The sequence below is a fragment of the Microbulbifer mixtoriginis (SeqCode) genome (genome assembly GCF_052467235.1).
In genome coordinates this window covers 1,804,913-1,920,255 of the sequence record NZ_CP174305.1, presented here as the reverse complement: position 1 = coordinate 1,920,255, position 115,343 = coordinate 1,804,913, and the positions used below count along the sequence as shown (strand labels likewise).

The window sequence follows — 115,343 nt, the reverse complement described above, 5'->3', positions numbered from 1 at the left end:
CGATTTTTCATGTGGCTGAATATGGTGAAAAAATTTGGCTGCTTAAACGCCGCACCGATTGGGTAAAGGTATTGACTGCGCACAATAAGACTGGCTGGGTACGAGTTGCGGATTTGCAAAACATTTATGGTGAGGAGGGTGAGCTGGTGCGGGTTTCCCTTCCCGATTTTAGAAATGTGCAAGCGGGTTTCTTTTATCTGGGCTTATCCTATGGCGATTTTGCCGGAGCTAATTCCTTGGCGACAAGAATCGGTTACCAATTTACCGCTAATTTAGCTACCGAATTGCGTGCTACTCAGGCAGTTGGTGAATTTTCGGATAGCCAGGTTTATCAAATGGCAATACTGCATCAGCCGTTCCCGCGTTGGCGATTATCCCCCTATTTTCTACTTGGTGCAGGTCTAAATATCACATCACCTAACGCAACCATTATTGCTACGGAAGATCGTCAGGACACAGTAATGCTGGCAGGCATAGGCATAAAAACGTATCTATCGCGCCGCTTTGCCATAAAAGCGGAATACACAAACCACTACCTGCTCACCTCGCGGGAAAATAATCAGGAGATAGTCGAGTGGAAACTTGGTTTCGACGTATATCTGTAGGCACTGCAACCCTATCCGCGCTGTTCAGTGCTCAGGCCTGTGTCGCCCAGCAAGGTGAAGACGTTATTGCAGATATTGTCGTTTCAGACTTGGAGCGTCGAGAGGTACGTGATGCACTGATCGACAGTGAAAATATTGAATTGGGCATCTTTGCCGGAGTCATCAATGTAGAAGACTTTGGATCTAATGCCCTCTATGGCACCTCTGTTTCCTACCATATTACTGAAGATATTTTTATGGAAGGCACCTATGCGCAAACTGAGCTGGGTGAGTCCAGCTTTGAGCGTTTAAGTGGTGCTGCTCCTCTGTTGACCGATGAGCAACGGGAACTCAGCTATTACAATTTTTCTCTGGGTTGGAATATTTTCCAAGGAGAGTACTTCATTTCAGATGATTGGGCATTCAATACGGATTTTTATCTGGTGAGTGGTGCCGGCAATACCTCTTTTGCAGATGAAGAGCATTTTACCTACAACTTCGGTGCTGGAGTGCGCTTGTTGGCCAATGATTGGTTGGCATTACGCTTCGATGTACGTGATCACGTATTTGAACATGAATTATTTGGGGAGGCACAATCCACTCATAATTTGTCTACCCAATTAGGTTTTACTGTGTTTTTCTAGTTTTTTTAAAAGAATAGTTAATAAGGATTTTTAATATGTTACGACTCGTTGCTGCTTTTATATTACTAATATCGTCGATAGGTATTAGTGCCGCAGAACCATCCCGAGATTTTACGCTGGCTTCTAACCAAGGCGCGAACCTGCGCCTGGCGGAGCAGCGCGGTGAAGTAATTATGCTGAATTTCTGGGCATCTTGGTGTGGGCCATGCCGTCAGGAAATGCCTTTACTAGATCAATTGCATGAGCGTTATTCCGCCGCTGGATTCCAGGTTTGGGGCGTAAACGTAGATGCACATCGATCTGATGCAGAGAAATTACTGGGAAAAATACCCGTGGACTTCCCCATCTTATTCGATAGCACCAGTGAGGTGAGCAAAATGTACGGTATTGATGCTATGCCGAGTACTGTTTTTATCGACAGAGATGGCAATGTTCGCCATATCCATAAAGGCTATCGAGATGGCGATGAGGCAGCTTATAAGAAAATCATTAAGGAATTAATCCGGGAGTAATAGAATGTTGCGCTACTTGTTGCCGCTGTTGGCGGTATCGCTATTCAGTGGCTGCACAGTAACGCCCTGGGTGGCTCCTTATGAGCGTCAATATCTGGCGGACCCGATTATGGGTTTTGAGAGAGATCCAGTCGCCGCCAGTTATATGAACCATGTTTATGAAGCCCGCGAAGCGGCCAGGGGAGCCGAAGGTGGTAGTGGAGGCGGATGTGGTTGTAACTAAGTTGTTACGTTATTTCTTTACAGTAGGGTTATTTTTGCCTACTTACGCTTTTGCTGCCGTGTTACCTGAGGAGCGAGCTGATAATCTGTACCATGCCTATAGTGGTGGAGGGGTGACCATTGATGGCCCTTCAGTGTTAATTCGTAAGAATATCGGCAACAATGTTTCCTTTTCCGCAAATTACTATGTAGATATGATTTCCGGGGCCTCTATTGATGTTGAGGCAACTGCAAGTGAATATACTGAACGGCGCGATCAGTACTCTCTCGGGGTGGATTATTTGGTGGATAAAACCACCATCAATTTAGGCTATACCAATAGCTCGGAGAGTGATTATGAGGCCCAAACAGTTGGCTTTGGCATTAGTCAAGGATTCTTTGGCGACCTAAGTACTATTGATCTGCGTGTCAGCTATGGTAGTGATGAAGTTTTTCGCAATGATGATGAGTATTTTTCTGATGAAGCCCAACACCGTCGCTATGGGGTGAGCTGGAATCAGATTCTTACACAAAAATTAATTGCTGAATTAAGCATAGAGACGGTTACCGATGAAGGTTATCTGAATAATCCTTATAGGACTGTACGTTTTCTTGATCCAACAGTTCCGCAGGGATTTAGTTATCAACCTGAGGACTATCCAAGGACCAGAAATAGTGATGCGGCAGCTATTAGATTAAAATATCGATTGCCTTACCGTGCATCAATAAAAGGTGAGTATCGCCGCTATGCGGATAGCTGGGGAATAACGGCGGATAATATCGAGTTTCGTTACACTCACCCGCTAGAAGAGCAGGATGAATGGATCCTTGAAGGTAAGATACGCTATTACCAGCAAACCAGTGCCGATTTTTATAGCGACTTGTTTCCCTATTCGAAAGCTACCAGTTTTCGAGCACGTGACAAAGAGTTGAGTAACTATACCACGCTAGCACTTGGTATAGGTGTATCTTATGAATTGCCACAACGCTGGTCCCTGCTTAATCGCAGGAATACTATAAACCTATATTGGGATCATATCCTGTTTGACTACGAGGATTTCCTCGATGTTACGGTGCATGGTGATAGTACGGCTATTACTCCGGGAAGTGAACCTGCCTATAGTTTCTCTGCGAATGTTATTCGTCTCTTCTGGACTGTGCGCATTTGATATTTTAAAACCCCCTCAATGGGAGAGTATGCTCCCCCATTGAGGATAGTGGTTGAATTTGGAAGAAAAGAGCCAATTACTGATCATCGGCTCGATGAATATCGTAATCCTTTATTACTGTGGCAATCCGTATCCGGTAGTGATCAAAGAAACTGACTCTACCCAATTTCTGAGCTTCCCGATGTTGGTTCTGGCACTTCCAGGATTGTACGGCTTGCTCGTCCCGCCAAAAAGAAAGTGAGAGAAAGTTGTCTGGGTTGTTGAGGCTCTGGAATCTCTCCACCGAGATAAATCCATTTATATTTTTGAGATACTTTCTCAGTTCCCGGGCCTTGGAAAAGTAGACTTCTTTGCTGTCATTTTTAGGTTTAACTTCAAAAATTACCGCGATCACCAGTTTATCCTCCCCTCAAGCGTATATAAGTAGATGGAACTGCTGTAAGGAATGAGCGCTTTTCCTCCAGGATAAATTGTTGATTTTGAGCAAATAGAAAATTGTCATGGCCACCTTCCGATGATTTCAGTCGTATTCTATATTTCTCATAGCTCGCCAGACTATCGAAACTAATCAGGCCAAATGCACGGTTATTGGTGCCTTCATAGGGTAGAAAATAGCCTATTAGCTCTCCTCCACATTCAGGGATAATTTTGCCCCAGTTCTCCGCATACTGTCTAAATTCATCGAGCTGATAGGGATTAATACGATACTCGATAAAACAGGTGATCGTCATAGGTTTTGCCTCTGTTTGGAATTCATTGCATTCTATGACACTAATTTTTTTATGCTTCGATCTACAACGAACTATCTGGTGTGTCTATGGAGCCTGATATATCTCTGGTGGCGGGTTTGATTGGTGATAAGACTCGCTCGAAAATGCTAATGGCACTGATGGGTGGCAAAGCCCTGACGGCAACTGAGTTGGCCTGTGAAGCTGATATCAGTGCTCAGACAGCGAGTACGCATTTATCCAAACTCACCGAAGGGGGTTTACTGGTGGTGCGTAAACAAGGGCGTCATAAGTATTTTCAATTGCGCGATTATGAGGTAGCAGAGTTACTAGAGAAACTACTCAATATCAGTAGTGCTCCGGTGCAAGGAAGTATTGATACTGGTCCTAAAGACCCCGATGTTAGGAAAGCTCGAATTTGTTACGATCACCTGGCAGGAAGTCTCGGCGTAGCCCTATACGACTCTCTAATGGCAGAAAGTGTCATCATCGAAGAGTTTCAGAGTACGAAATTGACTGAAAGCGGCAAGAAATTTTTCCGTAATCTAGGTGTTGATATTGGTGGATTGAAAAATACTCGGCGTCCATTATGCAAGTCTTGTCTAGACTGGAGTGAGAGACGCAATCATCTGGCTGGCACCCTGGGTCAATGGATATTAGAGGATGCATTTCGAAAAAAATGGGCACGAAGGAGGGTGGATTCTCGTGTGATTGATTTCTCGAGCCTTGGGCTTAAGAAATTCCTGCATAACTATCGAATATCATTTGATTGTTGAATCTTGGTGCAGGCGGTAAGTGGGTATATTAACCGCCTATTAAATGATAAATTTAATGCTATTTTGAATGGCGGCTCTTTAAGACCTTGTTTCATATATTGTTGGAGCTCTATTTTTTATTGGTGATGACCTCTAGCGAATATATATAAGTTAATTTACCTTATAGGTTATTCTTGTGAATAGAAGAGTACCCCAAAAAATCGCTTTTATTGGTTCCAGTTCTATCTATGGTCGAGGTGATACCGAGTTGGGCGGTTTTGTGCAAAGGATTCGTTTCCGCTTCGAACCTTTGAATCCCAAAAACCTAGTCTACGCCCTGGGAATATTTGGTGAAAATGTTGTATCGCTTACTCAGCGGGTATCATTGGAACTTTCTGTGAGAAGGCCACATTTAATAGGGCTTTACCCCGGTTTTAATGATATTTGTCGCATTGGTGGAGCAGAAGCACAGAATACGGTAACTCTAGATTTTTTTCGTCAAGCGATGTTAGAGCTACTGCAAGCATCTAATTCGATTGCCCCCAGCTTTGTAATGACAGGTATTCCTTTCGATGAGCAGAGAACAACGCCTTACCGTAACAGTGATAGTTATTTCTTTCGTAAAGATGCACAGCTTTATAGTCAGGTGGTTAGAGAAGTTGCCTTTAATGAGGGAGTCCCTGTGCTGGATTTTGAAAGTTTATGGTGCGCACTTGAGATTATTCCACTGCTTTCTGAGGATGGTCTCCATGCTAACCCGGCTGGGCATCAGTTACTTTGTGAGCAAACCTGGGATTTTATTTCGAGAAATTATTTATAGAATGCCTACTTTGATTAGATATGCGTTGAAGTTCTTTCAACGGTTTATATCTGATCGATATTTTTAATTTTTGTTGCGAAATTTCCATTGTCGCCTAAGAATGTTGAAGAAATTTGATAAAAGGAAGTATGAGGTGGATAGATGGGAAACAATAAAGTCACCAGTAATTTAGAATCGTTGAAAGCTCTATCTGAGGCAGCGCGGTGTGCTGAGGAGTATATTTCTGGTATTCGAGGACAAAGAGTCAGCCCATCATCTTTGGAGTTGGCTGAGTTGGAAAGATTAAACTCCTCCCTGCCTAACAAGGGACAGGATGCTCAGCAAGTGATTGCAGATCTCCATCATTACGCCTCCCCCGCCACTGTGGCGAGTACCGGTGGTCGCTTTTTTGGTTTGGTGGTTGGAGGTTCCACACCTGCGGCAATGGGGGCCTCTATTTTGAATGCGGCCTGGGACCAGGTAGCGGTACTCGAATCATCGGCACCATCGGCCATTTACTTGGAGCGAATAGCCGCCCAGTGGCTGCTGCAATTATTAGAGTTACCAGAAGAAAGTAGTGTTGGATTTACCACTGGTTCCTCTATGGCAAACATGGTGTGTTTGGCTGCAGCGCGCAACCGTCAATATGAGAGAATGGATATTGATTTGGCGAGAACGGGGCTCGCCGGAGCCCCACCACTGAGGATTGTCGTCTCTGCAGAATCACATGTCACAGTGCATAAAGCCCTTTCGATTCTCGGTATTGGCAAGAATCAATTGGTGGAGGCTCCTTGTGACAATCAGGGCCGTGTGCGAGTGGACACTTTTCCCGAGCTGGATGAAACCACCATCGTGTGCTTGCAGGCAGGTAACGTGAACTCTGGTCATTTCGACCCCTTTAAAGAAATTATCCCGATGGCCAGGGCGGCCGGGGCCTGGGTACATGTAGATGGCGCCTTTGGCTTGTGGGCGGCGGCATCACCCAAACAGCGGCACCTGACTGCGGGAGTGGCGTTAGCGGACTCCTGGGCGGTGGATGGGCACAAATGGCTAAATACACCCTACGACTGTGGTGTTGCTATCTGTAGTGAAGCCCAGATGGTACATCGTGTTATGACTACTCAGGCGCCATATTTACAGGCTGGGGTTCAGGTGCCACCGAAGGATATGGTTCCCGAATTTTCCCGCCGTGCCCGAGGTGTTGAGGTCTGGGCGGCAATTCAGGAGATGGGCAGCGAGGGGGTGGCCGCTCTGGTGGAGCGGTGCTGTGGATTTGCCCGTCAGTTTGCTGATGGACTGGCCAAATTAGGCTTTGAAATTCTCAATGAGGTAGTGCTGAATCAGGTAGTGGCCAGTATCAATGATGAATCCGCTTTGCAACAGATTGTGCGTATAGTGCAGGAGGAGGGTGTGTGTTGGTTTGGTACTACTGTGTGGCAGGGTAGAGTGGCGTTACGTCTCAGTGTCTCGTCCTGGGCAACTTCGGCAGAGGATATTGCTTTGTCACTGGATTCTATTCGTCGAGCAATGGAACAGGTGCTTGAGGCCAAGTGATTCTAATTCCCGCTTGGAGAGATCAACTTTTGGGCGTTGCCACTCTGTGCGGTGGCAATACTGACTAAGCGTTGTGCTCGTTTTCCCTAGAGGATTCAGAACTCCACTGCTGAATGCAGTCTATCCTTCTGGTTGGCCCATGAATTTTAAAGTGGGCTGAACTGAGAACATTGGCGCATGGAGCAGATGAGCGATTACCCAAGAGCACTGGAAATCACCTTCGATTCGGTGCGCAATGTTGGCTTGGCTGCAGCCTTGCTGGGGGCCGCAGCGGTGATTATTCAGGCTCCCTCTCTTGCATTTAATCTCAATTGGTTGGCCTATACCGAAGCGGCACTGCTGGCTGGCTTATCTGCAGTATTGCAGTTATTAAATCTTGGCGCCTGGTTTCTGTCTATGCGTCGCCTGGGCTATAACCGGTTTTGGCTTACCCTGGCCGGTGGCCTATTTATGATTTTATTGATGCACCTTTATGTGGCTGTTGCTTCGACCAGTCTTAAAGGACTGACTTTCACTTCGATGAATTGATGCTTTATCAGATCACACCGTTTTTATAGACAAGCAGCACGGGCCAGGGAGACCCTGTCGTGAGTATGACATTCTGGATTGTTTTAATACTTTTACTGATTTTTGTCTGGTTACTGGGGATCGCTTTTTTTAGCCCAAATCTGAACCGTAATGAATTGTCCAATTTTTCCTACAACCAGTTGGCTTTTGCCGATGGTTTCTCGGTGAATTATCGGGAAGTTGGCAGGGAGGGGCGTCCGTTGCTGTTGTGCTTTCACGGTGGTGGTGATTCCTTAGGGGGTTGGGGGGAGTGGGCAAAAGTTTTGGCTAGGGATTACCACCTGATATTGGTGGATCTCCCTGGCCATGGGCTCACAGATCCCTTGCCGGGGGGCACCTATACCCCCAAACACCTGGCGGATTTTATTGGGCGCTTCATTGAGGCAATGGGCTTAGAAAAGTTTGTGTTGGTTGGCCATTCCTTTGGAGGCAACGCAGTATTGCGGTACCTGATTGAACATCCCGATGCTGCAGAGGCTGCCATCTTGATTGCACCGGGTGGTTACCAATGTGGCAAGGGGTTGGAAATGCCTCCGGCTATGGCACGATTTGTACTTAGTCACTGGGGGCGACGCTTTGTCTCTCATCTGGGTAGCCGTGGGTTGCTTAGAAGAATGTTAAAAGCACGGTTTTTCTACAACCCAGCGGCGCTGCCTGAAAAAATGGTGGAACGTATCTACCTCCTCTCCCGTTATAAAAAAAACCGGGGAACAGTTCTTAATTTGGTGGCTAATGCCACTGTAAATTTTCAACCACTTAACGGTCTTGAAAATATCAAGACTCCCACTCTGTTTATTTGGGGTGCGGATGACCACATTATTCCCTTGGAGGTGGGTCGCTATTTTTCAGGTAAAATATCTGGCAGTCAATTGATAGCTTATGAAAATATTGGGCATATGGTTCATGTTGAAAATGCAAAAACCAGTGCCGATGATGCAATTAAATTTATCAAAGGATTGTAGTGATTTTTGCTAAAGTGAAAAACAACTAAAAGTTTAGTGGGTGCCTACCTGGAATTTATGTTTATTTTAATGGTAGATTAAATATTCATATGGATTGTTTACCTGCTGAAGTTCAGTTTTTGATAAGAATAAATAAAAAGTTAAAGGTGAAATATATTTGTGCTAGCTGCTGGCAATGTTGGAATTGGCGAAAGTTCTTCAGTTAATCCTATTAATTTTCCCCCATCGCAATATGGCCCAAGACTTGGATTGGCTCAGTAAAGTATTGGTGCTATGAAAGCTATGGATATGTTTAGGATAGTGAATTTTGTCATGCGGAGACACGTGGTTATTAGGCACCGCTTTGTCATGGGGGAATCCGCTATGCGGGCCGTACTGTGGCGGAAGGCGATAATATTGTTGTTTCTAGTAATCCTACCTATAACAATGGCGCACATGTTGTGGTGTGTAATTATTTTTCCTTGGTAGATAAAAGACACCGTATCCCATTAGTTAATGGTTTAAGCTGTGAAGATTTTAGAATCTGCCAGAATTATGCTGTTTGCTCTTGCGTTGACAATATGTGTACAGGGGGAAAGCCAAAGATTGGAATGTTTCAGAAAAAATAATTTTGTAGATCATTATGGCGATGGTTTGGATGGAGGTGTTGTACCTTGGATTGTTTATAACCCTTGGCGATCATCACTACAAGTGACTGAATTTAAATATAGTTTAGCTGACAACAAGGTAATTTACCCTGGATTTAATATATCAAGAATGGTGGTGTGCATCACTATAAGATATTTCGTGATGAGGATTTCCTGGCAGAACTCGCCATCTAAGTTACAATGATTTAGAAGCGAAATAATATAAACTGTCGCTATAGAATAATTGCTGTAGACCATGCTGGATAAGAGAGGCCTTCTGGTTGTCTGGATATGCTCCCTGAATAAATTGAGAAAGTACTTGCCTTAGGTTAAGTAAGTTAAAGGTAAATAAGTGCCAATTTTTTATGAGGTCTAAGCTTTCTTTATAATGTGAGTATGTATCATTTTTGTTTTCTTTTTGAAAGTGAAAGCTCTTTGAAACTTATATGATATCTGTTTGCCAAATGAGTTTATAAATTGAAGGGTTTAATTAAAAGCTAAAAGTTTTCTATCTATTTATATTTGGTTTTTTTAAAAGTGTGCATTTGATGAGTAAGATGTGTGGGTGGGATCTCTATTAAGTAGCGTTCTTTTTTCTCGTTCATGTTATTTATCTTTTTCTATTGTTCGTTAATTGGAAACAAAGTTAAGCCAATATTGAAACAATAATATCTAATAGATTTCACAGAATAGAGGGCCATCATTAATATAATCCGCCGGGATTTATACCAAGCACAACTATATTCACCGAGACTGATATGAGTGAGCTATTTAAGCTGATCACAGCTATTTCTTTATCCGCATTTCTGGTTGCCTGTGGAGGGGGCGGAGGCAGCTCTAATAGTGAGAAAGTTAATAATCCTGGGGTTATTGATAATAATGGCGGTGGGACCTCTGATCCTGATCCTGATCCTGATCCCGATCCCGATCCCGACCCTAGTCCCGATACTATTAGTGGCGGTGAAGGTAGCGTTAGCGAGGATAATGAGACTTCTACCTCTGGCAAGTTGATTGATAGCGTTGATGCCGAGCAAACTTTTGGAAAGCTTAATGAATGGGGAAAATACGGTCTGCTTGATGTTTCTCTTGATGGTACCTGGAGCTATACCCTGGATGCGGGCCTGGCTGACCCCTTAAGCGCTGATGAATTGGCAATTGATGAATTTATGGTTGGTGTTGGAATAGGTGATGACATCACATTAATTACTATTCAGGTGACAGGTGCGGATGATGCTTACACTTTTAGCCCCGAATCCCCTCTTGCTACTTTACTCGTGGGGAGCAGTGAAGAAGCCAAGGGTACTCTGAAAATCATAGATGTCGACAGCAATACCCCAGGATTTGTTGAGAGTAGCATTGCTGGGAATTATGGTGATTTTAGTATTACCGACGTCGGTGACTGGGAATATACCTTGAATGACACAGCGCAGAGTCTCAGTTCAGGGGGTGCGGTCACAGATACCGTCACTTTCACATTAACTGATGGTGCTGAAAAATCTGTTAATTTTTCTGTTGTTACTGTTGACCCTAATGGCAATGGATCCTTTGAGCTCTCATTGGAGCAAAAGCGCGTAATGCTGGATACCCACAATGAGTATCGCCAAAGGTGTGCTATGGGAGAAGCTGGAGAGGGTAACGGCCCAGAGAGTTCCGGTAATATGCAGACACTTTTCTGGGATGAGGCTTTGGCCAAGATGGCGAAGGAGAGAGCTTCTGCGTGTTATTTTGGACACTTTAATGAAGCGGAGGGAATTAGGCAATCTTTCGATAAAGTTAAAGATGAAGTCTCTTTTGTGTTGCCAGCAGGTAATATTGAAATTGGAGAGAATGTTTCAATCAATATTTTCAATCCGCCGGCATCGCAATATAGCGCTGAAACATGGGCTGGTTCAGTTGAATCCTGGTACGCTGAAAGTAATTCTTATGATTGGGATATGAAATTTTGTCATGATGAAACATGCGGACATTGGGCCCAGGTATGCCATGGAGAAACCCGCTATGTAGGCTGTGCTGTAGCGGAATGCGATAGTATTGTTGGTTCTAATAATCCTGCCTACAACGATGGCGCACATGTACTGGTCTGTAATTACTTTCCTTCGTTGAATAAAGGTGACATTCCCTTCACTGATGGATATGGATTTAAAACTTGCAGGACGTGTCTTAATTATGACCTTCCTTTCTGTGTAGACAATATGTGTACCGGAGGAATAGCCAAAAACTGGAATGCTTCTGAGAAGAAAAATAAGAATATTGATCAATGTACCGATGGCTTAGGTAGGGATATAGTACCCTGTACTTATGGTAACCATCCTCCGCCCGCTCAAGTTACGGGGTTCAAATATACGGTCTCTGATTGGCAGGTAAATTTGTCCTGGAATGAAACCATCAAGAATGGTGGTGTGCATCATTATAAGATCTTTCGTGGAGAGGAACTTATAGATAAAACACGTCAATTATCCTATAGGGATTCTGATGTGGAGCAGGATGCTACTTATCGATATAAAATCATTGCGGTAGACCATGCTGGTCAGGAAGGCTTGCCTACTTATTTGGATGTAAGTACTAATTCAAATTAGTGAAGAGTAAAAGTTAATATGATTTGAGGGCGGGGGAAGCCAATATATGGTGGAGTTCAAGCTCTCAATTCATAATTGCTTAAAAATTTTACTGGCCGAATATTACTTTTATATTTTTACTGTTGAGTGTTGACTGGTTATTGCATAAAAAATAATTTTAATGGGATATTCAAGTTGGATTTACCTACAGAATATTTTCAAGTGCTTTATCATTAGATGATGGCCAGCTTTACCTCCTAAAGCAAATCGAGGGAGTTTTCCTTAGATAAAAAAGGCCGCATAGCGGCCAGGTTTGGGGGGATAAAAGAGGTAGAATTATTTTATTTTAACCAAGTCGTAATCACCCAATGCGGGCACTGTCAGGTGAATTTTTGATTCCAGTCGGTCGATGGATTGCAGGGAAGCACATAGCTGCTCCGCAGTGTGTTCAATTTGCTCAGCGCGTTGTTCCAGTAGTTCTTCCGCTTCCTCGGTAACACGCTCCTCAATACTCTGACCGCCAGTGAAGGCTGCTTTGAGTGCGTGCCAGGCAATAGTTCCTGCGGCATCCTTGGCCAAGCGTTCGATGCGGGGCTCAAATTCTTCAGAAATCGTCTCGTCGATAAAGTTACCAATCTCAGTATCGCCGAGATAGTAGATTTCTCCCTCGCGATTGAGACGATCTTCGGTGCGCTGGATTAAATCTGCAGAGAACTGCTTAAGCTCTTGATTTTCTGGATGATCTGGCCCGGCCAGGGCGCTAATAGCAATAGATAAGCCATCCATAGCGATATCTACGGCCTCTAAAGTGACTAGCAAGGTATCACGGCCGGCTGCATGCAGTTTTTGGCGATATTCCTGTAACAGCTCTTGTTGTTGATCATCCAGGGTGATCATGTCTCCATTTACTATTAGCTGTGCAGGTGAGTGAAAAGACACCAATTGCTGCTTATCGCTATCCTCGTGTATTTCGAAAAAATCGGACCCCACTTTTACGGTGTAATCCAGGGTGGACTCACAGTTGTCAGTATCGATATGAATGGACTCAAGTGCCATAACTTGGCTGGCTCCACCCAGGCTGATTAGGGCTGATATCGCAAGTGGCTTCCACATATTTATATCTCTGTATTGTACCTTTCCCATTGAGACGAGGTAGGGGCTGTGAATAGATGCAGAGAATAGGAAAAAATTGCAGGTTATTTTTTATACAGATCGGGACTTCTCTAAGTGCTACCCTAGGCCGCGGTTCAATGCGGTGATGGTGCTGCAGGGTATTGGCTCTAAATAATTAAGAATTGGGGGATGGCAAATGTCATTCAGCAGGCAGTTGATGGCTCTGTGCTTAGTGTTGTTAAGCACAGTGGCTCGGTCTGGAGATATCGCCGAGTACACGGCGGATATGCGCAAGTACAGTGGTTATCACGATTTCTATTGGGATGAAAACAGCGGTCGGGTGCTGTTGCAGATTAATGAGTTTGAGCGTGAACTGCTGCTTCTCACCGGTCTGGCCCAGGGGCTTGGATCCAACCCTGTGGGTCTGGACCGCAATCAGATAGGCGAGAGCCGTTTGGTTAAGTTCCAACGTGTGGGTAACAGGGTGCTAATGCACCAAGTGAACGCCAACTATCGCGCTGAATCAGAAAACCTGGCAGAACGCCGCGCGGTGGAGGAGGCTTTTGCCTCTTCTGTGCTCTGGGGTTTTGAAACCTTGGCACAGGAGGGTGGCGTTGCCCTGGTGGACTTTACGCCTTTCCTGCTCAGCGATCAGCACGGTATTAGTGCTCGCTTGAAACAGGCGGAGCAAGGCAATTACTCTGTGGATAAGTCCAAGTCCGCAATCTACTTGCCCCGCACCAAAAATTTCCCCAAGAACAGTGAGTTTGAGGCTCAACTGACTTTTTCTGGTAGCAAGCCAGGTAAGTATTTGCGTGAAGTGGTGCCAACTCCCACCCTGGTTTCGCTGCGTCAGCATATCTCCCTAATAGAGCTTCCTGATAAACAGTACCAGCCGCGGGTATTTCACAGCCGCAGCGGTTATTTCCCCTTCACTTTCCGTGATTACGCTACGGCAATTGACCAGCCTCTGGATCAGCGCCTTATCTACCGGCACCGCCTGGAGAAAAAACCGGGTAGTGATGAAGTGGTTGAGCCTATTGTTTATTACGTAGACTCCGGTGTGCCGGAGCCTGTACGCAGCGCGTTGGTAGAGGGAGCCAGTTGGTGGAACCAGGCTTTTACTGCAGCCGGTTATAAGGACGCCTTCCGCGTGGAAATCTTGCCGGAAGGTGTAGATCCGCTGGATGTGCGTTACAACGTAATCAATTGGGTACACCGCTCCACCCGTGGTTGGTCCTATGGGTATTCTGTTTTTGACCCCCGTACCGGCGAGATTCTCAAGGGTAATGTAACTCTGGGCTCCCTGCGTGTACGCCAGGACTTTCTAATCGCCCAGGGGCTTTTGCAGCCCTATTCCGATATATCTGCTAATACTCAGGCCTTGCAGGCGATGGCGTTAGCTCGAATTCGTCAGCTGTCTGCTCACGAAGTGGGGCATACCCTGGGTCTTGCGCATAATTTTGCCGCGAGTGCCGTAGAGCGCGCTTCCGTGATGGATTATCCGGCGCCGCTGATTGCCCTGTTGGACACCGAGCTGGATTTCTCCGAGGCATATGCCACTGGTATTGGCGATTGGGATAAGTTAGCAATTCGTTATGGCTACGGAAACAGTGGGGAGGAACAGTCCTATCTGGATAACATCATCGAAGAAGCGGAGAAGCAAAAGCTACGCTTTATTTCTGACCCCGATTCCCGCGCGATAAACAATGCTCATGCAGCCTCCCATTTATGGGATAACGGCAGGGATCCCCTGGAAGAGTTCAGCCGTTTAACCGAGCTGCGCCGCCATGCTCTGGATAATTTCTCCCGCGCGGCAAATCCCAAATCCGCACCTCGCTCTGACCTGGAGGAGACCCTGGTGCCAGTTTACTACGGGCATCGTTATCAGGCCGAAGCCGTGGGCAAGTTGATTGGTGGGCTGGATTACGATTACTTATATAACGGCGCTGAGCAGAATAGCTACACGCTAGTACCGGCTGAGCGCCAACAGCAAGCCATTGATGCGCTAGTTGAAACTCTGTCGCCAGAATTTTTGGCATTGTCAGAACAGGTTCTTCAGCTAATTCCCCCCAAATCCTATGGTTATGAACGCACCAGGGAGAGTTTCCCCTCTCACACCGGTGTTGCCTTCGACGCAGTGGCTTTGGCCGAAGCAGCAGCGGGTCACACCCTGTCGATCCTGATGGACCCACAGCGGGCGGCACGTATGGATCAGCAGAATGCACGTAGTAGTGAAATTCCCGCATTCGATAGCCTATTAGAGAGGCTTACCACGGGAGCTCTAAATAATGAACACTATTCCGGTTTACACGCGTCAATTCACCAGCGTATCAACCATGTATACATCCAGAAGCTGATGCTGCTTGCTAGTGATCGCACTGCCGCTGAATCGATACGAGCCAAGGCACAATTACAGCTGGCCAAATTCCAATTGGCACTTGGGCAGAAAAAATTATTTGGTGAAGGTTCGCAGGGATACAATGCCCATTATTATTTCCAAGCCAAACGCATTGAATCTTTCATGCGCGGTGAACTTGAAGTAAAAGCCGGGGATATTAAAGCGATGCCACCGGGTTCACCAATCTGAGTCTTGTCGCGTTTGAGATTAAGCCTGAGATCACCCGGAATAATTGCCGGGTGATCCCAGGCAAGATCAGCTGCGAATGAACTGAGATTTTTTTATCCAGTGACTGCCGCGATACTTTCTCGTAGAGGCGGAATTGCGTTTTGCCCAGAAGAAATGGCGGTTAAACTGGAACTCTACTTCATAACCTTCTGCCAGGGCTGCCAATGGCATCGCTTGCCAGCTGGTCTGACGCCGTTTGCTGGTGGCTTCCAGTAGGTACTCCTGGCCATCCAATATGGCAACTACCCAGGCGTGTCCCTGGCCTTTGTGTGTCCCTAGTGCTACTCGCGCGTCCACGCCCAGCTCAATCAGCCAGTCGGCCAGTAAGATGGCATGATCTTCGCAGTCGCCGCGCTTTTGATAATAAGCCTGACGGGATGTCTGCCAGATATCGGAAAGTCCGGCATACTGCAGATGGTCGTACTGATACTCTTTTTGCATCGCCAAAGTATATAGCGGTACCCAAAGCTCGCGGGTTTGGAAAGGCTTGAAGCCCACCAGGTAGCTATTGGCAAAATGGTGCTGTTTATCCAGCCCTCTTGCAGTAGCTGTGACTGCCTCCAGCCCTTGCCAATTCCAGATGGAAACCTGTGCGCTCTCTTCAAGAGAACGCTTGGCCACTACCTGTTGGATTGTTTCTTCCGATAGTGGATAGCTGGTACCCACTACTCTTACCACCCCATTTTGGCGATCTATGGTGTCAGCGTTAGTAGAACCATAGGCCCTACTTGCTGAATTGAGGGGCTGCTCCGACGAAGGTTTTAATTCAGGCTCTTGAATTGTATTGCGTAGAATTTCTGGCAGTGTTAACAGCACAGAGAAAATAAGCAAGGGGACAATCCATTTATACACGTTTTTACCCTTTCAATCCGAAAGAAATAATGATGGCAACAAAAATCAGAATTGTGGACGCAAAGATAGAAACTGCGATATTGCCATTTTTCAATTCACCTTCGATGTCTACTGTACGTAGCAGTTTTTTGTCGATTGTTATTAAGGCGATTATTCCAATAAAAAGAGCCAAAACTGTGTAGATTAGGTTGATGCCGAGATTAAATAGTGTTGCGGTTATAAATTCTAATTGCATATTTTTTATTTCGATAAATCAGATTTAAATTTTTATCGATTGTAACATCTTTCACTTAATTTCTCTGTCTTGTTGTATGTGAGTAAATGCAATATCTTGTTTTTTTATTGATTGGTGTTGAAAATGCGTTTTGTTTCAGTTGCGGGCCTGGCGGCTTCCCTTTTTATGTTGTCCGCTTGTGGTGAGCGGGTAGAAGTGCCGCCTGCACATGTTGGCAAGGTGTTAACGGAGAGTGGCTACAAGCCCGAAGTGGTACCGCCTTCCAAGTTTCGCTTGGATATGTGTATGTTTTATTGTGACAAGTTGGTCACAATGACAATTGCAGACTTTGGTCATTTGGAAAAATTTAAAGTCTTTATGCCCAAAGATCAGCTTAATATGAGCTTTGATGTACGTATGACCGGTGCCATCAGTAGAGAGGCTATCGATAGTGTTTTCGATCGTATTCCGCCTGACAATGACAATATTTCGGTAAATCGCGTTTATGGTACTTATGCACAGCCGGTAATTAGAGATGTGGTACGCCGTGTTGTAGCCAAGTACTCCATCAATGAGATTGCTTCAAGCCGAGAGTCTCTGAGCCACGAGCTGTTTAATGAGGTATCCAAAGCCCTAAAAGGCACACCCATAGAGATTAAGCGTTTGGGACTGGCGGATATATAATTTCCTAAGGTCATCACTCAGGCTAAAGAGCGTGCGGCCGAGCGCCGTGAACTCATAGAGCAGGAAAAAGCTCAATTTCAGATTCAGAAGATACAGATGGAGCGCGATTTGGAGAGGGAAAAAATGAATCGTGCCATTGCCCGTGAAAAAGCGATTGGACAGAAAGAGGTCAATGATCTGCTTGCCAAATCGGTGACGGATAAATATCTGGCTTATAGAACCTTGGAAGTCCTAGATAAAATGGCTGAGTCAAACAACAAGGTATTTTTGCCTGTAGAGGCATTGGGGACCATCGGCATGCAACACGCGGTCCTTAATGATCAAGTAAAGCAGGTGGCTGGTAAATAGTGTTTGCAGATAAAGGCTGGAAGCAACTTCTGGCCTTTTATAACCTGGCGAGCAGATTTTTGTTGGGGAAATTGGATACTTATAAAATATTAAACATTATGTAAGTATTTAGAGCTTCTATTTCTGGAAAGCTATAGCTCAGAGCACTCTTGGCTGTTCCCACAATAACAGGCCATATTATTTCAGCTGCTGACTGCTAATTCTAATCAGAGGATAAATCCTTCCCAAAGGGGGAGTAATAAGCTCCCCCATCTGAGAAGGTTCGATCAGAATTACATGGAGCCGGTGCAACCATTGGCCGCCAGGTAATCAAATGCGGCTTTGGCTTGAACCAAGCCATAACCATAGGCATTGTCACGGCCTGCATCACCCAGATCCTCTGCGGTAGCATGCAGGGCTGTGCGAATTTCGCTGTTGCTACAGTTCGGGTAGTGGCTCCAAACCAGAGCAGCTACACCAGCAACATGTGGGGTCGCCATGGAGGTGCCATTAAAGTAGGCGTAATCCTGTACTTCGGTCTCTATCGTGGCACTGGCACCCAGCTGGGTTAATAAAGCGCTGCCATCCGCATCGGAAATACCCACGGAAGGAATATGAGTCTCCACGCCACCATGGGTACCGTAAAGCATTCCGGGTACGTTGTTATAGATGATCGCTCCAACACCACCACCGGCTTCACAGTTCAGAACTTTATCAGCAAAGCTGATATTGCCACGTTGAATTAAACAGATTTTACCTGCTGCGCTTACGCAGGCAGACTCAGCGGTACCACAATCTTCCAAGGCTCCGGTAATCGTCCCAATGGGAGTACCAGTCATAGCTGCGGCTTCGACTTCAGCCCCTGCTACTTCTAGGGTGGCTGCCTGGCCGCTGCCAGTGGGGATGGAGGATAATACCTGCACGCCAGGCCCAGCGAGTTCAACCTGATTGGTTTGCTGGGAGAAACCTGCGATGTTTTTGTTGCTGTCGATCGCTGCTACAGATACAACGGAGTTGTAAGAGGCAGGGTAGTTATGACGGGTATTGCCATCATTACCAGCGGCGGCGATTGAGAGAATGCCGCGTTTATTGAGATTATCGAAACCGCGTCTCTCAAAGAAGCTGGCTCTGTCACCACCGAGGCTCATATTAATTACATTTGCACCATTCGCTGCACAATCTTCTGCAGCGGCAATCAGGGATGAAGAGTAAGCCCAGCCATCAGCACCAAATACTTTGACGATGTGCAGATTGATATTGCTGTTAGGCATTACCCCCACAACGCCAGCGTTATTATTCATGGCGGCAATAGTGCCGGCTACATGGGTACCATGGCCATTTTGATCTTCATACCAGTTGCCAGTGCCCTCTGGATCGTTGCTACCGGTAACGGCATTGCCTGACAGGTCTTCGTGGGCCAGGTCGTAACCGGAATCAATGATACATACGGTGCGGTTGCCAGCTTGTAAATCGCTGAGCTGGTCTGCCTGTACCATAGGGATACCGTAAGGTACTTCCTGAGACAATGGATAGCGTTTCAGATCCTCTTCAATAAAGGCGACATTGGGGTTCCTGCGTAGTGCCATTAATGCTTTTGACGGCAGGTGTGCGGCCATAGCGTTATGGTTGCGGACGTCAAGCGCTTTACGGCCGCCGTTTTGCTGAACCAGAGACCTGACGGACTCCCCCTTGCCTTCTTTGAATGTAACGATATAGCGCTTGTCTTCGGCAGTGGCAGATGCCGCTAGGCTTAATGCCAGGGCGCCGCTGGCAAATATCGAAAGGGCCTTTTTCATGAGTTACTCCTTAACAGATATTATTTTATTTTTGGGAAAAGGAAATCCTTACGGGAAGCAAATCCCGCCTTTCCCCGTCATGAAAAATAACAACCTTTTAGTTTTTGAGGAATCAAAAACGTGCTTTTTATTTAAAAAAATATATTTTTAATAGCTGGTTAAAAATTGGCGTTTTTTTCATTGAAAGGTTTTCACTTGAAAACGTTTCTTTACGGCGGGTATAAAAATAAAAAATAATACTTAAGTATTTAAATTTAGTTTTAAAGGTGTGTGAATTAGAAGCCAGGCACACTTTTGTGTGCCTGGTCAGTATTAGGGGGCTAGTTCAGGGTTGTTTTTTCTATCGGATTGCCATTGGTGTCGATTTCAATAATCTGACCAATGTTAAGTTCAAGAATACCGTTTTCTATTTTGCTTTTATCACCAACAATCACCCAGATAAACTGATCTGGCTTAATAGTGTCCTGGGCCAATTTGTGTATTACCTGAAGGTTTACATTGCGGATTTTTTCTGCATAGCTATCCATATAATCCAGAGGGCGGTCATAAGTGATTATGCTCGAAACTGCACTGGAAACAGCTTTAATGGTTTCAAAGCTGCCTGGTAACTCATTGACACTTTTATTTTTTACTTTTTGCAACTCCTCTTCCTGAGCTGGTTTGTTGCTGATATAACTGCGCAACTCAGTCTGCAGTTCTAGCAGGGATTCTCTGGTTTTATCTGTTTGTACCGGTGCATAGATCATTAATGGCTGCTGGCCTTTCGCTCCCGTTAAAAAGGAATAAGCCCCATAAGCCCAATGCTTATCTTCGCGCAGGTTCATATTTAGGCGAGCGGTGAATGTGCCGCCAAAAATATCATTCATCATATGCATCGCATCGCGCTCAGCAATCTTTTCGGAGGGCGCCAGCAAGCCGCCAATAATAATACTTTGTTCTGCGTCAGGCTTGTTAATTAGATAGACACTGGCTTTTTGAGGATGTGCTACTCGTGTAAGGTTTTTCTGGGGCCGGGGACTTTCTGGTGCGCTCCAATCGGCAAAATGCTGTTCCAATTTCTGTGTTAATACCTCGAGGGTGATATCACCAACGGCAACTAGGGTGGCATTGTCTGGGCGCAGCCAAGTTTTATGGTAGTCCACCAAGTCATCACGATTTAATGACTCTATAGAAGTCTCTGTACCGGAACCGGTAAATGGTACGCCGTAGGCATGGCCCTCTCCATAAAGTAATGGCGGTAAGCTGCGTAACGCCATTTGTACTGGACGAGTTTTTTCTTGTTGAATAGCAGCGATCCAGCGCGACCGTTTACGTTCAATTTCCTCTTCTGAGAAAGCCGGGTGCATAACAATGTCGGCAAATAGAGCTAGGGAGTCATCTAAGTTGGTTTTCAAGGCATTGAGGCGCACGGTAGAAGTGTCGATGTCGGCTCCTGCGCCAATATGAGCACCCAGTATTTCCTCTCTCGCACTGATCTGCAGTGCATCCAGTTTGCTGGTGCCCTCTTTCAGCATGGACATCGCATAGCTGGATGTGCCCAATTTGTTGCCTTGATCTGCGGCATATCCGGCATCAAACTGCAGGCGTAGATCCACGACAGGTACAGAGTTTCGTTCAGCCAGGACTACTTTAAGTCCGTTAGAAAGCTCGGCTGTTTGTAACTTGGGGAAGGGTACACTGGGGAAATTGCCCGTCTCAGGTAGTTTGCTGCGGTCAGCCCCGCTTTTGGTTGCTTTGTATTCGGGGAAGGGCAGAACCTCAAGATTGTAATCACCACTGGACAGCCATTTCTGTGCAGCTTCACGAACCTTTTGTGGGGTGATTTTTTGTTTCTCACTCAGTGCATCCAGATAGGCATTGGGGCTGTTTTTATAGAGCTCGCCACGGGCAAGGAGTACCCCTTTACCGCTCCAGCCTCCGACTTGCTCGAGGCTGCGCACCATTGAGGCGTATTCGCTCATATTTACCCTGGCCAGCTCCTCCTCGGTTGGTCCTTCGGCAAGGAATTTCTCCAGCTCTTCCTCAATGGCGGCCTCCACCTTAGCAGGCGCTACACCGGGCTTGACGTCTGCGGTAATAGGGAAGATGGAGGAGAGTTCGAATTCATGCAGGCCCACGCTGATATTGGTGGCGATTTGGTCCTTGTAAACCAGACGCTTATACAGGCGTGAATTCTTGCCGTCACCGAGCACTGCTGCGGCTAGAGCAATAGCATTGGCGTCTTCGTGGGTGAGGTTGGGGGTATTCCAGACTTTATACAGGCGGGGCTGGGCTACGCGGTCGAACATTTGCTCGCGGCTGGATTGATCCCGTTTTGCAATCCAGGCCTTTTTCTTTATTAGGGGAGGGCCGGCGGGGATATCGCCAAAGTAGTGGCTCACTTTAGCCTTGGCCGTTTCCACGTCGATATCGCCAGCTAGGACCAATACGGTATTAGCTGCACCATAGTATTGTTTGAACCATTCATGCACATCCTCAAGGGTTGCGGCATTGAGGTCTTCCATCGAGCCAATGGTGGTCCAGGAGTAGGGATGATTGGCGGGAAAGATCGCTTTTTGCATACGCTCCCAAACTTTGCCGTAGGGTTGGTTTTGCCCTTGGCGCTTTTCATTCTGTACCACCCCGCGTTGCTCATCGAGCTTTTCCTGGGTAATCACTCCCAGTAAGTGGCCCATTCGATCGGATTCCATCCAAAGGGCCATGTCCAGTGCGTTGGTCGGTACAGTTTCAAAGTAATTGGTACGGTCTAGCCAGGTAGTGCCGTTCATTCCTGTGGCACCGGCCTGCTCAAAAGGTTTGAAATACTCGTCGTTGTAATTTTCTGAGCCGCTGAACATCAAGTGCTCAAATAAATGGGCAAAGCCTGTGCGCCCAGGTTTTTCATCCTTGGAACCAACGTGATACCAGACTCCCACGGAAACAATGGGAGCTTTGCGATCTTCATGAACGATAACGCGCAGGCCATTCGGCAGGGTAAATTTCTCGAAATTGATGGAAAGCGGAGCTGTGGCACTTGCTGTGGAGGTTAATGCTGAGCTGAGAGAGTTTTGTTCGTGATTATTATTTTCTGGTGCTTTTCCGCAGGCAGATATAGCCAGAATCAGTGTCAGGGGTACACTGTACTTTCGTACAATTTTCATAGTATTTCCTTGTCGAATAATCCTAATAATCGGTATTGGGGGCGCTTTTGAGTGGCAGGCAATTAACGCTGAGTCTCTTATGAGTTTCTTATTATAAAATTTTTTCTGAAAACAGATTGGCTAATTGTTTGCTGCTTTCTCCATGAATACGACACTAGTTCATGGAGGAGTTACCTGTGCAATACGATCTAAAGAGTTAGTGGGTCTGCTGTAGACCTATATTGATGCACGATGAATTGAGCTTTATTACTGAGTTCTTATAGCGGGCGAGGGAGCACCTGGCAAATACGCTGCTTTACGTGTAGGTGGCTCCCAATAAAAAGCCTAATGACTTAGTAGGCTTGGCGAATGATATCGATTCCTGGTGTGATGGCACGGTTCCATGCCGCTTCGATCTCAGGGGAGAACGCACTGTCATGTTGGCGTAGGGTGGCTATCAGGGCATCCAGCCACAGGCGGTACCATTCTGGGCGAATATTATAGCCAGTGCGGTCGTGGCTTTTACCCAGGGCGCGCAGTTTGGTGTCAGACATACCACGGGAGTAAAGCACTAATTGCATAATGCCGTTACGCAACAAATGCCGCTGGGCCTTCATATCTGTATTGGCAAACAGATTGCGAATATCCGCGGAGCTGCCCATAAAGCGATCGTAAAAGTCCTTAAAGAATTCCTCATTGTTGCAGCAGCGTCCGTAACTTTGAAAGACTATATCGCTGTCGGATTGTTCCATAGGTAAGAAATCTCCATATGTGCCCCGCCGCTACCGTGGTATACGCCGGGTCTTGTGTAGTAGTGCTTATTCGATGGGGTCGGCGATTCTAGCGGCGTGGCTTTTCAGCGAAAAGAACTTTTGCATCAATGGGTTACAGAGCAGAGAGGCAAGAGAACACGAGTCGTAAGGATGAGGCTGGATCTCTCAAGCCATAGGTTCTAGTTGAGTCTTTCGTGCAGCTTCTCTGCCAAATACCTAGCTCGCGTATGGAGTTAGGAGTTTATATGAGCGCGGCTATAAGTTTGGCATTAGGTGTCTACAGGTGCTTCTGCCAAACAGGCTTAGAGTGAATTTCGATCTTTTCTGGCTCTGACATTAAAACTGCCATGTTTTTCCTTGTTTAACTGTCGGCAGTGGTGCGGCGCAGTTGATATACTCCGCGCCCACATTTTCAGTTAATCGAAGTAGAAGAGGATTGGCGAATGGCGGTCAAATTGATGACAGATCTGGAGCTTGCGGGTAAGCGCCTACTAATTCGCGAGGACTTGAATGTACCGGTGAAAGATGGTCGGGTAACTTCTGACGCCCGTATTCGCGCGGCGCTTCCCACTATCCAGGCCGCCATTGATGCTGGTGCCAAAGTACTGCTGATGTCCCACTTGGGCCGTCCTACAGAGGGGGAGTATGCGGATGAATTCTCCCTGGCTCCGGTAGCTGCGCATTTAAGTGAACTACTCGGTCGCGAAGTGGCCCTGATCAAAGAGTGGCGCGATGGCGTCGAGCTGGCTGAGGGCGATGTGGCGTTGCTGGAGAACGTGCGTTTCAATGCCGGCGAGAAAAAAGACAGCGAAGAGCTGGCTAAAGCTTACGCGTCACTCTGCGATATTTTTGTAATGGATGCCTTTGGCACTGCGCACCGCGCTCAGGCTTCCACACACGGTGTGGCCAAGTTTGCTCCAGTCGCTTGCGCCGGTCCATTACTAGCAGCCGAACTCGATGCTCTGGAGAAGGCACTGGCTGAGCCAGCCCGTCCATTGGTTGCGATTGTGGGTGGTTCTAAAGTGTCTACCAAGCTCACCGTATTGGAGAGTCTGGCGGATAAAGTAGACCAGCTGATTGTGGGTGGTGGTATCGCCAATACTTTCCTCGCCGCTAGCGGCAAGCCGGTGGGCAAGTCTCTCTGTGAGCACGACTTGGTGGATACCGCCAAAAGTTTGATGCAGAAGTGCGATATTCCTGTGCCCGTTGATGTTGTGACCGGTAAGGAATTCAGCGAAGCAGCTGTAGCGGAAACCAAGGCCGCCGATGCTGTGGCTGAAGACGATATGATTTTTGATATTGGTCCACAATCTTCTGCAATGCTGGCGGAGATTCTTAAGGGCGCGAAAACCATTATCTGGAATGGCCCTGTAGGCGTATTCGAATTCGATCAGTTTGGCGCTGGCACTGAACATCTGTCTAAGGCCATTGCCGATAGTGATGCCTTTTCTATTGCCGGCGGCGGCGACACCCTTGCGGCTGTGGATAAATATGGTATTGCCGATAAGGTATCTTATATTTCCACGGGCGGTGGTGCCTTCTTGGAATATGTTGAAGGCAAGAAGCTGCCCGCGGTAGCCATCCTGGAGTCCCGCGGCGAAGACTGAGTACCCAATAATGCCCTCCTCTTAAATGTGGAAGGCAATAAAAGCAAAAAATTACAAATACGACGAGTAGACGAGAAAGGAATTTAATATGGCTCTTATCAGCCTACGCCAATTGCTGGACCACGCTGCCGAGCATGGTTACGGCGTACCGGCCTTCAACGTAAACAATTTGGAACAGATGCGCGCGATTATGGAGGCGGCCAAGGAAACCGACTCTCCAGTAATCGTGCAGGCCTCCGCCGGTGCGCGTAAATACGCCGGTGCGCCCTTCCTGCGTCATCTGATCCTGGCCGCCATTGAGGAATTCCCGGAAATTCCAGTGGTAATGCACCAGGACCACGGCACCAGTCCGGCAGTGTGCCAGCGTTCTATCCAACTGGGTTTCAGCTCCGTGATGATGGACGGCTCCCTGCGTGAGGACGGCAAAACCCCGGCTTCCTACGAATACAACGTTGATGTTACTCAGCGCGCAGTAGATATGGCGCACGCCTGTGGTGTTTCTGTTGAGGGTGAACTGGGTTGCCTGGGTTCCCTGGAAACCGGTATGGCCGGTGAAGAGGACGGTGTTGGTGCTGAGGGCAAGCTATCCCATGATCAGCTGCTGACCGACCCGGAAGAGGCTGCGGACTTTGTACAAAAAACTAAGGTGGATGCCCTGGCAATCGCCTGTGGTACCAGCCACGGTGCCTATAAATTTACCCGCCCGCCTACTGGTGACATCCTTGCTATTGATCGTATCAAGGAAATCCACGCGCGTATCCCAGGCACCCACTTGGTGATGCACGGTTCTTCCTCTGTGCCTCAGGAGTGGCTGGCGGTAATCAATGAGTTCGGTGGTGAAATCCCCGAAACTTACGGTGTGCCGGTAGAGCAGATTTGCGAAGGCATCAAGCACGGTGTGCGTAAGGTCAATATTGATACTGACCTGCGTCTCGCCTCCACCGGCGCCACCCGTCGTTTCCTGGCCGAGAACCCGTCAGAATTTGATCCACGCAAATTCTACAAGGCTGCTATGCAAGCTATGAAGGAAATTTGTGTTGCGCGTTACGAAGCCTTCGGTACCGCCGGTCAGGCCAGCAAGATTCGTCCGCTCAGCCTCGATGCCATGAGTGAGCGTTATGCCGCTGGCGACTTGGAACCGCAAATCAAGTAAGCGCTTACTTATTTTGCAGTGAAGAAAGGCGGACATTGTGTCCGCCTTTTTCATATTTAAGTCATTATTCACTCAGCCTGTCTCTTCCCACCCAGTGAAAATGCAGTACCATTGGTTCAATGGAAACCTTGCAAGACATCAACACCTACGAAAGTAGCCCGGTAATTCAGCGCCCGGACTACTCGGCTTTGCGGCAAAAGCTGCCGCAGCTGGACTTTGCCAATGATACGGCACCGTTGCTGACTGAGATGCAAGATTACCGAAATTTTTACGACTTACATTTTCCTCTCTCCTATAAAACCGGTGTCGGCACTTTTACTGCGGCGGGCTTTGAGCTGGTGTCCCAATATTGGCTGGTTGAAAAACCACGCGGTACCTTGTTTATCTGCCATGGTTATTTCGATCATACCGGTATTTATGGACCAGCGATTCGTTTTGGCCTCGAGCGCAATCTCAATGTGGTGATTTTCGATTTTCCTGGTCACGGACTCTCCAGCGGCGAGCGGGTGGCTATTCAGACTTTCCTGCAATACCGCCAGGTATTTGATCGTCTTTTATCGGTTGCCGAAGGGAAACTACCCAAGCCTTGGCACGCCCTGGGGCAAAGTACTGGTGGTGCTGCCTTATTAGCGCACTTGCAATACAGTCGTAGACAGCCACTAGATAAGGTTTTTCTGTTGGCTCCTCTGGTGCGCCCGGCCAATTGGCTTCTGGTGAAATGGAAGTACTATCTTGGACGCTTGTTTATTAGTGAACCCAGTCGAGAGTTCACGATTAATACCCACGATGCCGAATTCTCCCGGCGCCAGGCCCTGCGCGACCCCCTGCAATCCAGGGTAATTTCCATGTGTTGGCTCGGCGCCATGGTGGATTGGATCAAGACTTTCCCCAAAAGCGCACGCAATCCACGCAAGATCTTGGTGGTACAGGGCACCGGTGATGGCACGGTGGATTGGCGCTATGATATGCGCGCAATTCGCGATCGTTTTCCGCATTGCCACCGAGTATTAATTCGCGGTGCCCGCCACCAAATGATCAATGAAACCCAGCCCTATAGGCATCAGATACTGGCTGCTATGGATGACTGGTTAAATAGATAGGCTAAAAGGCCTCTCATTCCCCAATTTTATCTATGCTAATTTTCCTCTGATCTTCTCATATTATTAATTTGAGAGGCTTTATTGGGCTCGGTAATTCTATTGATTGAGCCTTTCATCACATGTTTCATGTTTTTCAAAGTGAGAGGGAGATTCTTACCAAAGGATTTCTCCGCTAATTAGGGAGGTGAACAAGGGTAAGAAAATGATTGAGGGGGAAAGAGTCGAGAGAGGCGAATTTCTTTCTCAAGTAATATGTACTTTATTTCAGCTCTTAAGGAAAAATCATAAGTATTTACAATTCTGTGCGGTGTCGGCAGTCTACTGACACTATTCCATGGCTGAAAAATTATGATGGATTGTTGTTGGGATCTTGTGGCTTAAACAGAAAGGCCCGTTGTAGATGTATTTTAATTCTGAAAAAAATTGAATGAGTTGTTAATTTTTAGAAAGTAATTTTTTTGGAGTTGCGCTAAAAAATTTAGTAAGGCCTATAATATCTGAAGTGAAATATAAGGTTGAAGAAATACCCTATTTTTGAGAAAAGCAACTATATTGGTGATAGTTAAAGTGCTTGTTGATGGCGATTGTATGAAGGTTCTGCCTACTTGACCTGGATCGATGTGTCCAGGTCAAGCATGTTGAAATCAAGGTATGAAAAGTTTGAGGTGGAATTATATTTTCTATCTTGCGTTCTTATTGATTATTCTGCTTATTATAATGTTCTTCTTTAGGCCACTGCCAAGCCAGCCAAATAATTACTAACTTAAGAGTGATTTCAATAAAGCCTAGATAAAAATAGAAGTACCATGATGACATGAGCATTGTGGCACCCAAGAATATAATAAATATTGTGGCAACAATTATATTAAGCCATTGGCAAATCTTCGGCTTTAGCATTAAGGTTAGTGCAACCATAATGCATGGTATTGATACTATTATCGCCACTGAAAGCAGTGAACCTTGAGTAACTGCACCGAATGGGCCAAATCCCTCTATAATTCTCTCAATTTTTCCTATCTTGAACAGTCCAAAGAAATCTCCATAAATATAACAAAATAATACTGATGCCCACAAAGCAGATATTTTAATTTTCACATTTACATAAGGTTCAGATAAACTGACTGTGGTTTTTCGTGTTTCTTTTTTGTTACTCATGATGTCCTCTAGACTTTATGTACGACTGCTTCTTTACTTGAGTTGGTTTCAATTCTTGGCATACTTTATTTGAGTCATTTTGTTTTCCTAAAAAACGTTATTTGAGTCCTATACATAGAGCATTATCATGCAATAAGGATATTATTAGATGGTGCCATTAACATTGTGTTTTCAGATTAGCCCACATATTCTTCGTCTTCGCTTGCCCTATATGATTTCATGTTGCCTATAACAGCTGATATCGACTTTTCCCCTCTAGCATTTAATCTAAACTTCATCTTCTGATAGTTGATTAATATTTATCCTCTATGCCTCCTTTTGTTCGAGAGTTTATGTTTAGGCTATTAGTGTTGCTATCTGGAGATTGACGGAATGCTGAATGAGAGCGTTGAATGGCAGTATGCAGCGATAAAGTGTTGACCAATTTTTAGTCGGGGTAGATGATAGTCATACTGGAGAAGACGTGGAGTAAGAGGAACTCAGTTATTACTACCTAGATAACCTTACAGGTTGTCTTGTCATTTACTATTGAATAGGAGGGTGTAATGTTTAGTCATATCATGGTTGGTGCTAATGATGTTCAGCGGTCTAAAGCATTTTATGATGCTGTTTTAGGTGCTCTGGGGTATGAGCCAGGTGTTATTGATGAAAAAGGTCGCTGCTTTTACTTCACTAAAACCGGTGTCTTTGCTATTTCCAAGCCTATTGATGGGGAAGTAGCTTCTCATGCCAATGGCGGTACTATAGGTTTTAGTGCAAAGAGTACTGAAGAAGCTGATGCTTGGCATCAAGCAGGTCTTGCTAATGGCGGGGTTGCTTGTGAAGATCCTCCTGGAATACGTGAGGGTGTAGCTGGCAAATTGTATATTGCCTATTTGCGTGATCCTGCAGGAAATAAAATTTGTGCCTTACATCGGGTGGGGTAAAGTTTCTGATTTGATAGAATCGCCAGCCTTAAGTGTGCTGGCGATTCTTGGTGCGCTAACGAGACAGGCTAATGTGAGTAGCCATTAAATTTTATTTTTTATGTTGCCTTAATTTATTTTTTCTTCTGGATTTTTGAAAATGGTTGTTGGTTCCCCTTCAGGGCCAGAGTAGAAAAGAATGATAGTTACTGGTTCACTACCATCGTTGCGACCATAATGCCATTTATTGGTGACCTCAATAAAAGCTTTTCCCTCTCCGAGAGTTAGTGTTTCTTTTTGTCCAGGAAGAACAATAGTCAACGTGCCTTTCTCAATATACACACCGTTTAAAACAGGATGTTTGTGTACTGGCATTTGCTTTCCTGGGGGGATTTTTACGCGAACAATAGTTAGCTCTTGTTGACCCGGTTTCATTTCAGGGAGTTTATGCCCCTCCCAGTCTTTGCTTGAAGCCACTAATTTTTCGAACGTTACACCACCAATATCTGCCTCTCCCTTAGCACTTAAGGGAAGTGTTAGGCAAGCAGATACAAGAATCATAGTTTGAAGAGACTTCATAAGGAGTTTCCATATGATTTTCAGGTTAGAGTTTAGAGCCGCTATTTTCTGTTGATTGCTTATGTTGTATGTCTTGCTTAATTGTGGGTTTTTTACTTGCTTTATTGTTCTTGCTGTCTGATGGATACTCCACCCTACATTGTCCGCGTCCACTATCTTCAAGTGTTATTTTATCTAAGTCATCCATTACTCTGATAGGGCCCGTGTAATAGTTGCTCATGCCGGCAATAAATTCCTTTTTATCGGCTTCCGTTACCGGGGGTGGAATAAGATGAGTCAAAGCTACAGATTTTACTCCAGCTTTAGTTGCCATTTTGGCAATATCCAGGGTGTTAGAGTGATAATGAATGATTTGATCCGCTTTTTTATAGCGAAGTCGTGCCCTGCGATTGTTCCCCGTTTGCTTGAGTTTACTAATGTATTGAGCATAGCTGAGGGCTTCAGAAATTAATAAATCCGCGTCACGTTCAATATTTTCCAGGCCATCGAATACATGGGTATCTCCGGTGATAATCACTTTACAGGGACCGAAACGTATCTCATAGCCAAATGCTGGAAATACGGGTTCATGATGTACGGCAAAGACAGAAACCGTAGTGTTTCCATGGTGCCAGACTTCCTGAATAACTTCCGATTGATCTCCGGCAATGTTTATTAGGTGTGGAGTGGCAACAGCTAAAACGGGATCGAGTATCCCTTGTCTATTTGCTGATCTAAAGAGAATATCGGGTCCAAAACTCTTCCTGATCCCCTCCATAATGTTGAAAATACCGTAGGGCCCATAAACGTTGATCGGTTTGCTGGCGCCTACAAACCAAGATTCATTAATCACCATTGCCAGACCCCCAAAATGATCGGAGTGCCAGTGAGTAATAAATATAGGGTCCACTTGAGCCAAGTTAAGATCCAGCTGGCCGATACGCGCTGTCGTACCTTCACCCGCATCAACTAGGAATAATTTTCCACTACTGCGTATTGCTACACAGGCAGGGTGGCGCAGCCATTGATAGGCCGGGTCCGGGGTTCCGGTGCCACAGAAGTAAACATGCATCTTGCCATCGTCTTCCACATAGGGAGGATAGTGACGAAGGGATTCAGGTTGTTTGGCTGTCGAATGAGAAGACAGAATTGAGAAGAGTAGAATGGCCAGGAAAAGTTTGGTGAAAACTTTCTGCATTTTTTTGCCAATCGTTGATCTTGGAGATAAACCAAGAGTAAGCCCGGATCTATAAAACTTCCATTTTGTTCATCCCTAGACTTCAGATCTTATCTTTTTAAGTTCTTTTAATTACCGAGGTATAAAACCAGTCTTTGCTTTGGTTACATTTGCTTAAATAAGTGCATATAGCGTCTGCTGACAGGCAAAACTTCCTGGCAATATTTTAAATGTATTTGAGCTGTATCTCCGTCTCGGATGACATGTTGAATGGCTTTAAAGTTAACGACTACTGAGCGATGTACTTGTACGAAATGTTGTGGGTCCAGCTGGGCAGAAAGGTCTTTTAGGGGTGTTTTAATCAGTGCTTCAGATGTCTTCCCATGTGATTCACTCCAGGCTATTAGCGTATATTTTTCATCGGAACGTAAATAGTGGATATCCTCTACCGCGATTAAACGCAGGGTGTTTCCAATAGAGGCTTTAATCCAGCGCAAATAATTGCTTGGTTGCGTCTTTTGAAACTGCTCGGTAATTTGTTCCAACGACTGAAGGCTGTTTTTTACTGAGCTTGTCATTTGCAGGCGTTCTTGCAGACGAGACACGGTGTTGGCTAGTCGGTCGTTTTCCACAGGCTTAACCAGATAATCCAGGGCTTCTTGCTGGAAGGCCTTCACGGCATATTGATCGTAGGCGGTAATAAAGACCAAATGGGCGCGGCGGCCAATTTCCTGTGCTGCCTCAACGCCGGAAATACCCGGCATTTGGATATCGAGAAAGCAAATATCCGGCTGGTGGAGTTCAAATAACTCTATGGCTTCTCGGCCATTGCGCGCCTCCGCCACAACTTCCAATTCGGGCCATTGGGCGGCAAGTTTGCGAATAAGGGCTTGACGCAGTAGGGGCTCATCATCGGCGACCAGGGCGGTAGCAGTGCACAGTGTCATAGGTGTTGTTTCCTGGCGATAGGGTAGTGGATTTCTGCGAGTATTCCCCGAGGTTGTAGGGCCGATAATTCCAGCGAAGCCGTTTCCCCAAAAGTAAGGCGTAAACGTTCTCGCAATGTTGAAAGTCCTGTCCCCATTCCGCTGGTTTTACCTTGCATGCCCACCCCGGTATCTTGAACTTTTACCCTGCACATACCTTTATGTAGGAGTACACGTATTTTTATTTCACCGCCGCTTTCGCTGGGATCTATGCCATGGCGAACGGCATTTTCAACAAGGGTCAATAAGGCCAAAGAAGGGCAGGGTAGTGAGTGAACCTCTTCATCGGCATTGATAGAAAAATGCAGGCGATCGGGCATGCGCATTTTCATCAGGGACAGGTAAGCTTTGACCAGGGACAGTTCTTGGCCAAGAGTGCTCTGGCTTGAATCCAACTGTGGAATGGTTGCACGCAGATAGGTGATCAGGCTGTCCAGTAGTGCTGGTGCCTGTGGAGAGGCGGAATCCACCAACTCGCGCACATTAGCGAGCGTATTAAAAAGGAAGTGTGGCGTTACCTGGGACTGTAACAATCGCAAGCGACTATCCAGTGCCTGCCGCTCCAGTGCGCCCCGCGCACGTTCAAATTGTCTGGCCTGCTCGCGTACTATTTCATCTCGCTGGCGCAATAGTGCGGACATGGCGATCCAGGGGGCAAACAATACACCGGTTACCATAATGGCAAGAAAGCCCAGGTGCTGGTCGTGGTTTTGCCAAAATGAGGGTCCACCTTCTTCTGCTGTGCCCATGTAGACGGTCAGTAAGGCCAAGGGTATGGATAGAGCTACCCCAACAACTTGAAGGGCCCAGCGCGGTAATGATTGCGGTAACTTTTGGGGCCAATGTTCCAACAGTCTGTAAGACAGCAGCGCGGCCAGTGCGGAACTGCTGGTGCGCACCAGCAGTTCTGGATAAGTACCTTTCCAGTAAAGTCCTAGGAGCAGGGTCCAAGCCAGTATGGCGATTAGCACCGTAAGTAACTGCTGCCGGCCAAGCGGCAACTTATCGATTGAAAGTCGAGGGGGTTGGTGCATGGCGGTACTTAATCCTTATCCGTAGCCGCCATTTTCACACACTGGGCTGGCGAAGCTTATCCTTAAAGTGAGGCCTTGCCCTGCAAATGGAGTTTGCGTCTTTGCGCCAGGGCATCCATTGAGTAGAGCGCTAGACCCATCCATACAAACATAAAGGTAGTGAGTTTGCCCTCGCTAAATGGCTCACCAAGCATTTGGGTGGCGACCACCAGCATTAGTGAGGGCCCGATGTACTGCAGGAATCCCACCGTGGATAAGTTCAGCCTGCGCGCAGCAATAGTGAATAACAGCAGTGGCACTAGTGTGACGGGGCCGGCCAGCACCAACAGACTGTTTAGTTCCCAGCCGTTATTCAATAAGTTACTGGTGGGGCTGGCGCTCCAAAGCAGGTAGATCAAGGCTACCGGCAACATATACAGGGTCTCTATGGCCAGTCCGGTAAGGCTTTCCACCGGCGCACGTTTGCGCGCAAGCCCATAGAGGGCGAAAGACCCAGCCAGGAATAGGGCGATGACCGGCACACGGCCGAACTGCCAGAGTTCGTGGACAATACCCATGGCGGCAAGCGCCACCGCCAACCATTGTAGGCGCCGCAATTTTTCCCCTAGGAATAAAACCCCCAGGACAATATTGATTAATGGGTTGATGTAGTAGCCGAGACTACTTTCCAGCAGGTGGCCATTGTTAATAGCCCAAATAAATACCAGCCAGTTACCGCCAATCAGTGCGGTAGTAAGGGCCAACACCCGCATTTTCTTGTGGTCGCGCAGAGTGCGGATAAGATCGGGCAATTTCCCCAGCAGTAACATAATCAGCAGCGCCAGCGCGAAGGACCAGATACTGCGGTGGGCGAGGATCTCAGCTGCGGGAATGCCTTGTAGCTGATTAAAGTAAATTGGGGCCAGCCCCCAAATAAGGAAGGCGGCAACGCCGGCGAGAAAGCCGGTAGTGGCGGTATCGTTGTTGCGCAAGGGAACACCTGCTATGGAAAATGCGATGTTGGCTTGGGCCCGGTCATGCGAGAGGGTGCGTGTGGGACTGAACCAACAGAATAGGAGCTGCTATTGTAGAAGTGAGCGCCATGGTGGATCAATCCTTTTATCGATCAGCTGAGGGCGCAGAAAGACGGGTGGCAGAGGAGTTGCACACCCGTCCATAGAGGGCTTTCTAGGGAGCTAGAACAACACGCGGCAGCGCAGGGTGCCGGGGATATTCTTCAGTTTTTCCAGCGCTAGGTCCGAGTAAGCCGCATCCACATCAATCACCACATAACCCACTGTCTCGTTAGTCTGCAGGTACTGGGCAGAGATGTTGATGGCATTATCTGAGAACACCTGGTTAATGGCACTCAATACACCGGGGACATTTTTGTGGATATGCAGCAGGCGATGGGTACCAGCGTGTCCTGGCAGTGCCACCTCGGGGAAATTCACAGAGCTGGTGGTGGTACCGTTATCGGAGTAGTGCGCCAGTTTTTCCGCCACCTCGGTGCCGATATTTTCCTGGGCTTCCATGGTGGAGCCGCCCACGTGGGGAGTCAGCAGGGCGTTGTCGATGCCGCGCAGTGGGGAGAGAAATTCATCGTCATTGCCGCGTGGCTCTACCGGGAATACATCAATAGCGGCACCGGCCAGGTGCTTACTATTGAGGGCTTCTGCCAGGGCTTCAATATTCACCACGGTGCCACGGGAGGCGTTTAGCAGTATGGCGCCAGGCTTCATTTGTGCGATTTCTTCGGCACCCATCATCATTTTGGTAGAGGGCAGCTCGGGTACATGCAGGGAAACGACATCGGACTCGCGCAGTAACTCCTGCAAGGAGCCTACCTGGCTGGCGTTGCCCAACGGCAGCTTGGTGATGACATCATAAAATTTCACCCGCATACCGATGGCCTCTGCCATGACTGATACCTGCGAGCCAATAGCACCATAACCGATAATACCCAGGGTTTTACCGCGGGCTTCGAAGGAGCCCACTGCGGATTTGAGCCAGCCACCGCGATGGCACACGGCATTTTTCTCTGGGATGCCGCGCAGCATGAAGATGGTCTCGGCGATAATCAGCTCCGCCACGCTGCGGGTATTGGAATAAGGCGCGTTAAATACGGCAATACCGAGCTCAGTGGCCGCTTGCAGGTCCACTTGGTTGGTTCCGATACAGAAACAGCCAACGGCAACCAGTTTTGGGGCATTTTCTAGCACCTTGCGGGTCAGCTGGGTGCGGGAGCGAATACCGATAAAGTGGGCATCCGCGATCTTCTCGATCAACTGATCTTCGGGCAGGGAAGTTTTCAAAAACTCTACGTTGGTGTAGCCACGGGAGGCCAACAGATCAATAGCCGACTGGTGTACACCTTCCAGCAGCAGGATGCGAATCTTGTCTTTTTGCAGGGACTTTCTTTGATCGGAATTGTGCGGAGCCATAAACTATCTCTTCACTGAGTGCGGGTAACGCGATGTAAAAAGTGCTTTGCCACTTCTAAGAGGTGCCGAAGTCAGGCGAAGGCGCGATCATAGCACATGCTGGTTATATCGCTTTATTCGAAATTCCTATCCTAACTATCTTATTTATTTATGTACCAACACCAATTTACCTGTGGCAGTGAAGTTCCTTACAAGCTGGGCAAGATTATCTGTGTGGGGCGCAACTATGCCGACCACGCCGCCGAGTTGAATAATCCGGTACCTGAGGAGCCGTTGCTGTTTATCAAACCGGCTACTGCGGCAGTAGAAATGGCCAAACCTATTCACCTGCCCACGGGACGTGGCAGCTGTCACTTCGAGGGTGAGTTGGCACTGCTGATCGGTAAGAAATTGACCGACGCCAATGCGACAGAAGTTCCCCCGGCAATTGCTGGGCTGGGTCTCTCGCTGGATCTCACTTTGCGTGATTTACAGTCACAACTTAAGCAAGCCGGGCACCCCTGGGAAAAGGCCAAGGGCTTTGATAATTCCTGCCCCCTTTCTTCTTTCGTCAAATTGGACTGGTTGCCGGATTGGGACAAGCTTAGTTATTCGCTGTGGCTAAACGGCGAGCAACGTCAGTGTGGTAAAACTGAGCATATGCTCACCCCGATACTCGATTTGGTGGCCTATATCAGCAGTTACTTTACTCTTGAACCCGGCGACGTGGTGTTGACTGGCACCCCAGCGGGCGTCGGTGAGCTGCATCACGGCGACAAGCTGATGATGCAGTTACAGGATGATTGGTTACAGGTGGAGACTGAGGTCGTGTAATTCTACTTAGGGGCCTGCCTCTTAGGGCCCCTTAATGTACTTGCCAAGCCACAATAAGCCGGATGCCAGCAACCCCTTTGATTTGTGATCACATTTTCGATATAACCTGAAAAAACTAATAGTCTCAGACGAGGTGTGCCATGAAAGAAGAAAATAATATCCCGCAAAACCTGCAGGAGTGGCAGGCTCTGGCGGCCTCACTCAAGATTGAAGGCCGAGCCTTTATCAATGGCGAGTATGTAGATGCTCTATCTGGGGAAACTCGTGCCACCTATAACCCCGCCAATGGTGAAGAGTTGGCGCAGATCGCCAGCTGCGGTCCACAGGATGCCGATCTGGCAGTCAATGTGGCACGCGAGACTTTTGAGTCCGGTGTCTGGTCGAAAATGCCGCCGATGCAGCGCAAAAAAATTCTGGTGCGATTTGCCGAAGCGATCGAAGAACACTTAGTGGAAATTGCCCTGTTGGAGAGCCTGGATGCGGGTAAGCCCATTGGCGATACCATGGCCGTGGATGTTCCCGGGGCAGCCACCACTATTCGTTGGAGTGGTGAGGCCATCGACAAGATCTACGATGAAGTTGCTCCTACAGGCCCGGGTGAGCTTGGTCTGGTAACCCGCATGCCGCTGGGGGTGGTGGCGGCAATCGTGCCCTGGAATTTCCCATTGTCCACCACCGCTTGGAAGTTGGGGCCGGCGTTGGCCACTGGCAATAGTGTGATTCTGAAGCCGGCCTCCAATACCCCGCTGACAGCGATTAAATTGGCTGGTTTGGCCAAGAAAGCAGGTCTGCCCGATGGCGTACTGAATGTATTACCGGGACCAGGTAGTAGCTTGGGTAAGGCGCTGGGCCTGCATATGGATATCGACTGCCTCACCTTCACCGGTTCCACCGAAGTAGGCAAGACCCTCACCGAGTATTCCGGTCAGTCAAACTTGAAGCGTACTTTCCTGGAGTTGGGTGGAAAGAGCCCGAATATTGTCTTTGCTGATGCCGACTTGGATAAGGCCGCCGATGCAGCAGCACTGGCCATTTTCTATAACCAGGGGGAAACTTGTACTGCGGGTTCACGCCTGCTGGTAGAAAAGAGCATCGCCGATGAGTTTATTCAAAAGGTAAGCAAGGCTGCTGAGCGCTTTAAGCCCGGCCACCCACAAGATCCCAATACCGCAATGGGTGCGCTGATCGATCGCAGTCAGTTCGATACGGTTGAATTCTATGTGGCCAAGGGCCTGGAGCAGGGCGCGCAACTGGTATGTGGTGGTCAGCCGGTGGATGAGGTGGCCGGTGGCTACTATTACGAGCCTACCGTATTTCGCAATGTGACTGGCGAAATGACCATCGCCCGCGAAGAGATTTTCGGCCCGGTACTGTCGGTGATCGAATTTGAAACAGAGGAGGAGGCGCTCGCCATAGCCAATGATTCCATCTACGGGCTGGCGGCGGGTATCTGGACCAACAACTTGGGCCGCGCCCATCGTATGGCCCGCGATATCTATGCGGGCTCTGTGTGGGTCAATAACTACTTTGGCGGGGATATCACTGTCCCATTTGGTGGCTTTAAACAGTCGGGCAACGGCCGGGATAAGTCCCTGCACGCCTTGGATAAGTACTGTGAATTAAAATCCACCTGGATAGATCTCAGCTAGATTCACTCTTCCTGCATCTTAGTAGCATAAATTTACAAAAGGGCCACAAATAGTGGCTCTTTCTTTGCCTCGCTAGTTTATTTATCACTCCTTTTATTTTCCTGTCACCTAGCTATTCAATCTGGCGTGAATTATTTAGTCAGCTATACCTAAGTTATCGCCTTTTAAAAATGCCTTCGGCGACATGGCCCATAAACTGGGCTGGAGTCTGTGGAAAAACCAGCTTGAGGAGAATTGGCTTGAGAAAAATCTGCCTGTTTGTCGTTATCCTGGCTGTCAGCGGAATAACACCTCTACGGGCAGCGGAGGCCCCCAGGTTTGGAGAAATTGCGGGGCTAGTCAGTGTGGAGCGAATATATGCCCAGGCAATGCGCACCACACAGGTCCACAGTTTGATTGGCAATTGGATGGAAGTATTTGTCCGGCATGGCGATGCGGTGGAAAAGGGGCAACTTTTGGCGGTTTACAAAAGTACTAGGGGGAGGGCTGTGTTGGAATATATTGCCAGTCGTTCCGGGCGGGTACTTATTAATAGCCGGGCAGCACTGAATACCGTAGAAAGTGTTCTGGAAATCATCACGGTCCCCCATGAAGAATATTGTCGACATGTAGATTGCACAGCTGCGACAGAGGAATAGAGCTGATCTATTGGGTTCATCTACTGGTTGTGGGTATTCTGGGGGTTCTGGAGCAGGGCCTCTTACCTCATGAAACTCATTTATACCCATGAAAACCGCCTCCTGGTGGAGCTGGTTAAAAGTCGCCTGGAAGTTGCCGGTATAGCGGTCAAACTGAAAAATGAATTTGCCCAGGGTGCATCTGGAGAGCTGGCCCCGAACCAAGCTTGGGCGGAACTTTGGTTGGAGCGAGACCGAGATTATGAGCGGGCCTGTCAGCTATTACAGGATGCCGAAGCTGAACAGAGAGGCTGGACCTGCCCCAGCTGTGGTGAAGAGAACGGGGCGGCCTTTGACTATTGTTGGCAATGCGGAAAATCACGGCCGGTAGCCTGTGAAGAATAGCTATTTTCATGTGTCCAAATTGTATTCCTTCAAGCAGAAGTAATGTTCTTAGCCTGATAAAAATAAAGCATTAATTTTTGGCGCAACGACTTCTAAGTGTTTATTTAGAGTGTGTATTGAAAGCTAACTTATCCTGTGTAGAAAACGTCAGTTAAGGGTGACCTATGAGCGATCAACCTCACGGTGTTTCTATCGGTTTGGAGCAACAAGGCAATCACTTCTTTTTGACTCTGCGAGCTCGCGGAAAACTGACGCATGAGGATTACCAGACCATGGTACCCATGCTCAACTCTGCTATTGCCGGTGTAGAAAACCCCAAGATTGATTGTCTAATGGATGCCAAGGAGTTACAGGGTTGGGAGCCGCGCGCTGCTTGGGACGATTTAAAGTTAGGGTTATCTCATGGCCGTGAGTTTAATCGGATTGCGGTAATCTCTGAGAAGCGCTGGATGAAAATAGCTAGTAAAGTGGGGAGCTGGTTTATCAGCGGTGAGTATAAGGTATTTGATTCTGAAGATAAGGCCATGATCTGGTTGCGTCAAGGCGAATAGAGTAGCTTAATATGGCCTACTCCCTGACACTCTCTTCTGAACACTGAGTTAGTAGAGAAGTCAGGTGACTACAAAAGATAAAGTTTGGCGCTGACTGTGCCATATTGGCCTCCCCTAGTTACGGGAAGAACATTTCAGAATAATTAATGGATAAGGAATTTTTATGTTCGAGTGGATAGCCAGCCCGGAAGCCTGGGTTGCTCTGGCTACATTGGCAGCGCTGGAAATAGTTCTGGGTATCGATAATATTATTTTTATTTCTATTCTCGTTGGGCGCCTTCCGCCCCATCAGCGCGAACCGGCTCGTTTTATTGGCCTGACCCTTGCTATGGTAATGCGCTTAGTATTATTGTTTTCCATCGTCTGGATTATGGGGCTGGTAGAGCCGCTGTTTAGTATTTTTTCAATGGAGATATCTGGTCGCGATATCATTTTAGTGGGAGGCGGCTTGTTCCTGATCGCTAAAGCCACACATGAAATACACAACAGCTTGGAGGGTGCTGAGACTGATTCGGCCTCACTGGGGACCGCCGGCTTTGGCATGGTGCTTCTGCAAATTGCCATTCTCGACATCGTATTTTCACTCGATTCTGTGATTACTGCCGTAGGTCTGGTGGATGAAATCTCCATTATGGCTGTCGCCATTGTTCTTGCGGTAATGGTTATGCTGGTAGCCGCTAAACCAATAGGTGACTTCGTCGATCGTCATCCCACGGTTAAAATTCTCGCGCTGGCGTTTTTGATTATGGTTGGACTTACCCTGGTGGTAGAAGGTTTTGATGTGCATGTACCCAAGGGGTATATCTATTTTGCCATGGCATTCTCGATGGCAGTGGAGATGCTTAATTTGCGCCTACGTAGTAAGAAAGAGCGCAAAACAAAGCCGGTGCGGTTACATCATGCATTACGTGAGAGTGATAACTAGTATATAAATCCAATCTTAATTGGGCGAATGGTGAATCAGCACTTCGCCCAATTTAAAGTGACTAATATACTGTAAAAATTAGTAATTACTTCTTTTGTTTTTCAGTATTAGGTAGGTTAATCCTAGTGCTAGAGTTGCAGCTGCCAGCCCGATTAATTCTCCCGCACTGACTTTATCCAGATCCAGAATTATAAACTTACGCGCAAGCGCCAGTATAGCAATTAAGACTACAACGGTAGTTTGAATAATACTCTGCTGCTTGGTTACCACATATTGCAGGGTGTGGCTGAACTCCAGTGCAATCAGTAAGGTAATAATCTCACCGAAAATAGTCTGGAATACTTTGTGATCAAGAGGATCTTTCATGCCGATCAATAGCATGGAGTATACAGAATAGGCAAGACGACTAATGGCGATAATAACAATTACAATAATGATAAAGGTGAGAAGTAGTGCAATAAAGCTTTCGAATTTACGGTAATAATTCTGGATGGCACTTTCTGGCTTGGCGGTCTCTTTATCTGAATTACTCATAGTTAATTGCCTGTGAAAGTAGGCTAGGCATATTAAGCATTTAGAATTTTTTAATGAGGCTATTCATAAAATATATTTACTCCATACCTGTTATGACTTCATTTTTCATCAATGAAATAACTTTAGTACTCATTGGCATTAATCTGTGTAAGATAACCGGAACCTCATAAGATACACCAATTCCCAGCTGGGCACTGCTGTGTGGCATTATGGTGATGTCGTATTTAGTCCAAATTGAGACAGGTTGGGTTTGTTCCAAGAGGTGTATTGACTTGTTTAAAGATTTTAAGAAGTCACTACCCACGCGTAGCTGTTTCCCTCCTTTATATGGCAGAAAATTTGCCCAATAGCTACCATGGTGTGGAGAGGCAATAGAGATAAATTTATGCACCTTATCAATACCGCTCATGGCTTGTAGGTAATAGCGCGCGACAATTCCCCCCATGCTAAATCCTATCAACGTACAAGTCTCCTCTCCCTTAAGTATATTCTCCATCTTTGCCATTAATTGAGCGGATAAATGCTCCATACCGTGCCAACCTGAGTTGTAACGCAAGTGAATGTAATGTGTGTTATAGCCTGCTTCAGAAAGTATACGTTGCATTTTTAACAGAGAGGTACCCCGGTCAAAAATCCCGGGGACTAATAGAACAGTATGGCTTTTGCGGCTCATGCGTGACAGGTATTCAGTTGTTTAGAGTTGGTATGTTTGGGGTAACGCGATTAACTTATTAGTTTCTCGACTGAAGAGTGTAGTTTGCAAGTCAAAGGCGTGGGAATTTGCTTGGTGACACTAATAATGTATTTGTAAGTTATGTTGGCATGTAGAGAATCATTTGGTGTCGATAATGTTACTGTTGTGGATTTTTCCGAATGCTGCTTATTTTTTTGCTGAGGCAGTAGCCTTTTATTTTATTTGTTGTGAGTGATCGGAGTGAAATATGAAGATGCCTTCAAATCGTTCTAAGAATTCAGATTGGCCTGAACTTCACTTTCAAGATTGGTCAGACACAGTGGCCACATTACATCTGTGGACACAGATCATTGGTAAGATTCGCTTGGTTCAGACACCTTGGACAAATCACTCCTGGCATGTGCCTTTTTATATATCAGCAAGGGGATTGAATACCTCTCTGATCCCCTATGATGGAAGAGCTTTTTCTATTGAATTTGATCTTCTTGAGCATCAACTTTCAATATTGGTCAGTGATGGTGGCAGGCGTATCATACCGTTAACGCCAATGTGCGTTACCGATTTCTATATGGCGGTTATAAATGTAATGAGGGATCTTGGTCTTTCAGTTGAAATCTATACCACACCTAGTGAGATTGCCAATGGTATCCCCTTTGAAGAGGATAGGAATCATTGTCATTATGACTCAAGGTTTGCAACCCGTTTTTGGCAGGCGCTAGTGCAAATAGATAGAGTTTTTAAAGAGTTTCGTTCCCGTTTTATAGGGAAATGCAGTCCTGTACATTTTTTCTGGGGAAGTTTTGATTTAGCGGTTACACGTTTCTCTGGCAGAGAGGCACCTCTGCATCCTGGAGGCGTTCCAAATTTCCCTGACTGGGCTGCTCAAGAGGCATACTCTCATGAAGTCAGTAGTGCTGGGTTTTGGCCCGGCGGAGGAGGTTATAAAGATGCTGCATTTTATTCTTATACGTATCCTGCATCTGATAAATTTTCGGGTCAAGAGGTTAGTCCGGATTCTGCGTTTTATTCAAAGGAGCTGTCTGAATTTATCCTTCCTTATGATGAGGTGAGGAAGTCTACTGCACCAGATGAAACATTATTGGCTTTTCTGCAGAGTACCTATGAAGCTGCAGCGAGCACTGGAGGGTGGGATCGGAGTGCTCTAGAGAAAGAATTTATTCCAAAAGCTAGATAGAAATATTGATAGCAAAATCATAGGTATGATTATTAAGGTGGATGTAATCTTGTTTTTGTATGGTAATTCCTGAGCTGAAAATAAACTATCTTACACGTAATTAGGGAGGGAAAACTAAAGTTAAAATTTCTTGTGTGTTTATTTTTTGCTAAGCTTGGATATCGCACTATATGTAGTGTGATATCCAAGGGTATGGATTGGAATGAGTATTACTCTCAATTGTTAGTGATAAATAAGCCAGGTAGGAATTCTAGAGGTAATTATTGATATCCCACGCCCGGCGACTTTTGTCAACCTCTAGAAGGGTCTTTAGGATAGCAGTATGACCTGAGCCACCGATAGCAATTACTTTAGTTCCTGGCTGGGCTTTGGCCTGTATATTAGCGTACATACGAAAATTACGGTGCCACCAGCTTGCTGCTGCATCGGCCCCAATAAAACCTTTACCTGCACCTATATCATTTTCCATAATATAGAGATTCATATTATCTTGATCTTCCTTTGAGCTATTATGGAATTGCAGTAATTGACCTAAAGATAAAGTGCTGTGCCTGAGAGACGTATCCTTGCCGATTTTCTCTATGAGTTTGTCATGAGTTCTTTTTCTCTCCGGTGTTTCTTTGGTCATATAATCTCTTAGTTCAGCACCTTTCCAATGAACATTTCTTTCGTCATAACAAAGTACCTTGTCCAGTCCCGCTTTTTCCGCTATACGAAATCCCAGTTGTTGATTCTCATTTACGCTGAGGTCATGGTTGCCATTTTTATAAGAATTGAACTTGCGATTTATTGTTTTTTGATATGTCGGCGGGCATTCAATTAATACATGGGTGGGCCCCTCATCTGCAAGCTTGTTAGTAAGTTGCTCCAAATAGCGCTGGTTATTGGGGGTCAGTACGTTGATTACCTCTGACTTTACTGAATCCAATCCAGGATTATGAAAATGAAAAACACCAAATAGCATTACTTGGGCTGCTGGTGTGTCCTGCTCTGGTATTATGGGATTTTCAGCGGCGTAGCCAATAGAGTTGACAGCTAAAGCAAATGTACCAGCTAAAATTAAGGTAAGTTTTCTCATTGTTATACTCCCTGTGTTCATTAAAATGAGTGACGATTGTTATGTCACTCACTGTAAGACGCTGTAGAATCACAGGGAGATGCAGTATCAATAAATTTATTGTCTGCTATTTAAATAAAGCTATCTGGTACTAATGGCTTAAAGGTTCATTGATCACCTTGTCTCATTGAAACCATTTATCAGAAAGGCCTTACTCTTAAATGGCTAGATGTTTCCTCTCATTCTTGAAACTATCGTCTCAGCATTTTTCATCCTTGCAGCTTGGGCTACTTCTGTCACTACAATCGTTTTTCCAATTGGTGATAAGGATATACCTGCAAGCTTTAAGTGTTGAATGGCGAAAGGGATACCAATGATGGTTACAAAGCAGGCAATAGCATGTACCAAATGACCAATCGCCAGCCAAATTCCGGCAAATAGGAACCAGATGATATTGCCGATCAAGCCAAGTCCACTGGTCCCAATATCTTCGTTTAGGGTCAGCTCCTTGCGTGAAATAGCCTCACGTCCAAAGGGAAAGAATGAGAACATGCCCATTACAAAGCAGGCCCTACCCCAGGGAATACCGATAATGCTGACAAAGGCGATTAGTGCAAAAAACCACCAGCAAAGTCCCATAAAGACTCCGCCAAGAATAAACCATAAGAAATTGCCCAGGGTTCGCACACTTACTTCCTCGAGAGTTATTGTGGGGACTTAATGCAGTTGCTGTTCAGGTACCAGGGCTAAAACCTTGCCAGGCGGCACCCAGAAAGGCGATATCTTTCCCCTTTTGATATGCCCATACCACTCTGACGCGGTAGAGAGCTTCTATAGATGCATTAGGGCAAAAATTTGAATGAAGCACAATGGCTGGCATAGAGTGGTCAATCTCACCGGCTGGCGAAAGAGAGGTGAGCGCACTAGAAGAAAGCCCAATACTGCTAAGGATTACCGTTTATTAGCTTTTATACTTTATGGGATGAGCTCGTTAGCTTGGGCATTGGCATTCAGTAGCCGCTCGCATTGACTCTTGCCAATAATTGGCAGTTGGTTATCCAAAAATCCCATTTGTTTAAGTACAGTGGCTTGATCCCAATAGATATGTTCTGAGCTGATCTTATCGCCGTCAAAGTCAATTACTGCAACATGGGGAACAGACAGTTTCCTTCCCGTGGCTTCGATACCTGGAGCGAACCAATCCATACGCAGGGAGTGTGTCAAATGCAGGATAAACTCATCGATAACTCTGTGTTTTCCTACTGTGCGAGTCAGTAGCTCCAGGCTAACATCGGCCGGCATCTGCGGTATAAAAATATCCCTATAGAAGTTCCTCAGGGGTTCCTTTCCGGTTGCACCTGTGTTTACCGGGACGTGAATTAAAACAGGGTTGTCGGTCATAGTGGCGATAGCAGCATCAGCATCCTTTAGCTCAAACTCGGCTGCTGTATGGGTTTCCCAGACCGTAACAAGTCGTTCTTCTTGCTCACTCATGTCTATTACCACTCCATATTCCAAAAGGAGATAGGTACCAATGGCAATGTGATCCGCTCAATTGAGCCTTACCTTTATCGATATCTATACCAATGTCTAGATCAAGGTTTCTCTGCCACGGGCATCCAAAAGAAAGAATAGTTGCAATATAGATTGAAGAATTGGGGATGCTGGTGTTTCTTGATGTTTATAGTGAATTCTGTTGAATATCAGCCAGGGGACTGGTTTTATTTAGGTAAAGCTTGACTGGATATTTATGGTGAGGAAAGGGGAGAGGCGCTTTACAGAACTTTTAGCTAATTTTCAAATTCAATGTAAAGCGCTGAAATCTCTTAACCGCGCCAGTAGTTATTGGCGGCCGCTACTGTCTGAAAGTTGATGGCAACTACCTGGGATGAGGCGATCAAGCTATCTGCGTTTTCCTCGTAGGAAGCTCTCAACTTGCCTCTGACCTCATCCGAAGGTTGGGTGTATTTCACTCCCATTCTGGATAGTTTCATGGCCAATTCAAACCCTTGCTGTGCATTCTCGGTAATCAAACTTTCTAACCACATGTGTGACATGAACTTCCCTCTCTTGTGTATAAAATCTGTGATGGCATAAATATACCGACTTAACATTAAAATTGAAGGCCTAAATTGTGACGTCCTTCAATATTGTTAAGCCAGTACATACATACTGATATATTGATTAAATTGGATAAGATCAAAAGACCCTTTGATTTCAAATTTGACCTTTCCCACCTCGCTGAGATACACCACGATTTCACAGTCCAGGTCAAAGGTGCCAGAGCTTTCTACAGAAAACGCCTGTATTTTACTGTAGGGCAGTGATGTGTAGTCGACCTTGGAGCCGGTAATTCCCTGGACGTTGGCTGCGATAATTCTTTTGTTGGTAAAAACCACCTGATCGCGAATGGTTTTGAACCCTGCGAAGATAGATTCACCTTCAATTAAAAATTTATTGAAATCATCTCTAGCCTCGGAGATATCAATAGGCTTCAGTTTGAATATGGGTGAACTTTCAAAGTCGATCATAAAGCTTCCATGTGATTCATTTTGACACGCAGTTATTGTATATATGCTGCATTTTTATAACAGTGCAAACCTTTGGGTTTATTGCCAGTCATTAATGGTTTATAGGTCTTTCGTCTGGGAAGCAGTAACCTGGACCAATTTAGGCTACTGTGGCTTTGCCGATAGTTAGTTTTTAATTACTAAAGCCCGCAAAAATAGCTGCACAGCCGGGTGGTCTGCTGCATTCTTTTTAAAAGTGGCAGCATTCTGAATGCGGTAGTGAAAACGCTCGGCCAATAGCGGCTTCAGCTTGCCGCACGCCACATATTTTTCTGCGAGGTAATTGGGTAAAAACCCCACAAAACAGCCGGATAGAATCATCGCTAGCCTCGCGGCCATATGGTTAGCGGTGGAACGGTTGGGAAATAATCGGTAAAGGTGAGCCGCGCCAGAGAGCACGGCATGACTTGGGGCTGCCAGTTCCTGCTGGGTAAGTAATTCCTCGCTGACCTGATCCGCTTGGGCACATGGGTGTTGGGCGCCACAGTAGAGTGTGGATTGGTGGTGGAATAGCGGCTGGTATTCCAAGCCTGGTCGACGTGTGTGCAGGGGGTTAATCCCCACATCGGCGCGGCCGGCGAGTATCTCCAGCTCCAGTTCCTGGGGTGCGGCAAGTTGTACCTCCAGGTGTAGCTGGGGGGCCTGTTGGCGAAGGTGGGCAATGGTTGCCGGTAGATCCAGTTGTGGTATCTCCAGCACATCGTCTGGCATCACCAGACGCAGATTTCCGGTGAGGTGAGACTGAATGGCATTCACCTGGCTTTTAAAGGCCTCCAGATGGCCATCCAATTCGAGGATGGCCTCGAAGAGTTGCTCCCCCTCAGGTGTCAGTTTGAAGTCAGCACGACCGCGGGAGCGCAGGCACAATTGCATACCCAGGCGGGCTTCCAGGTCGGAAATATGTACGCTAATGGTGGAGCGGCCGATATTGAGGGCCACCTCTGCAGGCGCCAGGCCACCGGCGCGCACCACTTCACGGAAAACGCGCAACAGGCGAAGGTCTATATCGCTGAGGCGCCCGCCCAAGGCGCTTTTTGTCTTGCCCATCTGCCGATTTATCCCGTGTTATTTGAGTTAGTTTGCCGTAGCTTAGGCACTGCCCGCGGAGTGGGGATTGGAGTGGACAAGCCACTTCACCCTTAAGTTTGATAAATATAAACTTTAGTTCGAAAAATACTACTATTCTCCCTGGGCTGCTGCGGCCAGAATCGCCGCAATACCATTAATAACAGTAAATTATCAGGAGTTTTCCGGTGGAACTGGCGAATCCAAACCTGTTGAAGTCTCAGAACTATATCGATGGAGAGTGGCGGGATGCTGCGGGCACCGCAGAGGTGCGCGACCCGGCCAATGGCGAAGTACTGGGCTTAGTGGCCGATGGTTCAGCGGAGGATGCAGAGGCGGCGGTAGCAGCTGCGAGCGCCGCCTTCCCGGAGTGGAGCCGCCGCACCGCCGGCGAACGTGCCGCCATCCTCAAGCGCTGGTACCAGTTGATTATGGATAACAGCGATGATTTAGCGCGTCTCCTCACTTTCGAGCAGGGCAAGCCGCTGGCGGAGGCCAAAGGGGAAATCATTTATGGCGCCTCTTTTATCGAGTGGTTTGCTGAAGAGTGTCGCCGAGCCTACGGCCAGACGATTCCCACTCACAATCCGGCGATGCGCCTGAGCACCATCCGCCAGCCGGTGGGTGTGGTGACCTGCATCACCCCCTGGAACTTCCCCAACGCCATGATTACCCGCAAGGCGGCACCGGCGCTGGCAGCCGGCTGTACTGTGGTGATCAAGCCGGCACTGGAGACTCCGCTGTCCGCATTGGCGTTGTGCCAGCTGGCAGAGGAGGCGGGTCTTCCCAAGGGCACCATCAATGTGGTGACCGGCAGCGATTCACCGGGCATCGGCAAGGTACTGACCCAGGACCCGCGCGTGGCCAAATTTACTTTCACCGGCTCCACCGCCGTGGGCAAGCTGCTGATGGCGCAGTGCGCCAGCACCGTGAAGAAGATGTCCATGGAACTAGGCGGCAATGCGCCCTTTATCGTATTCGACGATGCGGATATGGAGACGGCGGTGCAGGCCTGCGTGGCGACCAAATTCCGCAACGCCGGCCAGGTGTGTGTGGCCACCAATCGCATTTATGTGCACGAGTCGGTACACGATGAGTTTGTGGAAAAGCTGCGTGCTGAAGTGGCCGCACTGAAAATCGGCCATGGCTCCGAAGAAGGTGTCAGCATGGGGCCGATGATTTATCGCCGCGCGGTGGATCGGGTACAGGACCTGGTACAGGATGCGGTAGAAGCCGGGGCGAAAATTGAGATTGGCGGTGAGCAGCTGCCCAATGGAGAAAACTATTTCGCTCCCACCCTGCTGACCGGCGTCACAGATGCTATGCGGGTGGCTCAGGAGGAGAACTTTGGTCCCATCGCCGCAGTACAGAAGTTTACCGATGAAGCCGATGTGATCCGCCGTGCCAACGATACCCCTTACGGTTTGGCTGCCTATGTGATGAGCGAGAACATTCGCCGCGCGAACCGTGTGGTGGAAGCGCTGGATTACGGCATGATTGCCTGTAACACCGGGGTATTCTCCACCACCGTAGCGCCTTTTGGCGGCAACAAAGAATCCGGTATCGGCCGCGAGGGCGGTGTCGAAGGCATGGCCGAATTCTACGAAACCAAATACTGCTGCTTCGGCGCCTGATTTTTAGTTTCGAACGGCAGTGCCGTGCGCTTGTCTGAGATTGCACAAGCGCCTGAAAAAATTCGTGGGAGTCGCTGGCTCCCCAACGTAAATATTTTGAAGTTTCAGGGAACTTGCGGAGATACAGTTTATGTCTGAAATGCCAACCAACGCTTTCTGGATGCCCTTTACCCCCAACCGCACCTTTAAATCTGCCCCGCGGATTGTTGAGCGCGCCGAGGGTATCTACCTCACCGAAAAAGGTGGTCGCCAGATTATTGATGCCACCGCCGGTCTCTGGTGCAGTAATGCCGGTCACGGCCGCACAGAAATTGCCGAAGCCATTTATCACCAGGCGAAAACCCTGGACTACAGCTCCATCTTCAATTTTGGTCACGAGTTGGGCTTTGAATACTCCGAGCGCTTGGTGAAGCACACTCCCGATGGCCTGGACCATGTATTTTTCGGTAACTCCGGTTCAGAGGCCGTAGAGACCGCGCTGAAAATTGCTCTGCAATACCAGCGTGCGCGTGGCAAGGGCACTCGCACCATGTTTATCGGTCGTGAAAAGGGCTACCACGGGGTGAACTTTGGCGGTATCTCCGTGGGCGGTATTGCCCCCAATTACCAGGGCTTTGGCCAGCCGGTGAAAGCGAACCATATGCGTCACACTCTGGATATCGAGCGCAACGCCTTTAGTCGCGGTTTGCCGGAGCATGGTATAGAGCTGGCGGAAGACCTGGAACGCCTGGTGGCTTTCCACGGTGCCGATCAAATTGCTGCGGTCATTGTCGAGCCGTTTGCCGGTGCTGGTGGTGTAGTACTGCCACCCAAAGGTTACCTGAAGCGCCTGCGCGAGATCTGTGACAAGCACGATCTGCTGCTGATTTTCGATGAGGTGATTTCCGGTTGGGGCCGCACAGGTTCCGCTTTCGCTTCTATCGAGTTCGATGTGACTCCGGATATGATCACCTCCGCGAAAGGTATTACCAATGCGGCGGTGCCTTTGAGTGCGGTGTTTGTAAAAGACGAAATTCATAACACTGTTATGAATGCAGCCGCCGAAGGTATGGTGGAATTTTTCCACGGTTACACCTATTCCGCACATCCAGTGGCCTGTGCTGCGGGTATGGCGACTCTGGATATTTACGAGCGCGAAGGTCTGCTCACGCGCGCGTCTGGTGAAATCGGGCAGCACTGGGAAAATGCCCTGCACAGCCTGGCGGATATGGACAATGTGATCGATGTGCGTAACTACGGCCTGGTTGGTGCTATCGAGCTACGTGCCCCTGAAAACCTCAAAGGTAAGTTCGGAGGCAAGGCTTCCCTTAAGGCCTGGGAATCTGGGGTAATGGCGCGTGGTATCGGCGATGCCCTGTGTATGTCCCCACCGCTGATTATCGAAAAACACGAGATCGATGCGATTGTGGATAAACTGCGCGGTGTGATCGGCGAGTTGGCCTGACCCATACCCTCCGCTGGCAGCCTTAGGGCTGCCGGTTGTCTCCTTTTCCGCTCCTTTTTTCTCCCGCTAAAACCCATCCATGCTAAGCACCCGCTCTCTAACTATTCGCTTGCCTGATTTTTCCGTTCACAAGATTTCTGCGCCTGCTTGTCGTTAAGGGCTACACTGAAATTAGCGGCCTGCGGCGCGATCATAGTCTTTGCAGAGTCGACTATTTGGTCGCGGCCGTGGGCCGCCGCTCTCTTATTTTTGCTGGTTCCAGGGAAAATATGTTCGGCTCTGCAAGGCTTTACAGCCTGGCGCTTCACTCAATGCTGATCTGTAACCCGGGGACTGCTTATGTCCACTGATACTTCTCCTATCCCCGCCGGCCCCATATTGAAGGTGCTCTCCGCCAACTGGTGGTTACTGCTGTTGCGCGGTGTTATCGCGGTAATCTTCGGTGTGCTGACATTTATCTGGCCGGGGTTGTCACTACTCACTCTGGTTTTTCTCTTTGGTATCTATGCCCTGCTCGATGGTATTTTTTCTTTGGTGGCGGCAGTTATGGGGCGGCATGCGAGCACTCCTCTTTGGTGGCTGATTGTTTCCGGCCTGATCAGCCTGGCTGCGGGTATTGTGACTTTTATGTTTCCCCAGGTAACCGCTTTGGTACTGGTGATTTTTATCGGTGCCTGGGCATTGGTGCGGGGAATATTTGAAATTGTTGGAGCGATCCGACTGCGCAAGGAAATCGACAACGAGTGGTTGTTGATTGCGATCGGTGTGCTCTCGGTAATTTTTGGCCTGGCAATATTGGTCAGCCCTGGAGCCGGAGCCCTGGCACTGGTATGGGTGATCGGGGCCTATGCCATTATCTTTGGCCTGCCCATGATCTGGCTGGCATTCCGCCTGCGCAAGCACAGCAAAAGCGAGAACTGAAAAAAAGCTATCGAAGGGTATCGGTGCAATATTCGGGTGTCTGCACCGGTTATTGGTTGGAAGGCTTAGCGTGGACAGGGTGGGGAAATCTCCTCACCCTGTACGGGATAAATAACAAAAAATAGCGGTTTATTTATTTGCCAGCTCTACCGATTTTGGCAGAGCTTTCATCAGTGACTGGCCTTTTTCCTGCAATGCCATACACAACTGAATACGCTCTTCAGTCTGCGCCAGGCTGCGCTGGTAGCCGGGCGTCAGCTTGCCGTGCTGGGCGAATAGCTGTTGCAATTCATCCAATTGTTTTTTATCGCAGAAGGCATTGGCAAATGCGGGCGTATGGCGGCGGATCTGCGCGGGGATTTTATCCACAACCTGGACAAAATTATTGCGCAGCCAAGCCCAGTGTTGCTCCTGCACCAGCGGCTGCGCCAGGGCGTAGCGAATCAGTGCAAAAGACTCCCGCGGACCCATCTGTTCGCTGAGTGCTAACTTCTGGATAGTTTTTATTTGCTTGGGGCTATTACTGCTGCCGATGGCGTTGGCACTGGCGTTTTCAAAGCGAGGATCATCCAGCTCGGTGCGCACTTTAATCAGGTGTGCGAGGAAGTCCTCTCCGGCATCCTGGATAGCCACGGTCAGGGCGGCTTCGTACAGGTCGGAGTTCAATGCCTGGGGATCGCGCTCGGTGTTAAAGCCGGTAAAGGCTGTAGCCTTTTCCATTAACTGTTTGCGGGTATCCGGGTCTTCTGCCACCAGTGCCATAAAACCGAGCAGGGCGCTGTGCAGCATTTGCTGGTCGGCATCTTCGCTGCTCGCGCTGTTGCTCAATAGTGGCAGATAAAGGTTCTGGGCAAAGTTTAGGAAAGCCAAGCGCTCGGCATCGTCGAGATAATTATCGCGGTACTTACGCAGGTAGCGCAGAGGCATGGTAATTACCTGGCGCTTGTCTGCTTTCGCTGACTGGCGCACAACATCGAGCAAGCGGGGAGCAGGTAGCTTACCGGCTTCGAAGGCAGCGAAGGCGCTGTCGATAATTGAAAGTTGCTCCGTAGGGGCGAACTGGGTGAAGCGCTCGGTAAGGGCCTGCCACTGGGGCTCGGGCAGGTTCCAGCGGTAGTAGCCGCTGCCCTGTGCGTTGGGCATTACCCAGCTGGGGCAGCTGCCTGCAGCGAGTTCCAGGGTCTCTTCTTTACCGGTCAGTATCTGACACTGCTGGGTGCCGCTGTCGCTGCTAAAGCAGAAGGGGATACTCCACTGCTGTGCGGTTGTAGCAATAGGGGAGCCAAGGGGTTTGTAGCGGCTCTGGGTGACATGCAGTTTGGCCTGGGCCGGATTACTGCAGTCCAGGGTCAGCTCCAGGTGTGGTACACCTTTTTGCTCGACAAAACTGCGGAAAGTCTCTGTCAGTTCCGGGGTATTGGTTTCCTTCCCGATCACTTTGTAGAAAGAAGGGGAGTCTGCCTCACCACCGTTAAAAGCTTCCAGATAGCGGCCCAGGGCCGGACGGAATTTCTCCGCGCCGAAGTAGTTATCCACCATATTGATAACGCCCAGGCTCTTGGAATAGGTGATGGAGTCGTAGGCGTTGCGGATATTGTTGTTGTCGCTAACAGGCTCGCGAATGGCGCGGGTGCTGGCGAGGGAGTCCAACTGCATAGCGCCGATTGCGTAGGTGGCGGCGTTTAGGTCGTGGCCGCCCTCGGGTTCCATAATACGCAGGGCCAGCGGTTCGCCCCAGGTGGCGAAGCCCTCTTTTAGCCACAGGTCGTCCCACCAGGGGGGAGTCACCTGATTGCCAAACCACATATGCGCGATCTCATGGGCGTGTACCTCTACCAAAGCCAGGCGCGCGCCGGGAGCGGGGTTATCGCCCACCAGAATGCGTTGCTCGCGATAAGTGATGGCTGCAGACAGCTCGGTGGCGCCGCTGGGCCACTGTGGCGCGGCGATAATATCGAGCTTTTTAAAGGGGTAGGGGCGCTGTAATTGATTCTCGAAGGTCTCCACCATTTTGGGGGTGATATCGAGAATGTAATTCATATCGCCACCGCGGCCCTGACGCGCAAAACCGCGCAGGGGGATAGGGTCCTTGCGGTACTTACTCGGTGGAATAGCTGCGCGCTCAACCACATCGAAGGGACCTACCGAGAGGGACAGCAGATAAGTGGACATAGGGGGAGTGGTGGCAAAAGTCACTTTCTCCATGCCGCCCGGCACAGTCTCGCGTTTTAATTCCGGCCCATTACTGATAGCGGCGTAGCCCTCGGGCACAGTGAGGCTGATGGAGAAGGGCGCCTTTAGGCCGGGTTCGTCGAAACCGGGCAGATATTTGCGCGCCTGGATGGACTCAGATTTGGCCAGGGCATAGGCATTGCCCTGCTCTTCCACTTTAAACAGGCCGGCCAGGTTGCGATCAAAGTCGGCGGCATAATCCAGCTGCAGGGTGAAGCTGCCGGCCGGCAGTTGCTCGGAGAATTCAACCGTGGCGACGCCGCTGTCGAGGACCTCGCGGTAGCTGGCTTGCACCTCACGCCCGTCTGCCAGTTGCGCAGTGGCTTTGGTTACCGACAGGTTCTTGCCGTGCAACCAGATATGGTTGCCGGCCTGGTCCAGCTGAATGTCGATAGCGACACGGCCACTGAAAGTATCTTTGCGAGGATCGAGAGTCAGGTCCAGGTGGTAGGTGCTGGGCTTTACTCCTTGGGGAAGCTTGCCCTCAGGGGCTTCTCTGATGTCCAGGGCTGTCATTTGAGCGCTGGATTCCTGGTCGATTTTCTGCGGGGCCTTTTCCGCCGGGTTACACCCGGCGACTGTTACTGATAACAGCGCCGCGCTCAGCAGGGCGAGCGGTATCTTCTTGTTCATAGAGCGATGGGGTACTTGGCCAAAAAAAGGCCATTGTACCGCTTTGGCGGAAAATTACGTGGGGCTGTGGGCGTTGAGATAGATCCAGGGGGAATGCCATGCCCGGCGATCAAGCGCTGGGCATGGTGATGGCTGTGAAAATTTACAGGTGTGGGACAGTTAAACTGGAAACCTTGCTGCTGCTATAGGGCACAGTGATGGTGTAGTTGGTATCTTGTGGCTTCTTGTAAATAGGGCCTTGAGTATCAATAGCCATAACTACTCGGTGACCAGCAGGCACATCGTAGCTGGTGGTGAACAGTTCAACCTCCACTTTTTGCTTCTTACCTGGCTGTTCAGTGCGCACAGTAATTGGTGCGTGGGTGATCAGGCGGCCAAGGCCAAAGAAATTGACATCGTAGAGATGTACATTCATTTGAACCTCGCTCTTACTGGGCTCGATCCACATCTCTAGCTTTGGTGCGCCGCGAACTTTCAGGGTCTCAGACTGCCTTGGTGACTTGTATTCGATGGCATAGTAACCGTTGATTGCCATCATAGGTGCGTACACCGGAATGCCGAAACCTTCTAAGGCATCGGAAACCAATGGGATACCGGTACCAGCAAAGGTATCCCAGCCCCCGTGGAATTCATTACTCCAGCTCCAGCCATCATATTTACCGCTCTCCATACTGCCGCTATTGAACATGGTAAAGCGCGGTTGTAGATACCAGGTGGTGCTCTCTTGGGTTACTGGGTAGTCCTCATAGTGCTCCAGCTTGTTGCTGATACGCACGGTCATGTCCACTTTAGGTTCGCGGTTGATTCCGTTGTCTTTGCCCTTCAGGTGGTGATCGAACCAGCGGAAGCTGGTAGACCAAATGTGTCCATCGTTGCCAGAGAGTGTCTCGGTAATGGCGTGGGTACCAGGGTTTAGCATCAGTTTCTTGGGCCCCTCAAGTAGGGAGAAGAAGTCTGTCATGCTGTTTGGCTTGAAAAGATAATCGGCAAAGTTATTCGATACTAGTACTGCTGTACCATTTTCATTTAGTTGATCGACATAGCTTATTGCCGAGCGTTTGGCGCCGAACTCTATAACTTGCTCCATGTTCTGGCCGCTGCGCAGGTCATCCCAGACTTGCTCAAGTTCAGCTTCTTTATCGAAGGCGGTAGTGACAAGTAAGCTACCCCAGACCAAGTTAACGGTTTCATTGGGGTAAAGCGCTTCAACTACATCGGCCCAGCCGGACAGCGCAGCAACCGCATCAATACGGGAGTCTTGCGCGGCGCTTAGTAGGGAAATACCGCCACCATAAGAAATACCAGCCATTCCCAGTTTGCCCACGGAGTAATTGGATTCGAGCCAATCAATCAGCACACCCACATCGGCAATGCTGTTCTCTCCGGCCACGTCCACCAGTCCACCGGAGTGGCCAAAGCCACGGGTGGAGTAGCTTAAAACCAGGTATCCATTTTCAGCCAGCTCCTTGGCCTGGAAGTGGTATTGGCGTTTTTCCAAGCCCCAGCTGTTGGTGAAGATCACGGTAGGGTAGCCCTCCGCTGGTGCCGGGGTTTCCGGCACAAACAGGTTGGCATCGAGTACCGTTCCGTCGAAAGAGGTAATATCCAGGTCGGAAATATATTCAGGGGCCGACCAGGCATGCGCTGACATCATAGCGCCGCCAAGCAGCGCCAGTAGTGGTGTAGTTTTCATTTTTTTCTCTCGTCAAAGTAAATTATTTTTATTTTTTGACCATGATTAATACATTGGTCAGAAGCGCAATATATAGAACCCGGCCGCGTATTTGTATGCTGTTTGATTAAAAAATGAGACGCTTGTCTCGTAGTTTGTCGCTGCCCCCATTAGGTTTTTATATCGACTTTTTTAAATTCACTTTGTCCAGGTGGTCACATAAAAATCGCCTAAAAAGTTCATTTCTTATTCATATTGATCTTTTTTTGATCAATAAAAACCGGTAATGTGTGCTTCTACGATTTGGCCACGGAGGGCTTCGGCAACAATGACTCGGTGGCCTGAACTATGGTTTCTCGCTCAGCTGTTTTCTTAGTACTTTTTTTCGTTTTCTCACTGTCTGCCAATGCTGCATCCCGCTACCTCGGCGAGGAGATCTGGTATCAGGTAGACAGTAAAAACTTTCGGGTTATTACCGATGGCGACCCCAAAGCGGTAAAAACCCTGGTGGCCGATCTGGAGCGCTATCGCGCCGTGGCCATAGAGCTGTTGGAGGTAGACCCTAGCGTCCCTAAGCTCACAATTTATGCAGCCGGGGACCGCAAAACCTATGCGGGTCTGGTTGGGGCTGAGTTGGCGGAGATGACCAACGGCCTGTTTGATACCTCCGCCGAGGGCAGTTATGCCCTGGTGAACCTGGATGGCCGCAGTGTAAAAAAACAGCTTAAGGCCCGTGAATTTCTCTTTCACGAATATACCCATTTCCTTAGCTATAACGGCAATACCACGCATTTCCCCTACTGGTATAGCGAGGGCTTTGCCGAATTTATGGCGACTATGTCCTTCCCTAAAAAGGGGCGTTATGAACTGGGCGAAATTCCCCAGGAGCGCGCTCAGACTCTGATGTATGCCGGCTTGATGCCGCTCGACCGGCTGCTGCGTGCAACGGTGTACGATACCGACCCCGAGGAGAAAGCCGATATCTATGCCAGCGGTTGGTTGCTGTCCCACTGGTTGATGATGGAGGGCGATAAGGCGGAAGAATTTAAGCAGTTTGTCAAAGACTACAACGATGGTGCAGATCCGGTGAAATCACTGGAGAAAGCCCTGGGAATGTCGGTAAAAGAGCTTGAAAAAGTGTATGTAGCCGCATTTGACTCAGGGGAATATGAGGTGGTCAGTGGGGATATCCCTGCTGATTTTAAAGAGGTGACACCTCGAGTGAAGCGCCTGCAAAAGCGGGAAGCAGTAAATGTACTGGCGAACTTTATTGCCCAGTCTGGTTACAACCTACAAGCCCTCGACGATCTGATTACCTATTCCTACCACACAGGGATCTACAGCACTGAGCTGGCTGCCATTAAGGCGAGTGCGGATCTGCGTATAGGGGATTTTCCGCAGGCCAGTCATTTGCTTGCCAGTGTGCCAAAAAAGGATCGCCGGCAACCCTGGTACCTGAGTGCCCACGCCTGGCTGACGGTGAATCAACAGGCCACGGTGCCCAACGATGCCCGCGATTTACGCAGTCTGAAAAAGGCTCGTGAAGAGTTCGACTACCTGGTGAATAAAGAGCCTCAGAATGCTTCTCACTGGTTTGGTCTGGCCATGGCTATGGAAATGTTGAGCTATCCCCGTGAGGAATATCTATCCAAGCTTGAAGAAGCTTATAAGCGCGCACCGCGGGAGCTCCATATTGCTCAGTGGCTGGCAGAAGAACTCTATCAACAGAAAAATGCGGAATACTTTGCCCGGGTGGCAAAGCCGCTGATGTTCGAACTCCCGGATGAGGAGGAGAACCGACAAATAAAAATGAGATTGGCGGAGCTACAGGGCAAGCCTAAATCCAGCTAATAACAATAAGATGCTCCCAGAATAATAGAGGGGCTGTCACTTGATGTAAGAGACAACCCATAGTCGCCAACGTATATTTGCCCGGCAATTTGGTTTGCCGGGCTTTTTTATTGAGGCTGCGGAAAACTGGTACGATTTGGCTTATTGTTACTGATGTTGGGTTTCTTCCTGATAAAGGGGGAGTACTACTTAACTACTAACATTATAACGATGACGCCTTACCCGGTGCTTTTTAACTATTGAAAGACATCGAACAGAAGTCAGAATTTGTTTTTAAATACCTTTAGACGCCGATGCCTTGCGGCGACAGTAATACTCTACGCCGCATTAATTCGCTAGTTAGTCAAAAAGTGGATGGATAACAATAACAATTTCGCTGAAATAAGGTTGAACTGTGCATAAAAAAATAGTCGCGATAACTTTTCTGATCGTCGCTCTTGTGTGTTCAGTAAGCTGTGAAAAGCGCTCTTCTCAACAAGTAGAATCACAGCAGGTTGAACCCCAACAGGTCGTCGCTGAACCCACTAAAGAACCTGAAATTGTTTTTGCGAACTACCCGGAACTCGGAGACCTACCCGCCTTACAGGAGCGAGGCATCTTGCGCTTACTTGCTCCCAGAGGCCCTGAGGAGGATGCCCTGCCGCGTTCTGGCTTGCCGCAGGGAGAGTGGCGGGAGCTTGCAGAGAAATTTGCCTACAGCCGCAACCTAAGGCCCCAGTGGGTTTATGTGGATAACTTTTCCGGTTTGGTCCCCGCTTTGGCAGAAGGCCGAGGTGATGTGATCGCCACTAATTTTTCCCGCACGGCCAAAAGACGCTCGCAGGTGGCGTTCACACGGCCGCTACAAACGGTGAATGAACTAGTAATTACGCTTCGCGATTTGAATAGCCCGCTACAGGAGGTAGCCGTTCGCCGTGGCAGTGCCTATGCCGAAACCTTGAGTGAAGATACAGATCAGGCCTATAAGGTCACGCTCCTGGATGGTGCGGTGGCAAACAGCGCATTGTTAGATGCTGTTGTCGCAGGTAAGTATCAGGCAACCGTGATGGACAGTAATTTGGCCGATGCGCTTTTGCCCGATTATCCGCAGCTCGCTGCCAGCGATCAGCTGGAATCCAGCAGAGATATTGCCTGGGCAGTTCGTCTCAATGCCATAGAGCTACGACGTGAGCTCAATGAATTCCTGACGGCAGAATTGGTATTGGCCGGGCAAAACTCCAATAAAATGATGCGGGATTGGGAGGGTATTTTAGCGGATGGCACACTGCGAGTACTGACCCGTAATCATCCAGCTTCTTACTTTATTTGGCGTGGGGAATTGATGGGGTTCGACTATGACCTGCTGAAAAAATTTGCTCGTGACCATAAGCTTCGCCTCAGTATGGTCGTGCCCGATGCGGATATGGATTTAGCAGATGCCCTGCAGGCAGGTATGGGCGATATGATCGCCTCGTCACTGACGATTACCGAGATGCGCCGTAAGCAGGGGCTCGTTTTTACACGCCCCTACCTTGAGGTGACTGAACAGCTGATTGCTCCAAGCAAAGATATCTCCCTGCAAGGTGATGTGCCCTTAGAGCAAATGCTGTCGGGAAAGATGGTGGCTGTAAACCCACAAACCAGCTACCGTGAGAGTCTCTCAGAGATGGTGGTATTGCAGCGGGAGCAGGGAATCGCCCCACTTCAGATATCTGAGCAGCTAGGCGCAACAACCGAATATTTAATCGATGCCGTTGCTCAGGGGTTATTTCCCTATACGATTGCAGATTCTCATCTGGTTGCCATCGAGAGCACTTATCGCGATGATTTTAGGGTGGTGGCTGAATTGCCCAGTGTCAGAGAAATAGCCTGGGCTGTGCGTGCAGATCAAAGCCAACTGCTGGGAAAATTAAATAACTTTTTAAATAAACACGATCGCGATTTGTTTTTTAATGTTACTTACAATAAGTACTTTAAAGAGAAAAAGCGTATCCTTCGCCACCAGGAAAATCGCCTGCGCAGTAGTAGTGATTCACTTTCACCCTACGATCCTATAGTCCATAAATATACGGATAAAACGGATCGTGACTGGCGCATGGTGGTTGCTCAGATGTACCAAGAAAGCCAGTTCAATCCCCGCGCCCGTTCCTTTGCCGGGGCTCAAGGATTGATGCAGGTGCTCCCGCGTACTGCTCGCCAATTAGGGGTCGATAATCTTTATGAGCCTGAGAATGGTATCCGTGCGGGAGTGTCCTATCTCGATTGGCTGGATCAACGCTTCCCACAGATGCTTTCGCAGGAGCAAAAAATATACTTTACTTTGGCTGCTTATAATGCCGGCCATGGCCATGTACGTGATGCTATAGCCCTTGCTCAGCGCATGGAATTAGATCCCGATCAATGGTTTGGCCATGTAGAACAGGCCATGTTGTTGTTATCCAAACCTGAATACTATCGCCAGAGTCGCTTTGGCTATGTACGGGGTCGGGAGCCGGTTAAGTATGTGCGGGAGATACGGGATAGATATATAGGCTATCTCGGTGTAGAGCGTAATGGGCCTCCTCGGGGAGGCGAATGGTGATTCTAGCCTTGGTGGCCTTATACCATAGCCGCTATTGCCTCGATCTCTAGTTTTAGGTCAGGGTGAATCAGATTAGAAACTTCGACTAGTGAACAGGCTGGCAAGTTTCCGTCATAAAACTGAAATAACGCTTTGCGCAGGTTACTGGTCTGTTCGATATCCTTTATGAAGATTGTTAACTTAATCAGATCAGATTTGTTCCGTCCCTCGTATTCCAGGATATTATCTATCTGAGAGAGTACCTCTTGGGCTTGATCTAAAAATTCTTTTTTCTGAGAAGAGGTTCCCTGTGCGGTCAAGCCCGAAATGTAGAGCGTATTTTCATGGATAACAGAATGTACATAAGGGCCTTTTTGTGGCGGTAGAAAGGGATATTCTCTTTTTTTAAGCATAATTAATCCAAGCTTATACGGAAAATTACAAATCTAGGGGTTATGGTTTCCAGTTCATTTTTATAGTCGACGCTAAGGTCTCTTGTGGACCAACTTTAGCGGCTCCACCAATAATATAAATGGAATCGTTAATTGTAACAGCACCGTGTCCATGGCGAGCCATAGGGAGAGAGATTTCTTTTCTCCACTGATCACTAATTGGGTTGTATGACCAGATCGAGTTAAATGCAGAGCCTGTTTTCCAGTAACCGTTGGGGCCAAAGGCTTCTCCACCGGTAACTATTATCTTTCCCTTTAATGGTGTGGCAGTTAGCCCGGCAAGTGATTGGGGTAGCGGTCTTATTTTATTCCACTTGTCCAAGCTGGGATCATAGACTTCCGCGTAGGAGAGATTCCTAGCCTTATTATTTCCATTGCTAGCTTGGCGCCCACCAATAGCATAGATTCTATTGTTTAATGCCGCACCTGCTGCGGAATTTCGGCTGATAGTCGCCGGAGCTGCAGTTTCCCAGTTGGCATTGTCTATCAATATATAATGATTTTTCGTATCGCTATTTTTAAGTTGGTCGTTAGGTGTTTTTCCACCGATAACATGGATGCCTTTTGATGTGTTGGCATAGATGCTTTCGGCCATGGGAGCCGGCAAGCGGGGCCCAGAGGTCCAGATATCTTCACTGTTGGACAGCTTATAAACAGTAGCCTTGGCCTGCCAAGCATTGTTTTTTACTCCATTGAAACCTCCAATGCCATAAAGATATTTGGAGTTTGCAGCCATACCTAGATGGTGTATAGCTTCTGGGAGTGGTGGACCATCTCGCCAAGTTTTGGTTTGGGGTGAGAATATATAGGTGCGATCTGTAGGGGCTAGACCGTAAAATATGGAATTAGATGATGGAATAAAACCACCTGAAATATAGATTTCTCCAAAGAATACAGAGGGGTATATTTCCTGAACGGCTGTTTTTAAGTCTGGTAGTTTAATGAATCGTAGTTTATGGGCAGATTGCCATGTTCCAGCTTTCCCCTCCATTCCACCGAGTATAAATGGTGCCGCTCCGATAATTTTTAAAAAATCTCTTCTAGAGTAAGGCATATGTTTGTATCTCTCCTTGAGTTAAATGGTAAAGCTTGCTTACAGCCTAAGTTTTTTTGTAAAAAATAGACTGTGTGGATCCTCTCTATAGTTGGAAAATGGCCCGCAGGATTTAAAGCCATTTTGATAGTAAAGTGCTATTGCTGGAGCAAAATTTAACCTGTTACCAGTTTCAAGCTTTACCTCACTGTAACCCCGTCTTCTGGCTTCATTTATTATCTCCTGTAATACTGCTTTAGCGACACCTTTGCGTAGGAAAGATTGGCTGGTTTTCATTGACTTGATTTCTCCCAGAGTAGAGGAGACTTCCTTGAGGGCGCCACAGCCTGCTAGAACGCCATTGATCTTTGCGCTCCAGAAGGTGATTTTGGGATCAACTAACTCTTCTGGTTTGAGGGCGTGCACACTTTCAGGGGGGGAGTGCTGTTGCATTTCTTTTAGGTGCTGCGCCAATAACTCTACGACGGTACCATCTGATAGATCGTCTTTTTGAACCGCTATATACATAGAGATGCCTTTGTTATTTTAAGTATAGATACCATTGAGGTTTAATTTATGCAGGTCTAAATTATGTTGGGTAGTAATTGTTTTCATTGATTTATAGGCATTTATCCATTGGAAGGCGAGTTCAATAAATAAGGGCCTATAGGCCCTTAAACATTCTTATAGTACTGATTCTTTTATTTTTTTGTGCACTCTACAGGACATCTATAAAAATAGAATCCGATGTTATCCTTTATCCTTTATCCTTTATCCTTTATCCTTTATCCTTGATGAGTAAAGCTTGCCCCATTTTGATGCATCGTTCACTAGTGTAGAGGTGATTTTTTAATGCTTTAACCAGTGTGGGCTTAAATTGAGGGTTTTCTTCAAGAGTGGTGCTTATTTTTTGAGCGCCCTCATTTGAGCACATTAGGGGGAAAATATTGGTATAGCTACTGATTAGCTCTGAGGAATCCTCATTATTAATTTGCTCCAGTGCGTAAAGGATTTTTTCGCTGTTATTATTAAATAGGGAGATTTGTTCATCTTTAAATAGAGAATAAGAGGCCTTGCGCAGTTCACTCAACTTGAAGTTATCCCTGTGCTGAATTAGGTTTTCTAACCATTTTTGTTTGATTTCTGGTAAAGGTCTTACCGCTTCGGCAGCAATGGCATTCAGTTTTGATCTGTCTGAGCTATCTTTGCTTAGTTCACGGGCAATAGCTTGTTCATAATCAGAATATAAATAGCGATTTTGCAGGTGAATTAAATCCCAGCGCATATCCGGATCTAGGATTAGTCCTTTAACTGAGAGCTCACCCATCAGTAATAGTTTGGCATTGTTGAGCGCGCTGTTCGAATGAGCTATTTCGGTAAATAGCTCAAACCAAGTCTTTTGTTGATCGCTGCCTGCAGGTGACTGCTGTAGTCGCTCCCACGCAAAATCCTCCATGGTTTTTAGAATTTTACTACGGCGCTGTTGATCAATAGGAACTTGGTTTAGATAACTATGGACATAATTTAAATAGCGCGCATTGAGTCGAATAGCACTGATATCTTGTTCGGCGACACCATTATTAATAACAAAACTGATGTATTCATCAAGGGGGAGCTTTGCATCATAGGCGCTGTCGAATAGGCTTTGCCACAGCATAAGACGGGTGAAAGGATTTTCAATGGCATGGAGGTATTGAGCCATATTTTTCAGTGTGATTGAGTCAAGAGTTACCTTGGTAAAAGCCCAATCTTCCTCGTTAGGATAGAGAATTTGAGGGCAGGATAACCCTTTAGCACTCTCTACTTTGGTTAATGCATCGCTGTACCTTACCGACAGGGTGGCATAGCGTTTCATAATCCCCTCATCCATACGATAGAAACCGAGCTGAGTGCGTTGTTCGCGTAGCGTCGGGTAATCATCTGGAGCTGTCTGTGTCAGACTAAGGCCGGTAATCCGATCATTTTCACATTCGAAACTTGCTTCAATAGTGTTAAGACCGGCTTGATAAAGCCATTGTTGTTGCCATTCCTCCAGATTGATGCTGGCGGCCTTGCCCAGATGATTAATAAAATCATCAAGTGTAGAATTTTTGTAAGAAAACTCTTTCAGGTAACTGCTAACGCCTTGACGAAATTTTTCTTTACCGAGGAAATAGGGTAATTGTTTGAGTATAGAGCCCCCTTTGCCGTAGGTAATACCATCAAAATTACTAAAAGCTTCTTCGGTATTTTTTACTGGTAGCTGGATGGCATGAGTAGTGGGCCTTTGATCGGAGTAATAAGCCCACTGTTTAGTACCAAGATAAAAATTTTCCCAGGCATTGGAAAATTCACTGTTCTCTGCTAAAGATAGGTTGGCCATATAAGTGGCAAAACTTTCATTTAGCCAAAGATCGTCCCACCAGTTCATGGTCACTAGATTGCCAAACCACTGATGTGCCAATTCGTGCGCAATAACATTGGCCAAGCGCATACGCTGGGCCTGGGTTTTTTCTCCACGAGATACGTAGGCATCATTAAAAGTGACTGCCCCCACATTTTCCATGGCACCCGCATTGAAGTCGGGTACCAGGATCTGATCATACTTATTAAAGGGGTAATCTATTCCAAAATAGGGTTGAAAAAATGCAAAGGACTGCTTGGTGAAGGTAAACCAGTCTTTGGTTTTAACATATTGTGCCAGGCTCTGGCGGGCCATCAGGCGTAGAGGGATACCTTTGGCGTTATCCTCCCAAATATGGTAGGGCCCAGCGTGTAATGAGAATATGTAGGATGAGAACTTTGGAGTTTGTGGAAAAAACCAATGCTTTATTTCACCCTCGTGCTCTACTCTATGTTCCCGCTCCGCACTGATTACTACCCACTCTTTTGGCGCTGTGACATCTAGTGTATAGCGAGCTTTAAGGTTCGGTTGGTCAAAATGTGGGAAAAGGCGGTTGGCGTCATAGGGTTGAAAATCAGTATATAAATAGACTCTACCATCTACAGCGTCTTTAAATCGGTATAGACCCGACCCATTATTTGAATAAGGATGTCGATAATTTATTGTAATTGTATGCTTCTTATTGGGTAGCTGTGTATTATCAATACGAATAAAATGTCCATTGTAACTGAAAGGAGTCTTTTGGTTATCCACCTGTACAGTTTCAACAGTACCTCCAGAGAAATCGATAGTTAGAGGCTGTTGTAAGGGTTTGTTGAATTTAATTTCAGTTACAACTGTGCCGGAAAAACTGTCTCCGTTGCGATCAAGATGAATACTCAGTTGGTAATCTACCTCTGCAATTTGCTGTTTTCTCAGCTTTGCATATTTCTCAGATAGCCCCGCGATCTCCGCTCTTGTTACAGGTTTTGTTGTAGAAGTTTGTGCGGCTTCTGTACTACCTGGCTTTTGCTCACAGGCAGCGAACATGATACTGCACAAGAGAGTGGTAATAAGTCTTAATCTTTTAATCTTGGTTTGATTGATCATGGTGGTCTCACCGATCGGTTAGTTGTTATTGCTATGATTCTATATTGGTCCGCAATGTATGCACCGAGAATCTTACTATTGGTGCTATACAATAAATAGATGAAATGGCCCAAATAAAAGGCGGTTAAAGTGGGTTAGTCTTCAAAATTATATCCCATGTAGATTCGGGATTATTTTATTAACAGGGCTTGAGCGTTAAGGGGTTGTTCTTATGGGGTGAATTGCTGTTTAGCAAGGAGGGAAGCCGCTAACAGAATAAAAACGCTATTGACCATTAGCAACTTCAAGAACAGACTCAGCGAGGGCGTTTACGAGTCCATCAATCTCTTCACGGCGTGTAATAAATGGCATGCCCAATTGAATGGTGTCTCCGCTATAGCGAACATAAAAGCCTTTCTCCCACATCTTTAAGGCAATGCGGAATGGGTGTAATAAGGGCTCCCCTGGGGCTCTCTCAATCGTTAGCGCAGCGGCTAGGCCACAGTTGCGGATATCGTAAACCAGAGGCAAGTTGCTCAGCTGATGTATATATTCTTCCAGAAGATAGGCAAGCTCTGCTGAGTGCTTGAAAAGATTATCTCTCTCTAGAAGTTCTAAGGTAGCAAGTGCTGCTGCACAGGCTACTGGGTGCGCTGAATAAGTGTATCCATGGGGTAGCTCCAACTGGTAGTCGGCTCCTCCTTGTTGCATAAACGTCTCATAGATCGTTTGCTGCACCACCGTGGCTCCCATGGGGATGACTCCGTTAGTGAGTTGCTTGGCGATGTTGATAATATCTGGAACTACGCCAAAAAGCTCTGCACCTGTGGCAGTGCCCAGTCTGCCAAATGCGGTGATTACTTCGTCGAAAATCAGTAGGATTTGGTGTTGCTCGCAAATATCCCTAAGTCGCTGTAGGTAGCCTTCTGGTGGGGGTAAAATACCGGCGGAGCCAGCCATTGGCTCAACGATGACAGCGGCAATATTGCTAGCATCGTGTAGCTCAATAATTTCTAATAGTGATTCGGCAAGGTGTGCCCCATATTCAGGCTGTCCGCGACTAAAGCGATTTTCCGGCAGTAGTGTATGGGGAAGGTGAGCGGTGGAGAGCGCCGGACCATAGATGGCTCGGTTGGCTCCGATGCCGCCGACACTAACTCCACCAAAATTCACTCCGTGATATCCCTTACTTCGACCAATTAGTTTTGTCTTGCTGGCCTGTCCTCTTTTGCGCCAATAGGCACGGGCAATCTTCAGCGAGGTCTCCACTGCTTCAGAGCCGGAATTGGTGAAAAATACCCGATTGAGGCCCTCCGGCATTAAGCGAGTGATTCGTTCCGCCAACTTGAAGGAGCCGGGGTGGCCAAACTGAAAGGAGGGGGCGAAGTCTAGAGTCTCCAACTGCTGGTTAATGGCTTTGGCGATTTCTTTTCGATTATGACCCGCGCCACAGGTCCACAGGCCCGAAAGGCCATCGAATATCTGGCGACCATCAGCGCTGGTGAAATAGCACCCATCAGCGGCTGTAATAATTCGTGGGTCTCGTTTGAACTGCCGGTTACCGGTGTAGGGCATCCAGTGTGCATCGAGTTGTGTTTGGCTGAGCCCTGCAAGTTTGTCGTTCATTTTTATTTTCCGACAATTGGGACAGTTATCTTAGACAATCTTTAAATAGTTCGTTGTTACCATTTGAAGCCCTAAAGCAACATTGTGAATTTATTTAAGGCCCTCTTAATTCTGGACCAACTTTTCTATTTAATAAATTGCCTAAAACTAACTTTAGTTGCATAAGTGGGGGCTTTTGAGAAAGGTTTGAAGTATGGGGCTTGATTGTAGCTTTTCGGTTCTAGCGTAGTTATTAGACCGGAAGAGGTGGAGAGAGAGGAGTCGTAAGGATACTGACAACTCAACGATAAAGAAGGGGAAGTACCGGGGACCTGAGTCCCCGGTAACAAAGAGGATCAGACTGCGGTAGCAATCCGGTCAACGTAAGGGGCGAGTTCGGGCTTGTTCTCCAGGATTTCTTCCCGGGTGAGGCCGTCGATCTCATGAGGGAATACCAGCCACTCTTCAGTCTTGTGGATAAAGTAATCCGGCTCGCGCTTCGCTTTGTTGTTTTTCGGCTTGTAGTAAGGCGTTGCAATACGAATCTCTGGCGTGTTCTTTTTACAGGCTGCGCGCAGGTCTTCAATTGTTTGTTCAATACTCAGGCCGGAATCGTGCACATCGTCAACGATCAGCAGGGAGTCGTGGGACTCAAGGCGCTTAATCAGGTAGTTCAGACCATGCACTCGGACTTTCTTGTCGCGCTCGCCGATACCGAGGTAGGAGGAAGTTCGGATTGCGATATGGTCCGCATCCACACCCATCACATGAAGCAATTCTTGTACCGCGATACCTACCGGAGCGCCGCCACGCCATACACCAACGATGTAATTAGGGCGGAAGCCGCTCTGATAGATTTGTTCGGCAAGCGCGTAGGAATCAATCAGCAGTTGCTGTGCGCTGATAAAATGCTTTTTCATCTGTGTACCCCTCAGAAAAAGGCGAACTTGGCAATAAAGAGAGCCGCTAACACGTAGACACTGATGCTGACGTCTTTACTGCGCCCGCTCAGTGTTTTGATGACTGCGTAGGCAATAAAGCCCAGAGCAATACCGTGAGCGATAGAGAATGATAACGGCATCATTACTGCCGCAATCACCGCCGGAGCGGCTTCGGTGATGTCATCCCAGTCGATGGAAGACAAACCGGAGGTCATCAGGACGCCGACATACAGCAGAGCCCCGGCAGTCGCATAAGCGGGAATCATCCCGATCAGCGGGGAAAAGAAGGTGGCCAGCAAGAACAGACCAGCGCAGACCACTGCAGTCAGACCGGTGCGTCCGCCTGCGGTAATACCCGCGGTGCTCTCAACGTAACAAGTAGTGGTGGACGAACCCAGAACAGAACCGACTACAGAAGCGGAGCTGTCTGCCATCAGGGCTTTGCCCATGCCCGGCAACTTACCGTTTTCATCGAGAAGCTTGGCGCGGTCGGAGACACTCAGCAGAGTGCCGGCAGTATCGAACAGGTCTACGAACAGGAAGGCGAAGATGACACTGATCATACCCACTTCAAATGCCCCGGCGATATCCAGTTCGAGGTAGGTGGGCGCCAGGCTCGGTGGTGCGGAGACCAGGCCGGTGAACTCTACTTTACCAATAGCCAGTGCAATAACGGTAACTGCGAGAATGCCAATCATTACCGAGCCGAGCATACGGCGGTAGGACAAAGCCACAATAATAAAGAAGCCCAGAGCAGCCAGCATAGCTTCAACAGACTTAAGGTCCCCCAGGGTCACCAGGGTGGCGGGGCTGGCAACCACGATCCCTGAGCTCTTCAGGGCGATAATCGCCAGGAACAGTCCAATACCGGCTGCCAGGGACTGCCTCAGGGAGGTGGGAATACTGTCGATTATCCATTCCCGCAACTTAAAGATACTAAGCAGTAGGAACACTACTCCTGATATAAACACTGCACCCAGGGCAACCTGCCAGCTATAGCCCATTTCGCCCACCACTACATAGGCGAAGAAGGCGTTGAGGCCCATTCCCGGCGCCAGTGCGATGGGGTAGTTGGCGTACAGCCCCATGATTAGACAGCCGATCGCAGCAGCAAGACAGGTCGCCATAAACACGGCGCCCTTATCCATACCAGCCGCCGCCAGGATGTTGGGGTTTACAAAAATGATGTAAGCCATAGTCAGGAAAGTGGTTACACCGGCAATCACTTCCCGGCGAACATTTGTCTGACGCTCAGACAGCTTGAACAGCTTTTCCAATAAAGAGGCGTCGCTGCCCGCCTGGGGAATACCAGACCCTGGGGTCGCTGATGTTTGGATATCAGAGGGTTTCATATCAGAAGTGGTACTTTACTAGCAGGTTAACATTGCGCTCGTTGGAGTCGGTATTAAAGGTTCCATCTTTGAACCCAAATTTGTCATTCCAATGCACGTATTCAATACCGGCATACAGGGCTTTCGGCTCACCCCAATTGGCGCCAACGTCCCACTTGAGCTGGGAGGTAAAGTTCATACTTGGGTGTGTATTTTCTGCGGCGCTGGTCCAATCGATAAAACCGTCGTATACGAAGCTGGAGTCTCCCAGGGTAAATGGCATGGCCCAAACCAGGGTCAGCTGCTCGTTGCTGGCCTTGTCATCGTTATCGCGGCGGTAGGCGTTTACTTGGACAAAAGAAAAACCCGGAACTGCAAGGTCGAAACCGAGACCTGTCAGAACGTTGGTGAAATGCGGGCCTGTGGCTGTGAGGTGATCGGGGTCATCCATATTGCCCAGCTCTACAGTGGTTGCCACTAATACGTCGGTTACCGGCCCCCAAGCCAGTTCACGATCGCTGAGCTTCCCCAGGCTCAGACGAGGAGAAATTTCTGAATAGAGCTCCTTTGAACCATCTTCTGAATGCAGATAGTCGGCAAAGATAAACAGGTCTCCCCAGCTGTGGCCACTGGCGTGTTCAAAGGTCACTACAGAGCGCTCGGAATCATCGGTGGTCAGGCTGTAGTTCATTTCATAGTCGCGGCCATACAACAGGCTGAGGCTGTTATCGCTCCAAGTCATTTCTGCTTGGGCAGCTACAGACAACAGGCCGGAGGCCAGTAGTAGCAGGGGCTTGGTTGGTTTCATTGTATTACCTCTGTTACAGCGACAGGCGGAAACCGCACTGGCGGCCGACATTTGGGTCGGCAGTTGGTTAAAAAATAGTCGCGGAATATACCCGAGTTTACCGAGTGTTTTCCAGTATTTTTTTTCAGCAATAGCCTCTAGGTGAGTAGCCTTAAAGCAATGAAGTACTAATAAATTTTTAAAAACAAAAACTAAATACCTTTTAGCGGTTGGGTAAGCATACAACCGGGAAAAAGGCCTATTGAAGGGCTGGCCTGATTTTTGGTTACGTTGAACCGATACTTTTAATAAGGAAAGGTTGTGGACCAATACTTGCTGCCTGCAAATAGGGCGCCAGGCGGTACAGGGAGCACTAATAAGGTGCAAGAGTTTGTAAGGCAAAGCGTTGTGGAAAGACCTGGAGGGAACTGTATTAAGCGGAGCTGAGTACACCTTGTGCACGGGTCATCCTACTAGCATGCACCATTAAGGTGCATCGTGAAGATTCTATGTAAGGCTTTCTTTTAATAGTGAGCCTTGATGTAGGAGTGACTTGTCAGTAACTTCGTTATTAATCAGAGGCAGTTCTTCCCAGCAACACATGTGTTAAAGTACTGCGCTCAATTAGGAGGATATTTCAAGGCTTGCCGGTTAGTAGTGACCTGATTACGCCTTCTGTTGTTTTTTTGAGCACTAGGTGGGAGAGACTCACGAACCGCCCTATAAATAGGTGCAATATGTGTCTCTCGGGGCTCTGGCAGCTGCTTTGTTATCCGGATGTCATCTGGGAAGCCCTTGATCGGCCCTGGTGGCGTAAATAATAAATTGGGGTCGCTATACCCCGTATGTACCAATTGGTTGCTTGAGAAATCTATCCCCCAGGGTGTTGGCTTGTGATTATATGTCAATCAGCGGGATGAAGAAGAGCGGCCGGGAGTGGGAGGTTTTATGAAATCCAATTGCTTGCACCTTGCAATCCCCGCAGGGGATCTTGAGGTAGCCAAGAAATTTTACTGTGGCGTTTTTGGCTGTAAAACTGGAAACAGCGAAGAAGGGCGCTGGGTAGATATCGATTTCTGGGGCAATGAGCTTACTTTGCATCAGAGTGAAGAGAAGCTGCCGAACGTACGCCATAAGGTTGATATGGGAGCGGTAGCTGTTCCCCATTTCGGTATTCACCTGCCGGATGATGAATTCCAAGCCCTGAAAGCTCGTATCGAAGCTGCTGGCCTGGAGTACTTGGATAAGCCATATCGTCGCTTCGTTGGCAGTGAGTACGAACAGGAAACCTTCTTTATCGAAGATCCGAACGGTAATGTGCTGGAAATGAAAACTATGGTGAATCCAGAGCTGATGTTTAAATAGTGTTATGGATCACAGCTAGCACACATTGAGTTAGCCCGAGGTACCATACGTATGGTCTTTTGTATTGTATCTTGGGTTAATTTAAATTTTTTACCTCCTATTATTTTTTTCCTTTCTTTCCCTGCCTTTATTGTTTAGTTGTTTTTGAAAACCATCTCATAAGTGAAAGTACTGCCTGAAGTGTTGATGGTTGCGAGGTTATTTTATTTTAGCTTTTTGGCTGGAGCAGAAGAGAGGATTTTCTAATTGCAGCTTAAAGAATTTATGAAGCTATTGGCTTGAGCTTGGATATCTTTTTTTTCCTTCGTTTTCAATTTATCTAAGAGGCTGAGCATCATAGACATTCTTGGATTTTTCTTAAAATATTTGCGCTTTTCTAAGAGAAAATTCCAATAAAGACTATTGAAGGGACATGCATCTTCACCAACTCTCTTCTTTACATTGTATCGGCAGTTATCACAATAGTTGCTCATTTTATTGATATATGAGCCACTGCTTATATAAGGCTTTGTTGCGACCAGTCCGCCATCGGCATATTGACTCATACCGCGAGTGTTCGGTAACTCTACCCACTGAATAGCATCGATATATATCCCTAAATACCATGCATCTACTTGGTCTGGGTCGGTTTGTGTTAAAAGAGCAAAGTTACCAGTTATCATTAAACGCTGAATGTGGTGGGCATAGGCATGCTCAAGGCTGTTTTTGATAGCGCTTTTAAGGCAGTACATATCCGTTTGCGCTGTCCAATAGAAATTGGGCAGCGAATTATGATTTTGTAGTTTGTTGATCTTCGTATAGTTTGGCATCTCTTGCCAATAAATACCGCGCATATACTCCCGCCAGCCAAGAATTTGCCGGACAAACCCTTCTATTTGATTCATATGAATTTCCTTCTTGTTGGAATTCCAATGATTAATAGTGCGATTGATAACTTCACTGGGGGATAGTAATTTGCAGTTAAGAGAAAAACTCAGGCGGCTATGAAAAAGGTAGGCCTCGTTGGGGTCCATCGCATCCTGGTAATCGCCGAAGTGTGGTAAAAGATATTTACAAAAATGGTTAAGGACTTTGAGGCTATCTTCTCTACTTGTTGGCCAGGTAAAATGCTTGGCGTTAATAGAACCAATGGTTTTTATTTTTGCGGCTTGGATACGTTTAAGTGTTTTTTCCACATTCTTTCGAAATAGGTATTGTCGGGGAATTTGAGGGTCTTCACTCCATTTTTTTCTATTACCTTTATCAAAATTCCACTGGTTTCCTTCAGGATCCCCCTTTTTATCGACAAGTATATTGTTTTCCCTGCGCATATGGCGATAGAAGCTTTCCATTAAGAGAGTTTTTTTTCCCTTAAAGAAATCCTTCAAGTAGTTTCTGGTGGTTAGAAAATGTTCTGTGTCATAGGCCTTATACTCTATCTGCAATTCTTGAACTATTGTATTTAGTTGCTCTTCAAGGCGATACTCATCAGGTAGTTGATATTCAAATCTCTGAATATCTAGCTGAGCAACTATTTGTCGAATATTTTCTTTAAGATTTTGTCGATTTTCTTTGCAGTCAATCTGATAGTAAATGACTTGATGACCATGTGATTTCAGCCACTCGGCAAACGTTTGCATGGATTCAAAAAAGGCAACCACTTTTTGAATATGATGAATGGCGTAATCTGTCTCCTGTCGTATCTCGGCAATATGGTAGAAAATATCTGAACTGCTTGATTTATACCAAGAGTGCTTATGGTTGAGCTGGTCGCCGAGTATTAATCGTAGCGTTTTCAAAAGGAAAGCCTTTTTGGAATACAGTTTTTGTCAAAAGGTTATATTTGGTTAAGAGTAAAGCTATTTGTATGCTTTTCAGGTCTCATAACTTCTAAAGTTTAGTAGTTCATCGCAGATTGAAGTTACGCTTTTACGCCAAAGTCATTTATTTTATGATTATAGTGTACTGTATGTGTTCACTGTTTAGGATTGTTATAGTTGCTTTATTTTGCCTATTGATTGACGCTATTTAAGTGAGAAATAGCATAGGGGGCATAAACCCTAAGAGTCCTTAAAGTTGACTGCTACCATTTACAATTGATCAAAACCTCAAGATCTCCGAAGGATGTAAATACGACTTGAATTGTAGGCTTAGCGGTTCTTCAGTGAATACCTTTCACAGCGGCGATTCTGGATCAAGTTATTCCTCTGGCAGTTTTTTGAGTTGGTCTAAACGATAATTTTTTGAGCAATTAGTCGGTCAATGTCCTCAGTGTTAAACCCTAGTGAACTCAGTAGGGATCGGCTATCGGCACCCAGTTTGGAGCCTGCTTGGTGTTGTATATTTTTCTTTCCATTAAACTTGAAGGGCGTGTTGATCTGTAGGAGAGGGCTGTCACTTTTGGTCTTTGCGTTTACAACCATTTGCCGCTCTTTGAACAATTTACTTTCTGTTGCTTCACTAAAGTTGAGAACAGGCTCAACGCAGGCGTCGAGATCAGAGAAAATATTAATCCATTCACTCAGCTTACGTTGTTGTATAACCTCGGAGATATCTTGTTTCAAGCTCTCTTGCTGATCGCTCTCTAGTACCCGAACCATCCAATCCGGATGCCCAATTCCTTGAAAGAAAGCTTCGGCAAACTGAGGTTCAAGGCTACCAACGGATAGATAGCGGTCATCGGCTGTACGGTAATAATCATAGTAACTTCCACCGTTAAGCAGTTCCATTTCCACCTTAGGATCTCCACCATTTGCGAGAGCACTGGCTCCGCTTATGGCATTCAAAGCATAGGCACAGTCGGTCATACTGATATCGATATAGCTGCCGCTGCCTGTTTGTTGGCGGTGATACACGGCGGCAAGAATTGCCATGGCTGCATGGTGGGATCCACCGGCAATATCGGCAACTTGCATACCACTCAGACTGGGTCCGCTGGTCTGCCGACCGGAATAGCTGGCGAGCCCTGAGAGTGCAAGATAATTGATATCATGCCCAGCACGCATTTTAAGAGGGCCATCTTGTCCGTATCCGGTGATTGAACAATAGATAATATCTGTGCGTATATCACTGAGGTCTTCATAGCCAAAACCAAGCTTATCCATGACTCCTGGGCGGAATTGTTCAATGACAATGTCGTATTCAGAAAGTAGTTTTTCAATAATTTTCTTTGCTTCATGGCTTTTTAAATCTAAAGCCAAAGATTTTTTGTTGCGATTAATTGTTGCATGAGCTGCGGAAACGGGATCTTCACTGTCGATCATAGGAGGAAGCCCCCTAAGCATATCCGGACGATTCGGCGATTCTATACGTAGAACCTCCGCACCCATGTCCGCTAATAACATAGTGGCGTATGGACCTGGAAGCAGGGTGGTGAAATCGAGTATACGTAGGCCTTGCAGGGAGGTGATAGATTTATTCATTGCTTATTTTATATATTATTGTTTGGAAGTTTACGTAAAGAAATTTTCAGAAATTAAACATGCAATTAATCTTTTATATGACAAGTATGAACGAATTTTGTGGAAGAGTTTTATTTATTAGTTGATGGCAAATAGAGATTGGTGTAGATGAAATCGTAAATTGGATCGGCGATTAATTGTTCTCTTATTAATACAGTGGCAGGTTGAACCCGGCGGTAGTGTAGGCCGCCGGGTTATTGCGCTTAGTTGTCACGGAGAATTTCACGGGAAATAATGAGTTTCATGATTTCATTCGTTCCTGCATAAATACGTTGTACCCTGGCGTCAGCCCAGGAGCGGGCAATAGGATACTCCCACATATAGCCGAATCCACCATGGAGCTGAACGCACTCATCCAGCATCTTACATTGGAAGTCGGTAGCGAGTAATTTGGCTTTTGCTGCAGTGGCTACATCAAGCTTTTTCTCGTAATGGAGTTCCAGGCAACGATCCACAAAGACTCTGAGGGCAGAGAGTTCACTGTCCAGTTCCGCCAGTTTGAACTGTGTATTTTGAAACGCGGCTATAGGTTTTCCAAAGGCTTTGCGGTCTCGTACATAGTCAATAGTCCACCCTAATGCTGCTTCCGCATTGGCAATGGCAAAAATAGCTACACTGAGTCTTTCCTGTGGTAATTCCTGCATTAGGTAGACAAAACCTTGGCCTTCAGCTCCCAGTAAATTCTCCTGGGGTACTCTGACATCATCAAAGAAAAGCTCGGAGGTATCCTGAGCCTTCATGCCAATTTTTTCCAGATTATTGCCTCTTTTGAATCCTTCCGATTTGGCATCAACCAATAATAGGCTTACTCCGGAAGCCCCTTCACTGGGGTCTGTTTTTGCAACAACGATAACCAGATCGGCGTGCTGGCCATTGGTTATAAATGTCTTGGAACCATTGAGTAGATAGTGATCGCCACGCTTGATTGCGGTTGTTTTTACTCCTTGCAGATCGGAACCCGCGCCGGGCTCTGTCATAGCGATGGCCGTTACAATTTCACCGCTGATACATTTAGGTAAGTACTCCTTTTTTTGCTCTTCACTGCCGTAATTAATAATGTAGGGCACGGCAATATTGGAGTGCAGCCCCCAGCCGATGCCAGAAAGACCTGCACGGGCGATTTCCTCATCGATAATAGAGTTATAGCCGTAGTCCAGTCCAAGGCCGCCGTAGGATTCGGAGATTTGAGGGCAGAGAAAGCCCATTTCACCGGCCTTATTCCAAAGAGCACGATCGACCTGCCCATCTTTCTCCCACTGACTGTGAAAGGGGATGGCCTCGTTTTCGAGGAACTTTCGCACGGTATCGCGAAAATGCTCGTGGTCTTCGTTGTAAACGGTTCTCGGTATCATTCTGAACTCCAACATTCGTTTTTATTATCTGGAATTGTAGACTCTTCGCATTTGTGCAATTGCGGGACTGCCCGGCCGTGGCAGCCCCGTTAATTCTGCTGAGTCTTCTAGCTCATCAGCGACTTCGTAGTCTTTATGTGACTAATGGGTATCCTTCAACTCCTCTCTGGACTCGGCGAGTGCTATTAATGTTTCCGGGGGAGAAAATCTGTCCCCGTAGATTTCGGCAAGTTTTTGGGCGCGCTGTACAAAAGCTTCAACGCCATATTGGTTAATATATTGCAGGGCTCCGCCGGTCCAGGGAGGAAAACCAATACCAAAAATTGAGCCGATATTGGCCTCTCGCACGCTGCGTAGCACTTTTTCTTCGTAGCAGCGCAGTGTCTCTATGGCCATGATAAATAACAGGCGCTCCTTGATATCCTCAACAGGGGGTTGTTTGGCCGCTGGAAACTCCTGCTGTAGGCCTTGCCAAAGGTGTTTCTTACCCCCTTCTGGATAGCTGTAAAAACCGCCACCCGCCAACTTGCCGGCGCGGCCAAGTTCCAGCATATGATCAATTACAGATTCTGCAGGATGTGTGGGGACACTTTTACCCTCCTTCTGCAGGTCGTTAATCGTCTGTTGGCGAATCTTTCCCATTAAGGTGAGAGAGACCTCATCACTCACAGCTAGAGGCCCTACTGGGAATCCGGCCAGGGATGCTGCATTTTCAATCGTGGCGGGATTTATCCCTTCGCCAAGCATGCCAATTCCCTCATTGGTAAAGCAGCCAAAGACCCGAGAGGTGAAGAAGCCTCGGCTATCGTTAACAACAATCGGCGTCTTGCCGATTTGTAAAACGAAGGCGAAAGCCTGGGCCAAGGTCTCTTCACTGGTTTGCTTACCACAGATGATTTCCACCAGCGGCATTTTGTCTGCCGGGGAGAAAAAATGCAGGCCGATAAAGTTATCTGGCCGAGCAGAGGCCTGAGCCAGGCCGGTAATTGGTAGTGTGGAGGTGTTGGAGGCGAAGACAGCACTGCTATCCAGTTGGGCTTCTGCCTCGCGGGTAACTTCGGCTTTTAACTCTCGGTCCTCGAACACTGCTTCAATGATCAACTCACAACCGCTCAAGTCGGCGGCATTATCTGTTGGGTGAATATGAGACAGGATAGTCTGTACGTGTGCCTCGTCTGTTCGGCCGCGCTCCAGACGTTTTTGCAGTGCCTTTTCTGCATAGTTTTTACCTTTTAAGGCTGCCTCGGTGGAAATGTCTTTCAGCACAACCTCAATGCCCTTGCTGGCACAGGCATAGGCAATGCCGGCACCCATCATTCCGGCCCCAAGTATGCCGATCTTTTTGATAGCTGTGGTTTTCGATTCGCGTGCGGCTGGTGGGAGAGAGGTGCCGGCCTTCAGCGCGTTAAGAGCAAACCAGAAGGTGCCGATCATATTTTTTGCTACTTGACCGCAAGTGAGGTCGACAAAGTAACGCGATTCGATACGCGTGGCGGTGTCGAAATCCACTTGGGCGCCCTCGATAACCGTCGCCAGTATCGCTTCAGGAGCGGGCATACAGCCGTGGGTTTTCTTTTCCAGCATGGCGGGGGCAATCATCAACAGCTGGGCATTTTTAGGATTTTTGGCGTCACCGCCGGGCATACGGTAACCGGGCTGGTCCCAGGGCTGTAGGCTCTGTTGTTCACCGTTGCTGAGGATATGGTTCCGAGCCTTATTGAGCAGCTCTCCGGCATTTTGGGTTGTCTCATGGATTAAACCACTTGCCAATGCTTGCTTGGCTTTTACCTGCTTACCTTCCAGCAGGAAGGGCAGTGCATTTTGAATACCTAGCAAGCGGGGCATACGTACACAGCCTCCACCACCAGGCAGCAGCCCAAGGGTGACTTCCGGTAGCCCTATTTTTACTGAGTTCTCTTCCAAGGCGATCCTATGATGGCAGCTGAGGGCAATTTCCCAGCCGCCGCCGAGAGCGGCACCATTGATTGCCGCTACAACAGGTTTGCCCTGAGTTTCTAGCCAGCGCAAGTTTGCCTTAAGGGCCTCACAAGAGTTAAAAAACTCCTGAGCCTCACTTTTCTTTGCGGCATAGAGGAACTTGAGATCGCCGCCGGCGAAAAATGTTTTTTTAGTGGAGCGAACAATAATCCCCGCATAGTCCCACTGTTTTATCTCCTCCACCGCGGCCTGTAGTGAGTCTGTAAAATCCCGATCCATTACATTGGCGGAGGCATTGGGGTTGTCCATAATCAGGTGAACAATGTTATCGCTGTCTCTTTCCAAGCGTATAGATTTCATATTTTCCCCCTAGACCCTTTCGATAATAGTTGCCACGCCCATACCGCCACCTACACATAGGGTGACCAAGCCATAGCGCAACTGACGTTGCTCTAATTCATCAAGCACGGTGCCAATTAACATGGCACCAGTGGCGCCGAGAGGATGACCCATAGCGATAGCGCCGCCGTTTACATTGATCTTCTGCGGGTCGATATCCAATTCATGTTGGAAGCGCAGCACTACTGCAGCGAAGGCTTCGTTGACTTCGTACAGGTCTATGTCATGGGCGCTTAGGCCCGCAGCCCTGAGGGCTTTACGAGCGGAGGGAGCGGGTCCAGTCAGCATGATGGTGGGCTCGGTGCCGACGACTGCGGCGGAGACGATACGTGCCCGGGGTGTCAGGCCCAGGTCTTTTCCGGCCTGCTCACTGCCGATAAGAATGGCGGCGGCGCCGTCCACAATGCCTGAGGAGTTTCCTGCGGTATGTACGTGTTCGATAGCTTCCACCTGGGGGTAGCGGGAAATCGCTACGCTATCGAAGCAGAGGTCGCCCATGGTAGTAAAAGATGGGGAGAGATTGGCAAGCCCCTCCATGGAGGTTTCTGGGCGCACCAACTGATCGCGATCGAGAAGTAACAGGCCGTTCTGGTCCCGCACGGGGATTACGGATTTGTTGAAGGCACCACGTTGCCAGGCACTTGCAGCCTTGCGCTGGGAGTGCAGAGCAAAGTTATCCACATCTTCCCTGGAAAAGCCCCCCAGCGTGGCAATTAGGTCGGCTCCGATGCCCTGGGGTGCGAAGCCTGTTTCTATGGCGGTTTGTGGGTCCATAGCCCAGGCACCGCCGTCACTGCCCATGGGCACCCGCGACATAGACTCAACGCCACCGGCCACTACAAGCTGTTCCCAGCCAGAGCGGACCTTGGCGGCGGCTAAATTAACAGCTTCGGCACCGGAGGCACAAAAACGGTTTAAGGTGACGCCGCCAATATCCCAGTCCCAACCGGCACCGAGTGTGGCGACCTTGGCGATGTCAGCGCCCTGCTCACCGACAGGTGTTACGCACCCCATTACCACATCATCGACCCTGGCCGTATCCAGTTGGCTGCGCTGTTGCAATTCGCGCAGCAGGTTGGAGAGCAGGGTGATGGGTTTGACTTCGTGCAGCGCGCCGCTGGGTTTTCCTTTGCCACGCGGGGTGCGGATTGCATCGTAGATATAGGCTTCACTGGGCACGGTTATGGCCTCTTTATTTTTGATTGTGGGTACAACCATAGTTGTGTGGGGTTTCGGCGCAATGATGAAAGACGCCAGGGGGGGTGACGTGGTTGTCAGCTCAGATAATTAATGCAGCGAATCTTTTTACTTTACTTATTCCAAATCAAACTAACTCGATGAGTGGTGTGCCGTACACTCAAATAAGGCGCTTTATTTTTTATTTTCGGCCAGCGAATAGCAGCCGATTAGATTGTATTTAAGCCGCAATAGCCCCACCGAAAAATTTAGTTGTGGGTTTTGGCTCACAGGAAAAAGCCTTTATCTGGGTTGATTCATCACCAACACCATTTAAAGACTGGCTTTAGCTTGCGGTTGTCTGGCAGTGAGGATCGACTATGGCAGAGAATCTACTGGAACTGGCGGCGAGCCAACTGGGCACCTCGGGTATCGGTACCCTGGCATCTGCACTAAACCTTCCGGCAGAGAAAGGTCAGTCAGCACTGGATACTGGAATTGCATTTGTTCTTGCAGGCATGCTGAATAAAGCCAGTAGTAAAACTGGTATGGCTTACTTGTTCAATATGGTTACGGACACTGAAGTTGCGGATCTCCCCAGTGTTTTGCAGCGGTTTGCAGATAAGGCAAAGTTGGAAGCCTCACTGCCAGTCGGTGATGCCATGCTGCAAAAAGTATTTGGTACCCGGGTCGAAGAAGTGAGCAAAGTAGCCACTACAGAACTGCCGGGTAATGAAGGTGGCCACCTATTAAAGTTGGTGCTGCCACTGGTGATGGCCCTGCTAGGCGCTCAGGTAAGAGCCAACAAAATGGACGTCTCTGACTTGGCTTCATTTTTAATTGGTCAGAGAGAGTTTTTACGCAACAAGGTCCCTGATGCACTCCTGGATGCTCTTGATGTAAAAGGGTTTGATAATCTGGGGGCCGCCCTGGTTACCCATGGCCATGCCAAGCCTCAGGAACCTCGGGAACAAGCCCTGCATGGCCATGTGGAAAAGAAAAAGCCCGTAAGTTTTAGCAGCTGGTTTTTTCCGTTATTAGTGGTACTAATTGCCCTCTATGCCTTAAATATGTGCATGGACAAGGGTAGGCAGGAGGAAGCGGCAGGCCAGCCTTTTGAGACTCCACAGGAACAGGCTTTTATGGAAGCGCCCTCACAGCCTGCTGGCGATACTCCTCCCAATGAAAATAGCGCCCAGGCTCAGTTGGGCCCGGATAAATTCTCTAGTAACCTGCGGGATTACTTGAAGAGCTTTGATCGGGACCCGAACCAGGAATTTATTCTGCGAGTGAAGTTTGAAAAGGGCACGGCAAAAATTCTTGATCCCCAGTCCGCTGATATTGATGCACTTGCACAAATTATGCAGGAAAACCCACAGCTTACGGTTGCTATTGAAGGGCATGTACAAGGGGAGGGCAATGAAATTAAAGAGCAGGAAATTTCGCAAGAGAGAGCGGATGTTGTGCGGGAGCTGTTGCTGCAAAAGGGAATTGCGGCTAATCGTATGACGGCCACCGGTATGGGATCCGCTAAACCTGTGCAGGAAAGTGAGACAGGGCAAACAACACCGCAGCCGATGAACAATGAGCGTATTAGTGTACGAGTGGTTAATACCGAATAGATATTTTCACAATCTTGGCAAGCAAATAGCCCTACATTTCTGTGGGGCTATTTATTTTGTGAAGCGATAAAAAACGCCCATTAATGTTGGAAATTTAATGCTGGCAATCAACTGCGAAATTTCTCGCGGTAGGCGCCGGGGGCGAGGCCGGTCCATTTTTTAAATGCGCGATTGAAAGCACTGGGTTCAGAAAAGCCGAGTCGTTCGGCGATTTCTGCCACTGCGGTTTCCTGCTGTTTTAGCTGGTACACGGCCATATCGCGGCGTACAGAGTCTTTGATGTCCTGCCAGCTGTTGCCCTCGTCTTTTAGGCGCCGGCGCAGCGTTTGCGGGGAGGTGAACAGGCGTGCAGCCACATCGTCGAGGGAGAGATTTTCAATACTGTTCTGTTGTTGCAGCATACGGCGTATACGACCGGTAAAGCTGTGGTCAGATTTATATTGGGTGAGCAGGCACTCCGGTGCTCTGGATAAAAAGTCTGCCAGTTGCTGCTCATCCCGCACCAGCGGCATTTGTAAATAGCGAGTATTAAAAACCAGGCAGGTTTCAGCCTGGTTGAAGTAATGCCGGCACGGGAACATATCGCAGTAGTCCTCATTGTAATCCGGTGGCGGGAAGGCCAATAACACCCGTTCGAGCAAAATGGTGCGATCGATCAGCCAACTGAAAAAGCGCAGCCAGATAACGGCAATGGACTCTACGAAAATCTGATTAGGCAACTGTTTTTCGTTGCTGTGATGAATGATCAGCCTGGCCTCTTCGCCATCCTCTACCAGCTTGATATGCAGGTCGTCGCTGACCATGCTGATAAAGCGTGCTGAGCGCAATAGAGCTCGCCGCAGGTTGGGGCAGCTGATGCAGGCGTGGCCCATCATGGCAAAAGTACCCGGTAGCCAGGGGCGGGCTAAAAACCCGCCTGACTCATCATTCAATAAATCCCACTCAAGGCGCAGTAGACTGGCCATCTGCTCACGGCCGATGCGGCTGTCGGAATCTTCAAGATGGGCGGGATCTATCCCGCTGTCCCGCAGCAACTGTTGGCAATCCAGCCCCGCTGCCTGGGCGCCCACCAGCTGGGCGCGAACTACTGCGGCGAGGATACCTGGGTCCGCATCGCGGAGTTTGGGAGTCTCGCTTTCCACTGTCTCAGCCCTCAACGTGATCTTGTTTGCTGGATGTAATTTTTACGTGCAAGCAGAGATTATGCGCAAAGCGAGCGTGAAAGTCAGGTTTATCCCCAGCGGGTGTAAGAAAAGGGCAACTCTGGCGAGCTGCACGGTAAAGGAGCGCTAATGAAAACTGTAGCTATTGCAGCTTTTTCCACGAAGTTAGACGTATGTTCATTGATTTATCGCCACCACTTATCAGATAGAGTGTAAGTGGTCGTAGCAATATCACTTTTCTTCGCTCTTTGCGTAAGGAGCAAGTCCTCCAGTATTTGGCTATGTTTTTCTCCAGGCGTAGGGAGTATAAATGGTCCAACAAACCCAATGATCAGCTTTTGGATAAAGCGTCTCGTAGGGTGGCTATAAATTAGACTGAAAAGTCAGATAAGATAAGAATAACCTAAACATGCCAATGAGGGAGTGGCCCGATGCCGTCAGCATCCGTCGAAAGCCAGCTGAATCCGACTATTTGTCGGCGTATGTTGATCGCCTATCTGATTGAACAGATTCCCCGCCCCAACAATCCAGCCCTGGAAGAGGCAACCGGGTGGCCGCGACGCACGGTTCAGGACATTATTGCCAAGGGGTTACCAGGCCACGGCACACAGGTGGAGTTTATTCAGGAGGGGGTGCGTCATAATGATGGCTATTACCGGCTTCACGACTGGGGTTCATTCGACCGCAATTGGGTAAAAAGCAACTTATCGGTGATCTGTCGGGTGCTGGGAGTCAGCATCGAATAGCTTTTTCTTCGCGGATACTCACCAATAAAGCATCTTATTTATTCTGAAAACCAGCTGACCGGAATTAGCACAAACACGTAGGCACAATTGAAAAGTTGCGCCGACCAGTGGCCGGCGACGAAATCCAATTATTTGTTAATTGAGCAGATTGGCGGTGCAGTGAAATATTGTGTTGGAATTAATGCGGTTTTTGGTTATGTCCCTGTTGCAGTATTTTATTGACCTTTTCCAATAGGGCAGGATTAGATTTAATACTGCTGGCAATTTCCTGATATTTACTCTTTGATAACCCTGCCTTTTCTATAGCTGCGACCATCTTACCCTGCGCCTCCTTGTTGAGGGCTTCAGCCTCTTTGATATCTGCAGCGGCCTTGAGCTTGGGGGCATACTCCCGGCTCAACATCACGATTGAGCGATAGGCATCAGCAAATTGCTTGAGCTGAGGTTCACTGAAGGAGACTTTTGGGGCCTCGGCCTGTGAAGTTGCTGTCTGGGCGGTCGCAAAGGGTACTGTGAGCAACAAGGCGAAAAGAGCGAGATATTTAAAAGGGAATTTCATTGGGCACTCCTGAAAGTTGGGGGGCGCTTTTGCTTCTACAGAGCAATACCCAGTCACACTGCTCAAATGCCTGGGTGTTGCTGCGGAATCCATCGGTAATTGAAAGCGTTGGCAATCAACTCTGAGACATTAGTTTCAGGGTAGTCAGTTTCAGAGCGGCTGTGGCGCCATTCCCCGCCACCGCAGCAATTTTTATCGGCGGTGGCTCAGGGCTAAAAGAGGCCGAGGAACTTCCTGCGTTTTGGCAGAGACTGCTCACAGCTGTTGAGTTGTTGCTGGTAGCGCTGCGCTTTTGCCGAAACCTTGTGGGAAACCTTCTTGAGCCAGGCTTTATTTTTAAAACTACGCCGATTAAAGCCGCCGTGCCCCTCGTGGTAAGCCAGGTAGAGATGGTAAGCGTCGCGAGTGCGGATTTGGCAGCGGCGCGCGCTGGTATTGTTATACCAGCCAACAAAATCGATGGCGTCGCCAAAATCATCTCGATCGGCGCCATAGTTAAAGCTGGAACGTTGATATCCGCGCCAGGTGTTGCCGAGTGCCTGGGCGTAGCCATAGGCATCTGAGGGCCGAGGACCGGGAATAAAGCCGAGGATCTTGGTGCGAGGGGGGCGCGCATCATGCACAAAGCGCGACTCTTGGTGCAGAATGGCCATCATAACGGCCACAGGTGATCCCCATTTCTCCTCGGCAGCCTTGGCTTCCCGGTACCAGCTCTTCTTCTCACGAAAAATAGAGCAGATATTATCGAGGTTGCTCGGCGGGCTCGTGGCACAGCCCGCGCTCAGTGTCACGGCACCCAACAGTGCCGCCAGCAGTTTCTTATTCTTGTTTCCCATAATGTCTCTAGATTATCCAGCGGTGATGGTTTTCACTCCAGAGCTGGTGCCGAGCAGCAGTACATCCGCTGGGCGCTTGGCAAAGATTCCGTTAGTGACAACGCCGGTGATATTGTTGATTGCGTCTTCCAGGTCCTTGGGTTGCTCGATCTTCAAGTTATACACATCCAAGATGGCATTGCCATTATCGGTAATCACACCCTGGCGATAGACCGGGTCTCCCCCCAGCTTTACCAGCTCGCGGGCTACCAGCGAACGGGCCATGGGAATGACTTCCACTGGCAGGGGAAAGTCGCCCAAAGTCTCTACCCACTTACTGTCATCGGCAATACAAACAAATTCCTCAGCACAGGCGGCGACAATTTTCTCGCGGGTCAGGGCCGCACCGCCACCTTTGATCAGCTCCAGGGCGGGGTTAGTCTCATCGGCACCATCCACATAAAACTGCATGCCATCCACGCTATTCAGTTCATAGACTGGGATACCGTGGGCCTTAAGTCTTTGTGCGGAAGCTTCAGAGCTGGCGACGGTGCCGTCAAATTGGCCTTTGATCTCTGCCAGGTAGTCGATAAAGAAATTGGCTGTGGAGCCGGTGCCAACGCCGACGATGGAATCGGCCTCCAGGCGCGGGGAGATATAGTCGATGGCGGCGCGAGCAGTAGCCTGCTTCAGTTCATCCTGGGTCATACGCTGGATAGTTTCCTGTGCAATTATTTCTGCTTTATCTGTTTCTTTCGATAAAAAAAAGCGCAATAAATCTAAAAAAATGGCAATTATGCTGATCAAGGCTTAGACTGGCCTGCCGGTGTTGCGCTTGCGGCGGCTCCATGACCGCCCACTCCTGCTACTACGCTTGCCTGAGTCGCACACAGAAATTAACCGCAACGGCAGTTGATACACGCCATGCCCAAGTCCTATATCAAGCGCATTTTAGACGCGCGCATTTACGATGTCGCCATTGAGACGCCTTTGGAGCCAATGCGCCAGTTGTCCCACCGTCTGGGCAACCGAATTTTGCTCAAGCGGGAAGACCTACAGCCGGTTTTTTCTTTCAAGATTCGCGGCGCCTATAACAAGTTACTGCAACTGCCCCCGGAGCAACGAGCGCGCGGAGTAATTGCCGCCTCTGCGGGTAATCATGCCCAGGGGTTGGCAATGGGTGCCGCACAATTGGGGGTGCGCGCGACTATTGTGATGCCAAAGACCACCCCGCAAATTAAGGTCAGTGCCGTTCGTATGCGCGGTGCTGAGGTGGTGCTGTACGGGGATACTTTTGATGAGGCGGCCAGCCGAGCCCGCCAGCTGGTGAATGAACGCGACTTGGTATTTGTACATCCTTATGACGATCCGGATGTAATCGCCGGACAGGGCACCGTAGCCATGGAGTTATTGCGCCAGCATTCGGGTAATCTCGAGGCGGTTTTTATCCCGGTAGGCGGCGGCGGGCTTGCTGCGGGCATGGCGGCTTACATTAAATATGTGAGGCCGGAGACCCGTGTCTATGCCGTGGAGCCAGAGGAGGCGGCTTGTCTTAAAGCGGCCCTGAAGAGTGGTGAGCGTGTCCGCTTGCCGCAGGTAGGGTTGTTTGCCGATGGCGTTGCGGTGGCACAAATTGGCGAGGAGACCTTCCGTGTGTTACGCGAAACAGTGGATGACGTGATCACGGTTAGTACCGATGAAATTTGCGCGGCGATCAAGGATATTTTTGAAGACACTCGCTCAATTGCCGAACCGGCCGGGGCAGTAGGCTTGGCCGGCTTAAAAAAATATGCAGAGCAGAGTGGTGGCCGCAATGTGGCTCTGGCGACGGTGTGTAGTGGTGCCAATATTAATTTTGACCGGCTGCGTTATATCAGTGAGCGCACAGAAATTGGTGAGAAACGCGAAGCGGTGCTGGCCGTGCGTATTGAAGAGCGACCGGGCAGCTACCTGCGCTTTTGTCGCGATCTTGGGGACCGTGCTATCACCGAGTTTAATTACCGTTATGCAGGGGATGGTGAGGCGCATATTTTTGTCGGCTTGCAGGTTTCTGCCGGCAGCGACCGCAGCCAGTTGGTAGAAGAGTTGGAGCGCAAAGGTTATAGCGTGACAGATCTCACCGATAATGAAATGGCCAAATTACATATCCGCCATTTAGTCGGTGGGAGAGTTCCGGGCTTGTGCCACGAGGTGGTCTACCGCTTTGAGTTTCCGGAGCGCCCCGGTGCGCTGCGGAAATTTCTCGAGCAATTAGCGGGCCGTTGGAATATCACCCTGTTTCACTACCGCAATCACGGTGCCGCTTACGGCCGGGTTCTAGCGGGTATGCAGGTTGAGCCCTCTGAGCGCGAGGAGTTATTGGATCTGTTGGAGCAACTGCAGTTTCCCTTTTGGGATGAAACTGAAAATCCCGCTTACAGCTTCTTTCTGGGTAGCTGATCCCAATTTGGGGGCATGGCGAGAAAGGTATCTCTTCACTTTCTTTTTGAGTAGACCAGGGTTTAAGTTTTGTCGAACCCCCTTGAGCAAAAATGCGACAAAAAACGCAGAAATTATTCAATAAACGGTTACTATTCCGACGATTGTTCAGTATCTTCTTTTGTCGTGGAACTTTTGCTATGGCTTAGGTCATAAGCGGGGTGAAACGCATATAACAAAAAAATTGATCGTACAGGATGGTCCCAATGAAAGCCGATGCGCTGACAATCGCCGTGGTTGTCTTTGTCGCGGGCGTTCTGCTGAGTACTAGTGGTTTGACCGAGGTATTTGCCTCGGAAAAAGAGCCGCCAGCTGCTCTGCAAGAGGGAGTGGTTACCCGTTAGGCTGATGCCGGGGGGCGCTCTGCCCAAGCACAACAAAAAAGGCCGGGTACCTATGGTGTCCGGCCTTTTTTGTTTGTGCTTTTGCGCCTAGCTAGTTTTTTATAGGCCGTTGAGTGCTCAAAAACTTTGGCATTATGTGATGTTTGTCAGAGAGTTGCTGCTCACGAATTACCGGCAACGATAGATACGCTTCTCTGTCACCACCATATCGAGAGGAATATCCCAGTTATCCGTTGGCAGCTGATCCACACATTGCAATTGGTGGGCGGCGCCAATTAGCAGTGGCCCACTACCGGGCAGCAGTTGTTTGTGTTCAAAGGTACGATCATAAAAACCCGCGCCCATCCCCAGACGGGCGCCATTGGGATCGAAAGCCACCAGTGGTACCAGCACTAGGTCTAATATGCCTGCGGCTCGGCTGGGGCTTCGCACTGGCTCAGGAATATCGAAACGGTTTCGAAAAGGTAGCGGGCTGCCATTCCACTGCTTGAAGCCCAGGTGTGGGTGTGGTTCCACCGGTAGTATTGGCAGGTAGAAGTGCTTCTTCGGAAAGCGTTGCAATAGAGGGCGAACATCTAACTCACCATCCATTGGCCAGTAAATACCAATATGGAGGGCGCGCTTCATCTGCGGAATTCGGTTCAGCAAAGTGATGGCAGAGCGGCCATGCAGACGCTGTTGGTAGGCACTAAGCTGCCTCCGCCCCGCGCGCATACGCCGTCGCAGCTGCGTTTTATTTTCGCTCATGAATTGGGGGAGTATAGAAAAAGAAATGGAAACCCCGAGTGTGCGGCTGTAGACGGAGCCTTGAACCGTAAGGTTCAAGGTGGCAGTCTCCGGGGCACATAAGGCTTTCCGCTGCATGGCGGACCTGCACACCAGCACCCGCTGGAAACCACCAGGGTAAGATTATCGGCTCAAGGACATAGTCTGCTGGCCAACACCCCAGGGTATGTACTAATTATAACTTGTTGAAAGGGGGGCTGTTAACCGCAAATTGGGATGTTTTGCGGCACTGCTGGCAAAAGTTATGACTGGGCCTCGCTTTCTGGGTCGGTATCCCCCAGGGCGTTTTGCATCTTATTTTGAAGCCGTTCCAGGATTTCTTTCTGCAGGGGAATACTGCTTAATTCCGCTTTCGCTTGGATAAGTTCGTGGGCAATATTGAGCGCGGCCATCACGGCAATACGCTCTACGCCAATAACGGTGCCGGTGGTTCGGATTCGAGACATGCGCTCATTAAGTAATTGAGCGGAAGCCTGTAGTCCCGCACGCTCGCCGTCGGCACAGGCAACGCGGTACTCTTTGCCGAGAATGGAAACGGTGACGGTTTCAGAAGTTAATGCAGAGTCTGCCATCAGGATTCTTGCGTAAGCCCTTTGAGACGATTAATCATGGCTTCAACCCGCGAACGGGCGGCCTCATTATTTTTAATTAAGCGCTGGCGTTCGCGCAGCCAGTCGGCTTCCTGCCGGCGCAGTTCACGATTGTCATTAGCCAGCTGTTGGCAGCGGGCGATCAGTGAATCTACGGTGCTTTCTAACGCTTGCAGCTTATCCATATTTCCTGCGTTTGAGGTCTACGTCTGAGTTCGCAACACGACAGACTGCGAGGGATTCCGCTACTATATTGCCGGCGAAATGGTGGGTCAATCGCTCCACCTGCGTGGACAATCACAAAATTGTCCTTAGAACCCCGATTCTCATGCCTGCTGCTGCCACCGCAGCGCATCGAATCCATCCCGATTAAGAAAAACTGTGCGGTAATCATGACTTCAGAAAACAACCGATTTGAGCAGCTCGCCAATGCCATTCTCTCCGCGGGTGGTCAGGTGGACCCGAGTGAGTTACACGGCTTTACCTGTGGCGTGTTGGCTGCCGGCGTCGAACCGGATAAAAAACGCTGGCAAAAAGAACTGGCGGAGTTGCTCGACCTTGAGGCGGTACCCGCAGATCTGGATCGGGACTTATTGCAATTGGCGGAGGAAAGCCGCAAGCAGCTGAGTGGATCGGATTTCTCTTTTCAGCTGCTCCTCTGCGACGATGAAGATATTGTCAGCCGCACTCTGGCCCTGGGCCACTGGTGTGAGGGTTTTTTACACGGGTTTGGCATCGCTGGAGCAGAAGTAAAGATGCAGCCCACCAGTGAAGAGGCGCTCAAAGATATTGGAGCTATCTCCCAAGTGGATGCCGATCACGTTGAAGAGAGTGAAGAAGCTGAGCAGCAATTAATTGAGTTGCAGGAGTATGTGCGGGTTGCGGTGCTCAACATATTTACCGAAGTGCGCGGCAGCCACTCCGGCAGCCACTCCGGCAGCGGCCCCACCGTCCACTGATGAGTGGCAGCGAAAGCGCAAAAGATCCGCTGATTAGCGGGGCGGAATATGCCCTGCGACGCGCCCGGCTTATGGCGGGGTTGGCCCCGGATAGCCTGGCGATCATCTCATCGGCTGGGGAACAGCTGCGTTCCCGCGATACCTACTTTCCTTTTCGACAGGACAGCGACTTTCTCTATTTAACCGGATTCGATGAACCGGAATCATTACTGGTGCTTCTACCCGGCCGCAGTCAGGGAGATACCCTGCTGTTTTGTCGCGAGCGCGATAAAGAGAAGGAACTTTGGGATGGGCCACGTCTGGGACCAGAGCGCGCAGTAGCTCAATTTGGTCTTTCGGATGCTTTTCCCATCGGCGACCTCGACGATATTCTGCCCGGATTAATGGAAGGGCGAGAGCGTATTTACTTCCCTATGGGGCGCTATGCCCATTTGGATCGACGGCTGCGCGCTTATCTACAGGCGATACAGGAGGCGCCCTCCAGCAAGGGGGCGCCGGAAATGCTTGACCTGGATTATCAGTTGCGCGAGCTGCGTCTGCTCAAGAGCGAACGGGAATTGGATTTGATGGCCCGTGCAGGGGAAATTAGCGCTGCTGCACATCACTGCGCCATGGTGCGCTGCCAGCCGGGACTTTACGAATACCAGTTGGAGGCGGCTCTCTTACATAGCTTTATGGATGCTGGTGCCCGGGAAACTGCCTACCCGACAATAGTCGGCAGCGGTCGCAATGCCCTGATTATGCACTATTGCAGCAATAAGGCACGGATGCGCGATGGCGACTTGGTATTGGTCGATGCGGGTTGTGAATACCGGGGGTACGTCGCCGATATTACCCGAACCTATCCGGTCAATGGCCGTTTTAGTGATGCGCAAAAAGCAGTGTATGAAATTGTCTTGGCGGCGCAGGCGGCAGCAATGGAGCAGGTTTGTGTCGGCAACCACTGGGATCAGCCTCATGGTGCCAGTGTTGAGGTAATCACACGCGGCTTGCTGGACTTGGGGCTGTTGCAAGGAGACTTTCGTGAACTGATCGATTCGGGTGCCTATCAGCGTTTTTATATGCACCGTGTTGGGCACTGGTTGGGTATGGATGTCCACGATGTGGGCGACTATCGGGTACAGGGCGCTTGGCGGCAATTGAAAGCGGGCATGGTGATGACTATAGAGCCCGGTATTTATATTCCGGCAAACGATGATCGCATACCTCTGGAATTTCGCGGTATGGGGATTCGTATTGAAGACGATGTCGCGCTCACTGCCGAAGGTGTGAGGGTTTTGTCTGAGGGTGCTCCAAAAGCCGTGGCAGACATTGAGTACACCATGCGCCATGGGCGGGATTTACTGACCCGCTAATTTAATTTGAGATTTTATTATTCAGTGGGCAGAGCTATTTAGACCACTGGGTAAGGGGAGGTTTCCATGAGTGAGCCGCTAGAGCGGGTAGATGTGGCCATTGTTGGTGGTGGTATGGCCGGTGCCAGTCTGGCACTGATGCTGGCACATTTCTGTCCTCACCTCAGCGTCCAGTTATTGGAGCAGAGGTCTCTGCCCAATGCCTCAGCGAGTGTGCAATTGCCCAGCTTTGATACCCGCGCCACAGCGATTGCTGCCGGCAGTCTGCAGCTGTTTGAGCAGCTGGGTCTTTGGCCGGCAGTGCGGGAGTACAGTGCTCCAATCAAACGTATCCAGGTGAGTGATCGCGGCCATGCCTTTGGCGCGGCCCTCTCTGCAGGCGCACAGAAGCAGGCCAGTTTTGCTGGAATGCTGGGAGCCGTCATCGAAAATGCGGCGCTGGGGCCCATCCTGCACAATGCTCTAAATGACACTGCGGTCAGGCTTATCTCCCCAGCTCGGGTAACTTCGGTGCAGATGGATAATGAGGGCGCTAACTTGCGTTGGTTAGCCGTGGATGGCGGTTCGGAACAGGTAATGAAATGTGACCTGTTGGTTGTTGCTGACGGTGTCGATTCACCGCTGTGCAAGCAGCTGGGCATGGAAATTGACACAGTAAAGTACCAACAGAGGGCGTTGGTCACTACTGTTGCTCTACAACGGGACCACGATGGCGTTGCCTATGAGCGCTTCACTGCATCCGGCCCCATGGCGCTGTTGCCTCTACCTCGTCGTGAGGGAGTACACCGCGCCGCTGTGGTTTGGGCCTGTGCCGAAGAGGAGGCCGACGTAGTTTGTGCGCTGCCAGAGCAGCAGCGCTTGCAACGCTTGCAACAGCAATTTGGGTGGCGAGCCGGTCGATTTATCAGAGCTGGGGCCCTACAAGGGTATCCTCTCAGTCTTTCTCTGGCTCGTGAGCAGTGGCGTCGCAACCTGGTTTTGTTGGGTAATTGTGCCCACTTCTTGCACCCGGTGGCGGGTCAGGGGTTTAACCTGACCCTGCGCGATTGTTATGCCCTGGCCCAGTCACTGGCGCGGTCGCAAGTGCAGAGTGGCGCAGTGGGGCAGCTGGAGTGGCTGGCGGCCTATGGGGAAAACCGAAGGCTCGACCAGCAGTTAACCGTAGGTTTCAGTGACCGAATCCCGGCATTGTTTTCCTCGGCTAACCCTTTCCAGCAAGTAGTACGCCAACTGGGGATGCTTGGCCTTACACTGGTACCGCCACTGCGGCAGCAGTTTGCCGGGCAGGCGGCAGGGTTTGGGCTTTAACCCCAGGCCAAAATGGCGGGGTTTCAAACGTTGCACCGCGATGGGCGTTAAATTTGGCACAACAGTGGAATTGGCTAGATATGAATAGACACCGTTTGGACTTTGCCATTGTCGGCGCGGGAATGGTGGGTATGGCTCAGGCAGCACTGCTCGCTGTGCGCCACCCAAATATGCGCTTGGCGCTGTTGGAGGCTTCTCCAGAGACCACTGTGCAGCAATCCGATAGCTACGAGCCGAGGGTTGTGGCGCTTACCCAGGCGTCACGTGAGTTGCTCGAAGAGGTTGGAGCCTGGGAGGATATCTCCGCGCAACGGGCCTGCCCCTACGTGGAGATGCGCGTTTGGGATGCTGATGGTACTGGTTCGGTGCGCTTTAACAGCCGCGATGTGCAATTGCCCAATCTGGGGCATATCGTCGAGAACAATATTATCGTCGCCGCTTTACGCGCGCGGCTAGAGGCCCTGCCCAATGTTGAGCTGGTTAACAGCTTCCGCTTGGAGAGCTGGTGGCGCGACTGTGGACTCTGGCATTTACAGCCGCGGGGCGAGCAGTCTGATGATGGGGTCGAAGGTTTGCGCGAGCAGGCTGAGATAGTGCAAACACGCCTGCTGATCGGCGCTGATGGGGCTCGTTCCAAGGTTCGTGATTTATTGCGCATCCGCTGCCAGGAAACCGATTACCACCAGACCGCTCTGGTCTGTGTAGCCCGCTGTGAGAAGTCCCACCGACACACCGCCTGGCAACGCTTCATGCAAAGCGGCCCCTTGGCCTTCTTGCCGATGGCCGGTCTCGGAGACGACAACCACTGTGCCGTGGTTTGGTCGGCGGATGATTCTCTCGCGCGTGAATTGCTGATGCTGGATGACCAGGCGTTTGCCCTCAATCTTGAAAAGGCCATTGAGAGCCGCCTCGGTAAAGTGGAATCCGTCAGTGAGCGTTTCTCTTTCCCCCTGCGCGCGCGCCATGCAGAGCGCTACCACGGACCCGGTGCGGTGCTGGTTGGGGATGCCGCTCACAGTATTCACCCACTTGCGGGGCAGGGGGTTAACCTGGGCTTCCAGGACGTACGCGTACTCACTGATGAAATAGATCGCGCTTTGTCACGCGGCCTGGAGCCGGCACATACCTCGGTATTGGCGCGCTATGAACGCCGCCGCCGTGGAGATAATGCCTCGACATTAAAGGCCATGAGCGCCTTTAAATCCCTGTTTGGTGCTGGAGATTTGCACTGGCGCTGGCTGCGTAATACCGGCTTGAGTATGGTGGACGCCAGTCCCATGCTAAAGAAGCGTATTATCTTGCGGGCTATGGCGGTTTAAATCGGATCTGTCTTAAATTACCCATCGGCCAGACCAAAGCTGGCCGATGGGTATATCAATAAAACTGTTAGAGCAGCCTGCCTGCCAGCTGATAATTTACCTCCTTAGCACAAGCCGGAATTAAGGGTTTCCCGAATTGAGTCAGTGGATTTTTGTTTACAGTTTCCCCCTCTCCAAGGATCTTGGTGCGCTGGCGCGGTTTATCCAGCGCCACCAGTTACCTTTGCGTATCACCGAGGAAAAAAATCAGCAGTTACTACTCTGCCCTGATGCTGGTTTGGCAGAAATGCTTAAGCCTCTACTGCAGCGTTGGGATTCTGGTGAGCTGGATCTCGATCAGGTACAAATGCAGAGGGCAGAGGAGCGAGAGTCTGGCAGTGAAGGGGGGCAAACCTCTGCGGCTGCAACTGACAGCCAGCTTGGCAATACAGGGGATAATCCCGGTAAAAAACACAGTGATGCGGTCTCTGTCCTGCCAAGTTTTCCGTTGGACAGGACTCCACTCAGCCTTTTATTAATTGCGCTGTGTTTTTTCGGCTGGTTTTTACAGGTTAATAATTTATCCAGTGGCTTATTAATTTACCCCGATCCAAATGCTGCGGACTCTTTTTCACAATCCTCACTGGCCTGGCATTTGGAGCGGGGGCAGTGGTGGAGAATATTCACACCAGCAGTTGTGCACTTCTCCCTACCCCATGCACTGTTTAATGCCCTGGGGATCTGGATTCTGGGCAGGCCAATAGAGGCCCGTGGTGGCAGTATTTTATTTGTTGTATTGGTGCTGCTCGGCGCCGCCGCCTCCAATCTGGCCCAGTATTTTTGGCAGCCTGGGATTCTTTTTGGCGGTATGTCTGGCGTCGTTTATGCCTTGGTCGGTTTCGCCTTGGTTTTACAGCGTTTTCAGCCTCTGTGGCGGGATATACCTGCAGGAATTCTCACTGTAGCCCTGGTGTGGCTGCTATTGTGCGCTCTGGGTGTTGTGACTCTATTAACTGGCGTTGGGGTGGCTAACGCCGCTCATATCGGTGGGTTACTTAGTGGCTTAATAATTGCTCTTGTGTACAGCGCATTAAGAGGTCCGCGAAGATTTGCCTCCGCGTAGAGAGTTTAAATATAGCGAGATGATAAGCCATTATCGCGTAGTGCGATCTCTTATGGTTATCGAAATGTCTTATTGGGATCGTTAATGTTTATCTGAATTCAGGCTCAGGATGGAAAAATTAACAAAAAGTACCCAATCTTTGTTCCAATGAATTGGTCTGATTCAGCCTTTATTTCCTTATTGATTGAGACGAGCTGAGTGGCCTGAGAGCTGGTCGGAATAGTGGGCCAGTGGATAATTGCGTACTCTATCTTCCCCAGGGTGCGTTTGACATAAAAGGCATAAAATATCTCTCTGCATTGTTACTCAGCATTAGGCATGGACTGTTAATGTTGAGATTAAGAGTCGGTATTTTCTCTCTCGCCGCCTTGCCCTAAGCGTTCCCCATATACCTCCGAAAATATCAATAAATCCAGGAAGGAACTCTTATGAGATGTATTTTCGTACTGATATCCTCGCTTTTACTAACAATGGCTGCTGGAGCTGAAGAGGCTCAGCGCTTGTCAGCCGAAGTGCTTTGGAAAATAAAGCGCGTGGGCACTCCAGTGATTTCTCCCTCTGGTGATCAGGTAGTAGCCCCTGTGACAACTTTTGATCTTGAACAGGATAAGGGGGAAACCCGCTTGTGGTTGCTCTCTACTGATGGTGATATCCAGAGGCCATTAACGGCTGTTGGGCTCAGTGTTTCGGAGCCGGTATTTTCCCCAGATGGTAAACATTTGGCTTTTATTGGCAAACGAAGTGATGACGATATCAAGCAAATTTTGATATTGCCTATGGCTGCTCCCGGAGAGGCGGTGCGTTTGAGTGAGGTACCGACTGGTGTCTCATCGATAAAGTGGGTGGGGGACCACCTTTATTTTATCTCGCGTATTTGGCCGGATAAAGCGCCGGAAGAAATGGCTGGCCGAGTTAAGGAAGAAAAAGAGAAAAAGGTGTCTGCCTATGTTTGGAATGCATTGCCTTTTTCTTTTTGGGATAACTGGATAGATGAGCAGCGGCAGGCGCATGTATTCAGAATCCCAGCCAAAGGCGGTGCGGTAGAAAATCTGACTTTGAGGACGGGTTTAAAGCTTCCCAACTGGATCCTGGGGGCAGAAAGTTATGACGTATCGCCCGACGAGTCACACCTCGCTATTGTGGCCGATTCCAAGAAAAGTGGTACTCGCCCAGACTTCGATGTGTTCCTGCTGGAGCCCGGTTCCCCTAAAGCCAGAAATTTGACCTTGGCCAATGAGGCGCCAGACTTCAATCCAAAGTTTTCACCAGATGGTCGTTTGTTAGCCTTTAATCGCCAGCTGATATCGGGTTTTTATGGTGATACGCGCCGCCTGGTGGTACACAGGTTGCGCTCTAGGCAGAACACTGTTTTACATGAGGAATGGGATAGATCCACGGATGGTATGGTTTGGGCACCCAGTGGGGGTGGTCTCTATGCCGCAGTCGACGACCAGGGCACTCGGCGAATTTACTATCTGCCCGTCGGTAATGGCGACCCAAGAGTAATCACCGATTCGACCGACTTTAGTAATTTGTCTGTTGCCAGTGATGGCACTCTGGTAGGTATTAACCAGAGCTTTCTCTATCCGCCAAGGGTGGTCAGTATTGATGCAAGAAATGGGGGAGTGGAGCGGCTGGATAGCTTTAATGATGATTTATTTGCCAATGTCGATCTGGGAACTTACGAGTCGGTGACATTTACCGGAGCGGAAGGTGCCGATATACAGATGTGGGTGCATTATCCACCGGGCTTTGATCGGAATCAGAAGTATCCATTAATGCTGTTACTCCACGGTGGGCCACACAATGCCGTCACCGATACCTTTCATTTTCGCTGGAATGCGCAAACCTTTGCCTCTTGGGGCTATGTTACCGCCTGGTTTAATTTCCATGGCTCCTCCGGGTTTGGTCAGGCATTTGCAGATTCCATCAATCCAGACTGGCTCAGTCGGCCGTATACCGACACCATCGCTGCAGCCGATTGGTTTAAATCGCAGAGTTGGATAGAGAAGGATCAATTAGTGGCAGCGGGAGGCAGTTACGGTGGCTATTTGGCGAGTATTCTATTGGGTCGCGAACATCCATTTAATGCCCTGGTAATTCATGCTCCGGTGTATAACCTCTACTCCATGCTGGCAGCAGATTATTCGGTACACGGGGTTCGCTTTGGCGAATATTGGCAGAGCCCGGAGATTTACCCCTCAATTTCACCGCATACTTATGCGGCTCAATTCAAGACGCCGAGCTTGGTTATTCACGGTCAAAACGATCTGAGAGTGCCGGTTGGCCAATCCTTCGAGCTGTTTCGCACTTTGCAAGAGCGCGGTGTTGAATCGCGCCTGATTTACTATCCCGATGAAAACCATTGGGTACTAAAACCGAATAATTCGTTGCACTGGTACGGACAGGTGCGTGAGTGGGTTGAGCGCTTTGCCGCACCTAATAGAGGCACCGAAGCCTCTGCCAGTGTAACGAAGTAAAGCTTGTTGGCAACTGGAGAGAGTTGGCTTTCTCTCCACTTGGTTTGTCCTGGAGCCTCTGTCGGTCACGGCATGAGGCTCCAGGTATACGCAATAAGTCCTGGATAAAACGCTTTTCTGGCCAATGCCTTACTCTCAAGGGAAGATTGGCCGGTTAAATTCATTTTTATTGCGGCTTTGATGCTTTCTGGGCTTGTTGTGTCACGGACAGTGCGCAAGAATTCAGCTCTAATTCTGCCGTAACCAGGGATATATGTTTCTCTTAATTACCTATATTTTTATCGCTCTCGGCTTTTCCTTTTTGTGCTCGATTGCCGAGTCGGTCATTCTCAGCGTCACCACGCCCTATGTGAGACTTCTTGAGAGGGAAGGGCACAAAGCGGGGCCTCTGTTGCGCAAGCTGAAAGGGGATATCAATGCGCCCCTGGCCGCGATCCTTACCCTGAACACTATTGCCCATACTGCTGGTGCCGCTGGTGCTGGTGCCCAGGCTGCAGCGGTTTTTGGCAACCAGTATCTGGGTATTGCCTCGGCAATCCTCACCTTGTTGATTCTGGTGTTCTCCGAAATTATTCCTAAAACCCTAGGGGCGGTTTACTGGCGTCAGCTGGCTCCATTTACTGCCTACGCGTTGCGCGGGCTGGTGTGGTTGCTCTACCCCTTTGTGAAAATGTCCGAGTGGCTCACACGGGGCTTATCGCACGGACCCACCCTTACGGGCTTCAGCCGCGATGAGTTTGCGATTATGGCGGAGATCGGGGAGGCCGAGGGCCAGCTGGAGCAGCGTGAGTCCAGTATTCTGCGCAACCTGTTTTTCACCCTGCGCGACCATTCTGTACGCGAGGTGATGACGCCGCGCACCGTGGTATTTTCCCTGCCCGAGGACGCCACTCTGGCTGAGGTCTACGAGGAGGTGGAAAGGGGGCGCTTCTCCCGTATCCCGGTATATGAAAACCGCGATCAGGACTGTGTGGTGGGGTTTGTACTTAAACAGGAACTACTGCTCGCCTATGCCAAGGGTGAGGGCGAGCGTAAATTGTCCGAGTTCCGCCGCGAAATGTTGATGCTGCCGGAAACCGCCACTATATATCAGGCCTTCCAGAAAATGCTGTCGCGCCGGGTGCAGATCAGTGCGGTATTGGATGAATACGGCAGCCTGGAAGGGGTGGTTACCCTTGAAGATCTTCTCGAGACTCTGCTCGGTGAAGAGATTGTCGATGAAGCGGATAAAACTCCGGATCGCCAGGAGCTGGCCAAGCGTCTGTGGCGCTGGCGCTCAAAGAGACACGGTCTCAAGGTGGACGAATCTGCGCAGCAGGAGCAGGATACTGAGGAGGCTGGTGAAGGTCGTGATGGCCGAGAGGGGCGCGATAGCTAATTTCTACACCTGACAGCTTGTGCTTTCCCTGCCAGTGGCCCCGACGGAATCTTTGACGGCCTCCGGCGGGCTCTACAGGTTTTGATTCCGATGGCTGCTAGGCTTCTGTGCAGATATGTCGCAGGCCATTGCCTGCTGGCAAGGTCTGTACCCAAGCCGCTAGAATACGCCGCTTCGGAACCTGACGGACTGAGATTTTAAAATGGGAAACAGAACGCCTCTGTATGACACACATGTCGCTATGGGCGGCAAAATAGTGGATTTCGGTGGATGGGATATGCCGCTGCACTACGGTTCGCAGCTGGATGAGCACAACAAGGTGCGCACCGATGCGGGGATGTTTGATGTCTCCCACATGACCGTGGTCGATGTCGATGGCGCTGACGCCCGCGACTACTTGCGCTACCTGCTGGCCAACGATGTGGCCAAGCTCGATGGCAATCCCGGCAAGGCACTTTACACCGGCATGCTGAATGAAAAGGGCGGCGTGATTGACGATCTGATCGTCTACCTGCGCGACCCCGGTTATCGCGTGGTGGTAAACTGCGCAACCCGCGAAAAAGACCTGGCTTGGATGAACAAGCAGGCGGAATCTTTTGAGGTCACTCTCACTGAGAGGCCTCAGCTGGCGATGATCGCCATCCAGGGCCCTAACGCTCTCAGCAAGACTAAAGAAGTTTTGGGCATCGACTGGACTGCGGCGATTGATGCGCTGAAAGTGTTCCAAAGCGTGGCCCGCGGCGAGTGGTTTGTGGCGCGTACCGGCTATACCGGTGAAGATGGCCTGGAAATCATGCTGCCCGGCGAAGATGCCAGTGGTTTCTGGCGTGCTTTGGCCGAGGCTGGCGTTGCCCCCTGTGGCTTGGGTGCGCGGGATACTCTGCGCCTCGAAGCGGGTATGAACCTGTATGGCCATGAAATGGATGAGGAAACCTCTCCACTGATCGCCAATATGTCCTGGACCGTCGCCTGGGCACCGGAGAGCCGCAATTTTATCGGCCGCGCAGTGCTGGAAGAGGAAAAGGCTAAGGGCATCGAACACAAGCTGGTCGGCCTAGTTCTTGAGGAACGCGGTGTTCTGCGTGGGGGCCAGTATGTGATGGTGGACGGTAGCGAAGAGCGCGGTATCATCACCAGCGGAACCTTCTCGCCTACCCTGGGTTACTCCATCGCCCTGGCGCGGGTACCGGCCAGCGTCGGCGATACCGCCGAAGTGGAAATCCGCAAGAAACTGCAGCCGGTCAAGGTGGTTAAGCCCTGCTTTGTGCGCAACGGCAAATCGGTTATTTAAGCGCCGCACCACAGGTGTCAGCGCCATTCAGACAATATATACAGATGCTTAATCAAGGGATCACAGCATGAGCGAAATCCGCAATGAATTAAAATACCTCTCCAGCCACGAGTGGGCGCGATTGGAAGAGGATGGCACAGTTACTATCGGCATCAGTGACCATGCCCAGGACGCTCTGGGTGATGTGGTATATGTTGAAACCCCCGAAGTGGGCAGCACTCTGGCTGCCGGCGACGAGGCCGGTGTAGTTGAGTCTGTTAAGGCCGCTAGCGATATCTACTCCCCGGTATCCGGTGAGGTCGTAGAGGTGAATGAAACTCTGGAAGAGTCCCCGGAGACCGTGAACTCCTCTCCTTACGATGACGGTTGGTTTTTCCGTATCAAGCCCAGCGATGTGAAAGAGCTGGACAATATGCTGGATGCCGATACCTATCGCTCGGAGTCTGAGGACTAATTCCTCACGCTCACTGAGTGCAAAAACCGCTGCTATTGGCAGCGGTTTTTTGTTTATAGATGGTGTTTATTCGGTACTTGCCGGGTGAAGGATGCCTTTCAGACCTATTTTATGTAGGAATGCGCCGACGGTGTGCTCGATTTCCTCAGCACAATCCATTTGGATCACTTGTTGCAGTAGTAACTTGGTATCTGCTTGGCGTACCGCGCGCAGAGTTGCCTTTACTCGCGGTAGATTGGTGGCGTTCATCGACAGCATGTCGTAGCCCATGGCCACCAACAATAGGGCGCCCCCGGGTTCTCCTGCTAATTCTCCGCAGATGCCGACTCTGGTGCCCTCAGCGTGCGCGGTGCTGACAATCTCTTGCAGAGCACGCAACACTGCGGGGTGTAGGGCGTGGTAGATATTGGCAACGCGACTGTTATTGCGATCCACAGCCAGTAAGTACTGAGTCAGATCATTGCTGCCCACTGAGATGAAATCAGCGCGCTCGGCTAATTCGCGAATCTGATAGATCGCCGAGGGCACCTCCACCATGACCCCGAGCGGCGGCATCTCAATTTCATAATCTTCTTCCAGAAGTTCCCGGTAGGCTCGTTCGATCAGTTTGCGTGCGGCTTCGAGTTCATTGAGCCCACTGATCATGGGCAGCATGATACGCAGGTTGTTGAGCCCTTGGCTGGCCTTCATCATGGCGCGCACCTGCGCCAGGAAAATTTCCGGGTGGTCGAGGGTTACGCGAATGCCGCGCCACCCCAGGAATGGGTTGGTTTCTTCAATGGGAAAGTAGGCCAGTGCTTTGTCGCCGCCTACATCGAGGGTGCGCATGGTTACCGGCATGGGGGCAAAGGCTTCGAGTTGTTCCCGGTAGATTTCCCGCTGTTCCTCCTCGGAGGGAAAGCGGTCGCGCAGCAGGAAGGGGACCTCGGTGCGGAACAGGCCGACACCCTCGGCACCGCGCTCTAGGGAGCGAGTGACATCAGCCATCAGGCCGGTGTTGACCAGCAAGTGTACCCGGTGTCCATCGGCAGTTTCAGCAGGTAGTTCTGCCAGGTGATCCAGACTGTGGGCGAGCTGTTGCTCTTCGGCGACGATCTCGTCGTAACGGCGTTTGAGCTCTACGCCAGGATGAATGTGCAGGTCGCCGCGGTAGCCATCCACCACCATATCCACATCGTCGATAGTTTCGTAGGGCAGGTCTTGCACGCCCATAATTGCCGGCAGCCCCATAGCGCGGGCAATGATGGCCATATGGCTGTTGGAGGAGCCTTTTACGGAAACAGCACCGATCAGCTTCTCCCGCGGCACTTCGGCCAGCACCGCGGCAGTGAGCTCTTCTCCAACCAGAATGGTGTTGTCTGGATAATCGCGCTCGCTCTGCTGTTGCTGGTGTAAATGGGTGAGAACACGGGCTCCCAGGTCTCGCACGTCGGCGGCGCGGTCGCGGAAATAGGAGTCGGACATGGCCTCAAAACGGCGTACGTGTTCGAGCATGACTTCGGCCCAGGCCCTGGGGGCGCTCAGCTGCTGTTGAATACGATCGCAAACCTCTACGGCGAGAGAATCATCGTCGAGCATACTGATATAGGCATCGAAAAGTGCGCGTTCTTCGCGGTTGAGTTCGTCTTTGAGGCGCTCACCCACTTCGCGAATCTCCTCCCTGGCGGAGGTGAGCGCTTGCCGGAACAAAATCAATTCCTCTTCGATGTCCAGGCACAGGGAGTAGGGCACGGTGGCCAAGTTGGCCCTGGGGGTGACGATATGGGCACGACCTATGGCGACACCTGGCGAGGCGGGAATACCGGAGAAGTGGGTTTCCTGGCGCTGCCGGCGGATGGTAGCCAACATGCCAGTGGCTTCGGCGTGGGCAATCACCCCGGCAAGCTGGGCAGAGAGGGTGACGAGAAAAGCTTCTTCACCTTCATCGAAGCGTCGCTGCTCTTCCTGCTGGACAACTAGGACACCGAGCACTGCGCGGTGGTGGATGATCGGTGTGCCCAGGAAAGCGCTAAATCGCTCCTCACCGGTCGAGGGAAAATATTGGTAGGCGGGATGTGCCTCGGCCTTTTCTAGATTGATGGGCTCTTCGCGGGTGACCACATTACCAACCAGGCCCTCATCGGGTGCTAATTGCACCTGGCCCACGGCACTTGGTAGCAGGCCATCGGTGGCCATCAGGACATAGTTGCCGGTTTCTTTGTCGCGAAGGTAAACAGAGCAGACACGGGTGTGCATCACTTCGCGCACTCGCCGCACAATGATTTCAAGCACCGCCGGCAGGTCCCTGGCGGAGTTAACTTCCTGAACGATACTGCGCAAAGATCCGAGCAATGGCCTTTCCTCGCCAGTCAACGGAGAATGAATTAGGCCCAGGAGAGCCTGGGCTTGGTGGTGCTGGAGCGCAGCAGACGCTGCGGAGTTACTCGGCCCGCTCGCGCAACCAACGCCTTTCCAGCTGAATTTGTTGTGGGGCCAGTTCGGCCAGCGCGCGCCGATAAACCTCGCGCTTGAAGGTCACCACTTTACTGAGTGGGTGCCAGTAGCTCACCCAGCGCCAGTGGTCAAATTCGGGCTTATAGCCGTTGTCGAAGCTGATGCAAGACTCTTCGGCTTCTAACTTCAGTAAGAACCACTTTTGCTTCTGGCCAATGCACAGGGGTTCAGAGCGCCGGCGGATCAGGCGCTGCGGCAGGCGATAGCGCAGCCAGCCGCGGGTGCAGGTGATAAGACTGACCTGATCGCGTGTAAGCCCTACTTCTTCGTATAGCTCCCTATATAGTGCCTGTTCGGGAGTTTCGCCCGGATTTATACCGCCCTGGGGAAATTGCCAGGCGTCCTTGCCACCTACCCGCCGAGCCCACAGTGCCTGACCGCGGGCATTCAGCACAATGATACCGACATTGGGGCGAAAGCCCTCTGAGTCTATATTGCTGCTGTTGTCGCCACCCTGTCCCCGGTTGCGATTGTTGCTACTGGGGTTGTCGCTGCGATTTGACTGCTTGGCAGGCTTACGGCGGTTTCTTCGCCCGGCAGGTGCCGGTTTGCCGTCGCCCAAAATACCGTCCTCAATACTTTTGTGTGCGGCCGTGCGCTGCACTTACTTGTCCCGCATTGTTCCACAGAGGTGGGTTTACAGCAATTCAGTGACGCAGTCCGTGTGATAGGGGCGAGTGCGCGGTAAAATCGACCGCCACTCTAGTGGTGGTTGCTTTACCCTGGCGGTGAAATAGCCTTTGCGAATCTATAGTTTACGGGGGAGTTGGCGATGCACTTGGCAATTTTTGATCTCGACAACACGCTGATCGGCGGAGACAGCGATCACGCCTGGGGTGAATTTCTGGTGGAACGCGAGCATGTAGATAGCGAACACTATCGTTTGAGCAACGATCGCTTCTATCAGGACTACCAGAGGGGTGAGTTGGATATTTTTGCCTACCTGGAGTTTGCCTTGGAGCCGCTGTCACAAATTTCTCGGGGTCAACTGGAGAATCTGCAAAGTGAATTTATGCAGGAGGTGATCAGCGAGTTGTGGCTACCGGCAGCGCAAGAGCTAATCGGTGAACATCGTCGCAAGGGACACCACATCATGATTATTACCGCCACTAACCGCTTTGTGGTGGAGCCGATTGCCGCCCGCCTGGGGGTGGATACTCTGTTGGCGACTGAGCCTGAAGAGCACGAGGGTCACTTCACCGGCCGTGTCGTGGGAGAGCCCTGTTATCAGGCTGGCAAGGTGTTGCGCCTGCGCCAATGGCTGGCGCAAAACCCTGAATACGCGGGTAGGGAGAAATGGTTCTACAGCGATTCCATCAACGATTTGCCTCTGCTCACGGAAGTGGAGCATCCGGTGGCGGTCGACCCAGATGCCCAACTGCGAGCAGAGGCGCAAGTGCGTGGATGGCCAATTATCAGCTTGCGCGATCAGGGCTAAATGGCGATTTTGGCCAAGAGAAAAGTGCGACCTTGGAAAACATGAAAAGAGGAAGTGAGTGAACGGATATTGCCTTCGGTCTCTGGCCACAGCCCTATTGCTGGGAGTACTGGTTATCGTAGTTGGCTGCGAACAGCGAACCTCTCAGCCTTTAAAGGAACAGAAGCGTGCCCCAGAGGCCCAACAGGTTGATGAAAAGGTGGCCTCGGATCTCTCGCTGGCAATCTGGCAGGCGGGACAGGCTCAGGTATTGCACGCTCATGCCTCCGTGGAAACGTTGCGGAGAGCTGTCGATGCCTTGCTTGCCAAGCCCGATGAGGAGCAATTGGAGGAGGCCAGGCTCGCCTGGCTGGATGCGCACCGCGAGTTCGCAGCAACTTTGCCCTATATCCAACTGGCTTTTTCGCCCTCGGACCTGCGCAGTCAAGGGCGCAAGCTCTTATTGGCACTCGATAGCTGGCCCGCCCAGCCCGGTTATCTGGATACTGTGCCGGGTTATTCCGATAGCGGCATCGTCAACGACACCGCTATCGAACTGACTTTGACAAACCTACGCAAACAACATCGCCTCACTGCACACGAAGAGGCGAGCACCGGCTTTCACGCACTTGAGGTGATGCTCTGGGGCCCCACAAGTGAGCGCATGGCGGAGGACTTTGTGGCAGTTAGCGAAGGGGAGAGGCCGGAGGCTCTGGCGGCCAATCGTCGCCGTGAACTAACCAATCTGATTGCCAAGGGGATTGAAGAAGATATGGCCGGGCTGGCACGTCGCTGGCCCACTTCGGCCAATAACCTATCCCGTGAGTACCTAGCCCTAGGACCGGTAGCGCGATTGCAGCAGATTCGCGCGGCACATACCCAGGTGATTGATGAGCAGCTTTTGCGCCGTCTCCCCGAGGGCTCGGAGAGTGATGTAGAAAGTGGCCGCGCGGCAGACTCGAAGCAGGCGCTATTGGCAATTATGGCGACCTTGCAGTCTAACTGGATCCCCTCCGGAGGTGGTGGTCTGGCCGAGGTGCTTCTTGACCGCCATCAGGTCAATGCTTTGGAGGAGGCCTTTTCAGATTTTGAGGCCCTATTGTTAAAGATGGAGGATCCATTCGAGTTGGCAGAGCTTGGGCAGCTGGCCAAAGCGCGCAAGTTGCTGGAGCGGATGGCAGGTTTGATGACTGGTACCACAGAGGTGCCAGTATCGGAGAAGGATGTGATGCCGGTGTCTTTACCGGCCGTTGAGGGCTAAAGGAAATAAAAAACCCCGGCAATACCGGGGTTTTTTGTGAGATGTCTATAAGCTTACCAGCGACGTACAGGGCCTGTGTCCACGTGCACGAAGTTACTCTTCGGGTAATAGCCGACACCACCTGCCTTTAGGTTCAGCGCCGCCTGCCTCAGTTTTGACAGGGGTACACCGGGCATACGGATATCCAAGGCCATACCGCGGGTATGGTAGCTGCGCTTGGCCACGCCCCGACCCGCAGCGCGTAACTTCGCATTGGTCTTGGGCGAACGGTACCCGGAGATAATCTCGATGGTACCGGTGTAATTGAACTTTTCCTTCAGCTTATACACGATATCAAATAGTTTCGGGTCCATGCGGGTCACTTCGTTAGCTCGGTGGTCCCGCAGCAGCTTATTGAACTGTTTCAAACCACCGTTGCTGTAGTTTCCGTTGCTCCAGTAGGCGGCCTCCAGCTTCTCCCCTGTGTGCAGGTTGCGCATCTTCAGGGTGCGGGAGCTACCTACTTTCGCGAAAGTCGGTCCGGCGCTGACCGCCGCCGCAGTTGCGCAGGTCACTGCCAGGAATCGACGTCTGGATGGATTCTTCATAATTCCGCCTCGTCGTTAAATCTCTTCGGTGTGCCCTTGATTGAGCGCATCCGGGTACGGCGGAAAATGTACAAAAAATAACCATTTGTTACAAATTGTGACCTGCTAATTAGGAAATATTTGAAGGCTTTCGTTGGTAAATTTTTTTACGGATGCTACTCCCTTTGCGTTCTCGTAGCTGCTGGCGGGGGAATTAGCATTAGAAACAGGAGACAGCGTTGTCATTCAGTGGGCAAGCTTAAAAAATCATTTTTTTTGCGACTATTTAGTTTTTTTCCTAAAGCAGGGGCACTTTTTTGGGGGGCGCCTGGGGCATTGTCCTATTTATCCCTGTGATAAATATCCCGGCGGAATTGAGGGCGCCCTTCGGCGTCTATCCAAGCTGTCATATAAACGATAAAGAGTTTAGGGGCGGGTTTGATGGCTACTTTTAGAGGTTCGTCCCCGGTTGCAGCCTCGGCGATGCGGGTCCTGTCCCATCCCTGGGTTTCTAGCAGGTTATAGGCCAATTCCTCGGGTTGATGCAGGCGCACACAGCCGTGACTAAAAGCTCTATGGTGCTCTGTGAACAGGCTTTGCGCCTGGGTGTCGTGTAGGAATATGGCCTGCTTATTGGGAATAACGAACTTCACTTTACCTAGGGTGTTATCTGGCCCGCTGACCTGGCGCATGGTGGCGTGGCCACCTGCGGCCCTCTCCAAGCTCTCATCGGTGATCGGGGAAGTTTTGCCACCGCGATACTGGATGACCCGATAACCGCGGCGGTGCATGGCTGCAGGGTTGTGCCGTGCTTTGGGGAGTAACTCTGTGATGAGGATACTGCGCGGCACTGTCCAGGTGGGGTTGAATACCACACTGGTAATGCGGGTGTGTAAATTGGGTGTGCGGCTGCTGTTCTTGCCCACCACGGTTTTCATATCCAGCTTGATACGTCCATCTTCCACCAATTGCAGTCGGTAGTTGGGCACATTTACCAGCACATAGCGCCCTTCTTTCTGAGAGGGAAGCTTGTCCCAGCGCTGTGCATTTCTAACCATCTGTTCAGCTCTCTCGATGGGAGAAACCGACAGGGCCGTGAGGGTTTCTCCCTCGGCAACACCACTTGGCACCAAGCCGTGGCGGCGCTGGAAGCGCTCAAGTGCCGACTGCAATGCGCTGTCGAAGCGCATAGGGTCCTTCTGTGGAGATGATACCGGGCCGGGTTGTCCACGATAATCGCCGTATAGTTCGAGCAGTTTGCGCAATTGCAGCACCCGCTCGTTCTTATCTCCGGCTTGCAGGGGGCCACCCTGGGGTATAGGGCGCCAATGTTTGGCTAGGTTTCTGTAATGCAGGGCTTCGCTGCGCAGCTGGTCTCCCATAAGGGCAATATCCAGAGCTGCAGCACCCTTGGAAGACTGGCCGCCGCTTATCGAGGCGGCCGAGGCAATGGCCGCTGTCAGGAGAGCAGCTAACCCTAGATGGCGGGGATACCAAGCCATAGTGAACTCCCACCAGATTGATGATACTCAGCCACGACTGGCTCCTTTTCCGGCTTTGTCCCGTTGATAGATATCCGGGCGGAACTGCAGTTGGCCGTTTTCATCCACCCAGGCAGTCCAGTAGGCGATGTATACCGGTAAAGGGTTTTTCAGCGCTACGCCATGGGTACGACCGCTCATCAGCGCTCGCTCAATGCGGGCGTTGTTCCAGCGATTTTGTTGGGCGAGCATCATGCGAGCAAATTTCAGGGGTTTTTCCAGGCGTATGCAGCCGTGGCTGAAAGCGCGTTGAGATTTCTTGAACAGGTGTTTGCTGTTGGTATCGTGAAGGTAAATGGCGTGACGGTTGGGTATCACAAATTTGACCCGTCCCAGCGCATTTCCCGGTCCTCCTTTTTGCTGCAGGGTTACCTGGCCCCGGCGCACTGCGGCGACATTTCCACGAGTGAAAGGTACCGCCCGGCCGCGATGATTGATTAAGCGGTAGCCCTTGGCACTCAGCGCCGAGCTGCCCTTTGGCAGAAGCTCCCGTAAGGCGATATTGGGGGGGACTCTCCAAACTGGATTAAATTCCAGGCGTGTCATGCGCGTGGTAAGTTGTGGGGTCTTGTGCTTGGGCTTGCCCACCACCACTTTCATACGGAATTGCTCGCGCTCGTCGTCGATCAAGCGCAAGTTGAACTCGGGAACATTAACGACGATATAACGGGGCCCTAAATCCTTTGGGAGGTTTTCCCAGCGTTTAATATTGGCTGCCAGAATCCGAACCAGCTTATCCGGGTTAGTGTTGAGGCGACTGCGGGTGCGCTCATCCACCAGGGCATCCCCTTTTAGACCGTGGCGGCGCTGGAATCGGCGCACAGCCTCTTGGAGAGGTTTGTCGTAGACGTCACCTGCAAGTGTTTCTTTGGAGCCTTTACTGGGAAAATCCCTGGGGCGGAAATCGCCGTAGAGCATTAACAGGCTGCGCAACTGAGCTACTCTCGGTCCCCGGCTTCCCGGAGTAATTGGCTGTCCGCCATCCAGAGGTTGCCAATGATCCCCCTCGGCCAGTGTCTGGTAGCGAGCCAGCTCCTCACTGAGGAGAGTGAACTGTCTGCCATAGGGGGAAAAGGGATCTCTCCCTGGCACAGGCAGATCAAGGTCTGCCCCTGCGCTCGCCAAGGACGGGGAGCTATCAACCCCCAGCACAAGGGCCAATATAAAAGCCATGGTGCCACTGTGGATTGATTTGCTCTGCAAGGAGGAGAGATAGCCAGCACCCATAAGTCACCCCAGTAAGCGAAATCGGATCAGAGAGACTGATCACCCTGCTCACATTGGTAACTTGTGACTCTTGAGCCCTAAATAATTTTGAGGAATGGATCGGGGCTATGCGCCGAGGAAAAAGACTATGGGGGGTTATTATTGGAGGCTAAGGGACGGCCCCGAAGGCCGCCCCATACTTGCTCAAAATTGATTGTCGCTCAAACCATCCTTGCGATAGATATCGGGGCGAAAATTCAGCCGGCCCTTTCCGTCCACCCAGGCAGTCCAGTAGGTGATATAGACCTTAACCAAGCGGACTAAGTCGACCTCGGTGGTCTTCTCTCCGACAGTGAGCTGGTCGATGCGCCACTGGTCCCAGTCACCCTGAGGGCGAAGAAGGGCCTCAGCCAGGTGGCGGGGTTTTTCCAGGCGGATACAGCCGTGGCTGTAATCCCGGTCTGTGAGAGAGAAGAGAGTGCGGGCGCGAGTATCGTGCAGGTAAATATCGTGCTTGTTGGGAATTTCGAATTTCACTCGCCCCAAAATATTTTCCTCTCCACCCATCTGGCGCATAAGGAAAGACCCAGCACCGGCGGCTGACAAGTTACTAGCGGTCAGCGGCAGGTGTTCCCCTCTGCCATTGACGACTCGGTAACCCATATTCTCCATGCCCGCAGGATTCTTGCGTGCCTTGGGCAGAATTTCATTCACCAGGATACTGCGTGGCACTGTCCAGGTGGGGTTGAATACCACCTTGCTGACCCGGGTGGTGATCTCGGGAGTAGCGTGTTTCTTCTTGCCCACGACCACATTCATGGCCAGTTTTACCCGGTTGTTCTCCACATACTGGAGGCGGTACGCGGGTATATTCACCTGGATAAAGCGATCCCCAAGGCTGGCGGGAAGCTCTTCCCTGCGCAGGATATTCATCTCAACAATTTTTGCTCGCGCTGAGGGGGATAAGTTGAGTCGCTTGCGTGTGCCGCGGCCCACAATTCCGTCAGGCTTAAGGCCGTGGCGCTTCTGGAAGCGCAATAGCGCTTCATGCAGGCCCCGGTCAAAGCGGTTGGGGTCTCCTCCACCATAGCTATAGCGGCTCTGATAGTCCCCGTAGAGGGTGAGCAATTCTCTCAGGCGGGCCACATGGGGGTGGCGAGCACCCATCGTCATCACCGGCCCCGGAGGTATCGGGCGCCAGCGGCCACTGTCGGAGATTCTGCGCAGGCGTTCCAGCTCGTTTCGCAGGGCATAGACGTCGCTACCGTAAGGCGTGTTTTCTTCGAAATAGGGCCCCTCACTGTTTTCTGAGCGAGCTGCCCTGGTTCTTTCCTGGGGATGACTATTGCGGCCCTGATTGTAGTAAACCCTGCTGCCGCCCCTGGTCGCTCCAGAGGAACCACTGTCACTGGATGTGTTGTAGCGCGTGCGATAGCGACGAGTGTCGGAAGGCCTTGAAGAGCTGCGTTCGTTGTCAGTGTTGTAGTCGCGGGAGTAATAGCGACTGCGTGGTTTACTGCCGATCATGCGCGCCCGATCATAGCCGCGAAAGTACTTGCGTCCGCTGGGCTCGTTGGATGCCTGCTGTGGGGCATTGCCGAAGGCGACCATGCGAAATCCTTGGTGCTCCCGCAGAACCGGTGTAATTCCTCGGCGCGGACGGCTCTTGGGGGTGATTCTGTCGAGCTGGGTATCCTGTGCGTAAGAGACGAAGGCGTCTGTCAGCAGAATATCCAGTACAGCGGCCATTTGCAGGCGCTGGGGAGTGTCCCGCAAGGTGCGGTCGAAGTACCCCAGGTGGTAACGATAATCCACCATGCTGCTTGGATTGCCAGAGCTGGCAGCTGTTAGCTGCTTGAGGAGATCGTTGGCGCTGTCACTCAGGTTGTAATTATCAAACCACAGTAGACGATAATTAGTACGCTGGTAAATCCTGCGCACTGCCGCCGGGTTGAAAATGGGATCTTGGGCCGGCCATGCGTCAGGGTTTTCCTCCAGCCAGTGCACCAAATGTGGGCGTACTGCACTCTCCGGCAATACTGGCACCGTTTTCTGGTTAGCGGAAAAGGCGTAATAGAGGATGGAGACACAGAGACTGCCTAGCACCAGCAGGGGCAGTAGTGATTTGCGTTTGCGCTGCTCTGGGTTGAAGTAAGACATGGTACCTCAGCGATACTGCAGGGGCCCGGTGTTGTCTTGTGGATAATGCCGGACGCCAGATCGTTCATACCTTCCGAACCTGTGGCGAGCCCATCCAGAGACTGTTAGGTGTCTAGCGTTGACTCGCACTTGTCATGCGTCCCGCGCGACGTCCTCTAATGTAAGACCACAATTGGCGTCACGCTTGCGCGAAACTCAACCAATCTCAGCCTGTGAAACTAAGTATGGCAATAAATGCGGAATTTGCTTGGCGTTTCTTTCCTCTGAGGATATGAGGCTTGGTAATCTGTGATGAAGGCACGCAAATCTTAGCCCTTACCGCGATATGGTTCTGTTATTGACAGAAATTTGTCTGCTATGGCTTCGGGGCTTGGGCGATTAGATACGGCCAATTTTTTCAATAACCCCTAAAAACCCTACAGATTTCAGGGGCTTGGGATAAAGGATTCAGGGGATGGAAAAGTGGCGAATGGGCCCATACGGATTGCCCTGGGAAAAGCTCTGTTCCCATAACTGGGTCTGGCCATCCCGGTGAACTGCTATGAGGGTGCTGGCACGAGTGCCATAGCCTTGCTGAGTGTCGCTTAAATCTTGCCCATCTGGCAGTTGATTCTTTCTCTGGGATATCTGCACAAATATTGGCGACAGGGCGCGCTCCATTGACAAACTCACGCCGGTATCTGGCAGCTCCGCATCTGCAGCAGAGGCCCTGTCCTGCAGAAGGTTGAGGGCCGGTTCAATAAAGTTCTCCCGGCTAATGGCGCCTTCAATTTGCCGTGTAATTTGTGCCAGCCCCGCCTTGCCCTTTTCCACCTTGGGCCAGGGAGCATCGGGTGCGCCATTGGAGATACCGTGTACTCCGGCAGAGAAAGCGAAGGGCTTATGCCTATTGCCCGCGCAGTAGAGGGGGGGAGCTTTATCCAGTGCGAATAGCAGCGCATTAAAGCCCCGATAGTGCTGTCCTTCGAGTTCCCCTGCGAACTGCTCGGGGGAATCATCGCCGGTTAGGAATTTATAAGGAATTTCCCCGCGAGATAGGACATTTTCGGGCTCTGCCCTTCCGGGCTCGCGGATATTGGTCACTGCGGCCACCCGCCGCGCAGAGATCCCTGCCCAGGTTCCGCCAGCCTGCAGGTCGCGCCCAGCGACTATTTGTCTCCCCTCTGGCCCATTCTTCCAGGGTTCGGCGGGGGCACTCTTCCTGACGTAAAATTCATCTCTATTAGCGATAAGTAGCAGCGGGTAGTCGGGATGGCAACGGTAGGCAAACAACAGTAGACACATAGTGTTTTCCTGAAGATGGGCTTTTAGCGCGCCTCTTTCGCTGGGGGGCGCTTTGCGACCATAATACGCTCTTCGCCAACAATCTCGATTCCCCCATGCTGACTTATCCAGAAATCAATCCGGTGGCCATTGCTATAGGCCCTTTAAAAGTACATTGGTACGGGCTGATGTACCTGTTCGGTTTCGTTGCTGCCTGGTGGTTGGCACTGCGGCGTAGCACTCGGCCCTGGTCTCCAGTTATTAAATCGGAAGTGGAGGACTTGATTCTCTACTGCGCTATCGGTGTGGTGGTCGGTGGGCGCCTCGGCTACATGTTCTTCTACAACTTGCCGCAGTTGATGGAGAATCCGCTCTCTCTGTTCAAAGTCTGGGAAGGGGGCATGAGTTTCCATGGTGGTCTGGTTGGCGTAATGTTAGCCACCGTCATTTATGCCCGAAAAATTGGCTCAACTTTCCCCGCGCTGATTGATTTTGTCGCCCCACTGGTACCTATCGGCCTGGGATTGGGGCGTCTGGGTAACTTTATCGGTCAGGAGCTCTGGGGCCGCCCAACAGAAGGGCCCTGGGGAATGGTCTTTCCCAAGGACCCGGAGCTGTTGGCCAGGCATCCGTCGCAGTTATACCAGGCCTTCCTGGAAGGGCTAGTGCTCTTCGCGGTGCTCTGGTGGTTCTCCAGCAAGCCGCGCCCGCGCCTCGCCGTTGGCGGTATGTTTGTGTTGCTCTACGGTATTTTCCGTTTCCTGGTGGAATTTGTCAGGGAGCCAGATGGTCATATCGGCTTCGACTTGTTCGGCTGGATGACTCGCGGCCAGCTTTTGAGTCTGCCGATGATTATTGCCGGTATCGCTCTATTGGTCTGGAGCTATCGTACCCAGCCGCTGCCCGAAGGGCGAGGCAAGGGTGGAAACAAAGAAAACCGTTCTCAAGTAAATGGCGGAGCCTAGTTAGAAATGAAGCAGTACCTCGATCTAATGCGCCATGTGCGCGAAAACGGCACAGTAAAAGGGGATCGTACCGGCACCGGGACCCTGAGCGTATTTGGCCACCAGATGCGCTTTAACTTGGCAGAGGGTTTCCCCTTAATCACTACAAAGAAGTGTCATTTGCGCTCCATCATTCACGAGCTGCTGTGGTTTTTGCAGGGAGACACCAACATTCGCTACCTGCAGGAAAACAAGGTGCGAATCTGGGATGAATGGGCTACCGAAGATGGGGATTTGGGGCCAGTTTACGGCCACCAGTGGCGCTCTTGGCCCACGCCTGATGGTCGTAAAATTGACCAGGTGGAAGAGCTGGTGCAGCAGTTGAAAACCCGTCCAGATTCCCGCCGTCTGATAATCAGTGCCTGGAATCCGGCGGACCTGCCCGATGAGGGCGTCTCCCCGGCAGAAAATGCCCGTGAAGGGCGCATGGCGCTCGCCCCTTGCCACGCCTTGTTCCAGTTTTATGTGGCGGATGGCAAGTTATCCTGCCAGTTGTACCAGCGCAGTGCGGATATCTTCCTTGGTGTGCCTTTCAATATTGCCTCCTACAGCTTGCTAACGTTGATGCTGGCTCAAGTGTGTAATCTTGAGCCAGGTGAGTTTATTCATACTTTTGGCGATGCTCACCTCTACTCCAATCATCTGGAGCAGGTTGATCTGCAGCTGCAACGGGAACCACACCCCCTACCGACAATGCACCTCAATCCGGATGTCAAAGACCTGTTCGCCTTCCGTTTCGAGGATTTCGATCTGCAGGATTACCAGGCGTATCCACATATTCCGGCTCCAGTTGCGGTTTGAATAGGAGAGACACTGTGGATACCCCGATTGCCTTAATCGCGGCTGTGGCCCGTAACGGTGCCATTGGCAGAGATAACGAGTTGCCCTGGCGTCTTTCTGGCGACCTGCAGTTCTTCAAGCGCACTACTATGGGCAAGCCTGTGGTGATGGGACGTAAGACCTTTGAGTCGATTGGCCGCCCGCTACCTGGACGTGTCAATATCGTGATTACCCGCAACCCTGATTGGCAGGCCGACGGTGTTGAGGTGGCAAGCACCTTGGAAGCCGCACTGGAACTTGGCGATAAGCACGCACAGGAAGCAGGGGCCAGCGAGCTGATGGTGATCGGCGGGGCACAGATTTATTGCCTCAGTATGCCCTATGCCGCGCGGCTCTATGTTACCGAAGTAGATGCTGAAGTGGCGGGAGATGCATTTTTTCCTGAAGTTAATGACTCATGGGTCGAAGTTGCACGAGAGTGTTACCCTGCTTGCGACAAGAATGAGTATAACTACGCATTAGTTCAGTACGACAGATTTAAATAAAAACAATTTGATTAAAAGTTGATCAATCTGTTAAATTCTGCGACAGCCAACACAGGGAATAGCGCCGTCAATGTGTGCAAGCGACCCGGTCTTGTTACCCGGTTGTTACTTTGCTACCCACGCGGGCCGATGCTGGCAATCGGCATTTGAATAATCAAATCGGCTGTTTACAATGTGCGGCTCTTAGCTGTCTTCTAACCAATGTTTTTAAAACAAAAGGACACCGCGTTGTGGCAGCTATCTCATCGCGACCATGTTGTGAAATATTGAACCCACTGGGGGGTCTAATGAAAACCAAGCGATTCATGGCTGTGGCGCTGACCACTGCGCTGTCTGCCGGCGCGCTCTACGGCAGCGTAGCCACTGCGGATACTCTCGATAACGTACTCGCCGTCGGCCAGCAGAAAACCACTGCGGCCCAGGCATCGCAAAAACGCATCGACAAGATTGCCGAAGAAACCAGCAGCCTGCTGCAGGACTTCAAGGTGGTCAATAAAGAAATCGATGGTCTGCGAGTGTACAACCGTCAGCTGGAAAAGCAGCTGGCCAACCAGCTCGAAGTGATCAATGAGCTGGACGAGTCCATTGCCAACGTTACTGTAATCGAACGTCAGATCCAGCCGCTGATTTTGCGTATGCTGGACGGCCTGGAGCAGTTCATCGAACTGGACGCACCGTTCAAGCTGGACGAGCGTATGGCCAACCTCGAAGGCGTTAAGAACAATATGGATCGTTCCGATATTACTGTTGCGGAGAAATTCCGCCAGGTACTGGAGCTGTACAATTTCGAAGCGGAATACGCGCGTAAGATCGACACTTACGGCGA

At 49.6% G+C, this 115,343-nt stretch carries 103 protein-coding genes and 1 other RNA gene (2 of these 104 running past the window's edge); 51 read left to right on the top strand and 53 right to left on the bottom strand.

Going from position 1 to position 115,343, the window contains the following annotated elements; genetic code table 11:
• The 5 genes in view from ACJJIO_RS08390 to ACJJIO_RS08370 are tightly spaced (at most 35 nt apart) and all read left to right on the top strand, a layout consistent with a single transcriptional unit that may run on beyond the window.
• Positions 1-605 carry the 3' portion of an SH3 domain-containing protein gene (locus tag ACJJIO_RS08390; protein WP_444910722.1) on the top strand. Its footprint begins 286 nt before the window's first position, so 605 of the gene's 891 nt are visible here — the last part of the coding sequence; its start codon lies beyond the left edge, outside the window; its stop codon occupies positions 603-605.
• Complete coding sequence (locus ACJJIO_RS08385) at positions 575-1,228, top strand: outer membrane beta-barrel domain-containing protein (RefSeq protein ID WP_252083674.1); 654 nt, start codon at positions 575-577, stop codon at positions 1,226-1,228. Before ACJJIO_RS08390 ends, ACJJIO_RS08385 begins: the two co-directional genes overlap by 31 nt.
• A 35-nt stretch (positions 1,229-1,263) precedes the next feature.
• Positions 1,264-1,740: a TlpA family protein disulfide reductase gene (locus ACJJIO_RS08380; RefSeq protein WP_444883052.1), complete on the top strand. Its 477-nt coding sequence runs from the start codon at positions 1,264-1,266 to the stop codon at positions 1,738-1,740.
• A gap of 4 nt (positions 1,741-1,744) precedes the next feature.
• Positions 1,745-1,963, top strand: a complete 219-nt coding sequence (locus ACJJIO_RS08375; protein WP_020414172.1) for a DUF4266 domain-containing protein — start codon at positions 1,745-1,747, stop codon at positions 1,961-1,963.
• Positions 1,950-3,110 carry a DUF3570 domain-containing protein gene (locus ACJJIO_RS08370; RefSeq protein ID WP_444910721.1) on the top strand — a complete coding sequence of 387 codons (1,161 nt, stop codon included), beginning with the start codon at positions 1,950-1,952 and terminating at the stop codon, positions 3,108-3,110. Before ACJJIO_RS08375 ends, ACJJIO_RS08370 begins: the two co-directional genes overlap by 14 nt.
• 76 nt (positions 3,111-3,186) lie before the next feature.
• Here the strand turns inward: ACJJIO_RS08370 and ACJJIO_RS08365 are convergent, their stop codons facing one another.
• The gene (locus tag ACJJIO_RS08365; RefSeq protein WP_444910720.1) at positions 3,187-3,504 is read right to left on the bottom strand and encodes an antibiotic biosynthesis monooxygenase family protein; all 318 of its coding nucleotides are present in this window, start codon (positions 3,502-3,504) and stop codon (positions 3,187-3,189) included.
• Positions 3,505-3,508: 4 nt separating this feature from the next.
• Entirely contained in the window at positions 3,509-3,841 is a 333-nt protein-coding gene (locus ACJJIO_RS08360; RefSeq protein WP_444910719.1) for an NIPSNAP family protein, read from the bottom strand.
• 86 nt (positions 3,842-3,927) lie between these two features.
• Between ACJJIO_RS08360 and ACJJIO_RS08355 the strand changes: the two genes are divergently transcribed.
• The 7 genes from ACJJIO_RS08355 to ACJJIO_RS08325 all read left to right on the top strand — a co-directional run bounded on the left by ACJJIO_RS08355 (position 3,928) and on the right by ACJJIO_RS08325 (position 11,677).
• Positions 3,928-4,614: an ArsR/SmtB family transcription factor gene (locus ACJJIO_RS08355; RefSeq protein WP_444910718.1), complete on the top strand. Its 687-nt coding sequence runs from the start codon at positions 3,928-3,930 to the stop codon at positions 4,612-4,614.
• Positions 4,615-4,789: 175 nt separating this feature from the next.
• The gene (locus tag ACJJIO_RS08350; RefSeq protein ID WP_444910717.1) at positions 4,790-5,413 is read left to right on the top strand and encodes a GDSL-type esterase/lipase family protein; all 624 of its coding nucleotides are present in this window, start codon (positions 4,790-4,792) and stop codon (positions 5,411-5,413) included.
• A 141-nt stretch (positions 5,414-5,554) separates the two neighbouring features.
• Positions 5,555-6,946 (top strand): pyridoxal phosphate-dependent decarboxylase family protein, encoded by a 1,392-nt coding sequence (locus ACJJIO_RS08345; protein ID WP_444910716.1) that lies wholly within the window; start codon positions 5,555-5,557, stop codon positions 6,944-6,946.
• A gap of 186 nt (positions 6,947-7,132) precedes the next feature.
• The gene (locus ACJJIO_RS08340; protein ID WP_444910715.1) at positions 7,133-7,474 is read left to right on the top strand and encodes a hypothetical protein; all 342 of its coding nucleotides are present in this window, start codon (positions 7,133-7,135) and stop codon (positions 7,472-7,474) included.
• Between the two features lie 65 nt (positions 7,475-7,539).
• Entirely contained in the window at positions 7,540-8,475 is a 936-nt protein-coding gene (locus ACJJIO_RS08335; protein ID WP_444888952.1) for an alpha/beta fold hydrolase, read from the top strand.
• 507 nt (positions 8,476-8,982) lie between these two features.
• Positions 8,983-9,306 carry a hypothetical protein gene (locus ACJJIO_RS08330; protein ID WP_444910714.1) on the top strand — a complete coding sequence of 108 codons (324 nt, stop codon included), beginning with the start codon at positions 8,983-8,985 and terminating at the stop codon, positions 9,304-9,306.
• Between the two features lie 553 nt (positions 9,307-9,859).
• A complete protein-coding gene (locus tag ACJJIO_RS08325) occupies positions 9,860-11,677 on the top strand; it encodes a VCBS domain-containing protein (protein ID WP_444910713.1) in 1,818 nt (605 codons plus the stop codon).
• A 315-nt stretch (positions 11,678-11,992) separates the two neighbouring features.
• On the opposite strand, the gene ACJJIO_RS08320 is transcribed toward ACJJIO_RS08325, so the two are convergent.
• Positions 11,993-12,769 carry a DUF2884 family protein gene (locus ACJJIO_RS08320; RefSeq protein ID WP_444903350.1) on the bottom strand — a complete coding sequence of 259 codons (777 nt, stop codon included), beginning with the start codon at positions 12,767-12,769 and terminating at the stop codon, positions 11,993-11,995.
• Between the two features lie 196 nt (positions 12,770-12,965).
• Here ACJJIO_RS08320 and ACJJIO_RS08315 point away from each other — a divergent pair, with 196 nt between their 5' ends.
• A complete protein-coding gene (locus ACJJIO_RS08315) occupies positions 12,966-15,359 on the top strand; it encodes a zinc-dependent metalloprotease (RefSeq protein WP_444910712.1) in 2,394 nt (797 codons plus the stop codon).
• A gap of 66 nt (positions 15,360-15,425) precedes the next feature.
• Here ACJJIO_RS08315 and ACJJIO_RS08310 read toward each other — a convergent pair whose 3' ends face one another.
• Both ACJJIO_RS08310 and ACJJIO_RS08305 read right to left on the bottom strand, forming a co-directional pair.
• Positions 15,426-16,250: a transglutaminase domain-containing protein gene (locus ACJJIO_RS08310; RefSeq protein WP_444883041.1), complete on the bottom strand. Its 825-nt coding sequence runs from the start codon at positions 16,248-16,250 to the stop codon at positions 15,426-15,428.
• Positions 16,251-16,254: 4 nt separating this feature from the next.
• Entirely contained in the window at positions 16,255-16,485 is a 231-nt protein-coding gene (locus ACJJIO_RS08305) for a DUF350 domain-containing protein (protein ID WP_252083660.1), read from the bottom strand.
• Positions 16,486-16,608: 123 nt separating this feature from the next.
• Between ACJJIO_RS08305 and ACJJIO_RS08300 the strand changes: the two genes are divergently transcribed.
• Positions 16,609-17,148 (top strand): SPFH domain-containing protein, encoded by a 540-nt coding sequence (locus ACJJIO_RS08300; RefSeq protein ID WP_444910711.1) that lies wholly within the window; start codon positions 16,609-16,611, stop codon positions 17,146-17,148.
• Between the two features lie 96 nt (positions 17,149-17,244).
• Entirely contained in the window at positions 17,245-17,496 is a 252-nt protein-coding gene (locus ACJJIO_RS08295) for a hypothetical protein (protein WP_444910710.1), read from the top strand.
• 272 nt (positions 17,497-17,768) lie between these two features.
• Here ACJJIO_RS08295 and ACJJIO_RS08290 read toward each other — a convergent pair whose 3' ends face one another.
• From ACJJIO_RS08290 to ACJJIO_RS08280, 3 genes are all read right to left on the bottom strand, one after another.
• The gene (locus tag ACJJIO_RS08290; protein ID WP_444910709.1) at positions 17,769-19,271 is read right to left on the bottom strand and encodes a S8 family serine peptidase; all 1,503 of its coding nucleotides are present in this window, start codon (positions 19,269-19,271) and stop codon (positions 17,769-17,771) included.
• Between the two features lie 320 nt (positions 19,272-19,591).
• Positions 19,592-22,411: a M16 family metallopeptidase gene (locus tag ACJJIO_RS08285; RefSeq protein ID WP_444910708.1), complete on the bottom strand. Its 2,820-nt coding sequence runs from the start codon at positions 22,409-22,411 to the stop codon at positions 19,592-19,594.
• Between the two features lie 332 nt (positions 22,412-22,743).
• Positions 22,744-23,142 carry a globin gene (locus tag ACJJIO_RS08280; RefSeq protein WP_252083656.1) on the bottom strand — a complete coding sequence of 133 codons (399 nt, stop codon included), beginning with the start codon at positions 23,140-23,142 and terminating at the stop codon, positions 22,744-22,746.
• 464 nt (positions 23,143-23,606) lie between these two features.
• On the opposite strand from ACJJIO_RS08280, the gene ACJJIO_RS08275 reads away from it, so the two are divergent.
• From ACJJIO_RS08275 to ACJJIO_RS08265, 3 genes are all read left to right on the top strand, one after another.
• Positions 23,607-24,770, top strand: coding sequence for a phosphoglycerate kinase (locus ACJJIO_RS08275; RefSeq protein WP_444889171.1), 1,164 nt, complete (start codon positions 23,607-23,609; stop codon positions 24,768-24,770).
• 88 nt (positions 24,771-24,858) lie between these two features.
• On the top strand, positions 24,859-25,923 hold the full coding sequence (fba, locus tag ACJJIO_RS08270) for a class II fructose-bisphosphate aldolase (protein ID WP_252083654.1): 1,065 nt from the start codon (positions 24,859-24,861) through the stop codon (positions 25,921-25,923).
• A gap of 119 nt (positions 25,924-26,042) precedes the next feature.
• A complete protein-coding gene (locus ACJJIO_RS08265) occupies positions 26,043-27,023 on the top strand; it encodes an alpha/beta hydrolase (protein ID WP_444887433.1) in 981 nt (326 codons plus the stop codon).
• Between the two features lie 693 nt (positions 27,024-27,716).
• Here ACJJIO_RS08265 and ACJJIO_RS08260 read toward each other — a convergent pair.
• Positions 27,717-28,178 carry a DUF6326 family protein gene (locus ACJJIO_RS08260; protein WP_444910707.1) on the bottom strand — a complete coding sequence of 154 codons (462 nt, stop codon included), beginning with the start codon at positions 28,176-28,178 and terminating at the stop codon, positions 27,717-27,719.
• 545 nt (positions 28,179-28,723) lie between these two features.
• Here ACJJIO_RS08260 and ACJJIO_RS08255 point away from each other — a divergent pair.
• Positions 28,724-29,104 carry a VOC family protein gene (locus ACJJIO_RS08255; protein ID WP_252083651.1) on the top strand — a complete coding sequence of 127 codons (381 nt, stop codon included), beginning with the start codon at positions 28,724-28,726 and terminating at the stop codon, positions 29,102-29,104.
• 108 nt (positions 29,105-29,212) lie between these two features.
• Here the strand turns inward: ACJJIO_RS08255 and ACJJIO_RS08250 are convergent, their stop codons facing one another.
• The 6 genes from ACJJIO_RS08250 to serA form a co-directional block, all read right to left on the bottom strand.
• A complete protein-coding gene (locus tag ACJJIO_RS08250) occupies positions 29,213-29,662 on the bottom strand; it encodes a cupin domain-containing protein (protein ID WP_252083650.1) in 450 nt (149 codons plus the stop codon).
• A 25-nt stretch (positions 29,663-29,687) separates the two neighbouring features.
• Positions 29,688-30,839 carry an MBL fold metallo-hydrolase gene (locus ACJJIO_RS08245; protein WP_444910706.1) on the bottom strand — a complete coding sequence of 384 codons (1,152 nt, stop codon included), beginning with the start codon at positions 30,837-30,839 and terminating at the stop codon, positions 29,688-29,690.
• A 143-nt stretch (positions 30,840-30,982) separates the two neighbouring features.
• A complete protein-coding gene (locus ACJJIO_RS08240; protein WP_252083648.1) occupies positions 30,983-31,765 on the bottom strand; it encodes a LytR/AlgR family response regulator transcription factor in 783 nt (260 codons plus the stop codon).
• The gene (locus tag ACJJIO_RS08235) at positions 31,762-32,838 is read right to left on the bottom strand and encodes a sensor histidine kinase (RefSeq protein WP_444910705.1); all 1,077 of its coding nucleotides are present in this window, start codon (positions 32,836-32,838) and stop codon (positions 31,762-31,764) included. The genes ACJJIO_RS08240 and ACJJIO_RS08235 overlap by 4 nt, the downstream gene beginning before the upstream one ends.
• A gap of 62 nt (positions 32,839-32,900) precedes the next feature.
• Positions 32,901-33,809: an EamA family transporter RarD gene (gene rarD / locus ACJJIO_RS08230; RefSeq protein ID WP_444883034.1), complete on the bottom strand. Its 909-nt coding sequence runs from the start codon at positions 33,807-33,809 to the stop codon at positions 32,901-32,903.
• 204 nt (positions 33,810-34,013) lie between these two features.
• Positions 34,014-35,261, bottom strand: a complete 1,248-nt coding sequence (gene serA / locus ACJJIO_RS08225; RefSeq protein WP_444910704.1) for a phosphoglycerate dehydrogenase — start codon at positions 35,259-35,261, stop codon at positions 34,014-34,016.
• Between the two features lie 150 nt (positions 35,262-35,411).
• Here serA and ACJJIO_RS08220 point away from each other — a divergent pair, with 150 nt between their 5' ends.
• The 6 genes from ACJJIO_RS08220 (at position 35,412) to ACJJIO_RS08195 (ending at position 40,221) form a co-directional block, all read left to right on the top strand.
• The gene (locus ACJJIO_RS08220) at positions 35,412-36,074 is read left to right on the top strand and encodes a fumarylacetoacetate hydrolase family protein (protein WP_444903337.1); all 663 of its coding nucleotides are present in this window, start codon (positions 35,412-35,414) and stop codon (positions 36,072-36,074) included.
• Positions 36,075-36,214: 140 nt separating this feature from the next.
• Positions 36,215-37,723 carry an aldehyde dehydrogenase gene (locus ACJJIO_RS08215; RefSeq protein ID WP_444910703.1) on the top strand — a complete coding sequence of 503 codons (1,509 nt, stop codon included), beginning with the start codon at positions 36,215-36,217 and terminating at the stop codon, positions 37,721-37,723.
• 239 nt (positions 37,724-37,962) lie between these two features.
• A complete protein-coding gene (locus tag ACJJIO_RS08210) occupies positions 37,963-38,361 on the top strand; it encodes a biotin/lipoyl attachment domain-containing protein (RefSeq protein WP_252083642.1) in 399 nt (132 codons plus the stop codon).
• A gap of 69 nt (positions 38,362-38,430) precedes the next feature.
• Positions 38,431-38,745, top strand: coding sequence for a putative signal transducing protein (locus ACJJIO_RS08205; protein WP_252083641.1), 315 nt, complete (start codon positions 38,431-38,433; stop codon positions 38,743-38,745).
• A gap of 164 nt (positions 38,746-38,909) precedes the next feature.
• Entirely contained in the window at positions 38,910-39,296 is a 387-nt protein-coding gene (locus tag ACJJIO_RS08200) for a SpoIIAA family protein (RefSeq protein WP_444899614.1), read from the top strand.
• Positions 39,297-39,459: 163 nt separating this feature from the next.
• Entirely contained in the window at positions 39,460-40,221 is a 762-nt protein-coding gene (locus ACJJIO_RS08195; RefSeq protein WP_444910702.1) for a TerC family protein, read from the top strand.
• Positions 40,222-40,299: 78 nt separating this feature from the next.
• Here the strand turns inward: ACJJIO_RS08195 and ACJJIO_RS08190 are convergent, their stop codons facing one another.
• Entirely contained in the window at positions 40,300-40,755 is a 456-nt protein-coding gene (locus ACJJIO_RS08190) for a phosphate-starvation-inducible PsiE family protein (protein WP_444883029.1), read from the bottom strand.
• A 76-nt stretch (positions 40,756-40,831) separates the two neighbouring features.
• Positions 40,832-41,428 carry an esterase/lipase family protein gene (locus ACJJIO_RS08185; protein ID WP_252083637.1) on the bottom strand — a complete coding sequence of 199 codons (597 nt, stop codon included), beginning with the start codon at positions 41,426-41,428 and terminating at the stop codon, positions 40,832-40,834.
• Positions 41,429-41,696: 268 nt separating this feature from the next.
• Between ACJJIO_RS08185 and ACJJIO_RS08180 the strand changes: the two genes are divergently transcribed.
• On the top strand, positions 41,697-42,644 hold the full coding sequence (locus ACJJIO_RS08180) for a DUF5996 family protein (RefSeq protein WP_444910701.1): 948 nt from the start codon (positions 41,697-41,699) through the stop codon (positions 42,642-42,644).
• A 250-nt stretch (positions 42,645-42,894) separates the two neighbouring features.
• Here ACJJIO_RS08180 and ACJJIO_RS08175 read toward each other — a convergent pair whose 3' ends face one another.
• The 6 genes from ACJJIO_RS08175 to ACJJIO_RS08150 form a co-directional block, all read right to left on the bottom strand.
• Positions 42,895-43,722: a DUF5694 domain-containing protein gene (locus ACJJIO_RS08175; RefSeq protein WP_444910700.1), complete on the bottom strand. Its 828-nt coding sequence runs from the start codon at positions 43,720-43,722 to the stop codon at positions 42,895-42,897.
• Positions 43,723-43,926: 204 nt separating this feature from the next.
• Positions 43,927-44,388: a YccF domain-containing protein gene (locus ACJJIO_RS08170; protein WP_444910699.1), complete on the bottom strand. Its 462-nt coding sequence runs from the start codon at positions 44,386-44,388 to the stop codon at positions 43,927-43,929.
• A gap of 288 nt (positions 44,389-44,676) precedes the next feature.
• Positions 44,677-45,195 carry a nuclear transport factor 2 family protein gene (locus ACJJIO_RS08165; protein WP_444910698.1) on the bottom strand — a complete coding sequence of 173 codons (519 nt, stop codon included), beginning with the start codon at positions 45,193-45,195 and terminating at the stop codon, positions 44,677-44,679.
• A gap of 332 nt (positions 45,196-45,527) precedes the next feature.
• Positions 45,528-45,758 carry a hexameric tyrosine-coordinated heme protein gene (locus ACJJIO_RS08160; protein ID WP_152455425.1) on the bottom strand — a complete coding sequence of 77 codons (231 nt, stop codon included), beginning with the start codon at positions 45,756-45,758 and terminating at the stop codon, positions 45,528-45,530.
• A 96-nt stretch (positions 45,759-45,854) separates the two neighbouring features.
• The gene (locus ACJJIO_RS08155) at positions 45,855-46,232 is read right to left on the bottom strand and encodes a PH domain-containing protein (RefSeq protein WP_444910697.1); all 378 of its coding nucleotides are present in this window, start codon (positions 46,230-46,232) and stop codon (positions 45,855-45,857) included.
• 165 nt (positions 46,233-46,397) lie between these two features.
• Positions 46,398-47,318, bottom strand: coding sequence for a LysR family transcriptional regulator (locus ACJJIO_RS08150; RefSeq protein WP_444910696.1), 921 nt, complete (start codon positions 47,316-47,318; stop codon positions 46,398-46,400).
• A gap of 206 nt (positions 47,319-47,524) precedes the next feature.
• On the opposite strand from ACJJIO_RS08150, the gene ACJJIO_RS08145 reads away from it, so the two are divergent.
• From ACJJIO_RS08145 to ACJJIO_RS08135, 3 genes are all read left to right on the top strand, one after another.
• Positions 47,525-48,970 carry an NAD-dependent succinate-semialdehyde dehydrogenase gene (locus ACJJIO_RS08145; protein ID WP_444903328.1) on the top strand — a complete coding sequence of 482 codons (1,446 nt, stop codon included), beginning with the start codon at positions 47,525-47,527 and terminating at the stop codon, positions 48,968-48,970.
• 130 nt (positions 48,971-49,100) lie between these two features.
• A complete protein-coding gene (gene aptA / locus ACJJIO_RS08140) occupies positions 49,101-50,414 on the top strand; it encodes an omega-aminotransferase AptA (RefSeq protein WP_444887420.1) in 1,314 nt (437 codons plus the stop codon).
• Positions 50,415-50,753: 339 nt separating this feature from the next.
• A complete protein-coding gene (locus ACJJIO_RS08135; protein WP_444887419.1) occupies positions 50,754-51,335 on the top strand; it encodes an HdeD family acid-resistance protein in 582 nt (193 codons plus the stop codon).
• 129 nt (positions 51,336-51,464) lie between these two features.
• Here the strand turns inward: ACJJIO_RS08135 and ACJJIO_RS08130 are convergent, their stop codons facing one another.
• Both ACJJIO_RS08130 and ACJJIO_RS08125 read right to left on the bottom strand, forming a co-directional pair.
• Positions 51,465-54,200, bottom strand: a complete 2,736-nt coding sequence (locus tag ACJJIO_RS08130) for a M1 family metallopeptidase (RefSeq protein WP_444910695.1) — start codon at positions 54,198-54,200, stop codon at positions 51,465-51,467.
• A 142-nt stretch (positions 54,201-54,342) separates the two neighbouring features.
• A complete protein-coding gene (locus tag ACJJIO_RS08125) occupies positions 54,343-55,893 on the bottom strand; it encodes a CocE/NonD family hydrolase (protein WP_252083618.1) in 1,551 nt (516 codons plus the stop codon).
• 327 nt (positions 55,894-56,220) lie between these two features.
• Between ACJJIO_RS08125 and ACJJIO_RS08120 the strand changes: the two genes are divergently transcribed.
• The gene (locus tag ACJJIO_RS08120; protein ID WP_444883016.1) at positions 56,221-57,723 is read left to right on the top strand and encodes a hypothetical protein; all 1,503 of its coding nucleotides are present in this window, start codon (positions 56,221-56,223) and stop codon (positions 57,721-57,723) included.
• 394 nt (positions 57,724-58,117) lie between these two features.
• Entirely contained in the window at positions 58,118-60,283 is a 2,166-nt protein-coding gene (locus ACJJIO_RS08115) for an MltF family protein (protein WP_444910694.1), read from the top strand.
• A gap of 17 nt (positions 60,284-60,300) precedes the next feature.
• On the opposite strand, the gene ACJJIO_RS08110 is transcribed toward ACJJIO_RS08115, so the two are convergent.
• The 8 genes from ACJJIO_RS08110 to ACJJIO_RS08075 form a co-directional block, all read right to left on the bottom strand.
• On the bottom strand, positions 60,301-60,675 hold the full coding sequence (locus ACJJIO_RS08110) for a RidA family protein (protein WP_444910693.1): 375 nt from the start codon (positions 60,673-60,675) through the stop codon (positions 60,301-60,303).
• 40 nt (positions 60,676-60,715) lie between these two features.
• On the bottom strand, positions 60,716-61,768 hold the full coding sequence (locus ACJJIO_RS08105; RefSeq protein WP_444910692.1) for a Kelch repeat-containing protein: 1,053 nt from the start codon (positions 61,766-61,768) through the stop codon (positions 60,716-60,718).
• 39 nt (positions 61,769-61,807) lie between these two features.
• Positions 61,808-62,275 (bottom strand): GNAT family N-acetyltransferase, encoded by a 468-nt coding sequence (locus ACJJIO_RS08100; RefSeq protein WP_252083613.1) that lies wholly within the window; start codon positions 62,273-62,275, stop codon positions 61,808-61,810.
• A 250-nt stretch (positions 62,276-62,525) separates the two neighbouring features.
• Positions 62,526-65,219: an aminopeptidase N gene (pepN, locus tag ACJJIO_RS08095; protein WP_444910691.1), complete on the bottom strand. Its 2,694-nt coding sequence runs from the start codon at positions 65,217-65,219 to the stop codon at positions 62,526-62,528.
• Positions 65,220-65,483: 264 nt separating this feature from the next.
• Positions 65,484-66,824, bottom strand: coding sequence for an omega-aminotransferase AptA (gene aptA / locus ACJJIO_RS08090; RefSeq protein ID WP_444883011.1), 1,341 nt, complete (start codon positions 66,822-66,824; stop codon positions 65,484-65,486).
• Positions 66,825-67,159: 335 nt separating this feature from the next.
• Positions 67,160-67,723 carry a phosphoribosyltransferase gene (locus tag ACJJIO_RS08085; protein ID WP_252083610.1) on the bottom strand — a complete coding sequence of 188 codons (564 nt, stop codon included), beginning with the start codon at positions 67,721-67,723 and terminating at the stop codon, positions 67,160-67,162.
• Positions 67,724-67,734: 11 nt separating this feature from the next.
• The gene (locus tag ACJJIO_RS08080) at positions 67,735-69,096 is read right to left on the bottom strand and encodes an NCS2 family permease (protein ID WP_444910690.1); all 1,362 of its coding nucleotides are present in this window, start codon (positions 69,094-69,096) and stop codon (positions 67,735-67,737) included.
• Between the two features lies 1 nt (position 69,097).
• Positions 69,098-69,883 (bottom strand): outer membrane protein OmpK, encoded by a 786-nt coding sequence (locus tag ACJJIO_RS08075; protein WP_444887412.1) that lies wholly within the window; start codon positions 69,881-69,883, stop codon positions 69,098-69,100.
• A gap of 927 nt (positions 69,884-70,810) precedes the next feature.
• Between ACJJIO_RS08075 and ACJJIO_RS08070 the strand changes: the two genes are divergently transcribed.
• Positions 70,811-71,227 carry a VOC family protein gene (locus ACJJIO_RS08070; protein ID WP_226642070.1) on the top strand — a complete coding sequence of 139 codons (417 nt, stop codon included), beginning with the start codon at positions 70,811-70,813 and terminating at the stop codon, positions 71,225-71,227.
• A 242-nt stretch (positions 71,228-71,469) separates the two neighbouring features.
• Here the strand turns inward: ACJJIO_RS08070 and ACJJIO_RS08065 are convergent, their stop codons facing one another.
• From ACJJIO_RS08065 to ACJJIO_RS08045, 5 genes are all read right to left on the bottom strand, one after another.
• Positions 71,470-73,005: a cryptochrome/photolyase family protein gene (locus ACJJIO_RS08065; protein WP_444910689.1), complete on the bottom strand. Its 1,536-nt coding sequence runs from the start codon at positions 73,003-73,005 to the stop codon at positions 71,470-71,472.
• Positions 73,006-73,434: 429 nt separating this feature from the next.
• Positions 73,435-74,628, bottom strand: coding sequence for a CaiB/BaiF CoA transferase family protein (locus ACJJIO_RS08060; RefSeq protein WP_444910688.1), 1,194 nt, complete (start codon positions 74,626-74,628; stop codon positions 73,435-73,437).
• Between the two features lie 242 nt (positions 74,629-74,870).
• Positions 74,871-76,019 carry an acyl-CoA dehydrogenase family protein gene (locus ACJJIO_RS08055; protein ID WP_444883005.1) on the bottom strand — a complete coding sequence of 383 codons (1,149 nt, stop codon included), beginning with the start codon at positions 76,017-76,019 and terminating at the stop codon, positions 74,871-74,873.
• A gap of 141 nt (positions 76,020-76,160) precedes the next feature.
• Positions 76,161-78,317, bottom strand: a complete 2,157-nt coding sequence (locus ACJJIO_RS08050; RefSeq protein ID WP_444910687.1) for a 3-hydroxyacyl-CoA dehydrogenase NAD-binding domain-containing protein — start codon at positions 78,315-78,317, stop codon at positions 76,161-76,163.
• A gap of 9 nt (positions 78,318-78,326) precedes the next feature.
• On the bottom strand, positions 78,327-79,535 hold the full coding sequence (locus ACJJIO_RS08045) for an acetyl-CoA C-acetyltransferase (protein ID WP_444910686.1): 1,209 nt from the start codon (positions 79,533-79,535) through the stop codon (positions 78,327-78,329).
• 377 nt (positions 79,536-79,912) lie between these two features.
• Between ACJJIO_RS08045 and ACJJIO_RS08040 the strand changes: the two genes are divergently transcribed.
• Positions 79,913-81,154, top strand: a complete 1,242-nt coding sequence (locus ACJJIO_RS08040; RefSeq protein ID WP_252083602.1) for an OmpA family protein — start codon at positions 79,913-79,915, stop codon at positions 81,152-81,154.
• 107 nt (positions 81,155-81,261) lie between these two features.
• On the opposite strand, the gene ACJJIO_RS08035 is transcribed toward ACJJIO_RS08040, so the two are convergent.
• Complete coding sequence (locus ACJJIO_RS08035) at positions 81,262-82,296, bottom strand: AraC family transcriptional regulator (RefSeq protein WP_444887405.1); 1,035 nt, start codon at positions 82,294-82,296, stop codon at positions 81,262-81,264.
• Between the two features lie 452 nt (positions 82,297-82,748).
• On the opposite strand from ACJJIO_RS08035, the gene ACJJIO_RS08030 reads away from it, so the two are divergent.
• A complete protein-coding gene (locus ACJJIO_RS08030) occupies positions 82,749-83,063 on the top strand; it encodes a helix-turn-helix domain-containing protein (RefSeq protein WP_444883000.1) in 315 nt (104 codons plus the stop codon).
• 178 nt (positions 83,064-83,241) lie between these two features.
• Here ACJJIO_RS08030 and ACJJIO_RS08025 read toward each other — a convergent pair whose 3' ends face one another.
• From ACJJIO_RS08025 to rpiA, 3 genes are all read right to left on the bottom strand, one after another.
• On the bottom strand, positions 83,242-83,622 hold the full coding sequence (locus ACJJIO_RS08025) for a DUF4168 domain-containing protein (RefSeq protein WP_444910685.1): 381 nt from the start codon (positions 83,620-83,622) through the stop codon (positions 83,242-83,244).
• 212 nt (positions 83,623-83,834) lie between these two features.
• Positions 83,835-84,458 (bottom strand): transglycosylase SLT domain-containing protein, encoded by a 624-nt coding sequence (locus ACJJIO_RS08020; protein WP_252083598.1) that lies wholly within the window; start codon positions 84,456-84,458, stop codon positions 83,835-83,837.
• A gap of 12 nt (positions 84,459-84,470) precedes the next feature.
• Complete coding sequence (rpiA, locus tag ACJJIO_RS08015) at positions 84,471-85,145, bottom strand: ribose-5-phosphate isomerase RpiA (RefSeq protein ID WP_252083597.1); 675 nt, start codon at positions 85,143-85,145, stop codon at positions 84,471-84,473.
• A 216-nt stretch (positions 85,146-85,361) separates the two neighbouring features.
• Between rpiA and ilvA the strand changes: the two genes are divergently transcribed.
• The gene (ilvA, locus tag ACJJIO_RS08010) at positions 85,362-86,876 is read left to right on the top strand and encodes a threonine ammonia-lyase, biosynthetic (RefSeq protein WP_252083596.1); all 1,515 of its coding nucleotides are present in this window, start codon (positions 85,362-85,364) and stop codon (positions 86,874-86,876) included.
• Between the two features lie 245 nt (positions 86,877-87,121).
• Entirely contained in the window at positions 87,122-87,259 is a 138-nt protein-coding gene (locus tag ACJJIO_RS08005) for a hypothetical protein (protein WP_252083595.1), read from the top strand.
• A gap of 168 nt (positions 87,260-87,427) precedes the next feature.
• On the opposite strand, the gene ACJJIO_RS08000 is transcribed toward ACJJIO_RS08005, so the two are convergent.
• The 4 genes from ACJJIO_RS08000 to ACJJIO_RS07985 form a co-directional block, all read right to left on the bottom strand.
• Positions 87,428-88,006, bottom strand: coding sequence for a 5-formyltetrahydrofolate cyclo-ligase (locus ACJJIO_RS08000; RefSeq protein WP_444910684.1), 579 nt, complete (start codon positions 88,004-88,006; stop codon positions 87,428-87,430).
• Positions 88,007-88,033: 27 nt separating this feature from the next.
• A non-coding RNA gene (gene ssrS / locus ACJJIO_RS07995) (6S RNA) lies at positions 88,034-88,214 on the bottom strand.
• Between the two features lie 73 nt (positions 88,215-88,287).
• Complete coding sequence (locus ACJJIO_RS07990; RefSeq protein WP_252083593.1) at positions 88,288-88,617, bottom strand: cell division protein ZapA; 330 nt, start codon at positions 88,615-88,617, stop codon at positions 88,288-88,290.
• Positions 88,617-88,820: a TIGR02449 family protein gene (locus ACJJIO_RS07985; protein WP_152455364.1), complete on the bottom strand. Its 204-nt coding sequence runs from the start codon at positions 88,818-88,820 to the stop codon at positions 88,617-88,619. The genes ACJJIO_RS07990 and ACJJIO_RS07985 overlap by 1 nt, the downstream gene beginning before the upstream one ends.
• A 120-nt stretch (positions 88,821-88,940) precedes the next feature.
• Here ACJJIO_RS07985 and ACJJIO_RS07980 point away from each other — a divergent pair, with 120 nt between their 5' ends.
• The 9 genes from ACJJIO_RS07980 to gcvH all read left to right on the top strand — a co-directional run bounded on the left by ACJJIO_RS07980 (position 88,941) and on the right by gcvH (position 100,281).
• Entirely contained in the window at positions 88,941-89,594 is a 654-nt protein-coding gene (locus tag ACJJIO_RS07980) for a UPF0149 family protein (protein ID WP_444910683.1), read from the top strand.
• A complete protein-coding gene (locus ACJJIO_RS07975; RefSeq protein WP_444903316.1) occupies positions 89,594-90,949 on the top strand; it encodes an aminopeptidase P N-terminal domain-containing protein in 1,356 nt (451 codons plus the stop codon). Before ACJJIO_RS07980 ends, ACJJIO_RS07975 begins: the two co-directional genes overlap by 1 nt.
• Positions 90,950-91,015: 66 nt before the next feature.
• Entirely contained in the window at positions 91,016-92,257 is a 1,242-nt protein-coding gene (locus ACJJIO_RS07970; RefSeq protein WP_444910682.1) for an FAD-dependent monooxygenase, read from the top strand.
• Positions 92,258-92,337: 80 nt separating this feature from the next.
• A complete protein-coding gene (locus ACJJIO_RS07965) occupies positions 92,338-93,576 on the top strand; it encodes a UbiH/UbiF/VisC/COQ6 family ubiquinone biosynthesis hydroxylase (RefSeq protein ID WP_252083590.1) in 1,239 nt (412 codons plus the stop codon).
• Positions 93,577-93,712: 136 nt separating this feature from the next.
• Entirely contained in the window at positions 93,713-94,678 is a 966-nt protein-coding gene (locus tag ACJJIO_RS07960) for a rhomboid family intramembrane serine protease (protein WP_444910681.1), read from the top strand.
• A 428-nt stretch (positions 94,679-95,106) separates the two neighbouring features.
• Entirely contained in the window at positions 95,107-97,158 is a 2,052-nt protein-coding gene (locus ACJJIO_RS07955) for an alpha/beta hydrolase family protein (RefSeq protein WP_444910680.1), read from the top strand.
• A 253-nt stretch (positions 97,159-97,411) separates the two neighbouring features.
• On the top strand, positions 97,412-98,536 hold the full coding sequence (locus ACJJIO_RS07950; protein WP_252083587.1) for a CNNM domain-containing protein: 1,125 nt from the start codon (positions 97,412-97,414) through the stop codon (positions 98,534-98,536).
• Positions 98,537-98,738: 202 nt separating this feature from the next.
• The gene (gene gcvT / locus ACJJIO_RS07945) at positions 98,739-99,827 is read left to right on the top strand and encodes a glycine cleavage system aminomethyltransferase GcvT (RefSeq protein WP_252083586.1); all 1,089 of its coding nucleotides are present in this window, start codon (positions 98,739-98,741) and stop codon (positions 99,825-99,827) included.
• 67 nt (positions 99,828-99,894) lie between these two features.
• Positions 99,895-100,281 carry a glycine cleavage system protein GcvH gene (gene gcvH, locus ACJJIO_RS07940; RefSeq protein ID WP_252083585.1) on the top strand — a complete coding sequence of 129 codons (387 nt, stop codon included), beginning with the start codon at positions 99,895-99,897 and terminating at the stop codon, positions 100,279-100,281.
• A 66-nt stretch (positions 100,282-100,347) separates the two neighbouring features.
• Here gcvH and ptsP read toward each other — a convergent pair whose 3' ends face one another.
• A complete protein-coding gene (gene ptsP, locus ACJJIO_RS07935) occupies positions 100,348-102,612 on the bottom strand; it encodes a phosphoenolpyruvate--protein phosphotransferase (protein ID WP_444882988.1) in 2,265 nt (754 codons plus the stop codon).
• A gap of 88 nt (positions 102,613-102,700) precedes the next feature.
• Positions 102,701-103,207 carry an RNA pyrophosphohydrolase gene (locus ACJJIO_RS07930; protein WP_444910979.1) on the bottom strand — a complete coding sequence of 169 codons (507 nt, stop codon included), beginning with the start codon at positions 103,205-103,207 and terminating at the stop codon, positions 102,701-102,703.
• A gap of 339 nt (positions 103,208-103,546) precedes the next feature.
• On the opposite strand from ACJJIO_RS07930, the gene ACJJIO_RS07925 reads away from it, so the two are divergent.
• Entirely contained in the window at positions 103,547-104,212 is a 666-nt protein-coding gene (locus ACJJIO_RS07925) for a histidinol-phosphatase (RefSeq protein WP_444910679.1), read from the top strand.
• 58 nt (positions 104,213-104,270) lie between these two features.
• On the top strand, positions 104,271-105,452 hold the full coding sequence (locus tag ACJJIO_RS07920) for an imelysin family protein (RefSeq protein WP_444910678.1): 1,182 nt from the start codon (positions 104,271-104,273) through the stop codon (positions 105,450-105,452).
• Between the two features lie 53 nt (positions 105,453-105,505).
• On the opposite strand, the gene mepK is transcribed toward ACJJIO_RS07920, so the two are convergent.
• The 5 genes from mepK to ACJJIO_RS07895 all read right to left on the bottom strand — a co-directional run bounded on the left by mepK (position 105,506) and on the right by ACJJIO_RS07895 (position 112,209).
• Positions 105,506-106,039: a peptidoglycan L,D-endopeptidase MepK gene (gene mepK / locus ACJJIO_RS07915; RefSeq protein ID WP_252083581.1), complete on the bottom strand. Its 534-nt coding sequence runs from the start codon at positions 106,037-106,039 to the stop codon at positions 105,506-105,508.
• 320 nt (positions 106,040-106,359) lie between these two features.
• Positions 106,360-107,520 (bottom strand): L,D-transpeptidase family protein, encoded by a 1,161-nt coding sequence (locus ACJJIO_RS07910; RefSeq protein WP_444910677.1) that lies wholly within the window; start codon positions 107,518-107,520, stop codon positions 106,360-106,362.
• Positions 107,521-107,547: 27 nt separating this feature from the next.
• On the bottom strand, positions 107,548-108,786 hold the full coding sequence (locus ACJJIO_RS07905; protein ID WP_444910676.1) for a L,D-transpeptidase family protein: 1,239 nt from the start codon (positions 108,784-108,786) through the stop codon (positions 107,548-107,550).
• A 183-nt stretch (positions 108,787-108,969) separates the two neighbouring features.
• Complete coding sequence (locus ACJJIO_RS07900) at positions 108,970-110,925, bottom strand: L,D-transpeptidase family protein (protein WP_444887395.1); 1,956 nt, start codon at positions 110,923-110,925, stop codon at positions 108,970-108,972.
• A gap of 447 nt (positions 110,926-111,372) precedes the next feature.
• Positions 111,373-112,209: an NRDE family protein gene (locus ACJJIO_RS07895; RefSeq protein ID WP_444910675.1), complete on the bottom strand. Its 837-nt coding sequence runs from the start codon at positions 112,207-112,209 to the stop codon at positions 111,373-111,375.
• 95 nt (positions 112,210-112,304) lie between these two features.
• On the opposite strand from ACJJIO_RS07895, the gene lgt reads away from it, so the two are divergent.
• The 4 genes from lgt to ACJJIO_RS07875 form a co-directional block, all read left to right on the top strand.
• Positions 112,305-113,153, top strand: a complete 849-nt coding sequence (gene lgt, locus ACJJIO_RS07890) for a prolipoprotein diacylglyceryl transferase (protein WP_252083576.1) — start codon at positions 112,305-112,307, stop codon at positions 113,151-113,153.
• A gap of 6 nt (positions 113,154-113,159) precedes the next feature.
• Positions 113,160-113,993: a thymidylate synthase gene (locus tag ACJJIO_RS07885; RefSeq protein WP_444882983.1), complete on the top strand. Its 834-nt coding sequence runs from the start codon at positions 113,160-113,162 to the stop codon at positions 113,991-113,993.
• 14 nt (positions 113,994-114,007) lie between these two features.
• A complete protein-coding gene (locus tag ACJJIO_RS07880; RefSeq protein WP_444899642.1) occupies positions 114,008-114,517 on the top strand; it encodes a dihydrofolate reductase in 510 nt (169 codons plus the stop codon).
• Between the two features lie 287 nt (positions 114,518-114,804).
• Positions 114,805-115,343, top strand: partial view of a DUF3450 domain-containing protein gene (locus tag ACJJIO_RS07875; protein WP_252083573.1) — the 5' portion only. The gene runs 244 nt beyond the window's last position; 539 of the gene's 783 nt are visible here — the first part of the coding sequence; its start codon is at positions 114,805-114,807; the stop codon falls past the right edge of the window.

Bases quoted from the DNA above. Each gene is read 5' to 3' on its own strand.
- ACJJIO_RS08275 (WP_444889171.1), top strand. From the start codon at position 23,607: ATGGCGGTCAAATTGATGACAGATCTGGAGCTTGCGGGTAAGCGCCTA.
- ACJJIO_RS08080 (WP_444910690.1), bottom strand. From the start codon at position 69,096: ATGAAACCCTCTGATATCCAAACATCAGCGACCCCAGGGTCTGGTATT.
- ACJJIO_RS08165 (WP_444910698.1), bottom strand. From the start codon at position 45,195: ATGAGTGAGCAAGAAGAACGACTTGTTACGGTCTGGGAAACCCATACA.
- ACJJIO_RS08020 (WP_252083598.1), bottom strand. From the start codon at position 84,458: ATGGGAAACAAGAATAAGAAACTGCTGGCGGCACTGTTGGGTGCCGTG.
- ACJJIO_RS08180 (WP_444910701.1), top strand. From the start codon at position 41,697: ATGAAGATGCCTTCAAATCGTTCTAAGAATTCAGATTGGCCTGAACTT.
- ACJJIO_RS08260 (WP_444910707.1), bottom strand. From the start codon at position 28,178: ATGAGTAACAAAAAAGAAACACGAAAAACCACAGTCAGTTTATCTGAA.
- gcvT (WP_252083586.1), top strand. From the start codon at position 98,739: ATGGGAAACAGAACGCCTCTGTATGACACACATGTCGCTATGGGCGGC.
- ACJJIO_RS08135 (WP_444887419.1), top strand. From the start codon at position 50,754: ATGTCCACTGATACTTCTCCTATCCCCGCCGGCCCCATATTGAAGGTG.
- ilvA (WP_252083596.1), top strand. From the start codon at position 85,362: ATGCCCAAGTCCTATATCAAGCGCATTTTAGACGCGCGCATTTACGAT.
- ACJJIO_RS08060 (WP_444910688.1), bottom strand. From the start codon at position 74,628: ATGAATAAATCTATCACCTCCCTGCAAGGCCTACGTATACTCGATTTC.
- ACJJIO_RS08025 (WP_444910685.1), bottom strand. From the start codon at position 83,622: ATGAAATTCCCTTTTAAATATCTCGCTCTTTTCGCCTTGTTGCTCACA.
- ACJJIO_RS08305 (WP_252083660.1), bottom strand. From the start codon at position 16,485: ATGCAATTAGAATTTATAACCGCAACACTATTTAATCTCGGCATCAAC.
- ACJJIO_RS08380 (WP_444883052.1), top strand. From the start codon at position 1,264: ATGTTACGACTCGTTGCTGCTTTTATATTACTAATATCGTCGATAGGT.
- pepN (WP_444910691.1), bottom strand. From the start codon at position 65,219: ATGATCAATCAAACCAAGATTAAAAGATTAAGACTTATTACCACTCTC.
- ACJJIO_RS08345 (WP_444910716.1), top strand. From the start codon at position 5,555: ATGGGAAACAATAAAGTCACCAGTAATTTAGAATCGTTGAAAGCTCTA.
- ACJJIO_RS08215 (WP_444910703.1), top strand. From the start codon at position 36,215: ATGAAAGAAGAAAATAATATCCCGCAAAACCTGCAGGAGTGGCAGGCT.
- ACJJIO_RS08220 (WP_444903337.1), top strand. From the start codon at position 35,412: ATGTACCAACACCAATTTACCTGTGGCAGTGAAGTTCCTTACAAGCTG.
- ACJJIO_RS07895 (WP_444910675.1), bottom strand. From the start codon at position 112,209: ATGTGTCTACTGTTGTTTGCCTACCGTTGCCATCCCGACTACCCGCTG.
- ACJJIO_RS07990 (WP_252083593.1), bottom strand. From the start codon at position 88,617: ATGGCAGACTCTGCATTAACTTCTGAAACCGTCACCGTTTCCATTCTC.
- ACJJIO_RS08175 (WP_444910700.1), bottom strand. From the start codon at position 43,722: ATGAGAAAACTTACCTTAATTTTAGCTGGTACATTTGCTTTAGCTGTC.
- ACJJIO_RS08320 (WP_444903350.1), bottom strand. From the start codon at position 12,769: ATGTGGAAGCCACTTGCGATATCAGCCCTAATCAGCCTGGGTGGAGCC.
- ACJJIO_RS08190 (WP_444883029.1), bottom strand. From the start codon at position 40,755: ATGAGTAATTCAGATAAAGAGACCGCCAAGCCAGAAAGTGCCATCCAG.
- mepK (WP_252083581.1), bottom strand. From the start codon at position 106,039: ATGAAGAATCCATCCAGACGTCGATTCCTGGCAGTGACCTGCGCAACT.
- ACJJIO_RS08130 (WP_444910695.1), bottom strand. From the start codon at position 54,200: ATGAACAAGAAGATACCGCTCGCCCTGCTGAGCGCGGCGCTGTTATCA.
- fba (WP_252083654.1), top strand. From the start codon at position 24,859: ATGGCTCTTATCAGCCTACGCCAATTGCTGGACCACGCTGCCGAGCAT.
- ACJJIO_RS08250 (WP_252083650.1), bottom strand. From the start codon at position 29,662: ATGAAGTCTCTTCAAACTATGATTCTTGTATCTGCTTGCCTAACACTT.
- ACJJIO_RS08355 (WP_444910718.1), top strand. From the start codon at position 3,928: ATGGAGCCTGATATATCTCTGGTGGCGGGTTTGATTGGTGATAAGACT.
- ACJJIO_RS08245 (WP_444910706.1), bottom strand. From the start codon at position 30,839: ATGCAGAAAGTTTTCACCAAACTTTTCCTGGCCATTCTACTCTTCTCA.
- ACJJIO_RS08195 (WP_444910702.1), top strand. From the start codon at position 39,460: ATGTTCGAGTGGATAGCCAGCCCGGAAGCCTGGGTTGCTCTGGCTACA.
- ACJJIO_RS08155 (WP_444910697.1), bottom strand. From the start codon at position 46,232: ATGATCGACTTTGAAAGTTCACCCATATTCAAACTGAAGCCTATTGAT.
- ACJJIO_RS08295 (WP_444910710.1), top strand. From the start codon at position 17,245: ATGGAGCGCGATTTGGAGAGGGAAAAAATGAATCGTGCCATTGCCCGT.
- ACJJIO_RS07905 (WP_444910676.1), bottom strand. From the start codon at position 108,786: ATGGGTGCTGGCTATCTCTCCTCCTTGCAGAGCAAATCAATCCACAGT.
- ACJJIO_RS08285 (WP_444910708.1), bottom strand. From the start codon at position 22,411: ATGAAAATTGTACGAAAGTACAGTGTACCCCTGACACTGATTCTGGCT.
- ACJJIO_RS08120 (WP_444883016.1), top strand. From the start codon at position 56,221: ATGGTTTCTCGCTCAGCTGTTTTCTTAGTACTTTTTTTCGTTTTCTCA.
- ACJJIO_RS08160 (WP_152455425.1), bottom strand. From the start codon at position 45,758: ATGTCACACATGTGGTTAGAAAGTTTGATTACCGAGAATGCACAGCAA.
- ACJJIO_RS07985 (WP_152455364.1), bottom strand. From the start codon at position 88,820: ATGGATAAGCTGCAAGCGTTAGAAAGCACCGTAGATTCACTGATCGCC.
- ACJJIO_RS08315 (WP_444910712.1), top strand. From the start codon at position 12,966: ATGTCATTCAGCAGGCAGTTGATGGCTCTGTGCTTAGTGTTGTTAAGC.
- lgt (WP_252083576.1), top strand. From the start codon at position 112,305: ATGCTGACTTATCCAGAAATCAATCCGGTGGCCATTGCTATAGGCCCT.
- rpiA (WP_252083597.1), bottom strand. From the start codon at position 85,145: ATGACCCAGGATGAACTGAAGCAGGCTACTGCTCGCGCCGCCATCGAC.
- ACJJIO_RS07965 (WP_252083590.1), top strand. From the start codon at position 92,338: ATGAATAGACACCGTTTGGACTTTGCCATTGTCGGCGCGGGAATGGTG.
- ACJJIO_RS07975 (WP_444903316.1), top strand. From the start codon at position 89,594: ATGAGTGGCAGCGAAAGCGCAAAAGATCCGCTGATTAGCGGGGCGGAA.
- ACJJIO_RS07925 (WP_444910679.1), top strand. From the start codon at position 103,547: ATGCACTTGGCAATTTTTGATCTCGACAACACGCTGATCGGCGGAGAC.
- aptA (WP_444883011.1), bottom strand. From the start codon at position 66,824: ATGAACGACAAACTTGCAGGGCTCAGCCAAACACAACTCGATGCACAC.
- ACJJIO_RS08125 (WP_252083618.1), bottom strand. From the start codon at position 55,893: ATGAAAACTACACCACTACTGGCGCTGCTTGGCGGCGCTATGATGTCA.
- ACJJIO_RS08255 (WP_252083651.1), top strand. From the start codon at position 28,724: ATGTTTAGTCATATCATGGTTGGTGCTAATGATGTTCAGCGGTCTAAA.
- ACJJIO_RS08265 (WP_444887433.1), top strand. From the start codon at position 26,043: ATGGAAACCTTGCAAGACATCAACACCTACGAAAGTAGCCCGGTAATT.
- ACJJIO_RS08005 (WP_252083595.1), top strand. From the start codon at position 87,122: ATGAAAGCCGATGCGCTGACAATCGCCGTGGTTGTCTTTGTCGCGGGC.
- ACJJIO_RS08085 (WP_252083610.1), bottom strand. From the start codon at position 67,723: ATGAAAAAGCATTTTATCAGCGCACAGCAACTGCTGATTGATTCCTAC.
- ACJJIO_RS08100 (WP_252083613.1), bottom strand. From the start codon at position 62,275: ATGTATATAGCGGTTCAAAAAGACGATCTATCAGATGGTACCGTCGTA.
- ACJJIO_RS08205 (WP_252083641.1), top strand. From the start codon at position 38,431: ATGAAACTCATTTATACCCATGAAAACCGCCTCCTGGTGGAGCTGGTT.
- ACJJIO_RS08055 (WP_444883005.1), bottom strand. From the start codon at position 76,019: ATGATACCGAGAACCGTTTACAACGAAGACCACGAGCATTTTCGCGAT.
- ACJJIO_RS08325 (WP_444910713.1), top strand. From the start codon at position 9,860: ATGAGTGAGCTATTTAAGCTGATCACAGCTATTTCTTTATCCGCATTT.
- ACJJIO_RS08110 (WP_444910693.1), bottom strand. From the start codon at position 60,675: ATGCTTAAAAAAAGAGAATATCCCTTTCTACCGCCACAAAAAGGCCCT.
- ACJJIO_RS08200 (WP_444899614.1), top strand. From the start codon at position 38,910: ATGAGCGATCAACCTCACGGTGTTTCTATCGGTTTGGAGCAACAAGGC.
- gcvH (WP_252083585.1), top strand. From the start codon at position 99,895: ATGAGCGAAATCCGCAATGAATTAAAATACCTCTCCAGCCACGAGTGG.
- ACJJIO_RS08300 (WP_444910711.1), top strand. From the start codon at position 16,609: ATGCGTTTTGTTTCAGTTGCGGGCCTGGCGGCTTCCCTTTTTATGTTG.
- ACJJIO_RS08280 (WP_252083656.1), bottom strand. From the start codon at position 23,142: ATGGAACAATCCGACAGCGATATAGTCTTTCAAAGTTACGGACGCTGC.
- ACJJIO_RS08375 (WP_020414172.1), top strand. From the start codon at position 1,745: ATGTTGCGCTACTTGTTGCCGCTGTTGGCGGTATCGCTATTCAGTGGC.
- aptA (WP_444887420.1), top strand. From the start codon at position 49,101: ATGTCTGAAATGCCAACCAACGCTTTCTGGATGCCCTTTACCCCCAAC.
- ACJJIO_RS07885 (WP_444882983.1), top strand. From the start codon at position 113,160: ATGAAGCAGTACCTCGATCTAATGCGCCATGTGCGCGAAAACGGCACA.
- ACJJIO_RS07900 (WP_444887395.1), bottom strand. From the start codon at position 110,925: ATGTCTTACTTCAACCCAGAGCAGCGCAAACGCAAATCACTACTGCCC.
- ACJJIO_RS08105 (WP_444910692.1), bottom strand. From the start codon at position 61,768: ATGCCTTACTCTAGAAGAGATTTTTTAAAAATTATCGGAGCGGCACCA.
- ACJJIO_RS07955 (WP_444910680.1), top strand. From the start codon at position 95,107: ATGAGATGTATTTTCGTACTGATATCCTCGCTTTTACTAACAATGGCT.
- ACJJIO_RS08150 (WP_444910696.1), bottom strand. From the start codon at position 47,318: ATGGGCAAGACAAAAAGCGCCTTGGGCGGGCGCCTCAGCGATATAGAC.
- ACJJIO_RS08185 (WP_252083637.1), bottom strand. From the start codon at position 41,428: ATGAGCCGCAAAAGCCATACTGTTCTATTAGTCCCCGGGATTTTTGAC.
- ACJJIO_RS08040 (WP_252083602.1), top strand. From the start codon at position 79,913: ATGGCAGAGAATCTACTGGAACTGGCGGCGAGCCAACTGGGCACCTCG.
- serA (WP_444910704.1), bottom strand. From the start codon at position 35,261: ATGGCTCCGCACAATTCCGATCAAAGAAAGTCCCTGCAAAAAGACAAG.
- ACJJIO_RS08340 (WP_444910715.1), top strand. From the start codon at position 7,133: ATGAGCGATTACCCAAGAGCACTGGAAATCACCTTCGATTCGGTGCGC.
- ACJJIO_RS08290 (WP_444910709.1), bottom strand. From the start codon at position 19,271: ATGAAAAAGGCCCTTTCGATATTTGCCAGCGGCGCCCTGGCATTAAGC.
- ACJJIO_RS08240 (WP_252083648.1), bottom strand. From the start codon at position 31,765: ATGACACTGTGCACTGCTACCGCCCTGGTCGCCGATGATGAGCCCCTA.
- ACJJIO_RS08075 (WP_444887412.1), bottom strand. From the start codon at position 69,883: ATGAAACCAACCAAGCCCCTGCTACTACTGGCCTCCGGCCTGTTGTCT.
- ACJJIO_RS08360 (WP_444910719.1), bottom strand. From the start codon at position 3,841: ATGACGATCACCTGTTTTATCGAGTATCGTATTAATCCCTATCAGCTC.
- ACJJIO_RS08070 (WP_226642070.1), top strand. From the start codon at position 70,811: ATGAAATCCAATTGCTTGCACCTTGCAATCCCCGCAGGGGATCTTGAG.
- ACJJIO_RS08030 (WP_444883000.1), top strand. From the start codon at position 82,749: ATGCCGTCAGCATCCGTCGAAAGCCAGCTGAATCCGACTATTTGTCGG.
- ACJJIO_RS08235 (WP_444910705.1), bottom strand. From the start codon at position 32,838: ATGCACCAACCCCCTCGACTTTCAATCGATAAGTTGCCGCTTGGCCGG.
- ACJJIO_RS07910 (WP_444910677.1), bottom strand. From the start codon at position 107,520: ATGGCTTGGTATCCCCGCCATCTAGGGTTAGCTGCTCTCCTGACAGCG.
- ACJJIO_RS08335 (WP_444888952.1), top strand. From the start codon at position 7,540: ATGACATTCTGGATTGTTTTAATACTTTTACTGATTTTTGTCTGGTTA.
- ACJJIO_RS07950 (WP_252083587.1), top strand. From the start codon at position 97,412: ATGTTTCTCTTAATTACCTATATTTTTATCGCTCTCGGCTTTTCCTTT.
- ACJJIO_RS07970 (WP_444910682.1), top strand. From the start codon at position 91,016: ATGAGTGAGCCGCTAGAGCGGGTAGATGTGGCCATTGTTGGTGGTGGT.
- ACJJIO_RS08050 (WP_444910687.1), bottom strand. From the start codon at position 78,317: ATGAAATCTATACGCTTGGAAAGAGACAGCGATAACATTGTTCACCTG.
- ACJJIO_RS08000 (WP_444910684.1), bottom strand. From the start codon at position 88,006: ATGAGCGAAAATAAAACGCAGCTGCGACGGCGTATGCGCGCGGGGCGG.